The organism is Pannus brasiliensis CCIBt3594 (genome assembly GCF_036688125.1).
GTDB lineage: Bacteria > Cyanobacteriota > Cyanobacteriia > Cyanobacteriales > Microcystaceae > Pannus > Pannus brasiliensis.
Genome location: NZ_JBAFSM010000022.1, coordinates 1 through 82745 on the forward strand (window position 1 = coordinate 1; position 82745 = coordinate 82745).

The window sequence follows — 82745 nt, forward strand, 5'->3', positions numbered from 1 at the left end:
TGCCCTTTCCCCCTCTCATGACCGGTACGACCCTAAGCCGAGAACGGCAAGACCGACAAGAAATGTATCTATGTTTGCAGTTAACCGCCGATACCGCCGCGGTTATTCCTATGCGAGCGGATAGAAGCGAACGGGGAAGTGATAGCGATTACCACGTACAAGAAGTTTTAACCCTATCGATCGATCGTCTCACCCCGCTCCCCGGCCAACCCCATTGGGTAATGGGACTATTCAACCAACGCGGGCGAATTTTCGGGGCGATCGATCTGGCCGACTTCTTGGAGTTAGCCCCCCTCACCGAAGAAGAACAGAATCCGAGTTGCGCGCTCGTCCGGGTCGGGCGCCGGGCGATCGGCCTGAGCGCCCGACAGGTCAAAGGCATCCTGCGGCTGAATCCCGATGTCCAGCGATCGGGGATGGGAATACTCTCGCCATCCCTGAAACCGTATTCCCCCGGTTATCTCTCCCGCTCCACCGACGCGGGGACGACCTTCGCCGGGGACAGTTTTCTCGTTCTCGACCCGATCGCGATCGCGAGAGCGGCGATCGAGAGATGACCCCGGATACAACACCCCCCGGAACCTATTCACTAGATAACGGATACCAGACCATGCAAACTCGCTTTGAAAGCAACGATCCCCCGGAAACGCAACCCGCCCTTTCCACTAGGAGTGCCGATATCCTTCTCGAACCCCCGCTCGGGTCGGAGAAAGTAGCCGTTCCGCCCGCGTCGTCCCCCGGCGGCAAACCACCGCTCGATCGGGATCGATCCATTGACGAGGAAGGTTCTCCCCCCCTACAACGTTGGTTCAATAACCTCCCGATCCGTCAGAAACAGATCAACGCCTCGCTGTTATCTCAAATCCTCTCGATCGCCGCGGTCACGGGGGTCGGGGCGGCCCTGCTCTACACGAGCGGGCGGAAACAACTGGTAAACCAATCCCAGTCCGAGCTTGCCGTAACCGGGATCGGCTACATGATCAAGGTCAACCAGATGGGTTTCGGCTTCCGGGGACAATCGGACAACCCCGCGATCATTAACGCCGCCCGCTTCGCCGATACGAACCAGCCCCTACCCCCCGAACTGCGCGCCCAGGTCAAAAAGATCCTCAAAAACGAGGTCAAGGCGAGAAAAATGGAATACGCCACCCTCGTCGATCGCCGGGGACGGATCGTGGTCGGGGCTAACGCCGAGCGAACTGGACAGATATTCACCCCGAGGAATTTTATCCAACAGGTCATCGACGATCCCCGTCAGCTCAAAGTAACCGCCGTGGTTCCCCTGTCGGAACTGCAAACCGAAAAACCTCCCTTACCCGAGGGACTCAAACCGGTGGACGCGCTGATCCGCTACACCTTCACCCCCGTCCGCGATAACCAACGGGTGATCGGGGTGCTAATCTCCGGGGATATCGTCAACGGCAAGACCCCGATCGTCGAACAGGCGATCAACTCCTTCGGTACGGGGTATAGCGGCATCTACTACCGCGATCTTCAGGGAAATTTAACCCTCGCCTCCTCTCTCTACTCTCGGGTTCAAGGCAACCCGAGCCAAGCGGGAATCGCCATACCGGATCGGGAACTCTTGAAAGCCGCCCTGGAGAATCCCGGAAAACCCGTCACCCAGCAGATGAACATCGAGGGGCAAAATTACACGGTATCGGCGCGAACTTTCCCGAACGTTTTCCAGGAACAGTCACAAGGCCCGGTGCGGATCTCCGGGGATACCCCGATCGCCGTCCTCGTCCGGGGAACCCCGCAGATCGCGCTGAACTCCATTCTCCGGGACAGTTTGGGAGTACAATTACTGGTCGCGTTAGGGGCGTTAGCGCTCTCCACTGCCCTGGCGAACCTGCTGGGGAACGCGATCGCCCGCCCGATCGAGCGTCTCCAGAAAACGGCGCTCCGTTTCGGGCGAGGGGATCAAAACGCGAGGGCGGAGATTACCTCTACCGACGAGATCGGCCAACTCGGCCGCTCCTTTAACCAATTAGCCGATAACATCGTCGAGAACGAAAACCGGCGGGAGTTAGAAGCGAGACGGAAACAACTCCTCGCCGATGTCGCGTCCGCCCGGGAAGCCGCTCTCCTGACCGATCCCCTCAATCAGTTATTAACCGAAGTCCGGGGGGAGTTACGGGCCGATCGGGTGGTTATCTATCGTTTCACCGCCGACGGCAACGGTTATCTCGTCGCGGAATCGGTAGCGGACGGACTTCCCTCCGCGCTGAGTGCCGAACTGGTCGATAACTGTATCGGGGAATCCCTGAAAAAACAATACAGTCAGGGTCGGGTACTGGTGATGGATAACGTTCTCGAACACGAACTCCATCCCGAACACCGGCAACTGCTCAACTCGATCGGCGTGAAATCCTCGATCATCGTTCCCATCGTTCAAACCGAAGAACTGTTCGGCTGGGCGATCGCCCACCACTGTCACACCCTACACGCCTGGAGCGAGGCGGAAAAAGCCACCCTACAGGAGTTCGCCCGAACGCTCGCCGGCGCCCTTCCCGGGATCGCCCTCCTCGAACAGCGGGAGTTGGAAGCGTTACGCTCGCGCGAGCAGAACCAGATCCTGCAAGGGGAACTGTTCAAACTCCTATCCGACGTGGAAGGGGCGGCCGGCGGGGATCTCACCGTGCGCGCCGAGATTACCGCCGGGGAGATCGGCATCGTCGCCGACTTCTTTAACGCCATTATCGAGAGCTTGCGGGAACTGGTCACGCGGGTAAAAGAGACCGCCACGCGGGTGAACGGTTCCGTGCGCGATAGTTCCGGCGCTATCCGTCTTCTGGCTAACGAGGCGATCGATCAGGCCAATCAGATCGGTGAAACGCTGAATTCGGTAGAACAGATGAACCGATCGATCCAGGCGGTCGCCCAAAACGCCCAGATCGCCGCCCGGATCTCCCGACAAGCCTCGGAAAACGCCACGACCGGCGGCGAGGCGATGGAGAAAACCGTGGATAGTATCGTCCAGTTGCGATCGACGATCGCCGAAACCGCCAAGAAAGTGAAACGACTCGGGGAATCCTCCCAACAGATCTCTCGGGTAATCGCCCTGATCAACCAGATCGCCATGAAAACCAACCTCCTCGCGGTGAACGCCAGTATCGAGGCCGCCCGGGCGGGAGAGGAAGGCCGGGGCTTCGCGGTGGTTGCCGAAGAGGTCGGGGAACTCGCCGCCCAGTCCGCGACCGCCACCAAGGAGATCGAGGGTATCGTCGAGGCTATCCAACGGGAAACCAACGAGGTGGTCCAAGCGATGGAAGTGGGAACCTCGCAGGTGGTCGAGGGGACGCGTCTGGTAGAACAGACCAAGACCAGTCTCCAGCAGATCGTCGAGGTATCGAAATCGATCGACGAACTTCTCCAATCGATTTCCACCGCTACCGTATCCCAGACGGAAAGCTCGCGACGGGTAGCGATTCTCATGGAGACGATCGCCCGGATCTCGGAAAAGACCTCCCACACCTCCGAACAGGTCTCCCGCGACCTCGAAGACACCGTATCGATCGCCCAAGATCTCCAAACCTCCGTGGAAACCTTCAAGGTGGAAGGTTAAAGATAGGGTGTGGCGTGTGGGGAGATGGAGAGATGGGGAAGGGGAAAAGGGGAAGGGGAAAAGGGAAAAAAGCTTTCTTAATCCTTTCGCCTTTATCCTTTCACCCCCCTCACCTCCCTCACCCTCCGATGACCGTTAGAAAGCCCTAGACTTCTGGCATCATTCATTTTTGAGAATCTAAAAGTGCGAAAATTACAATTTAAAAAGATAAGTTGTTCAAGGTAAAATTTTGGATAAAATTATTCTTTATTCCTCGTACTAGCTCCTGAATACTAACTCCTGTCTCCTGAATACTGCCTCCTAATTCCTTAATTCCTAACTCTTGAATACTGCCTCCTGCCTCCTGCCTCCTTAACCACCCGAAAATTTTTGAATCGCGCGCGTAGGTCTCATGAACACCGAACAGGAAATGCGGCTTCAATTTCTCGATGAAGCCGAAGAATATATCGACACGATCGAGACGGGAATCCTCACCCTCGACCCGGAGGGAGATTGGCAGAAGTGGGATACGGTCTTGAGAGCCGCCCACTCGATCAAGGGAGGGGCCGCGATGATGGGTTATCAACCGCTCAGCGACATGGCCCACCATCTGGAAGATTTTTTCAAAATCATTAAAGCGACCCGCGGACAATCGGTAGATTCGCGGGTCGAGGCCGATCTCCTACAGGGTTTAGACTGTTCCCGTCGGGGCATCTCCCTCTACCGCAACGGGACGACGATCGATCCCGTCTGGGTCGCGGCAAACTTCGATCCGCTTCTCGATCGCCTACGAGGGGCTTTAGGAGAGTTGAACGAGGAAATCGAGAACGATCTACTCGCCGCGGACGCGGGAGAAGATATGGCCGTGTTTCTCTTTCAAACCGAGGTCGAAAGTTGTTTGGAACGCTTAGAAGGCACGCTATCCGATCCCGATAATCCCATCGTCCGAGAGGAATTCCGCGTGGCGATGCAAGAATTGGGCGGATTGGGCGAAATGCTGGAACTGCCGAATTTCGCCTCCCTGTGCGCCTCGATCGAGGAACGGTTAACCCTCGTGACCGAGTTGGAACTGATCGAGATCGCCCGGCTGGCCCTACAGGAACTGCAACGCGCGCGCGCGCTCGTTCTGATCGGTCAACGGGAGGCGATCCCGACGGGTTTAGAGGTGGTCGAAAGTTTCGGAGAATCGATCGATCCCGCCGATCTCGATCTCGATTTCACCCTCGACACGCTGAATTTTATCGATACGATCGATGGAATCGACGAACCTTTCTCGCTTCCCGCCTTAGAAGAGTCCGATCTCGCCTTTTTCGACGAATTACCCGACGAACTGCCCCTAGAAACGCTCGAACCGGCGGGATTTCCCGAACCCGAGATCCCGGTCGCCGTCAATACCGAGGCGGAAGCGATCTCCCTCGCCGATTTCCCGGCCGAAGGGGACACCGCGGACAACATCACCCGCGTTCCCACCCGACAACTGGAACAATTAGGGGATCTCGTCAACGAGTTAACCCTCGATCGCAATAGTTTAAACCTGCAACTCTCGACGGTGAGAAGTCTTTTCGCCCTGCTCGGTCAACGGGTCAGCATTCTCGGCCGGGCTAACCAAAGCCTCCGCGACATATACGACCGGGGCCAGGAGGAACTGCGGAACTGGGGGAATCGATCGAGCGGCCCGCTATCCGACGGCCTCTCCCTCTCCCGACAACCGGCCGCCGACTCGTTCGATCGACTGGAGATGGATCGCTACAGCGACCTACACTCGATCTTGCAGGAATTGATGGAGACGATCGTGCAGATCCAGGAGGTAACGGGCGACATCGACACCAATATCGAAAACACCCGGCGTACCGCCCAAGATATCACCCGTAGCTCGCGGATTCTCCAGGATAAAGTCACCCGCGTCCGCCTGCGCCCCTTCTCGGATCTGGTGGGTAGATTCCCGCGCGTCGCCCGGGAAATGAGCGTGAAATACGGGAAACCCGTTCATTTAAAGATTATCGGCGGCGATACCCCGCTCGATCGATCGATTCTCGACGCGCTCGGCGACCCGCTCGTCCACCTGCTCCGTAACGCCTTCGATCACGGCATCGAAGATCCGGACACCCGGGAACGTCGGGGCAAACCCCGCGAGGGACAGATCGAGATCTCCGCCACCTACCGCGGCTCTCAGGTGGTGATCGCCATCCGCGACGACGGTGGCGGCATCGATCCCGAAAAGATCGCCGCCAAAGCCATGCAGATGGGATTTACCGCCGAAGATATCACCAAACTCGATCGACAGGATCTCCTCAACCTGATTTTCGAGCCGGGATTCAGTACCGCCTCCTCCGTTACCGAACTGTCGGGACGGGGCATCGGTATGGACATCGTGCGGACGAAAGTAGCCGCTTTACGGGGTCGTCTCGGCATCGATACCCGACCCGACGAGGGAACCACCATCACCATCGCCGTACCTTTCTCGCTCTCGGTGTTACGGGTATTATTGGTCGAGAGCGGCGGTATGCCCCTCGCTTTCCCCACCGTCACGATCGAGGAAATGCTCGTCGCCACTCCCGAGATGCGGCTTGTTCGCGACGGGCGACAATTCCTCGATATCGACGGCGATCTCTTACCCTTATTCAATTTACGGGAACACTTCCAGTTTTCCCGGCCTTTTCTCAAACCGGAATCCAGTATCAGCGCGATTATCCCCCGATCGGTCGTTCTGATCGCGGCGGCGGGCGAGCGCTTGGTGGGGATCGAGGTGGATGCCTATTTCGGGGAACAGGAAGTGACCTCGCGCGCGGTCGAGGGGGGATTTCCCCTACCGCCGGGGTTCGATCGCTGTACCATTCTCGGCGACGGTCGGGTCGTACCACTCGTGTCCGTTTACGATCTGCTCGAGGCGATCGAGCGCCGATCCTTCACCATCCCCTTCGCCGAAAGACCGGTTCCCGTCACTCCCCCCTCCTCGAAAGACCTGATCCTGGTCGTCGATGACTCGATTAACGTCCGGCGTTTCCTCGCCGCCACCCTGGAAAAAGCCGGCTACCGTGTCCAGCAGGCCAGAGACGGACAGGATGCCGTGGAAAAACTTCAGGACGGTCTCCCGGTACGGGCGGTGATCTGCGATATCGAGATGCCCCGGCTCGACGGTTTCGGTTTCCTCGCCCAAGTCCGCGCCCGTCGGGAATACCGCGACCTGCCGATCTTCCTGCTCACCTCTCGAAGCGGCGAGAAACACCGTCAACTCGCCTTCACCCTCGGCGCGTCCGGCTACTTCTCCAAACCCTTCCAAGAACAGGAACTGTTACAAGCCATCCGCGAAGCCCTCTCGATCGCCGTCAATCGCGTGTGATAGCGCGGGAGGCGGGAGGTCGGGGAGGGAAAAGGTGAAACAATTAAGAAAGCTCTTTTCCCTTTTCAGGTCTCTTTTCCCCGAAAAATTTCCCCATCTCCCCATCCTCCCCCTTTCCCGACACCCCATACCCCATTTCCCGCCATGTCCATTCCCTCCTCCGCGCGCGCCCGTCGTTTCGCGGCGCGACAAACCGAAACCTTCCATCCCCTGATCCTGTTCCGTGTCCGTCAAGAATGGTTCGCGTTCGAGATGGAGACGGTAGAGAAAGCGATCGCCCTAGAATCCGTAACCCCTCACCCGATCGATCCGGATCTGTCTCTAACCGACTATCGAGAGCGGGAAATCGTCGCGATCGAGGCGGAAAATTATCTTTTCGGGGAAAAAGCCCGATCGGGGGACGAACCCCGTTATCTTGTCATCGTCCGAACGGAAGACGGGGAGATCGGCCTATCGATCGACGCGGCCCCCGGAATCCGTCGGTTTCCCGGTTCCGCGTTCGGCCCCGAAGGGACGGACAACCCGCTCGTTGCCCGTCTCGTCCGACCGAACGATCACCCGCCCATCTCGGTTCTCGCTATCCGACCGCTCCGGGAAAGGGTGAACGGCGAAAATCCTTGCTAATCGGCGTTTTCTCGAATTACCCTTTTCTTCTGTTAGTTTTTCCCGCCGGGGGGGAATTCTAAGACTGAGGTATTTGTAGAACTCACGTCAACGAGCAATGATGACTGCTAAATATCCCCCGCAAGAACCCATTTCCATCCGGGAATTCACCGCTTCTAAACAGGCGGGTCTATTCGAGAACCTGAAGCGACCCCGGTTTAGCGGTCAATTGCGACTGACGGGACCCAAGGGGGAGAAATGGTCGTTCTTTCTTTATCTGGGCCGGATCATGTACGCGACCGGGGGAACCCATCCGGTGAGGCGCTGGCACCGTAGCCTCGCGCTGTATTTCCCGGAGGTGGTCGCCGAATTATCCTCCTCGCGATTGGATCTAGCCCGATCGGAAATTTCGGAGGAGCAGGTTTGTTGGGAGTATCAATTGCTCTGTTTGTGGGTGGAACACCAGAAAATCACCCGAGAACAGGCGGCGCGGATGATCCGGGGAACGATCGTCGAGGTACTCTTCGATATTACCCAGACGATGGAGATCACCTGTGAACTCTGTCCCGATGACCTGCTCTCGACCCGATTGGCCCTGATCGATGCCGAACAGGTGATCGTGGAAGCGCAGAAGCTCTGGCAAGCCTGGCAGGGCGCGAAAATCGCCGATCGCTCCCCGAATTGGGCGCCGATTATCCGCCAGACCGATCTCCTTCAACAGCGCACCTCGCCCCAGGTCTACACCACCCTCAAACAGCTTTTAGACGGTCATCAAACCCTCCGCGACCTCGCCGTGCGGATGAAACGCGACGTGGTTACGGTGACGAGCTCTCTGATCCCTTACATTCAGATGGGACTGGTGGAACTGATCCCGATCCCCGATCTCCAGCCTCCCATCATCGCCGCGACCCCCCCCGATATCGAGTACGATACGCTTTCGCCGGGCCCGCTGATCGCCTGCGTGGACGATAGCCCCCTGATGTGTCAGACGATGGAGAAAATTCTCACCGGCGCGCACTATCAGTTTTTGGGGATTAACGATCCCCTGCGGGCGATCGCCATTCTCCTCGCGCGCAAGCCGGCACTGATCTTCCTCGATCTGGTGATGCCGAACGCCAACGGTTACGAGATCTGCTCGCAACTGCGAAAATTGAGCTTTTTCCGTCACACCCCGATCGTCATCCTGACGGGCAACGACGGTATTATCGATCGGGTGCGGGCGAAAATGGTCGGTTCCTCGGATTTCATCAGCAAACCCGTGAATCCCGAGGTCGTTTTAGACACGATCCGGAAACATCTCCGACAACCGGCCGCCCTAGAATAGTCCGGATCGATCTCTCGATATCCCCGGTTATTCTCGTTGAATTCTGAATTATTTACTTCGCATCTGTATCATGGGGTTATTGTTATGGGAACCGCGCTCATTGTAGAAGACTCGCTCACCGAGAGAGAGATTATTAGCCATTATTTAAAACAAGCGGGAGTCATCGTCTCGATCGCTACCAGTGGCGAGGAGGCTTTGGAGAAAATCAGCACCTCCCTCCCCGATCTGATCGTTCTCGATGTGGTTTTACCGGGACGGAGCGGTTTTGAACTCTGTCGGGAACTCAAGGCCGAGGCGAAAACGAAGAAGATCCCGATTATCATGTGTTCTACGAAAGGAACGGAAATGGATAAGTTTTGGGGAATGCGTCAGGGCGCGGACGCGTATATTCCCAAACCGATCGATGGCGAGGTTTTCGTCCGCACGGTGAAGCAATTACTTAACGCGTGATCTCGATAACATCATGACTTTTTCCGGCTCGAAACTTCCCGCGACCGATAATCGGGATTCGCGGGAACAGTATCTCCGCTTCTATCTCCACCCGGACACGACCGCCATGTTACCGGTGGCGCGATTGACAGAGGTTTTGACGATTCCCGTCGGTCAGATCGTGCCGATCCCCCACCTGCCGAGTTGGGTGATGGGGGTATACAACTGGCGCGGCGAGATCCTCTGGATGGTGGATCTCGGTGAATTGTTGGGTTTGGCTCCCTGGTATCAAAAGGCGATGAACGCGACCAATCACCGGGCGATCGTTCTCCATTCCGAGACTTCCGGCAAGCGCGACCGGGGGCAGGCGATCGGTTTGTTGGTCGATCGGGTGGAGGACATCGAATACTGCGATACGGAACGCATTCAGTCTCCCCCCGCGTCGATGGTGACGATGAATCTCGCGCCTTACTTGCGCGGTTATTGGATGAAAGGCAACGGCGATATGATCCTCACCCTCGACGGCACCGCGATTCTAGCCGCCATGCCGCGGGGGTAGATCCTTTTTGATTTCCCCCGCGGGGGAACAGGGGGGGATTTCGTGGCGGTATTTCTGAAAGTTGATCCAGAGATTGCCGGTGTTGACGGCGAGGGTGGCGATCGATATCGCTTGTAGGGCGATCGGCGGGAGAGAAAGTTTGAATAATTTACGGATGAGCTTTATCATGAGGGTATTCCTCACTAGGGATCTATCAGGATCTGGGTTTGGGTCGTTAGCTCGTACCTGCGTCCGAACCCGATACGATCCTGATAAGAGTAGGATACGGTGAATACCCTAGATTCGATATCTACTGATCGCGTCTGATCGCGGGAACGAAAGGTTAGGATAAGGATGCGCGAGACCACGATACGACTGACAGACAAAGATAAAGAATTCCTAAACAACCGATGGAAAGCGCGAGGCTGTACGACGAGAGATCCACGAGATCTATTAATTAAGGCTAGTCGGTATTTATTAACCCCTTACCTTGAGAAACAAATCAGTCATGGTGGCTATATTCCCGCTAACGTTCTTACACTCTGGAAAGAAAACAAAATCATTAAATTTAAAAACAATAGCGTTTATGTTTCCTTACAACAGAAACAAACGATTTCAAAACAAACAATAATCGATCTAGTTGAAAAAGAAGAAATTATTTTTCGATCGATTTCCTTACAAACTTTAAATCGATGTGTTGGAGCGCTCCGAGCGGAGAGAGTTGAGCGAGAAGCGGTGGAGGCTTTCGCCCATGCTTTAGGGGTAGTCGATATTTTTTCATTAGAAGCTTTTAGAAACGATCGGGACAGGGCGAGAGGAGAAATATTTCAGGATATCTTGGTTCAAAAATTCAATTATCGTAAGACTATTCGAGAAATTGGAAAGTTATCCGCCTATCAGAATAGAGTGCAGATATATCGACTTTCTTCCCCTTGCAAGATTCACGGAATGTGGTTGATTAAAAGAGTAGAAAATGAAATTAAAAATAGAAGTAGGCTAGATAAACTGATTAAAATTCTCACGATTCTCCCGCAAAGTTTCGATATTAGTAGTTCTTATTTGTATAACAAACTTAACGAGGAGCTTAAGAGGCGAAATTTAGCTTCGGCATTACGAGATAGTAATATTATTATGATGATCTCGGTACGAGAGACCGATCGATACAATCCAGAAGACTTACAAAAAATTATTATCCAAGAGTTTTGGGAACAACAAAAATCTTCTCTCGATCGAACTAGGCAACTACCGGGATTTTTTCTCGTGTTTTTACTCGATGAATGTAACTACTTTACCCGCTTGGGTGATCATGAACTGTCTCGATCGATCCCCGACCTTTCCCCAGATCCAGAATTTTGTCAATACGATATCGAGGAGATTTTTATAGAACTAGGTAGTGCTTTTCAAGATCCGAACACATGGGATACGGGAAAAGTATCGAGCCTGTTTCAAAACCGGGAAACGATCAATCCAGAAACCACCTTACAAACTTTGTGTGATCGCATTAATCTTGACTATAGAGAAACACGACAATGGCTACTAAACTAAAATACACGGGAAAAATTCAACCAGATTTGGAAGATGAATACCCTCCTATTCGTCGAAAAATTTATCCCTATTCTGCCGATGAGGACTTAATAGAAGCGGTGAATCTCGCGATCGATCTCCGGATGCCGCTTTTACTGGAAGGGGAACCGGGATGCGGGAAAAGTCGTCTCGCTCACGCGTTGGTGTATGAACTGAATCACGTTAACGGAACACTGGAAAAACCTTATCCGATCGAGTACGGTTTCTATTCGGTACAATCGGTTAGTAAAGCTACGGATAGTCTGTATCTCTACGATTATATCGGTCGTCTACAAGCGGCACAAATCGGCCAAGCGATGCAAGCTTCGGGACAGAATATAGAAACGAAAATGAAAGATCCCGCGAATCCAGAAAATTGGGTCGATTATCGTCCTCTCGGTAATGCTTTTAAAAACAGTCAACAAGACGGAATTCAATCGGTGGTGTTGATTGACGAAATCGATAAGGCCGATCGAGACTTTCCTAACGATTTACTGCAAATCATCGAGGATCGCGCTTTTACTATCCAAGAAACGGGAGTGGAGATTAAAGCTCGCGAGGACGCGTCCCCGATTATTATTATCACCAGTAACCGGGAAAAAAGCCTTCCTCCCGCTTTTCTCCGGCGCTGTCTCTATCACTACATCCCCTTCCCGGACGAGGAGAAATTGAAAGAGATCCTTTCCCTACGGTTTAAAGATCGATCGAAGGAGATAATCGATACAGCGATCGATCGTTTCCTGGAAGTGCGAAGCGCGCAGGAAGACGAGAAAGCGGAAGGGGAGAAAAAAGTCAGTGCCAGCGAACTGATCGCGTGGTTTCAATCTCTACTGAGATATCCAGAGGATGAACTGCTGGAGAAATTGGGAGCGGACAAACTTCCCCATGCTAGTGTGTTATTAAAAAGTCGCGACGATCTCGATCACTACAGTGAGAGGTAAACGATGGAATTACCGCTACTGGATTTTTTCTATCAACTGCGGGAGGAAGGTTTACCCCTCTCGATCGAACAATATTACCGCGTCACCGAGTATCTAATCCGACTTTTCGACACCAACCCGGAATCGATCGCCGATATTGCCAAAATTAAGCGGATCTGTCAAACCGTTTGGGTAAAATCTCCCCACCAGCAACAACTTTTCGATACCGCGTGGGAGGAAATGATCGCGCGGGTTTCGCGGGAGATCGATCGAATCGAATCGATTCTAGAGACGATCGTAACGGAAGACTCGATCGATTCAGAAGTTCCTCAAGAGATAGAGCAACCCCGACTAGATATAGAACGACCCCAACTAGATATAGAGCGAACCCAACTAGAAATAGAACGACCCCAACTAGAGATAGAACGACCCCAACTAGAGATAGAACGATCCCGACCGGAGATAGAACGACCCCAACTAGATATAGAACGACCCCGACCGGAGATAGAACCCCTCCAAATCGCCACGGCTATTCAACCAAAAACACCATCCCGTCTTAAACAGAAGGATAGATACGAATATTACCCCGTTGGTCGGAATGAACTCGATGAGAGTTGGCAGGGCTTGCGGCCGCTACCTATAGCGAGTCCTTACCGAGAATTGGATGTTGTCGCGACAGTCATCGCGACGGCAAAACGGGGATTTTTCGATCGCCCGATCTACCGACCCCGACAACAGCACCGTCGGACGGTGGTACTTTTGATCGATCGATCCGAATCGATGATTCCCCTCGCGGGTTTCGGGAGACTGTGGGGGGAGGCTTGGAAAGCTGTTCCGCGGTACTATTTCGATAACGTCATCGGGGAACAGGTCTATCTAAACGATAGCGGTTGGCAGAGTATACCCCTCGCGGAAATGCTGGACATCTATCCCGCGGGAGAAACGGTTTGTATTCTTTACAGTGATGCGGGTGTTGCTAGGGGAGGATATAGCCGAGAAAGGCTGGAAGAAACCGAGAGAGAACTGAAACGCTTGACGGGGCGATTTTATCGGGTAGCGTGGCTGAATCCCCTGCCTAGTCCGCGATGGTTCGGGAATACGGCGATCGATATCGCCGATCTCGATGCGGATCTACCGAACTTTACCATGTTCGCGCTCGATACGGAATTTAGCCGGATGGTGACGTGGCTGAAAGGGGAAGCCATCCCCCCGCGAACCCTAAAGCCGGAATCGGTTCCCGACACGGAAGACGAGGCTTATTATTCCCTGTCCGTGGCAAGTCGGGTAAAAGTCCTCGGACTCGACTACGGGCAAGAAACCCTCGATCTCGCTACTCGTGGCGCGTTTCCCCTCGGATTAACTCCGGAATTGCTTCATTATCTACGAATTCAACTAAAATTAACCGCCCCGTGGTACGCGATCGCCGATGTTCTCCTCTCCAGTTTGGTGCATCGGGTAGAGGGGGATCTGTACGAAATGGAACGAGAGACGCGGGAATATTTATTAAAACGGTTAGATCGGCAGGAAATCGAAACAATCGCCCGACTTTTGCAAGACTATATTCAGGACGAACTGGATAAAAACGACAGTCAACAAAACTACCGACAAACCCAAGCGTGGACAGCCCTCGCCTATCTAGAACCGAGTGAAGCGGTGGAAGAGTTGAAAAAAGCCCTACGAGAAGCGATAACGGCGAATAATCGGATACGACTGGTTAGACTAGCCTCTCTCACCGATACCCTGTCCCCCGCGTTAACCGATTACGAACCCCTTATCACTTTTACCGAGGTCGCTTCCGCGTATGCTAGAGGAGACCGCGAGGGATTGTTAGATCTCGGTAAGGTTAGTCAGGGAGAGTTACAGAAAGCTTTATTGGATAAGTTAGAGAAAATCCGAACCCTCAAACGTTTTACCTCGGAAACGGTCTACGTGAACGAAAAAGGCGAGATCGTCAAACGCGAACCCGTCACCGCGGACTACTACGAGGAACCGCTAGGAAAGGGAATCGAACCCCTAACCATGATCCGAATTCCCGCGGGACAGTTCTGGATGGGATCGCCAGAAGAAGAAGATTATAGCAATGAGAAACCCCGACATCTGGTAAAAGTAAATGCCTTTTACATGGGACAGACCGCGATAACGCAAGTCCAATGGCGCGCGATCGCTTCTCGTGAAGATTTACGGGTATCACAATATTTAAACCCGTATCCAAGCCAATCTACAGGCGATAATCAACCCGTGAAACAAGTGACGTGGTACGACGCGATCGAGTATTGCGCGAGATTGTGTAAACTAACGGGAAAAAATTACCGTCTGCCGAGTGAAGCGGAATGGGAGTACGCTTGTCGGGCGATTCAGGAAACTAGGGTCAAAAATCCTCCGAAATATCCCCCCTTTCACTACGGGGAAACCCTAACGGGAGAACTGGCTAACTATCGCGCTTCCATTCGCTATCGGAAAGAACTGAAAGGAGAGTATAGGGCAAAAACAACCCCCGTGAGAAGTTTTCCCCCGAACGCGTTCGGACTGTACGATATGCACGGCAATGTTTGGGAATGGTGCGAGGATGACTGGCACGACACTTATCGAGGCGCGCCGGATGATGGGAGCGCGTGGAGCAAGAATGATAATCGTTCTCAAAAAATCAAATGTCTGCGGGGCGGTTCTTGGCACTCCGATCCTGTCTATTGCCGCTCTGCCTACCGCGGCAGGAACCATCCCGGTATCGTCGTCAGCTATTTCGGTTTTCGGGTGGTCTGTTCGCGCTCAGGATTCTTCCCCTCTTCTCTTTAATTCTTTTTCCCTCTTCTCTTTCCTCTTTTCTCTCCGATTATCGCCGTCAGACGATCGCATTTTTCGGGGGATTGTGGCAGAGTACGGATATGTCCTGTTCGATCGCTCTCCGCGCCCCTACATTATCCTCTCGATGGTGATCCGAAAACCTATCTACCCGTGCGAAGAATCACCGGTCATTCTCTCCAAATCAAGTACAGTGTGGGAGTGGATAAAATGTACGGGATTTTTCGGAAAAGCTATGAAAACCATAGAGATGACCATTTGGGAAGCTCGATTAAATCGATCGAAAGAACCCGCGAGAACCTTCGCATTAACCCTCGAACGGCTGGAATATCTCATCGAGCGGGGACTAATCACGAGAGATTCGATCGAGACCGATTCCCTCGTTCCCGATCTAGTTTCCCTCGTCGATCGGTTATCGCGCGAGAAAGACAAATTCGAGAGTTTAGAACTGATCGGTTTCACGAGAGGCGGCCTCTTCGTAATCGAGGGCGTGAAACTTCAAGCCAGAAAGCCTTTTCAAGATCGTCTGTACGAATTTTTCCGCGAGATCCTATCGGGAAAACAACCGAGCGAATTCAGCTTGCAAAATAACGCCCTCAGCGTTCGATGGGCTTAATAGCCGAGGATGTATACTCGTTCCCGCGAACAATTAGCCCGGAATGAAAGCGGTATCCTCGCTCGATCGAAGGATTCCCGCGAGAACGTCGGCGCTTCAAAAGACGTAACACGATTCGGTTATCCCTCCCGCGAAAATGGAGAGTTTAGAGTGGGAAGCGCGCCACGGTCTTCTCGAACTCTAGCCGTAAACTATCCACGATCGGGGATCTCCATGAAAGCTCCGTTAACTCTTCACTGCTACAAACTACCCCTCTGGAAACGAATCGGGTCGAATATCAGCCTAATATGCCACCGAATTAGCCTATTTCTCTTCGTTACTTCCTTTCGCTATCCTGGCTCGTCTTTAGCGATCGCCGGGTTACTTTTGGCGATGGGAACGTGCGGGGAACCGCTCTCGTTGAACCATCCCGAGCCGTTCGTCGCGCTCTGTTTGCTTCTCCGCGTGGCGAGCGTCGCGCTGGGATTAGCCTGGATCGGTCTCCTGGTGTGCCGTCTATCGCTTCAACGCGCTCAAACCGATTCCTGGAAACAACGGATGCGGGAAAACGAGGAATATTTACGTCATCGGGTGAGCGTGTTGGAGGATTGGCTCGTTTTTCCCGGTTGGAAATCTTGCGAGGGAACGATCGAGGTACAATACCGCTCGGAAACCCCCCGCTCTCCGAGATGGTGATTCTTTTCCGAAAATTATCGGGAGCGCGCGCTAGAGATCTAGATCCGCGCGCTCCGGTAAAGCGATCGGCGATTTTCCCGCTTCTTCAAAAAACGTAATATCGCCCGTCCACAATTTTGTTAACAATAAAAACTATCCCGTCTCGTCGAGTGAAAAGCCATGATCGATCGCTCCCGTCCCCCCCGATCGCGCGATCCCGTCAAAACTTTCACGATCGATAAATTATCCGTGCGGATCTATGAATCCGTCACCGAATTAGCCCGAGACGTTGCTTTTTTGTCTAGAGACTATTTACGGGACGTGCTGAGCGATCGGGAAACCGCTTCCGTAATCCTCGCCACGGGCAATTCTCAAATAGAATTTCTCGATGTTTTCGTCAACTCCGAGGATTTAGATTGGTCGCGGATCGAATTTTTTCACCTCGATGAATATCTGGGAATCGATGCCGCTCATCCCTCTAGTTTCCGTCGTTATCTGCGCGAGCGAGTGGAAAAATTGATCAAACCGAAGCGATTTCATTATATCGAGGGAGACGCGTTAGAACCGATCGAGGAATGCGATCGCTACACGAAACTTTTACAGGCACGATCGCTCGATCTCTGTTGTCTCGGAATCGGCGAAAACGGACACCTCGCGTTTAACGAACCCTCGGTAGCCGATTTCCACGATCCGCGTCTGGTGAAAATCGTGAAATTAGATATCAAAAATCGCGAGCAACAGGTAAACAACGGTCATTTTCTCACCGTGGAAACCGTACCGCAATACGCGTTCACGCTAACGATCCCCGCGATTCTCCAAGCTCGAAAAATTTTCTGTCTCGCGACGGGAAAACGAAAAATACAGGCGATCGAACAGATGCTCGGAGGAAAAATCGACACGAATTGTCCGGCTTCCATCCTTCGAGAAATCCCCGGGGCGACGCTCTTTTTAGATAGCGCTTCCGCGGCTTCTTTCTACTGAATTTGTCGGTTTAAATCTTCTAAAATTCCCCGGCCGAGAAGAAAGCCGATCGCTAGATGATAGGGAACGAGCCAGAAAATTACCGGATAGATCCAGAAGAAAAATAATGTAATTAATAAAGGATAAAAACTGGCGATCGATAGCCCGATCGCCGCCGCGAGATTGTAGAAATAAAACCGAAAGGTAAAAGAAATCACCCGAAACTCGCTCGCTATATCGGTTCGTTGTAAGAGCGATCGAAGATAATTCCCTTGAAAATAAAAGGAAATGGCATTGATTAAAATACTGGCAAAAATCAGGATCGGAATGGAATAAGTATAGGGAAAACCATTATTCCCGTAGCGCGGCCGATGCCAATGCCAGGCTATCGCGAGGATAATCGGCGCGGAAAATAGAAGGACTAACCGAAGATAGGAAATCCGGAATCGATCGAGAATCGCGCGACGGGTACGGGGAGAAATCGAGGGTAGATCCTGCATAAACCGTTTTCTGTAAATTCTTTCTGTAGTCGATCACCCGCCGAATATTTTATCCCTCTAATTCGGGATAAGCTTTTCAACCCTCTTTCTATTGTTACATACGGATCGACTTATCCCGCCCTAAAAATCGCGCTTCTGGCTAAAATATCAAAGTATATCGGGTTCGGGGGTAAATCGCTCGCGTTTGGAGGGATGAGCGCCGCGCTCGATCGACAGCGAGACCCGCGAGAATTAAGATAGGGAATAACGAGAAAATCGATTCCGTTCATGACCCGACAGCCGCACGATCGCTTCGCCAAACAGTACCTAGAAGAACTCCTCTCCTCTCTAGGAACCGTAGAAATCAGTAAAGAGATCACCGACGAAACCCGGCAGATCGATATCTTTTTCTCGCCGAACCCCGATCGGGCGATCGACCCCGATCGATTGGGAATCCTCGGTAAAATCGCTCGAAATACCGCTCTCATCGAACCCTATCGCAACTCTCCCACTCGATCGGAAGTCCGCGACTGCCTGTTAAAACTGTTTACCGTTTTCGCCGAAAGTAAACGTCAGGCAAAGCGGGAGAATACCGCCTATAACGAGGAAAATTTACCCTCTCTCTGGATTCTCGCCCCTTCCGCAAGTCCCGCCCTCCTAGAAGGGTTCAATGCTAAATTAAAGGAAGATTGGTTAGAGGGAATCTATTTTTTCCCCCCGTTTCTCCGGACGGCGATCGTCGCCATTAACCGGCTACCCGACATCCCCGAAACCCTGTGGCTACGACTTCTCGGACGGGGAAGCACCCAAGATCGGGCCGTTCGAGAATTGCTAACCCTGCAACGAGACGACTCTCTCCGTCAAAACGTGCTGGAATTGCTGGTTAGTTGGCGCGTGAGCGTCGAAATTCAAAATAAGCTAGACGAAGAAGATCGAGAGGTATTTATGACCTTATCTCAAGTGTACTTGGAGTGGAAAGAAGCCACCAAACAGGAAGGGCAACAGGAAGGACAACGATCGATGATCGAAAACCTCCTACGAGTCCGCTTCGGGGAGTTAGACGAAACGCTCGATCGAGTGGTCAATGCCCTGTTAGAATTATCCCCCGCGGAGTCCAGTCGCTTACTCCTAGAATCCAGTCGCGAGGAGTTGATCGATCGCTTCGATCGAGCGGGATAACCTACCCCACCACCGATAAACTATCGACCACGATCGAGGGAGTGTAACACGAACCGTTCCACTGATTATCCGCGCCGAGGGCGATCGTCTGTTGTAGCGCGGTGTAGACATTACCCGCGACCATTGTATCTTTTACCCGGCCGGTGATTTTCCCCTTCTGTACCCGATAACCGAGATCGATATTCACCGAAAAATCCCCGGAAATATCCGCCCCGTGACCTAAAATCTGATCGATCACCACCGCGTCATCGAGTCCCGCGATTAACTCCGCGAGAGTTCCCTCTCCAGGTTCGATGATTAGATTCACCAGATCGGGCATGGGATAAACGCCTAAACTGGGGCGAAAACCGTTTCCGGTGGTCTGTTTGCCGAGAATTCGAGCGGTGGTTCGATCGAGATAAAATTCCCTCACCCGTCCCTTTTCCAACAGGGAGAGAAAGCGCGTCGGGGTTCCCTCGTCATCGAACGGACAGCCGTAGGGATCTCGATCGGGCTGTTGACTCATGGTAATCTGCTCGGAAACCACCGATTCGCCGATTTTCTCGCTCCACGGCGAGGATTTTTCTAAAACCTGTTTTCCGTTCAAAGCCGCCGCTACCGTTCCCCACAACATCGTCGCCGCGTTGGGAGTGAACAGGATCGGCACGCGTCCGGTGGGGGGACTAACATTCGCTTCCGCCCATTGTAAACGCTGGAGTAACTGCTCGACGATCGGGTCGGGATTCGGGATTCCCCGCGTGTACTCTCCATCGTACACCGCGAGAAAGTCCTCGCCCCGCACCCACTCGATCCCCGCGTAATAACTGACCGCGGTATCGATATACTCGCAGTACAGCCCCTCGGAGTTGACCAATCGCGTCGTGTCCCGCTCGCATTCCAACTCGCCGCTACAGAGTACCTCCGGGTATTTGTCCCGAATTCGGGCGATAATCTCCGTTCCCATGTCGATTAACGCTTCCACCTCGATCGAGCGTCCCACCTCCGGATAAATCGCCTCCCGCGGTGGAGAGAATTCGATTTCCTCCGGCACGTTCAGACGGGATAATTCTAAAGCCGTCTCGACCAGAACCGACGGCTCCACGTCCCCGTAACCCACCGCTAACCCCGGACACCCCTCGCGCCATAGTCTCAGCGCCGTTCCCTCCGACTCGGAACTCTCTAACTGTTTGAGACGATTCGCCTCGAAAAATACGGGACGGGAGATAGACGAGGATTGATAAACTTCAGCGCGCGACGCGCCGGATTTTAGGGCTAAATCGATAATTTCCCGCGGATCGATGGTCATAAAATACACTATACCTTACAACAAATAACGGAGCGATCGACGATCCGATCCTAGATCCTCTAGAGAATGTAGTCAAAGATACGAAGCGATCGGGCAGATTGTAATATACCTGGCCATAGTAACGATCCAGGCGTTCGTAACGTCTACCCGCGCGACCAACGGTTCAGTCAGGGCGTTATTTTCAGGGATTAGTAATTTCGGAGGGAATCGTGACGACTTTTCTTTCCTCGATCGCCTCATTATCGACCGATTCCCCGTCGGCCGACCCCTCGCGAGTCGATCGGGCGTTTCCCGTCGTTTATTCTACTTTATCTCCTTCCGCGCTGGCCGATCTCGTTCTCTCCCGTTACCCGATCGATCTGCCGAAAAACTGTCAGTTCTGGCATCGGGGATTGAGCGATGTCTATCTTCTGGAAACCCTGACGACCTCCTATATCCTACGCGTGTCCCACTGTCACTGGCGGGGGAAATCGGAGATCGATTTCGAGCTTGAACTGTTGGACTTTCTCGATCGATGGCGGGTTCCCGTGGCCGCCCCGATCCGTACTCGTGACGGGGAATTATCCGTCGAGATTACCGCGCCGGAGGGTGAACGGTACGCGGTTCTTTTCCCCCTCGCGCCCGGACAGGTGGCGATCGGCGATTTCACCCCCGATCAAGCCCGTAAATTAGGCTCGATCGTCGCTAGAATCCATCAGGTTTCGCGTAATTTTCAAACTCTCGCCCACCGTCACCCCCTCGACTCGAAATATCTCCTCCGCGATTCCCTACAGACGATCGCGCCCTTCCTACACCAGCGTCCGGCGGATTTACAGTTTCTCGTCGAGACGATCGCCGAGATCGAGACGGTGATGGCGCGTTTACCCGCGAGCGCCCCCTACTGGAACGTGTGTTGGGGCGATCCCCACAGTGGCAACGTGCATATCACCGCGGATAATCAGATGACCCTGTTCGATTTCGATCAGTGCGGTTACGGTTGGCGCGTCTTCGATCTGGCGAAATTCCTGCAAGTTTCCCTACAATCCGGGGTACACCGTCAGGTTCGTCAGGCGTTTATCGAGGGATACGACGAGATCGCGAAATTATCCCCGATCGAGCGATCGAGCCTACAATCTCTCACCCAAGCGGCCTATATCTGGTCTTGGGCGATCCATCTGAATAATACGAAATTGACCGATTACAGCCGTTTGGACGGCGGTTACTTTACCGCCCGCCTCTCCACGCTGAAACGCTTGAGAACGCGGGAATGGGAGTTATTTTAAGGGGTCGTGCCACATTAATTTTCCCGTCGGGATAGGCAACAGGCAATAGGGTGAGCGAGACGCGCGATTCATTTGACCTCGGTATTTAGATATTGGCGACAACGCGGGCGCGGCCTTGATTTTTCGCGGCGAGGAGGGCGAGATCGGCGCGTTCGATCACGGTTTCGAGGTGGGTATCCTCCTTTTGATAACCCGCGACACCGATGCTGAGAGTGACCGAGATCTCTCGATCGCCGATCGAGATTTTCAAACCGCCGATCGCTTGACAAATGCGTTTTGCCGTGCAAAGGGCGTTCTCGATCGTGGTTTCGGGGAGAATCGCCACGAATTCCTCGCCGCCCCAGCGTCCGAAACCATCGACGTTCCGGAGACAATCGCGGATCGCGCGCGCCACGGAGATCAGGGTTTCGTCTCCCGCGGCGTGACCGAAAGTATCGTTCACTTTTTTAAAATAATCGATATCGATAACTAACACGGAAAACGATCGACTATAACGGGCGACGCGTTGGAATTCTTTCTGACCGAACGTAAAAATCGCCCGACGGTTCGGAACCCCGGTTAAATAGTCGGTGACGATCGATTCTTCGAGTTGAGACTTGGCTTTTTTGAGTTCGTCGCGGGTTTTTTTCAGTTCTAGATGGGTTTTGACCCGAGCGAGAAGTTCGTTACTATAAAAAGGTTTCGTCACGTAATCCACCGCGCCGCTATCGAACGCGCGAACGATATTTTCCTTGTCATTATTGGCGGTGAGGAAGATAATCGGGATCTCGCGATAACGGGGATCTCGCTTCAAAATCTGACAGACCTCGATCCCCCCCATCTCCGGCATCATCAGATCGAGCAGGATCAGGTCGGGATCGGCTTTCTTGACCCGTTCGATCGCCTGTTTCCCGCTACTGGCGAAGGTGGTCGCGTAACCCTCGTTATCGAGGATCTCGATGACGAGTTGCAGATTTTTACTCGCGTCATCGACGACTAGAATCAAACAGTCTTCGGGGTTGAACTTAAAAGCGATCATAGGTGATTCGCGAGAGATGGGGTGTCGGGAGGTGAGGGAGATGGGGAGATGGGGGGATGGGGAGATGGGAGATATTTTCGGAAAAAGACTACTTTTAATCGATTCATTTTTCCCCTTTCCCCTTTTCCCTTTCCCCTTCCCTCCTGCCTCCCGAGATCAATTTTCCTCGATCGAGCGGATCAGATCGGGAAATTCGGCGACGGTTTCCGGCAATCGATCGTCGAAGCTCTCGACGCGCTCGGATAAGCGCCGGCTGTAATCTTGGAGCGCGTCGCGGGGAAACTCTCGGGCTAATTGTTGTATATTAGCGGCGAATTGGCGTAGTTCCTTCGTTTTCATGGTTTTAATCAGGTCTTTCCAACGAGTATCCCGCTCGTGGCGCAATTTTTCCAGTAAGCTGGCTTTTGCCACCCCGTTCGGATAGTTTTCCTCCGGGAAGAAGGCCCGGACGCGGAGAGCGTCGGTGTCTACCGGGGTCAACCCGTTGTATCCAAAGAGATCGCGCTCGCTCCCCCCGATCGATCCCTCGGTCGCGGGTTCCGACACCCTCACCCTCGGGAAAAGAAACGTGAACCGGCTTCCTTTGCCCAACTCGCTAGAGAGTTCGATCCGTCCCCCCAGCATTTCGGTGAGACGTTTGGTAATCGTCAATCCCAATCCCGTACCACCGTACTCGCGGGTACTCTGTCCCGATCGCTGGGTGAAAATCTCGAACACCCGATCGAACTGATCCGCGGGTATGCCGATCCCCGTATCCTCGATCGTCAGGATCATGTCCACGAAACGTTCGTTACCGTCCGCGGCCGCGCTTGTCCGTGCCCGGGCTGTTAGGGTAACACCGCCCAGTTCGGTAAATTTCAGGGCGTTGCCGACCACATTAAACAGGATCTGTCGTAAACGTACCTCGTCGAAATCGATCGCCGGGGGCAGACTATCCTCGATCCGCACCCGCAGGAATAGAAATTTCTGTCGCGCCTCGATCGAGAAAATATGCGCGATCTCGGCGAGTAACTGCCGGATGGCGATCGGTTCGTAGACCGGCTGGAGCTTCCCGGCCTCGATTTTAGATAGATCGAGAACATCGTTAATCAGAGTCAACAGGGCGCGCCCGCCGGTGGCGATCGACTCCAGGTAAGAACGCGCCCGCTCATCGACTTCCGTATCCAGCATCAGTTGACAGAATCCCAAAATCGAGTTGAGGGGGGTGCGGATCTCGTGACCCATATTGGCTAAAAACTCGCTTTTCGCCGTGTTCGCAACTTCCGCCGCCTCTTTCGCCCGTCGTAACTCTTCCTGCGCCTGTTTTTTCTCGGTGATATCGTCGAGCGTCCCCACCAGACGGTAGGGTTGTCCGGACTCCGCGCGGATACATTTCGCCTTGGCTTCCGCCCAGATATAATGGCCGCGCCGGTGTTTTATCCGGTGAATATGCTCGAAAAAATGAGTTTTACCGTTTAAATGCGCTTCTATCGCCTCGATCGCCCCCGCTCGATCTTCGGGATGAATATTCTCGATCCAGGAACTCACTTTAGCGGGCAGGGGAGCGTCCGCGTGACCGACGATCTTCATCCAGACCGGCGAGTAATAAACCTCGTGGGAACGGAGATCCCAATCCCAGATACCGTCGTTGGTCCCGGAAACCGCGAGCGCGTATCGTTCCTCGCTCTCGCGCAGGCTCGTCTCTACCTCTTGCCGGCGTTGGATCTCCCGCGTCAGATCCTCGTTCAGTTCCAGCAGTTCCCGCGTCCTCTCGACGACACGGGTTTCCAGGTTCGCCTTCGCCTCGTTCAACTCTCGAAACTGTTCTCCCAGCGCGCGGGTCATCGTCTGAAAGTTCCCCGATAGAATGTCCAGTTCGGCGATCCCGGACGAGGGGATCGTTTCCTCTCCCGCGATAATTCTATCCCCGACAATTTTCGCCGGGATATCGGTCGTTCGTTTCCCTAGCTCTAAAATCGGCCGGATCAGGCGATCGCTCACCGCTTTCGAGACCGCCAATCCGAGAAACGAAATCATTAACATCAACGATAGACTTTTTAAATACAGACGTTGTAGGGATTCGATATAGGGAGCGGTGGGGAGCTTGGTGACGATTTTCCAGGGCAGGATCTTTCCGACCGGTACCTCTCGCGCGTAAAACGATCGCTTCCAACGCACCATGATCGGGGTATAGGCGGTATAGGGAGGGAGCCATTGAAAGGAAAATCGATCGATATCGCGGATCTCGCCGTTTTCCCGCGGGTTGTACGCTGTACCGACGGCGAGTTGTTTTTGACTGTCCGCGATCACCCGATTCTCCCGATCGAGTAGGATATTGCGAATATTCGGATGGTTGGCCGTCAGGAGACCCGGCAGTTGTCCCGCGTCGATCGAACCGTATACCACCCCGCGAAAATTTCCCCCGACCCGAATCGGCACTTGAAGATCGACGCGCGGGGAGTTCGAGACCGCGTCGGTATGGATTCTCGGAATTCTCGGTTGTCCGACGCGCGAGATCTCCCGAAAATCGTCGGGGGATAGGACGTGTTGGCCGAGTTTCGATTCTTCCTCCCCGTCGTTCCCCGGATACGCGGCCACGACTTTACCCGTCGCGTCGGTGACGTACAGTTCGAGAAAGAAGGGAAAGGCGATTTTTAGCACGTCGATGCGTTCTTGTAATTCCGCCGGGGAGAAAGATTCTTGTCGGGAATACTCTCTCGCGAGAGCGGTGAGAACCAGCAGTCGATCGTTGTACCACTCGTCGAGATGATTGACGATTCCCGCGGTGGCGGTGTTTAATTCCGCGTGGATCGCCGTCTCGATGTTCTGAAAGCTCTGCTGTCCGTTAATCACCGTCAGGATCAGCGAGGGAAAGAACACGAAAGCCACGAAGAGATTGAATAAAGTTTCCTGAAGGGAAAGTTCCTGCCGTCGCGCGCGTCCTTCGACGAGACGGGCGATCGGTAGGTAGAAAATCATAAAATTGGCTATAATCGCGTTAAAAATTTCGTTAACCGTCTGTTTGGTCACGATTAACCAGAGTTGTTCCGGGGGAACCCTCATCACTCCCCCGTAAAAAATCAGCACCAGGAAAATGCCGAGGGCGATCCAGTACAAACCGGCCAGCAAAACGAGACTCTGGTTATGGTGACGGAGAAAGAAATCGGCGGCCCGGTAAAAAAACCTTAACCCGAATCCCCGCCGACGGGAAGGGTGCAGGAGAAGACCGACGAAAAGGATCTCGCAGGTCATGATGACCATCGCGTAGGGATGTCCCCAAAGACTATACGTGTAGCTACTACCGATCGCCGCCGTCAGAACTCCCGCGAGCGTCCCGTAGAAATAGACCGCGATCAGGGCGAAAATATTTCCGAACAGAAAATCCAGACCGAAAAATAGAGGTAGATGAAAATAATTGCCTAAATAGCTGAAAATAATTAGAAATACGAAGATAATAGGCGATTTCTTCCCTAATCCTAGTAGATGGGCGAATTTCATGGGAATCGAGCGACAATAGCGGGCGGGGAATTTTCTACCCCTATTGTAGAAGTCAATATCCCTTTTTCCTGTCATATCTTTCCCGGACAAGAAACGGCGCGAGCGACGTGTCGCTAGGGCTTGTCAACGGTCAACCGTAGACTTCCGGCAAAAATTAAAACTCTCTTGAGGCGCTATCTATCTAGCCGCTACCGTTATTGGGCTTGAAGAACGTGGCGATCCGTCCTCCCCTCTCCCGGTTGGTCGTGGCGACGATCGCCGGTATCCTAAACTATACTGGGGTTAGGAGCCGATTATTCAACAACCCTTGTAATGACTGACGATCCGTTCCTCGATGGCCGTTGGAACCCCGAAGATATCGATCGAGCGATCTTCGATGTCGGCACGATTCAGGAAGAACTCAACTATAAGCGGGCGCGCGCGTCCCTCGGCAAACTGGTCGATCGCCTCGATCTGACTTCCCCGGAAAAAGTCGGACTGGAAGCGGAGCTCGATCGACTGGTGGGAATGCTGGAAAAACTCGATCGGGATCTCGTGCAGATCGCCGCTTTCGGCATGGTGGGACGGGGTAAATCCTCCGTTTTAAACGCCCTCGTCGGTCAAGAAATCTTTCAAACCGGCCCCCTGCACGGAGTCACCCGGGCGATCGACGGGGTGGATTGGCACTTACGCGCCGATGATAACCTGCCGAACCTCCAACGTCTCACCCTAGACAGTCAGGGAACCGCCACGGTACAACTACTCGATACACCGGGAATCGACGAGGTAGACGGGGAAACGCGGGAACTTCTGGCTTGTGAGGTCGCCACACACGTAGATTTACTCCTTTTCATCGTATCGGGCGATATTACGAAAGTGGAATTTTCCGCCCTCTCGCGGTTACGGGAGGCGGGCAAACCGATGATATTGGTGTTTAATAAAATCGATCAGTACCCGGAGGCCGATCGGATGGCGATCTATAACAAGATCGTCTCGGAAAGGGTGAAAGAATTACTCTCTCCCGACGAGATCGTGATGGTGGCCGCGTCGCCGTTGGTCACGGAGGCCTCGATCGATGCCGACGGCAAACTGCAACGGCGTACTTTCCGGGGACGGCCGCGGGTGGAAGATTTAAAACTAAAAATCCTGGAAATTCTCGATCGGGAGGGAAAATCGCTAATCGCGCTCAATTCTCTCCTGTACGCCGACGAGGTAAACGAACGGATCGTCGCGCGTAAGATGGCGATTCGGGGCGAGGCCGCGGATCGGTTAATCCAGAGGGCGGTGATGATGAAAGCGGCGGCGATCGCCCTTAACCCGGTGACGGTGTTCGATCTCTTTACCGGGGCGATTATCGACGTGGCCATGATTCTCGCCCTATCGCGATTGTACGGTATCGATCTCACCCGCGCCGGGGCGATCGGTCTCCTGCAAAAAATCGCCCTCGGTATGGGGGGAATCAGCGCCAGCGAATTTCTCACGACTTTGGGCTTGAGTTCTCTAAAAGGTCTGCTAGGACTGGGCGCGCCCGTGACGGGGGGGATCTCGCTACTCCCCTACACCTCGATCGCTCTCGCGCAAGCCGGGGTCGCCGGGGTTTCTGGTTACGCCATCGGTCAGGTGACGAAAACCTATCTAGCCAACGGCGCGACCTGGGGGCCGGACGGGCCGAAAGCCGTCGTTACCCGTATCCTCGATTCCCTCGATGAAGCCTCGATCCTCAACCGAATCCGCTGGGAATTAGCGGCTAAGTTGGGGAATCAAATCGGCAGGAATTAGGGGTGGGAGGCAGGAGGCAGGAGGCAGGAGGCAGGAGGGAAGGGAGTAGGGAGTAGGGAATAGGGAGTAAATTTCTCGAAACTCTCGATTTTTTCCCGAAATGATCTCCTCTCTATCTTGATTTCTCACTCCGAACCCCTCACTCCGAACTCCTTATCCCCCCATCTCCCCGCCGGATTTATCCGTCGAAATCGAGTAATTTTTTCGTGTGAACGATCGCCGCCACGATCACCGAATCGCCTTGAATTTGATAGATGAGGCGATAGGTGTAGGCGCTTTTCTCGCGGATCGTTTCATCGCTAAACTCGGCGCAGTGTTTTCCCGATAGCGGGGAAGTCTCTAGAGAGCGGCTGGTATCGAGAATCCTGCGAACGACCGCCGCGGCGTAGGAGGGGGAATCCCGCCCGATGTAAGTGGCGATCGCGTCCACGTCCTCGATCGCTTTAGACGACCACACTACTCGATAAGCCATGAGAGAAACATTGTTAACGGATAGATAACCAAGACGAACGGGAAAGCGATCGAGCGAGATCGATGTCCTACTCGCCCGTTACTGACTCCCAACCGCTTAACCCTCACTTATCAGGATATTCGAGATGCTCCCCCGCGTATATAGTCACTTTCCATTTTAGAGATCCCCGAGAATTTTCAACCCCGCGCCGGGAGACAGGGCGTTCGATTATCGATCTCTACTATTCAACAATTCTCGGGTTTCCTAGACCTCGCCCGATCGAGAAATTACCGGATAGGGCGAGCTTTCGAGAGAATTATTCGATAAATTTCAGTAATTTAACCTTGGCGGAGGGTCGATCGCTATAGCGGGCGGCGGTAGTTTCCAAACTCTGCAATTGTGCCGAAGCCAGGCCGCAGGGGTAGCCGAATTTCGCTTTCACCCGATCGCTCCCCTCCCGTAACGCGGCGCGCGATCGCTCTAGAAAATCAGCTAGTTCGTACTCGACCTCGGATTCGAGATACCGTTTCACCACCAGGGAGGGAGAATAACAGATCTCCTCGGTTCCATCGGGCCACCGGATCTGAAAGCGTACTTCGGGCATAGGTTGAGAATTGTGACGGGAAATTCGGGTAGATTCGCTCTGAATTTTACCAAGAGAGCGCGTTAACGGGGAGATCCAAGCGGTCGATCTCGCTACTAAAGAGAACCGAGCCGGGGTGTCAAAACGCGGGATTGATTTTACAATTTGTTAGGTACACTCGCTCTCTCGCGCTCTGAAACAAGGGAAAAAAACGTGTTTGGACCGTCTTTTCAACTCGGGAAATTCCTCGGAATACCCTTACTTCTCTCTCTATCCGCCGGTCTAGGCCTATCCCTACCCCTTGCCGCTCTAGCCGCTCCCGTGGCGGTATTGCGAAGTCCGGAAAACGCCGGACAATGGCCCGAGATCTCCGATCGCCTGCGGACGGCCGGAGTGAATTATTGCGTTCTAGAGAGTAAAAACTGGCGCGGAGACGGGGATCTAGAGCGGGTGAGTGTCCTGTTACTGCCCAACGTCGAGAATATTAGCGGTCTACAAGCCTCTTCCCTGAGCCGATGGATGAATCGGGGGGGGAAAGTGATCGTCACCGGGCCGACGGGGAATCTTTCCGAGGCGGCGATTCGCAATCAACTGCGCGCGATCTTCGGGGCTTATTGGGGATACCCGAACTCGCGGTCCTACACCCTCCGTCCCGCTAATCTAGGAGGGTTTAAAAATCAAAGGCCTTTAGCCACGAGTCTGGTTGGTGGGGTGATCATTCCCACCGGCGTGAATAGTCAAACGGCCGCGGTGTGGGGCGCGAAAGAGAATCCCCCCGCGGTGGTGGTGACGACCAATTCTACTTTTCTGGGTTGGCGTTGGGGAACGAACGCGGTAGCCCCCATCGAAGTGGATAGCGCGTGGATAGCGGCGGCTTTACAACGCTACGGCATCGATCGGGGCCCGGACTCTACCGGGGGAAACGATTGTAATCAACGCTCGATCGCCCGCGTTACCCCCGCCCCTCTACCCACCGCGCCGGCCCCCCGTCGGCAGGCTCCCCCGTCGGCGAGTACCCGGTCTACCCCTCCCCCACCGCCGACCACGACCGCGGTTGTCCCCCGAACGATCCGCGATCGCGACGCGCTCAACCCGCGGGATATCCAGAGGATGAGCGAGGAACTACAGGGATTGATCGGTCGCTACGGGACGGCCCTACTCGCGGCGGAGGCCGGAAACGGCGGTCGATGGCCGATCGATAAGGAAAAAGAACCGGAAGCGCGGGAGGGGGCGAAAAACGAGTCTCCCGATAACGGCCGACGTTTTCGTCAGTCGATCGGGAGCGCTAGGGCGATGTTAAACGATTTCCAGCAGTTGGTGGCGCGCGGGGAGTTCGCCCGGGCCCGGGAATTCTGGTTAGAGGCCCGGCGCGGGTTATGGGATAGTTACCCGACCGATCGGGTGATCGCCCAGCCGGAGATCCGGGCGATGTGGCTCGATCGGGGTACGATCGTCAAGGCCCGATCGGAGGAAGATCTGGCGAAAGTGTTCGATCGCATGGCCGAGGCGGGCATTAATCTGGTCTTTTTCGAGACGGTCAACGCCAGTTACACTATCTATCCCAGTCGCGTCGCCCCGGAACAGAATCCCCTCACCCGCGGTTGGGACCCCCTCAAGGCGGCGGTCAAGTTAGCCCACGAGCGGAATATGGAGATTCACGCGTGGGTTTGGGCGTTCGCGGCGGCCAATCAAAAGCATAACGAGGTTCTCGGTCAACCGAAAAATTATCTCGGCCCCGTTTTATCCCGGAATCCCGATTGGGGCGCGACCAATAAATCCGGGGGCGCGTTCGACTACGGCCGCGAGTCGAGAAAGGCGTTTTTCGATCCCGCCAATCCCGCGGTACAGGATTATCTCGTCTCTCTGTACGAGGAGATCGTCCGGAATTACGACGTGGACGGGGTGCAGTTGGATTACATCCGCTATCCGTTCCAAGACCCTCGATCGAATCAAACCTACGGCTACGGCAAAGCCTCGCGGACGCTTTTCCAACAGATGACGGGAGTGGACCCGATTACCCTATCTCCGGGAAATCCGCTCTGGGAGAGTTGGACGGCGTTTAAAATCCAGCAGATCGATTCTTTTGTCTCGCTCGTTTCCACCCGACTCAAGGGGATACGCCCGGATCTAAAACTATCGGTGGCCGTGTTCCCGATGGCGAAACAGGAACGACTCTATCGCATCCAACAACACTGGGAGAATTGGGGGCGGAATCAATGGGTGGATATGATCTTTTTGATGACCTACGCGCTCGATACGGGAACGTTGGAGGATAAGACGGAATTGGTCCTCGATCGAGAGAGCGCGGGATCGAGTTTAATTATTCCCGGTATCCGTCTGTTAAAGGTTCCCGATCCCGTGACGATCGATCAACTACAATTTATCCGCAATCTCCCGACCGCTGGTTTCGCCCTTTTCGCCACGGAAAATTTAAATCCCAATCTACAGGTACTTTTAAACCGGACGCAGGGCGCGATCACGTCCCGGAAAGGGGAACCGTTACCCCACCGACAACCGTTTAAAACCGCGGCGGCGCGTTTTCAGGTACTCCGTCAGGAATGGAATTTCCTCCAGACGAATAATTTTCTGGCGATGGACGAGGGAGCTTTGAAGACGTGGGAACAGGAAGTGAGCGAGGTGGCGAAAAAGCTCGATCGACTGGCAACCGATCCGAACCCGGCTAATTTTTCCGCCGCGCAATACGCTTTATCGAGATTTAGCGATCGATTCGATCGATGGATGTTCTCGCAAAAAGAAGTTTTTCCCTATCAAGTACAAGTGTGGAGAAATCGCCTGGAAACGCTCGCGAGGTTGTTAAATTACGGCCAGAGAGTGGAATTGAAATAAATCCGCGTCGGGTTATTCCGAACCGCGATCGAAGGTGAAACCCCCTGAAAAGCGGTCAGGGATCTTGATTTTCGGAAGGTTTAACGGCGATCCGGACTTGCAGATCGATCGCTTCCAAAAATTCCACGAGGGCGTAAATTTCCGCGCCGCCACTTTCCGCTAACAGCGCTAACAGTCGATCGTACCGTTGACGCGCGGACTCGGAAAACTCGTTCCCAACCCGATAAGCCTCGACAACATTACTCAAAACTTCGGGTAACAACCGAGGTTCATCACCACCTTCTTCTAAAACCACTTCCAGATACCCCGCGCGTTCCTCGGGATCTTGTAGGGATTCAATCAGCCATTCATGATAATCAATAGTCCTCGGTGCTTTGACTGTTTCCATAATCCCTCCAATAAAGTTGGGCTTGATAAATATCCTGCTGTTGTGTACTCTTATCTCCCGCACAAAGAAGCACCACGAGCGTTAACCCGTCTTGTCCGAAATAAATGCGATAACCCGGCCCGTAATCGATTCTAAGCTCGAATACTCCCTGCCCGACAGATTTACTATCTCCCAAGTTACCGACTTTAACACGAGCGAGTCTAGATCTTATTCTTAGTTGAGCTTGCCTATCTCGCAAGGAATCGAACCATTCCCGAAAAGGAATCCTGCCAGTGGCGGTTATGTAAATTTTAATCTTTCTAGGCTGTACTGTCATAGCCTTATATACAGTTGTGGCGAGTTGGTTTCGATTTCAACCGCGGAACTTTCGCGCTCGCCCTCGCCGTACCTTATTATAGCCATTATAGCCGTCGCGCCAGTCTTAATTTCGCGGAACGAGAACGGGGATTTTCCTCCTGTTCCTCGCGCGTCGGAACGATCGGTTTCTTCGTGATAACCTGTAAAATTTCCCGATCGCGAAAGTGATATTTAATCATCCGATCTTCGAGACTGTGAAAACTGATAATCCCGATAATCCCGCCGGGGACTAACCAGTTCGGCGCTTTTTCGAGAAATTTTTCTAGCGATTCTAATTCTTGATTAACCGCGATCCGGAGGGCTTGAAAAACGCGGGTAGCCGGATGGATTCGCCCGTAACGGTAACTGCGGGGGACGGAACGAGCGATCGCTTCAGCGAGTTCCGTTGTCGTCTCGAAAGGACGTTTACCGACGATCGATCGCGCGATCCGACGCGATAATCTTTCCTCCCCGTACTCGTAAAATAGATCGGCTAATTCTTCCTCCTCCCAATGGTTGATAATATCCGCCGCGGTTAACGATTGTCGGCGATCCATCCGCATATCTAGAGGCGCGGTATTCCGGAAACTAAAGCCCCGATCGCCCCGATCGAACTGCGGCGAACTCACCCCCAAATCGGCGATAATCCCGTCAAATCTCGTTTCTTTCGGGTCAAAATCCGCAAAATTTCCCGACCATAATGTTAAGCGATCGCCGAGATAATCGGCTAACGTAATTTTCGCGGTTTCTAACGCCGTTTCATCGCGATCGATCGCCGTCACTCTCGTATCGGGAAACGCTTCCAGAATTAAGCGCGCGTGTCCTCCCCCCCCTAGCGTCGCGTCGAGATAATGCCCGTTCGATCGAACGTTCAACCCCGCGATTAACTCCCGACTCAACACGGGAATATGATGGAATTCTGAAGTCATTTAACTACTATAGATCGCCAACACGCAGAGGAGGGCGTTAACGAGATAAAAAACACCGACGATCCGCGTTTCCGTCCAGCCGCTTAATTCTAAATGATGGTGGAAAGGAGCCATTTTTAACAAGCGTTTACCCTGACCGCTCTCGTCTTTCGTCGCCTTGTAATAAGTTACCTGAGCGATCACCGATAAAGATTCCAGGAAAAACAAGCCGCTAATTAAGAATAATCCCCAAAGATTGCCGCTCACCAATCCTACCGCGGCCAGCGCACCGCCGAGCGCGAGAGAGCCGGTATCGCCCATGAATACTTTCGCGGGATTGCGGTTGTGTAAGATAAAGCCCAGACAGGCCCCGCTAAAACAGGCGCAGAAAAGGGCGAGATCCGGGTGTTCGGGAGCGACAATGATTCCTAGACCCAAAAAAGCGATCGAGGCGGTTCCCCCGGCCAATCCATCGACCCCATCGGTTAAATTCGTCGCGTTACTCTCGGCAACCATGACGAACCCGGCTAAAGCCCAAAAGAGAAGCCCCAAAGGGAGAATCCAGCCACCGGGAAGGATCACGTCGGTACTCACCCCGTGAACCAGCATCCAGATACAGAACAAAACCGCGCCGCTAATCTGTAGGATTAACTTCGTCCGCGGGGAAATGCCCTTATTCGATTTCCGACGGAGAATCTTCCAGTCATCCAGCCAACCGATCCCGGCGTAGGCCAACGTGAGCAGAGAAACGGCGATAACTTCAGCGTCGAACCGCGACCATAATATCGCGACGATTACCGCCACCGGAACGAAGAAAATCCCGCCCATCGTCGGCGTTCCCCCTTTTTTCAGGTGCGCTTGCGGCCCGTCCTCGCGCACGATCTGGCCCGCTTTCAAGCGTCGCAAAACCGGCACGACGGAAAAGCCGAGACCGCCACTGACGATCGAGCTAACGAGTAGATAGGGCAAAAGGGCTACTTGTCCCTTACAGAAAACAACCAACAGGCACAACAACGCTATCAGTAAGATCAGCAGTTGGGTTCCCGTCGGTTGTTTCCAGATGGATGGAGAAAAAATCTTAGCGTTCACGACTCTCCCGCGCGGTATTTTTAGGGTTCGATCGGGCTACGAGACGGAATTAGTCCTCATCTAAGACCAATTCATCATCATCGTCGTCATCGTAACCCATATCATCGACATCCATCAGTTCAGATAGTTCCACATCCTCTTCAAGAAGGAGATCGGGTTCTTCCACCTTGTCGCGGGCGATAATGCGATTATTTTTCTGAAGCCACTCTAAAATCGAGGCATCTTTTTTCAGGGGGATCACGGCGGCCGGTTCGTACCGCGATTCTTGACGAACGGAAGGATTCAGCATGGTCGGCGACTAAAAACACGAATCATTTCGAGTCTACCACGTCCGAGGCGGCGAGAGCGGGAACGTGGGGGAGATGCCGAGGGTAGGAGTCAGGAGTTAGGAGTTAGGAGTCAGGAGTCAGGAGTCAGGAGTCAGGAGTCAGGAGTCAGGAGGAAAGAAAAATAGGTTTTGTGTTAAAAAATTTTCCTTTATCTTAAGTTTTAGGAGATGCCGACCCTTGTTACTTTATCCCTCGGTCCGGCGACCCCGAATGCCTTACCACCTACAGCCTACCGAAGACGGTTCGTACACGTTCTTTTCCGACGAGTTCGGGGAGACCTATCACTCCACCTCGGGAGCGAGAGAAGAGGCCGAGAAAAAGTTTATCGCGGTCTGTCGCGTGGCCGATCGGGCGCGACAATTTGGAGAGATAAAGATCCTTGATATTTGTTACGGCTTAGGGTATAATACGGCGACCGCATTGGAGACCATTTTTCGGGTCAACGCCGATTGTCGGGTAGAGATCGTCGCGCTGGAGAACGATCGAGAGATTCCCCGACAGGCGATCGAGAAAGATTTACTACAGGGGTGGAACGCTCCGATTCCCGAATATTTAGCCATTCTCGCCCGCGATCACCGATTACAGGCGGGAAATGTCAACGCGACATTACTGATCGGGGACGCGCGACAGACGATTCAAACGGTTGTCGAGACGGGGTTTCAAGCGGACGCGATTTTTCTCGATCCTTTTTCCCCGACCAAATGCCCGCAGTTGTGGACGGGGGAATTTCTCGGACTCGTGGCGAGGTGTTTACATCCGGCCGGGGATCTGGCGACCTATTCCTGTGCCGCGTCGGTGAGAACCGCGTTAGGGATGGCGGGACTGTCGATCGGGGCGACCGAGAGCGTGGGAAGGAAATCACCCGGCACGATCGCCCGTTTTCTCCCGTTTTCCGAACCGCTCTCGTTACAGGAACGGGAACATTTACAGACGCGCGCGGCGGTTCCCTACCGCGATCCGACCCTCGCGGACACGGCCGAGATCATTCTCCAGCGTCGTCGCGAGGAACAGGAAAGTAGTCCCCTAGAACCGACGAATCGATGGAAAAAACGCTGGCAGAACGCGGGATGATGGGGAGATGGGGTGATGGGGAGAGCGTTATCCTGTTGATCTGGATCAAAAAAACCTAAAAACTTGGTTTCCCACAAAAAGGGTGATAAAACGCTACTCCCTACTCCCTACTCCCTACTCCCTTACCTTCTGCCTTCTGCCTCCTGCCTCCTGCCTCCTGCCTCCTGACTCCTGCCTCCTGTCTCCTGCCACCCGGTAGAATGAAGGGTCGATCGCCTACGCGCCGGAGTTATGCGGATACTGTTAATCGAGGATGAACCGGGAATCGCCCGATTTATCAGTCAGGGATTGAAAGAAACCGGTTATCTCGTCGAGGTGGCCGGGGATGGAATCGAGGGAGAGGAACGCGCGTTTTCCGGTTCCTACGATACGATCGTTCTCGATCTGATGCTTCCGGGTATCGACGGATTGGACTTGCTCGCGAGAATCCGGGAACGCAAGATTTTGACCCCTGTTTTACTGTTGACCGCGCGCGATAGTGTCGAGGATCGGGTGACGGGACTCGATCGAGGGGCGGATGATTATCTAGTAAAACCGTTCGCTTTCTCGGAATTACTCGCCCGATTACGCGCTTTACAACGCCGTCCCCCGCTACAGTTCGATTTACAACTGCGGGCGGGCGATCTGACGATGGATCTGGCGAAGCGGGAAGTTAGGCGGGCGGAACGTTTAATCGATCTCAGTCCTTTAGAGTTCAAATTATTAGAACATTTCTTGCGGAATCCCGATCGGGTGCTGTCGCGCACGAGTATCGGCGAGGGGGTGTGGAATCTGGATTTTTATAGCGATTCTAACGTGGTCGATGTGTATGTCGGTTATTTGCGACGGAAGATCGATCGGGGATTTTCCTATCCCCTGCTCCATACGGTGCGGGGAGTCGGTTATTGTTTGAAAGCCGAGGGATCGTGACGCGTCGCCGGCCCCGATCGAGGGCGATCGGTCTCAAAATCCGCCTAACCGCCTGGTATTTACTTTTATTCGGCGTTTGTGTCCTGTTCGGCAATATTTATCTGTATCTGGAGTTAAAATCGGTCTCGATCGAGCAGTTGGACACGACGCTAAAAGTGACGGCCTCGGAAATTCTCTATCACTCGATCGACGCGGGGGGAGACGGGAAAAATATTTTAAAAGATCGAGATTTTATTCAATATTTAAAACATCAAGGCTTTTTTGTCCGTTTACTCGCCAGCGATTTCCGAATTCTCCACCAGAGCGGCGATTTTGACGCGCTCGTCCCGCGGGAATCGATCGGGTTCGGCTATAGCGACCTCCCCTGTGGTTCGGGATTCTGTCGGGTGTACAGTCAACCCCTCGCGAGCGATCGGGGCTGGCTACAGATAGGAAAGTCCCTCGATACTATATCGAGAGCTTCCGAGGGATTGCTGGTTCCTTTGGTCGTAAGTTCGCTTTTAGTGATGTTACTGGCGGGATTCGGCGGAATATTCGTTATCGCCAGCGCGTTACGACCGCTCGATCGGGTGATCGGTACCGCCGAGGCCATCCATCCGGACGACATTAGCCGACGGGTTCGCTATCGGGGCGCGCGGGACGAGATCGGCCGGTTGGCGATCGCGATCGATCGGATGCTCGATCGTCTTCAGGCCGCGTTCGAGCGGGAAAAACGCTTTACCGCCGACGTTTCCCACGAGTTACGCACTCCCCTGACCGCGATCAAGGGAAGGATCGGGGTGACGTTAAATCGCGCCCGATCCGAGGACGAGTACGCCGGCGCGTTACGGGACATCGAGGGGGAAGTCGATCGCCTGATCCGGCTGGCCAACGGTTTGCTGTTTCTCGCGCGTCTGGAACAGGAAACGCTGGAAACGCGGGCTATCGACCTCGCCGACCTCTTGGATATTCTGGTCGAACAACTGCGTTTCTCGATCGAGGAGCGGGAGAGATCGATCGCCACGAGGATTCAATCTCCCCTGATGGTTGCCGGTCACGAGGACTATCTGATCAGTTTGTTTTTAAACCTACTGGATAACGCGATCAAATACACGCCCAAAGGCGGGAAAATCGAGCTTGTAGCCCTCGATCGGGGCGATCGGGTCGAAATCGCCGTTAGTAATCCCGGAGCGGGAATTTCCGCGGGAGATATCCCCCACCTGTTCGATCGCTTCTACCGCGTGGAGAACGCCCGTTCGCGACAGACCGGGGGCGCGGGGTTGGGACTGGCGATCGCGCGGGAGATCGTCCGTTTACACGGGGGGGCGATCGGGGTGAAAAGCCAGCCTGGAGAGCGAACCACCTTCACCGTAACCCTACCCGCGCGACGAGATTAAGAGAATTCTTAGCGTTTTCTCACCGTGTTCTTAGTAAATGTAAAGTATTCTAAACAACGAATCGTAACAATTGACATAAGTAGATACAAGCGTATTTATGGATGGAAGCCTAATTCTTTTCAATATTCTCAACCCTCCCGTTCTCTTTTTCTTCCTGGGAATGCTGGCGGTTTTCTTAAAATCCGATCTAGAAATTCCCCAACCGTTACCGAAGCTTTTCTCTCTCTATCTCCTCCTGGCGATCGGTTTTAAAGGCGGTTACGAACTGGCGAAAAGCGGTATCAATACGAGTATCGCGTTAACCCTGATCGCCGCCATTCTCATGGCCTGTATCGTCCCGGTCTATAGCTTCTTTATTCTCAAACTCAAACTCGATAACGCCAACGCGGCCGCGATCGCGGCGGCCTACGGTTCCATCAGCGCCGTTACTTTTATCACCGCGAGTTCTTTCCTCGAAAAACTCCATATCACCTACGGGGGTCACATGGTTGCCGCGCTGGCGCTGATGGAATCCCCCGCGATTATTGTCGGCTTAATTCTCGTGCGGGTATTCGGCGCGAAAGACAAGGAAAAAGACGACGGTTTCTCCTGGTCTAAGGTTATGCACGAGGCGTTTTTAAACGGTTCCGTATTCCTACTCGTCGGTAGCGTGGTCGTCGGAATATTAACCGGGGAAAAAGGTTGGGAGAAATTACAACCGTTCACCCAGGGGATTTTTTACGGCGCGTTAACTTTCTTCCTGCTGGATATGGGTTTAGTCGCGGCCAAAAGAATCCGAGAACTCCGGAAAACCGGTTCTTTCCTGATCGGTTTCTCGATTATCATGCCCGTCCTGAACGCGATGATCGGGATTCTCATCGCCAAAGTTCTCGGATTCGAGGAGGGCAACTCGTTATTGTTCGCGGTGTTGTGCGCGAGCGCGTCTTATATCGCGGTTCCCGCGGCGATGCGGATGACAGTTCCCGAAGCGAATCCTAGCCTATATGTCTCGATGGCTTTAGCCCTTACTTTCCCGTTCAATATTATCGTCGGTATCCCGCTGTATTTGGAAATTATCAAATTAATCGGATGCGGGGTATAGCGATCGCCGAAATTCGATCGCCCCTGAGAAATAACTAGCTTTCTGTCTTTTTGAATCCCGTCTTCGATCGCTATCCCCATTTCTATCGATCGGCGCTACTCTAGCGGTTCCACATTCGCGTTATTGCCAGTTTACTAATGATTTCTCGCTCTCGATCGAGACAAAGCCCAACATTGTACCGAACTGACTATCATGCTCGAAACTCGAAACTCTCTACTCAAAACGGTTAAAAAGGTAGACATCATCGTTAGCCACTCGTTTCTGCCGGAAACCTTACAAATTCTAGACACGATCGGGGTATCCGGTTACACGGTCTTAGAGAATACTCGCGGAAAAGGCGATCGGGGTTTATCCTGCGACGATCTCGATTGCGATTACAGCGGTAACTATATTATGACCGTTTGTAGTGACGAGGAACAACTCGATCGACTGGTGGATAAAATTCAACCGCTTCTGAAAAAAGCCGGGGGAATTCTAGTTGTCACCGACGCGCGCTGGCTCAATCACTAATTAATCGGGTGGGAAGTCCCCACCTATTCAAAAGTTATGGTCGCCAATCCTTCTGTCATGCCTATTAAACGGATCATTCACGGACATAACGAGTTTCAAAATAATTACTTTTCCTCCCACGAGGAAATGTTCCATCAACTCTCTAGAGGTCAGAGTCCGGAAATTCTTTTTATTACCTGTTCCGATTCCAGAATCGATCCCAATCTTCTCACCCAAACCCAGCCGGGAGAACTCTTTATTATCCGTAACTTGGGAAATATTATTCCGTCCTACGGTAGTCCCAACGGAAGCGAGGGAGCGGGAATAGAATACGCGGTTTCCGCGCTCGATATTAAGCATATTATCGTCTGCGGACACTCCCATTGTGGCAGTATGAAAGGTCTCTTACAACTGGGGGAGTTGACCGAGAAAATGCCCCTCGTCTACGGGTGGTTAAAACAGAATGCCGAATCTACCCGTCGTCTCCTCCTCGATAATTATTCCGAATACGACGGCGAGAAATTATTACGGGTCGCGATCGAGGAAAATATTCTCACCCAGATCGAGAATTTAGAGACCTATCCGGTGATCCGATCGAAACTCCATAGCGGGAAACTCTCCCTCCACGCTTGGTATTACGAGATCGAGACCGGTAAAATCTTCACCTACGACGCGAGGGAAAATCGCTACGTTCTTTTGCAAACCGAATCTTTCCCCGTTCCCAACCCTCTCGCCCATCTCCAACCGAATTGATTTTATTTTCACTTCGATACAGTCATGAAGACATCTTTAAATAATCGTTCTCTATCTCTAGAAAACGTGATTTATTCCGGGAAAAAGTGGTTTCAGGAAACGCCAGAGAGAGCGTTAGAGCGAGCCTATCGTTCCGCCGTAAAAATTCGCTCGATCGAGACGGAACATTTTAACGGAAAGAGAGTACCGTTAACGATCGATCGCTCTAGCTCGAACCTGATCGATTGTTTTCAGACCGACGTTCGTAAAGAGTTGGGAATTATCCGCATGAAACTCGCGGAATTCAAAACCAGCCGTTTATTATTTCCCGATCTAAAATACGATTTTCGAGAGAAAGTACAATTTATCGATGAAACGATCGCCGGCTATCGGGAAAACGAGAACGCGATCGTGGTCGCGACCGTTCCCGTTTCCGAAAAACCGACGATCACCATCGACTCGCGAGCGATCGAACCCGAAAAAGTAACCCCGACAACGCGAAAAACGGGAGTTTTACCCCGCTCGATCGGGCGCACCTTACAAAAGATTCAAGGTGATATGAACCCGAAACAAGAAGAGGAAATACTCCGACAGTTCCGCAACTCTCGCCGCAATACTAGACGGGCGATTCGATTTATGTTACTATTAATAATAATCCCGCTTCTCGCTCAAAAAGCCTCGAAAGATTTATGGATTTTACCCACCGTTGAAAAATATCGATCGAATCCCGAAACTCCCGTCTTTATCAACGTGGAGATGAAGGAAGAAGCGATGAAAGAGTTACAGGCTTTCGAGGAGGAAATGAACTTCGATCGCCTACTCCACAAAACCCCGGCGATCGAGGCAGAGGAAAAAGAAAAAAAAGTGGCGGAAAAAGTCGAGAAAATCGCCGAGAAATTCCGCCATCAAAGTAATTCCGCGATCAGTAATATCCTCGCCGATCTCGTCGGTCTAGTCGCCTTCACCACCGTCATTTTCCTCGATCGATCGGGAGTCGTCGCCACCAAAAATTTCCTCGGCGAAGTCATTTACGGCTTAAGCGATAGCGCCAAAGCTTTTATCCTGATCCTATTAACCGATATTTTCGTCGGTTTCCACTCTCCCCACGGTTGGGAAGTGGTTTTAGAAGGATTCGCCGGCCATTTCGGATTACCTGCCAATCGGAGCGCGATCTTTCTCTTCATCGCTACCTTTCCCGTCATTCTCGATACCGTTTTCAAATATTGGATTTTCCGCTATCTCAATCAAATTTCTCCCTCCGCGGTCGCGACCTTAAAAAATATGAACGAGTAAACCTCCTGCAAAAATCAAAAATGTCTGGTTGGGACGGGAGCCAGGAGTCAGGAGTCAGGAGGAAAAAGGAGAACTAAAGAGAGCGTAAAAGTATCAGGCGTGAATTTTTCGTGCTTTTATTCTTTAAATCGTAAGTTTCTAGTTGAATTAAACTTTCGATTCTTACTTTTGCAGGAAGCCTAGTGAACGATCGCTCTTGTTCGATCGAAAATCTCCAGCGGAGACCCGCGCGCGTTGTCCCCTGTCGCGTCACCCTTTATAATCCGGGGTGAATAGTCCTTTTCTCCGGTTCCCATGCTTGTCCCGATCGCCGTCAGTATCGTCCTGTTTCTCGTGTCCTATCTTCTCGGTTCGATTCCCACCGGGTATTTAATCGGCAAATACTTTAAAGGCATCGATATTCGCGAGTACGGTTCCGGATCGACCGGCGCGACGAACGTGTTGAGAACGCTGGGCAAAAAGGCGGGCGCGACGGTTTTACTCGTCGATATGTTGAAAGGAATGGCGGCGATCGCTCTCGCGCGGGGATTATTCCTCCTCGACGCGAATCCGGTTCCCGAAAATTGGCGGGATTGGTTAATCGTCCTCGCGGGAATCGGCGCGGTGATCGGGCATAGTAAATCGGTCTTTTTGAACTTTAGCGGCGGAAAATCGGTGGCTACCAGTTTAGGGGTTCTCTTGGTGATGAGTCCGATCGTCGCCCTGGGAACCCTGGGGAGTTTTCTGGTGATGTTGGCGATTTTCCGGATCGTGTCGTTGGGGTCGATTACCGGGGCGATCGTCGTCAATCTGCTCATGTTCCTACTCGATCGACCCCTGCCTTATCTATTATTCTCCCTGCTCGCCGGGACTTACGTGATCGTCCGTCACCGGGGCAATATTCAACGACTCCTCGCCGGAACCGAACCGAAAATCGGGCAAAAAATGCAACAAACCTAGAAAAAAAGCCAGAAAAATCGATCTATCAGCGTATAAAACGCGAGTTCCCCGCCCGTAAGGGGTCAATCCTTGTCATTGGTGTTAACTTAAGGCTTTGTCCCATGTGTCAACCGGTTAGTTACAAAATGCAATCAAAGGATGTAAAAGAGAAAAATTTCAATTTATTCAAGATAAATCGATTAACTGTCGATTTTTAGAGGGTATTATCCTGTATTCCTACTCCTAACTCCTGACTCCTTAACCGCCTCGCTACCCCTCCCGATCGTATAGCGACAGACGCGCGGATCTCCGGGGCGAGGCTTTTGGGCGGGGCGGGGGCGATCGCTCCCGGATCTCCCACACCCGCGAGAAAAGCCGGTTCCGCGGTCAAAAACCCCGCGATAAGGGCGATCGGCATCGATAGACCGCGAGCGATCGGAAAATCGGTTTTTAGTTATGGACGTAACTGGATTCGAACCAGTGACCCCATCGATGTCAACGATGTACTCTAACCAACTGAGCTATACGTCCGTGATGTCCTAGTCACGATTTATTATCGTAGCACGATCGGGACGATCCGATCGATCCCGCGAAAAAATTTTTTCCGACACAACCCCGAAACGGCCGGCGACCCCGGAGACCGAAGGTTTATTCCCGTCGCGCGGTCACATTTTTGCTACAATAGCGAACGGTTCATCAGCCCGAATTAGCGAAAAAGTCTTTGAGTCAATCTGTAGATACCACCAACACCCTAGATACCCTCGCCCAAGAACTTGCCGCCATCCAGCAAACCGGTTCCAAACGGATCGCCCTCCTCGGATCGCGCCACGTTCCGATCACCCACCAGCAACTGATCGAGATGATGAGTTACGCGCTCGTGCTGGGGGGTAATCGCGTTATGACCTCCGGGGCAACGGGAACGAATTCCGCCGTCATTAAAGGGGCGATGCGCGCCGATCCTAACCTGCTCACCGTGATCCTGCCCCAGAGTCTCGATCGACAGCCCCGCGAGTCCCAGGAGCAACTGCAACGGGTGATCCACCTCGTCGAGTGTCCGGAAAACGATCACCTCTCCCTCGGGGAAGCGAGTACTCTCTGCAACCGGGAGATCATCAACCGGTGTCAGCAGTTGATCTGTTTCGCCTTCCACGACAGCCAGACCCTCTTACAAACCTGCGCGGAAGCGGAAGACCAGCGAAAACTCGTCACCTTATTTTATTTCGATTAATTTCGCTTAAAAATATGAATTTATCCGTCGGCGCGATCCTGCTCTACTCGGTGGTCGGGGCGGCCATTTCCATTTACCTGCCCTTTCTCGTCGTCGGCTACGCGCGCGCGCGGGTCGGTTACGATACCGCCGCCCCGAGAGCGTTATTCGAGAAATTACCCGACTACGGCAAACGGGCGACCTGGGCGCACCAGAATTCCTTTGAAGCCTTTATGGTGTACGCCGCCGCCGCTTTGATGGCCTATGTCACGGGGGTTACGGACAATCTGGCGATCGCCTGCGCCATCGCCTTCGTCGTCGCCCGTGTCCTGTTCTCCCTGTTCTACATTACCAATATCCCGATCGCCCGATCGCTCATGTTCGGCATCGGTACCGCCTGCACCGGGACGCTTTTCGCTTTAAGCCTTATACATATTCAGTAAAATTTGTCAAGGCTTTTAAAAGGGAATATCGTCGAGATTTTCCTCGATCGAATCGCCGACCGGCTGTAGGGGAGGATTGGAAAGCTCGTAGGAGGAATCGTATTCGAAATCTCCGTTATCGTCTTTTTTAGCCGGCGCGGGGGCTTTCGTCGCGCGGGGGGTCAGGGGAACCACATTATCTCTCGCGGGTGCCGCTTTTTCGCCTCCCGTTACCGCTCCGTCGAGACGGTAGAGACGCGAGATCACCAACTCCCCGCGTTTTTCCTTGAACCCTTCCGGTCGATCGAATAACTGCATCGAGAGACGACCTTCGAGGACCACCCGATCTCCCTCGCTATAACTTTCCGCCACTTCCGAGGCCAGATTTCCCCAGGCGACCGCGCGTAACGTTGCCGGCGGATCTTCGGGGCGCGATCCTTCAAACTCGACTAACATCTGGGTGTAAGCGGTTTGATTATCCTGGGTATACCGTAATTCGGGACGACGGACGATCTTGGCCATTAAAATGCAACTGTTCATGACTTTTCTCGCGATGGATAGTTACTAGGGGGCAGGAGCCGGGAGGCAGGAGAGAAGGAGGGAAGGAGGGAAGGAGTCAGGAGTCAGGAGTCAGGAGTCAGGAGTTAGGAGTCAGAAAACAGAATAGAGTTTATTATCCCCCTCACCTCCCTCACCTCCCCCATCCCCCTGTCTCCAGAATCGATCAAAAGCCTAGCCTCTATTATAGAACGATTGTACTTTTAGGGTTCACCTCGCACTATTGTCAATTTAACGGAAATTTATCGCGTTTCGGGGATGGCGCGCGGTATCTTTCCCTTTTGCCGACCGCTGTACTCTCAAGACCGCTCACGGGGCAAAACGCGATATGGGACTACTCTGGTTGAAAAAAAACCTTTTTAACACTTGGTATAACGCCATTTTAACCGTCGTCAGCCTCTTGGCGATATCTTGGTTCGGCCGGAATTTTCTCGTCTGGGCGTTCACGCGAGCGCGGTGGGCGGTAATCGGCGATAATTTACGGTTATTTTTCGTCGGTCGCTATCCGGAAGCGTTATCGTGGCGGATCGGCGTGATTATCGCGATAATTCTCGTTCTCGGTGTTTTTTCCCTCGGAATTTCGCTCGATCGCTTTCCCCGTTTCTGGCAGAAATTCAAGCCCTGGTTAGGATTCCTCTGGATCGGGGCTTTTTTCCCGATCTGGTGGTTACTTCTGGGGGGATTCGCGCTGGAACCGGTCTCGATCGACGATCTGAGCGGGTTAGTATTAACGATCGTGGTGTCCGTGTCGAGTATCGCCCTGTGTTTTCCCTTCGGAATTCTCCTCGCGCTGGGAAGACAGAGCGAATTACCCGCGATCCGCTGGTTATCTACCGCTTATATCGAGATCGTCCGCGGTTTGCCCTTGATCGGGATTCTTTTTCTCGCGCAGGTCATGCTCCCGTTAATTTTACCGAGTACGGTACGGCCCGATCGGGTGGTACGGGCGATCGCGGGTTTCACGATCTTCGCGGCCGCGTACCTCGCGGAAAATGTCCGGGGTGGGTTACAGTCGATCCCCCGCGGCCAGATCGAGGCGGCCAGAGCGCTAGGATTGAACCCGATCCTCGTCTTATTCCTGATCGTCCTGCCGCAAGCGTTAAAAGCGGTTATTCCGGCGATCGTCGGTCAATTTATCAGTTTGTTTAAGGATACCTCGCTACTGGCGATCGTCGGTTTGGTCGACTTACTCGGGATGGCGGGATCGATTCTCGCCAACCCGAAATTCGTCGGCCGTTACGCCGAGGTTTACCTGTTTGTCGCCCTGATTTACTGGATTTTCTGCTATTCGATGTCGATCGCCGGCCGTCGGTTAGAAAAGCGATTGAATACGGGACGCTAATCGATCGGGGTAGGAGGAGGCAGGAGGCAGGAGTCAGGAGTCAGGAGTCAGGAGTCAGGAGGCAGGAGGCAGGAAGGAAGCTCGGACTCCTTTCAAAAACTTTTCCCCTCTCAATAGGCTTGTAACCCGTTGGTTTTCGGTCAACCGGTAGCGGCAGAAAAGCCGAAGCCGAACGCTGAAGACTGAAAGCTGAACGCTTCTAACAAAACGAGAAAAACGATCGAGAGCGTCAACCAGAGCAAAAAACAGCGACGGGTTAAATCGAGAGCTTGATAGATCTTTTCGGAAGTAATGGAATAAATATCGTCACCGAGGAACGGTTTTTCGGTGATAACTCCCCGATAGGAATTTTTTCCCCCCAAACGCACGCCTAAAATCGCGGCGTAGACACACTCGCTCCAGCCGGAATTGGGACTGGGATCGCGAGGGGCATCACGACGGCAGAGAGCGAGGATCGATCGGGGTCTGCCGGAAAGTAGCGCCAGGGTGAGGACGGTTAAACGGCAGGGAAGCCAGGTCAGATAATCCTCGGTTCTCGCGCTAAACCAGCCGATATCGCGATAGGGTTCCCGAAGGTAGCCGAGCATCGAATCGAGGGTACTGGAGGCTTTATAGGCGATCGCCAGGGGAACCGGCCCGATCCCGATAAACGCGCCGAGAAGAGCGTAAAAAAGCGGCGCGGTCACACCGTCCACCGCGTTCTCGCTAACCGTTTCTAAAACAGCCCGAAGAATTTCCCCTTCCGATAGATTTTCCGTATCGCGACCGACGTATAGACTTAATCGGGAACGGGCGAGATCGAGATCGTCGTCTCGTAAAGGAACGAGGACATCGATCGACGCGTCCCGCAAACTTTTCGCCGCGAAACAACTGGCTAGGAGGACGATCTGAAGGGGGATACTCACCGCGGGAGAAAGCGCGGTCAACCATCGAAACGTTAGCCAGGAAAGAGTCCCGCTCCCGATAATTAATCCCGCGCCCGCGAGCGCGCCCGCGATCCGTCGGGGCGGGGGTTTTTCCAGCGCCGATAGCGCGAACTTTCGGAAGAGATCGATCGCCCGACCCATCACGCTTACCGGATGAATCCACCCGCGGGGATCGCCGATCAGGTAATCGAAACCGGCGGCGAAAACCAGGACGATCGCCGATGGTAAACCGTTCACGATACTCCCTTTTCCCCATCGATACGCCGGATTTTCTCGATATTCTCCTCCCAGTTGGCCCCGTCGAAGAACTCGATCTCGAAATCGCCCGAAACATCCCCGTCCAGACAGCGAACGTTGACATCGATCCCGTCGGGATGGGAACGGGGACGGTAGAAAGAATGAATCCCGCACACGCGACAGAAGTAATGGCGGGCGATACCGGTATTAAAGGTATAGGTACTTAGACTCTCCTCTCCCGAAAGCAGGGTGAATTCTTCGGCGGGAACGATCAGATGGAGAAAGCCTTTTTTCCGGCAGATCGAGCAGTTACAGTCGATCGCTTTGGGAGTCGCGACGCGAACCCGAAAACGGATCGCCCCGCAATGACATCCTCCCTCGTAAAGATTCGAGTCGATCGAGATAGTCATGATTCGCTAACGATTAGACAATAAAGCTGGTTTCCTCTCCCATCGCGGCTGTCCAGCTACGGGCATCGTAGTAGAGATCCGCTAGGGTGATACTCGCCAGAACCTCTTTCATTTTCTCGTGTAAACGTTTCCAGAGGGTGAAAGTTACCCAATCTTCCGCTTGTTCGAGACTGGGATGATAGCCGGATAATGGCTCGATCGATTCGCCGACCGCCTCGAAAATTTGCCCCAACGAGATCCGGGACGGGGGACGGGCTAACTGATAGCCACCCCGAGAACCTCTGAGCGAACGAACCAGTCCCGCGCGCCGCATTTCTATCAGTAATTTCTCTAGATAGGGAGCGGGGATATCTTGACGGGTCGCGATCGATTTTACCGATACCGGCCCGTATCTCGGTTGTAAACTGAGATCTAACAAAGCTTTCACGCTATAATGACCCCGCGTTGTTAGTTTCATTCTCCCCCGTCCCGGCGGCGATCGGAGAGATGTTCGAGACTCCCTGTTGAGAAAAGATCGTCCCCGAGCGCCGCGACAGAATAAAAAACGAACATTTGTAAATTTCTCCCCGATTTGTCTCGATAGATCGTCCGCGACTGATTACAATTATTTTAGCTAACCAAGTGCGAACTATCGCTTTTCCCGTGTAAGATAAGGTTATAACCAATCGTAACCGAATGGTTTGTGGACGGGGGAAGTCCTGCCCCGCCGACAGCCTTATCAACCCTAACCATCACTTATTTTTTGAAAACGTAAATGACTAAAACCTCTCAACCCGAACCGTTAACCGGAGCCGAACTACTGGAAAAAGTTAGACAGCTAGGCAGTCTCAGCAAAGAAGAAAAAGCCCGGGAATGTGGCTACTATACCTTGACGAAGAACGGGATCGAGCGCGTCAACATGATGAAATTTCTCAACGCGTTAATCGACGCGGAGGGAATCGACCTCGATAGCAGTTCTAACGGTCAGGGTCGCGGCGGGCGCTCCGCCAGCTATCGCATTAGCGTCCAATCGAACAATAACCTCTTGATCGGTTCGGCGTACACCAAGAAAATGGGTTTAAAACCGGGCGATGAATTCGAGATCACCCTGGGGCGCAAACACATTCATCTCAAACAGGTGGGCGTGGCCGACGAGGAAGAGTAGCCCGCGATCCGAGGGAATCGGGACGGGTTTCCCCGCCCCGATTATTTCGTGATCAGGAACCATTCCGATCCGGCATTCCCGGAGATCTTATCCGTCTTCCCCAAGACCCTGGCTCTCTCGTATTCGGGTCGCTTGCGGGTCGGCCGATCGACCAGTAGATAGGGATGGGGAGTCTCCCGCCAGTGGTCGAGTAATGCCGGTTCCGAGAGCGGGAAAACCCGTCGATCGCTATAGAAATTTAACGAGGGACGCTCGTACTCGAAAGCCATGTAAACGGGGCGATCGGCGGGAACGTATTTTTGAATTAAACCCGCCACCGGTTTGACGGGAAAAGCCTCGTTCAACTCCCAGATCCAGTAGGGAGAACTGACAAAAATGAACAGCGAGACATACATTCCCCAGAGTAAAACCGGGATGAACTGTTCCGATCGACGGGCGACGAGCAGTGCCGCCGTCGCCGTGGTCAGGGAGAGCGCCGCCAGGGTTAAGGGGGCGAGGGGATCGATGGGAGGCAGTAAATCCAACGGCCAATCGAGATAGATAGCCAATCCCGCCCCTCCCGCGATCACGGCGATAGCTCCCAACAAAAACCCCCAGATCGGGCTATAGGGTCGATCGATGGGAAAATTGCGAACTCGATCGAGGGCGTGACCGGCGGCCAGGGCGAGAACGGGATAGATCGGCAGGATATACCAGGGAAGTTTGGTAGACATCAGCGAAACGGCCACCAGATACACCCCGCCCCACACGATCAGCAACTTCGCCCAACTGTAGCGGTAATCGAGCCGGGCTAATCGGAACCCCCAGATCGAGAACATTAACCAGGGCAAGCTATATTTAAGAATTTCTAACAGGTAATACCAGAAAGGTTGTCGGTGATTGTCGAGGGAGGCGCCGACGCGTTTTAGCTGTTGGGCGAGGAGAGAATCGAGGAATTCCCGATCGTAATGCAAGAATTGAGCCACGTACCAGGCGATCGCCGGGGTCGCGCCCAGAAACCAGCCCAACCAGAAATAGGCCGAGGTTAATAACCGCGGCGTGTCCCAGAGCAGGAAGAGAAAACCGATCGCCGCGAGCAGAAGCCCCATGATTCCCTTGGTCAGACAGAGGAGGCTGAAGCCCAACCCCGCGCCCAGCGACCAGCGCAGATCGCGCCTCGATCGCAGGATACCGAGGATCATCAGGATTTCAAAACATAACACCCCCCCGTCCAACATGGCCAATCGACCGTGACGGACGACCGGGAGAAGGGTTAGATACACTAACGCCGAGAGAAGGGCGCTCGATCGGCCGGGAAAGATCTCCCGTCCGAGCAGATATAGTAGGGGAACCGAAAGCGCGGATAAAAACGCGCTCGGCAGTCGGGTCGTCCACTCGTGAACCCCGAAAAAGTGATAGAGAACCGCGATCAGGCTATGGATCAGGGGCGGTTTATTGAGATAGGGATCGTCCCAGAGGGTGGGAAATAACCAGCGGAACGAGTCGAGACCGGAGCGCGAGATCTCGATCGCCACCCGGCCGATCGTGCCTTCATCCCAATCCCGTAAGGGCAGATTTCCCAATCCGACCGTATAAAGGAGCAACGCCCCGAACAATAACCCCACCAAAGAGAGAATCTCTTGAAAGTCCTCGCGTTGGCGGAGTTTATAACCGGGATGTCCCCAAGTGAACGTTTGACGATTCATAGCCCTTCGAGTTAACCTGATGGTAATTGTATCTCTCGTCCTCTCGATTCTCAACGCTTCGATCGCCGATATCGCCAAGATTTTAGTTTTTATAAGATTTCGATCGTTTTTCCGAAAACCCGTCTCTCTAGAGTCTAAGGATGAAGTTAGCCGTGACCTTTCCTATAATCTCACTATCGAGCGCTCGTCCGGTTATCGGGAAAAAGTTTCGGAGTCGATCGATCGGCGGAAATACCGCTCGACTTCAAGACCCGGCGAACGCTCGAACCTTCGCGCCGGTCGGCAATTTTTCCTAGTTTAACCGTAGTATTTTCTCGAAAGCGATCGTATCGACGGTCAAGCTCGATCGCCGCGACCCCTTCGGTGATATTCCGTTTCTCCCCACGCTATGGATGAATCTTTCGCGCTAACCCTGCAAATCGTGATCACCGTTTTAGCGGGGATTACCGCTCAAGTCATCGCGGAATTCTGGAAAGTTCCTAGCATCGTTTTCCTACTCGTTTTCGGCATCGCGCTCGGGAGCGACGGGTTAGATATCCTCCACCCCCAAAGTCTCGGTATCGGTCTAGAGGTTCTCGTCGCTCTATCGGTGGCGATTATCCTGTTCGATGGCGGTTTGAATTTAAGCGGCCGGGAATTGGGCCGGGTATCCGGCAGTTTACGCGATCTCGTCACCCTGGGAACCTCGATCACCCTCGTCGGGGGAGGCATGGCGGCCCACTGGCTGGCGGAATTCCCCTGGCCGATCGCCTTTCTCTACGCTTCCCTGGTGGTCGTCACCGGGCCGACGGTGGTGGGGCCGTTACTCAAGCAGGTTTCGGTCGATCGACGCGTCGCTACCCTATTAGAAGGCGAGGGCGTGTTAATCGATCCCGTCGGCGCGATTCTAGCCGTCGTCGTTCTCAACACCATCGTTAACCGTCAGGCCAGCGCGCTGGAGGTCGTCAACGGTCTCTTCCTACGTTTGGGAGTCGGGGCGGCGATCGGCATCGCGGGCGGCTTATTCTTAAGCTTTTTCCTGAAAAAAGCGGATTTTATCTCGGATGAACTGAAAAATCTCGTCGTTCTGGCGGGAGTATGGGGATTGTTCGGCCTATCGCAGTTTAGTAGGAGCGAATCCGGGTTAATGGCCGTGGTGATGGCCGGGATCGTCCTGCGGGCGGCCGCCCTTCCCGATGAACGTCTCCTGCGGCGTTTTAAAGGGCAATTAACCACGCTCTGTGTCTCGGTACTTTTCATCCTCCTCGCGGCGGATCTTTCGATCGCCAGCGTGTTCGCGCTCGGTTGGGGCAGTGTCCTCGCGGTGTTGGTGTTGATGTTCGTGGTGCGTCCGTTGAGTATCGCCATCTGTACCCTCAATAGCGATCTTTCCTGGCGCCATAAACTCTTTATCGCCTGGATAGCGCCTAGAGGAATCGTTTCCGCTTCCGTCGCTTCCCTTTTCGCCATTTTACTCACGAGAGAGGGGATTAACGGGGGAGATTCGATTAAAGCGCTTGTTTTCCTGACGATCGGGATGACGGTTTTCCTTCAGGGATTGACGGCGCGCCCGGTGGCGGAGATTTTGCGGATCACCTCCTCGTCGGCGACGGGAGCGGTGATCGTCGGTTGTAGTCCCCTCGGTCGTCTGCTCGGTCGTCTCTTTCAGGAACAGGGGGAATCGGTGGTCCTGATCGATACCGACCCGATCGCCTGTCAACGGGCGGAAAACGACGATCTCACGGTGGTACAGAGTAGCGGCCTCGATCCGGAAGTGTTACAGAAAGCCGGCATCGAATCGATCGGCACGTTTATGGCGCTGACGAACAACGGCGAGGTCAATCTCGTGGTCGCCCGACGCGCCGCCGAGGAATTCCACCCGCCGCGGGTTCTGGCGGTCTTTTCGGGAGCCTCCACCCCCTCGCCGACGAAGGTAAATCAGGCTTTCGGCGATCGATTCCAGGTGAAAGACTGGAACCGCTACATCGAGGACGGACAGATTAAATTGGGCAAAACCGTTTTTAAAAGTGATGAGTTAGTCGAACAACAAGCGCGATTACAGACATTAATCGATCGAGAAGAATTATTACCCCTCCTCCTCCGAAGGGACAACCTCTTACAAGTGGTCACGTCCAGCGAGGAATGGCGCGACGGCGACGAGTTGATCTATCTCCTGCACGATCCCCGTCCCCAACTGCTCAAACGTCTCTCCGGCGGCGTTTTCTCCCCGCGTCTAGCCCTCGAACCCCTGCCGGAAGTGGAAGTCGCGGCCGGGAAATAGTTAGGAGGTAGGAGTAAGGGGTAGGGAGAGGAGTAGGGAGTTTTCTCGAAACTCTCGATTTTTTCCCGAAACTAGATTCTCTCTCTATTGATTTTCCATTTTCCACTTCCCACTCCCCATCTCCTCATCCCCCCATCCCCCTCACCTCCCCCATCTCCCCCGTACCGGTTTCTGAAACTTCTTATAGTATTGGGATAGAGACCTTTATTCGAGAACTTGTTTCAATAGTATGGATATCAAACTGATCTTGGTGGTGCTGACGGGTTTATTCATCGTTTCCTGTCTCTTTTTCGGCACGCGCAACGGGTTTTACGATACCGATAACTACGATGGCAACGGAACCGCCCACTAAGGGTTAGCGTCGATCGGTACTTATCAGGGTCTGCATGAATCAACGTTCCTCGATTATCCCGGAATCGAAATCCCTTCTCTCCTGTTTGCCCTTCGGAGTGGGTCACGATCGAGAGGGAGTGTGTCTACTGGTCAAAATCGGCCCCTACCGGATTCTGCTCGATTGTGGGTTGGCGGATATTACCCCCCTGACGATCGAGAAAAAATCGCCGGCCGATCTGGTTTTCTGTAGCCACGCTCACGCGGATCACGCGCGGGGGTTACTCCCTCTCCATCGCCTCTATCCCCAACTGCCGATTTACGCCAGCGAGGTGACGGTTTCCCTTTTACCGCTGAACTGGCTCGGTTCGAGGGAAGAGATCCCGAATTTCTGTCAGGGTTGGCCCTGGCAAGTACCGATCGAACTGTTCGACGATCTCAGCGTAGAAATTTTCCCGGCGGGACATCTCCCCGGCGCGGCGGTGGTTTTATTCACCTACAAAACCCCGAAACGCTCCTACAGGGTGATGTACACGGGGGATTTCTCCCTGTCGAATTTTCAACTGGTGGAGGGACTGTCGATCGATCGTCTCCGCGGCCTCTCGCCGGACGCGCTGATTATCGAGGGCAGTTACGGAACCCAACGTCATCCCCATCGCCGCCAGCAGGAAAAGCAGTTAATGAACCGCATTCACGAGGCGGTCTCGTCCGGGCAAAATGTCCTCCTTCCCGCGCCCGTTTTAGGGGCCGGTCAGGAAATCCTCAAACTTCTCCGCTCTCATCACCAGTTCACCGGGCGCGACCTCGATATCTGGGTCGAGGGCAATATCGCGACCGCCTGCGATATCTATCTCGACCTCCTGCCGAGATTTCCCGTTTCGGTGCAGAATTTCGCCAAACATCAGCCGTTATTCTGGGACGATCGCATCTGTCCCCGTTTGCGACGGCTCACGGATAAGGATTTACCTCTCGGGGGGGATGTGCCGGCGATCGTCCTAACCGATCGATTGGATAATTTACAACGCTATCTAGCGGGATCTCGATCGTGGTTACTGCTGATCCCCGAACACTATCAGAATCGTTTACCCGCGGAAAGCGCGCGCTGGAAAACCTATCAACGTTCGCGATTCCTGACGATCGAGACGTACCTACTCGCCGAACATAGCGATAGTCGCAATACCACCCAACTAATCCATAATTTACGACCACAACACGTTATTTTCGTGCATGGTTCGCCGCTTTATCTTGCGGATCTCACCAGTCTAGAAGAATTACAGAATCGCTATCAATTACACTCTCCCGCGGTGGGAACGCTGGTCGAATTACCGGTCGGCGATCGCTTTATCCAACCCACCCCACCCGCGCTGACACACTACGAGGGAGAGATCAACGAGGGAAATTCTCACGTCACGATCACGTTACCCGACTCGATCGCCCGCGACCCGCGCTGGAGTCATTTCGCGGATACGGGATTGGTCGAGGCGCGCTGGCAGGGGGAAGATTTATTACTCCGCGGCGTTTCCCAACGGGAGTTATTGAGCGAGAGTCACGCGCGGACTTCTAAAGCGATCGAGGAAATCGATTCCTGTCGGATCTGTTCCCACTACAAGAGTCAACGGTGTTGGAATCCCGCGTCGCCTCTCTACGGTTTTAAAGTCGTGCCGGAAGGTTACTGTCCGGTGTTTGAATCGATCGAGAATTAATGTGGGGAGATGGGGGAATGTTTCGGGGTAAAGGGAAAAGAGCTTTTTTAATTCTTTCACCTTTACCCTTTCATCTCCCTCATCTCCTGCCTTCCGCCTTCTTAACCGGCTACCAGCACTTCTTGGATCGTTTTATTGTAGATAATCCGACCCGGCGTGGTATTGACATACTGGCAGATCACCTCGCCATCTTTTTCGCGAACCTTACGTTCCCGGTAGTATTTCCACACACTGCCGTCGGGTAAGGTTTCCGTCTCCAGTACCTCGTTATCCGGTTTATGGGTTTTCACCTCGCCGTCGTAGCGTAGCCAGACTCGCGAGTGTAGATCCACCAATCCCTGATCGAAGGCGCGTAGGGCATCTTCCATACTGCCGAAGTAACGTCCCGCGCCTTTTTGCGCGTGGGGATTGTCCGCGGTGAGGTAGTAACACCCGAGAACCATATCCTGGGACGGCGCGACGATCGGGCGACCGGTCGCGGGCGATAGGATATTATGACAGGCCAACATTAACAGGCGCGCCTCGGCCTGAGCTTCTAGGGACAGGGGAATGTGAACCGCCATCTGGTCTCCGTCGAAGTCGGCGTTAAACGCGGGACAGACGAGGGGGTGCAGTTGGATCGCCCGGCCATCCACGAGAATCGGCTCGAAAGCCTGAATCCCCAGACGGTGCAGGGTGGGGGCGCGGTTGAGGAGTACCGGGTGTCCGGTGATCACCTCGTCGAGAACGTTCCAGATGTTCGGGTCGCCGCGTTGGATCATTTTCTTGGCGGCCTTGATGTTGTTGACGATGCCTAGTTTGATCAGACGGTGGATGACGAAGGGCTGGAACAGTTCGATCGCCATTTCCCGCGGCAATCCGCACTGGTAGATCTTCAACTTCGGCCCGACGACGATTACCGAACGTCCCGAGTAGTCTACCCGTTTCCCGAGGAGGTTCTGACGGAAACGACCCTGTTTACCCTCGATAATGTCCGATAGCGACTTCAGGGCGCGGTTATTAGCCCCTACCACCGTCCGACCGCGACGACCGTTATCGATCAGCGCGTCCACGGCTTCCTGGAGCATCCGTTTCTCGTTACGGACGATAATTTCCGGGGCGAGGATTTCTTGCAGACGGGAAAGGCGGTTATTCCGGTTGATGACCCGACGGTAGAGATCGTTCAAATCCGAGGTGGCGAAACGTCCCCCGTCTAACTGCACCATCGGGCGCAGATCCGGCGGGATGACGGGAATCACGTCGAGAACCATCCAATCCGGCTTCGATCCGGTGGCGACAAAGTTATCGATCACCCGGAGGCGTTTAATCAGTTTCGCCCGTTTCTGACCTTTACTATCGACGATTTCCTCGCGTAATCTCTCGGCTTCTTCTTCTAGGGGGATTTCCTGGAGGAGTCGCTGGATCGCTTCCGCTCCGATGCCCACCTCGATGCCGTAGAGTTCGGAATCCTCCGCGTAGATCTGTTCCTCGATCTCCAGCCACTGATCTTCGCTGAGGAGTTGTTTGTAACTGAGGTTGCCCGCGTTACCGGGGTTGAGAACCACGTAAGCGTTAAAGTAAACGATCTGCTCCACGTCGCGCAGGGGCATATCGAGAAGAATGCTGAGATAGCTGGGAATCCCCTTGAGATACCAGACGTGGGTCACGGGAGCGGCGAGTTTAATATAGCCCATGCGATGACGACGGACGCGCGATTCCGTCACTTCTACCCCGCACCGCTCGCAGACGATCCCGCGATGGCGGACGCGCTTGTATTTACCGCACCAACATTCCCAATCTTTGGACGGGCCGAAAATCCGCTCGCAGAATAGCCCGTCCATCTCGGGTTTTAAGGTTCGATAGTTAATGGTTTCCGGTTTCGTTACCTCGCCGACTACCTGACCGTTGGGCAGGGATCTTTCCCCCCACTGCCGGATTCTTTCGGGGGAGGCGAGACCGATTTTGACGTAATCGAAGCGTTGATCTGCTGGATTCTTCATTCTAGATTCAGGCGATGGTTGGTTATAGTCGGTACTCGATCGCCGGGGCGCGGGTTCGCTCGCTTCGCCCCGTGTGGTTAGAAGGCTATTTTCTCTACTATCTTGATAAACACGAGGATAGACTCAGGCGCTTTCACTCTCGATCGAGCGATCGCTGAACTGAGTCCGGGGATATCCATTATATCGCGTCGGGGTCTCGATCGCCCGCTAGATCCCCTCTTGCGTTCCCTCGTTTTTTCGCGGCAGGAGCGCTTTCTTGCTGTGTTTGAGACCGCGCCAGAGGTCGTGAATTCTCTCGTAGGCTTCGGGGGTCGATAGTTTCCCGCCCGTGTGTAAACTGGAGATCAGGGCAACCTTTTGGGAGAATTCCTGTAAATTAGCGTTAAAAACAAGATTTTCTGGCGTAAACATCCCGTAATAACCCGCTCTAGGGTAGAGAAAGTTTTCTCTGGCCGAACGATCGATTTTTTCCATCGTGACAAGCTCCCCCAACATTATGATCTCTACTATTTATTATATCCTTAACCTCTTGTTAACCTAAATCCCCCCGAAAAATCGTCCGGAAAACTACCTTTCGGGCGGGATTTCCGACGGTCGATCGGAATTTTCACGGGAGTAGAGGGATAGAATCGGGATATTTCGAGAATTTTGGAGGGAAATCGCTATAAATTTCGAAATTGTCCGATTTTGATCCCCGCGGGTTATCGATAACCGGAAAATCTTCCTTCGGGAAAATTTTGACGGCTTTTCCTTTATTATTAACTTGTTTTTAACCTAATCATGCTAGACAACGTGAGGATGATCGAGATCGGGAGTTTGGTGCGGGTGCTGTATCCCGACTACGCGGAGGGGCGAGTGGGAATCGTGGAAGCGAGGGAATCGACCGGGCGCTGGTTGATCCGTCTCGATCCTTGGGAACACGATCGAGATCCGCTGATTCTCTCCCTAGAAGAGAGGGATTTCGAGGTGATCCGCTCTCCTTTACCCTAACGACGGGCTAAGAAATTTTTGATCTCGGACCAGAGAGAGGGACGATCGCCGCCCGCGGCCGGATGGGTTAAGATCCCCTGGCCGGGACTGAAGAGAAACGCGAGCAGGAACAGGCCGAAGGCGACGAGAACGATCGCCGGTCCCGAGGGAAGATTGAAATAGTAACTGAAATACATCCCGCTAATACTGGCGAGAATTCCCAATCCCACCCCGACGAACATCACCTGATGCAGACGGGGAACGAGTAGGTAAGCGGTCGCCGGGGGAGTGATCAAGAGAGCGAGAACGAGAATCACGCCGACAGCCTTGAGACTGGCGACGATCGTTAGCGCGATCAGGGTCATTAAGCCGAAATCGAGTAAATTTACCGGTAAACCCGCCGCTCTAGCCCCGTCTTTATCGAAGGTGTGGAAGAGAAGTTCTTTGTAGAGAGCGAAGACGGTGAAGAGGACGATAACGGCGATAATCAGGGTATCGCGGATATCCGCGGGAGTAACCCCGAGGATATTACCGAAAAGAAAGTGATTGAGGTCGATTTTATTGTCTTTTTGAATGACGGTGATCAGGGTGATGCCGAGGGCGAAAAAGGCGGAGAAAACGATGCCCATCGCCGCGTCTTCTTTAATCGGGGAACGGGTGCGGATCAGGTCGATCAGTAGGGTGCTGAAGAGGGCGGCGATCAGGGCGCCGATGAGTAGATTAAAATTGCCGAGGAAGGCGATCGCCAATCCCGGTAGGACGGAATGACCGATCGCGTCTCCTAACAGGGCGAGACGCTGTACTAATAGATAGGTCCCGACGACCGCGCAGATGATGCCGATGATAATCGCCTCGATCGACGATCTCTGCATGAAACTATACTGTAACGGTTCGAGCAATAGCTCTAACATTCCCTACTTAACCTCTCGCGGAATTCAAAAATTGTCGTGTGGTTAGGGAGTCAGGAGTCAGGAGTCAGGAGTCAGGAGTCAGGAGGAAGAGTAAAGATTTTTAGGGCTAAAAATGTCAGAAAATACGGATTTATCTTGTACAATCCTAGTTTTTGAAATTTTTAGACATTCAAAAATGAATCGCGCTTCGAGATCTACTCTCCCTTCGCCGGCGTTTTTCCATCCGTCCCGCTCGCGAGACCTTTATCTCCACGAGGATTCCGTCCACCATCCCGAAGGTACGGGAACGCCCCCGTGAAGGGCGATTCGGTCGCGATTCATCCGATATCCCCAAAAATCGCCTAAAGACTCCCCAGAAAGGGTATAAACGGGAATTTTTAGGCGTTGGTACTCGTTTTCATCGGGAGATCGATCCGATCGATAATCTTCCAACTCGTCCAGACGGGTCAGAACGGACTCATCGTGAAAGGTCAAGAGAACGCCTTTTACCAGATTATCGCCCTCGGTCATGGCGGGATAGCCCAATTTGACCAGATGGAATAACTCGCCGCGGGTACACGCGAGAAGGGATTCTCTCACTTTGTCCCCGCAGTAGGTCGAATGATAGCGCCCGTCGGGTTTGAGCGTTCCGTAGACGAAGACTTTAAGCATCGATCCGTTCTTGGAAACCTCCGAATAGTAGATCCCGGACGAATTGACTTTCTAAAAAGTCGTGGGGGAAACCGAGATCGATCGAGCTAACCGCGTCCAGTCGATCGATCTGTTCGTCCGTGAGGGTGAATTCTACACAGGCTAGATTATCCTGTAGTTGGGACAGGCTACGCGCGCCGATAATCGGGATGGTGGGGATAGAACGCTGTCTGAGCCAGTTTAACGCCACTTGCGCCGGCGATCGATCGATCTCGCCCGCGATCTTTAGCACTACCCCGGCGATTTCCAGATCGCGATTCTGGATCTGGAAGGGTAGATCCGGCTGACTCAGCCTTCCGTCCACGGGAGTCGATCGATTGTATTTCCCGGTTAAAACGCCTCCCCCCAGGGGACTCCAGGCTGTCACCCCGATATCGAACGCTTTCGCCATCGGTAATAATTCCCGTTCGGGGGCGCGTTGTTTGAGGGAATACTCGATCTGTAGGCCGATAAAGGGAGTCCACCCGCGGAGTTCGGCGATCGTGTTCGCGCGCGCGATTACCCACGCGGGAGTGTCGGAAATGCCGATGTAGAAGACTTTTCCCATCCGCACCAGATCGTCGAGCGAGCGGATCACCTCGTCGATCGGCGTGAGGGAGTCCCAGGCGTGAAGCCAGAGTAAATCGATGTAATCGGTTCCCAGACGTTTTAAACTGGCTTCCACGGATTGAAAGAGGTTTTTTCGGTGGTTGCCGGACGCGTTCACGTCTCCTAAACGGGTGTTAAGGGAGTATTTGGTGGCGATCACCCAGCGTTCTCGATCGCCTCGAATGAATTCCCCGAGAAATTTCTCGCTCGTGCCGTTGGTGTAGAGATTGGCGGTATCGAGAAAATTCCCGCCGGCTACCGCGAACGCGTCGAGGATCGATCGACTTTCCTCGATCGAAGATCCCCATCCCCAATCCGTCCCGAACGTCATCGTTCCTAGACAAAGCTCGGAAACCCGTAAACCACTATTACCGAGAAGTTTGTAACGCATAAGTGTTCCGTGTGAGTGTGGAGAATTTTTCGCGCGCCTAGATTTCTAACTATCCCTTCTGAGATATTTCTCGGAAATGACCACGACTTTATTTTCTTTCAACTGTAAAATTAATACCGTTTCTCCGGGCGCGAAAGTATCTTCGGATTCGGTGATCGCCGTAAAATCGAGGAGATTTCCCCGAACCTTCACCCGAACTTTTCCCTGGCTATTTCGATCGAAAGGAATTTGAACGGTTCCCGTTAAGCCGATAAGTTCCGACTGTCCGACAAAACGATTTACCCTTTGATTCCAACGTTTTAACCGAGCGAGGATGACGATCAGGATAGCTACTCCAATAACGATCCCTAGAGAAATTACCGCGATTTCGAGGAGTCGATCGGACATTTTTTAACTCGCTTTCGGGAAACTTTTGTCAAAAAGCGTTTTTCGGAGCGAAATCTCGGTAGGCTGTTCGGTATTTAAAACGGGAGATGAGGGGGATGAGAAAGGCGAAAGGGTATAAGGTGAAAAAATTAAGAAAGCTTTTTCTCTTTTCACCGAACAATTCCCCCATCCCCCCATCTCCCTCTCGAAAGATCTAACTTTTCACTTCGGACATCTCGATCACCCGTTCTTCCGAGTCTTTGACGAGAAAATTCAGAGGTTTCTCCTGACGGATTTTATATTTCAAACGTCGGGATTCGACGCGGAGAAGGATCTGTTCGAGACAATCGCGATCGAAACAGACGTGACGGTGACGGTTTTTATAGCCGAGGGTCGCGCCACTGACGACGTGTAATTGCGTGTTTTTTTTCAACTGATACCACAGGCCGTCGGAGGGTTCCGGGACGGACGAGCGAACGGTGGTGGCGGCGGGATTGCCGGAGAGATAGAACGGGTCTACGGTCGTCGTTCCTAGAGCTTGCTCGTAATTGTAATAATAATGTAGGGGAACATCGGCCACGGGTAAATTTAAAAGTCCTTCATAAAACCGGCGCGCCACCTCTAGATCCGTCACCATGATCGTGTGTACCTTCGGGGCGCTGGTGAGGAACATCCACATGGCCAGCGCGTAGGCGGCCAGTAGCATAACCATGATGCCCTGAGTGGAGAGCAGGCTATCGAGGGGCAGGAAAGCGCCGAGGAAAATCGAATTCAGGAACGCTGATGGAAGCATATCGCGGCGAAATTATCTCGATTGATTTCACAATTATAGTCATCGAGGGAAAAAAACAGATGATCGGCCGGGGCTGGCGAGAGGGGGGAACGAGGGGCGAAGGGGCCGGGATCGGAGTTTTCCCGCGAAAAAATAGATCGATCGATAGAATTATAAGGTATATTTCCGGTCGATGTGGGAATACTAGAAATATAATGAAGCGTTCGCTCTTGCCCCGCTAACGTTCCGCTCGCCCTATTCCCCCTGCTGTTTTTCGCCGGAACCGAGAATCGCCTATGTTGGTCTGCCCGCACTGTCAATTCGATAACCCTAACTCTAACCTCTTCTGCCAAAATTGTGGCGAATCCCTGACTTTCCATCACTGTCACGAGTGCGGGGAGAAAGTACCCTTCAGCGAGGCGATCTGTCACAAGTGCGGGGCGCTCACCGGGTTTACCTGGTGGGCGATCGTCGTCGGGGACGATCCCGAGGCCGGGGAATTATCCCCCGGCGCGCCGGACTATCTGGACATCGGGCAGAGGTATCGCCTGGAAAAACCGCCGGCCTCGCCGGGGGAAGAAATTCCCGATCGACAGGCCCGCGTGTTCGATTGCCAGCCCTTGCAAAAATCGGTTCTGAAGGTTTTCTTAGAAGATCGCTCGGGCCTTCCCGATCTCGGCCTCGTCGGGGCCGAAGGGGAAGAGGTTCCGGACTGGCTCCCGAAAGCGGCCGTTCCCTATTTACGATTGAAGGACTTCTACCCGGCCGTTCCCGAGGTACACGATACCTGGCAGGAAGGAAATCGGGAGGTGATCCTGCTCGACGATCGCTCGGCCTGGCCGTCTCTATCCGAGACGATCGAGCGGGAAAACCCGCCGATCTTACAGTTAATCTATTGGTTCGACGAGATCGCCAAATTGTGGAAAGCCCTAGCCGACGTGGGTTGTTGTCGCAGTGTCCTGGTGAACAGTAATCTCCGGGTCGATGAGGATCGCGCGATCGGCGTGCAACAGTTGATCGCCGATCTGCCCGATTCCCTGCCGGATCTCCGAGATCTCGCCGTTCTCTGGAAAGACTTCCTCCCGAGCGATCGGGACCCGCTGGTTTTCGCCCTGCGACAGTTTCTCGAACGTCTGCGCGCCGGCGAGATCGAAAGCGTGACCGAACTGCGGCTACAACTGCAAGAACTCGGCGACGAGGAGGCGAATTTCCCGGAGGAGGAGGCGCTGGCCCTACAGGAAGCGATCGAGGAATCGATCGAGTTTATGAGCGACGAGAGTTCGGCGGCGATCGAGGAAACCGAGGAAACGACCAGCCCCAGCACTGCCGATCTCACCTCGATCATCGCCGACGAGGAGGACGAGCACGCCACGGATATCGCGCCCACGCGCTTACTCACCCTCGCGGACGCGGGCGCGACCGATACCGGGCGAACCCGACGACACAACGAGGATTGTTTCGGCATCAATAGCGAGATCACCCGTCAGCAGACCAATCGGAGTCGGAACACCCGAGGACGGGGTTTATATATTGTCTGCGATGGCATGGGCGGTCACGCGTCGGGAGAGGTCGCCTCGTCGCTCGCCGTGAAAACCCTACAGGAATTTTTCATCCCCCGCGCCGACGAGAAAATGCCGGGGCAGGACGTGATCGAGGAGGGGATCCGTCAGGCTAACCAGACACTCTATCAGGTGAATCAGGCTCAGGAGTCTTACGGGAGCGGTCGCATGGGAACGACGCTCGTTTTAACCCTCGTGCGCGATACCACCGTGGCGATCGCCCACGTCGGCGATAGTCGGATCTACCAGATCAATCGCCGGGGATTGGAGCAGTTAACCGTCGATCACGAGGTCGGACAACGGGCGATTCAGGAGGGAGTTCCCGCCGCGATCGCCTACTCTCGCCCGGACGCTTACCAACTCACCCAGGCTCTCGGTCCCCACGACAATCACTACATCAAGCCGGATATCCGGATTTTCGAGGTGCGGGAGGATACGCTATTGCTCCTCTGTTCCGACGGGTTATCCGATAACGAACTGATAGAGAAGAATTGGCAAACCCATCTCTCTCCCCTACTGAGTTCGTCGGCTAATTTAGAAGAGGGAGTACGGGAATTGATCGAACTGGCGAACCAACAGAACGGGCATGACAACATTACCGCGGTCTTGATCCGGATCAAGGTACAGGCGGATCTGGAAACCCGTCCGGGATAAGCGGCGATCGGGGTCGGAGGAGACAGGAGGCAGGAGGAAGCCCGGCGAAAACTTCTCCCCTAACGTCGGGCTTGCATAGCCCGACGAGGATAAGGTTAGGGCGATTTCGAGAGCGGGAAACCGACTCGCGGCTTACTTTTGCCGATTGCCTTCCGCCTATTGCCTATTGCCTAGCCCTGTAACCCGTCGGTTTCCGATCGGCGATCGGGGGAATCTTCCGGTAGACTACAGTAGTGAATAGTTATAAAGTTTTAGATTATCGGTCTTTATCACTATGTTGGATACTTTTTCTCCCGAAACCTCTACGCTAGTTCTCTCCGCGGTCGCGGATTATTTCAAGGTTCTTTCCGAGGTGAGCCGCCTGCAAATTCTGAGTTGTTTGCGAAACGGGGCGATGAACGGTAAGGAAATCGCCGAAGCGACGGGATTGGGGCAGGCGAACCTCTCCAAACACCTGAAAGCGCTGGCGCAGGCGGGCATTATCTCCCGTCAACCGCGGGGGGTTAGCGTGTACTACGAGATCGCCGACCCGCTCATTTTCGATCTCTGCGAGGGGGTTTGCGATCGCTTGAGCCAGCGTTTACAACAACGGGCGATCGAGTTCGAGCGTTTAAAAGCCTTCACCCTCTCGAAATAGATGGAGAGCGAGGAATTACAGCGACGTTACCGCGCCGGGGAGAGAGATTTTTCGGGGCTAAACCTCCGGGAAATCGAGTTAACCAATCTCACCCTGGAAGCGATCGATCTCTCCCGCGCCGATCTCCGTCAGGCGAGATTGGGAAAAATCCATCTGGCCCGATCGATCCTCCGGTCAACGGATTTCAGTGAATCGATTCTCTGGGGTGCGGACTTGAGCGAGGCGGATCTAACGGGAGCTTTGTTAAGAGACGCGGATCTTAGCGGTGCGAATCTGACTAAAGCGAATTTAGAAACGGCTTATCTCGTCAAAGCGGTTTTAAACGGCGTGAATCTCAACGGGGCGAGTCTCCGGGGGGCGAAATTACTCGACGCGGATTTCCGGCCGACCTCGGATCAACGTACCGATCTCGGCAAGACGGATTTCCGGGACGCGGATCTGAATTACGCGATTTTTAGCGGTGCCTCGTTGTATCGGGCGAATCTAGAGGGATCTCGACTCTGTAGGGCTAATTTTAGCGCCCGTCCCGCGAGAGACGCGTTTCTCACCGATCTCACCGGGGCGAATTTCCGGGGCGCGGATCTCTCCTACGCGGATTTCAGCGGCGCGATCCTGCGGGACGCGGATCTAACCGGCGCGGATCTCACGGGAACGATGCTCGCGGAGGCGATTTTTTAGAGACCTCTCGCGGGAGGAGACAGGAGGCGCTCGTCGGTTCCCCCGCGAGAAAACACGCCCTAAAACACGCTATTTCGAGATTCGTGACAATTTCGTGCCGGGTTATCGGGCGATCGCTATCTTGGAGAGAAGAGCGAGTCGGTTCGGGTCGCGAGAACTTTCCCGATCGCCGGGAGCCCTCGATCCCGCCGTTCGCCCCTCGGACGAAAACGATTTTCCTTTCGCTAGGGCGGATTTTCCCCGAGAAGTAACCGAGTACGGACAGTTATGCGTATTCTCATCGTTAACCCACCCCACCCGGCGATCGGTAGTCGTATTCCCCGCGAGCAGTTACCTCCCCTGGGGCTGTTAGCGATAGGCGGCCCTCTCTTGGATGCCGAACATGACGTTACTTTGCTCGACGCGGAAATCGGCCCGCTCGAAGAAGTGGAGATCGTCCGGCGAGTCGTCGCGCATCGTCCGGAGGTACTGCTGATCGGTCATTCCGGCTCGACCTCGGCGCACCCGATCGCCATCGGACTGACTCGCCGTTTTCGCGAAGAGTTACGGAACCTGACCATCGTCTACGGCGGGGTCTTCCCGACCTATCATTTTCGGGAGATCCTCGCGCAAGAGAACTCGATCGATGCGATCGTTCGCGGGGAAGGGGAGGCTACCGTTCCGAAACTGCTCGCCGCCCTGGAAAACGGTGACGACCCCGCGAGTGTAGAGGGTATCGCCTTCCGTCGCGACGGTCGGCTCGTGGAGACCCCGCCCGCCCCGACGATCGAGGATCTAGATGCCTACCGCATCGGCTGGGAACTGGTTGACCTGACCCGATATAGCTACTATGGCGGTAAACGGGCCGTCGTGATCCAGTTCTCCCGCGGGTGTCCGCATTCGTGTAATTACTGCGGACAACGGGGCTTCTGGGCCCGATGGCGACATCGCGACCCCCGGAAACTCGCCCGCGAGATCGCCTGGCTCCATCGAACTTACGGCGTGGAACTCTTCAATCTAGCCGATGAGAACCCGACGGTGAACCGGACGCTCTGGCGGGAATTCTGCGAGGCGATCATCGCCGAGAAGATCGAGGTGACGCTCATCGGTTCGACCCGGGCCGACGATATCGTTCGCGATGCCGATCTCCTCCACCTGTACCGCGCGGCGGGAGTCGAGCGCTTTTTGCTCGGTATGGAGAACACGGAGGAAGAAACGCTCCGGAAAATTCGCAAGGGAAGCGCCCCGGATACCGACCGGGAGGCGATCCGCCTACTCCGACAGCACGGGATTCTCTCTCTGGCGACCTGGGTGGCCGATTTCGAGGAGGTGAGCGATCGGGATTTCCTCCGTACCCTGCGACAATTACTCCGCTACGACCCGGATCAGATCATGTCACTGTACGTCACGCCCCATAGCTGGACAGGATATTATCGGCTCGCGACTGACCGACGGGTTATTCAACTCGATCGAACTAAGTGGGACTATAAACATCAAGTTTTAGAAACCCGGAATTTACCGCCCTGGCGCGTTTTTCTCTGGGTGAAATTCATCGAGATCGTCCTGCAAGCGCGACCGAAAGCGTTATGGCGCTCGTTTTTACAGCCCGATCGCGCGGCGCGGCACGGGATGAACTGGTTCACCCGCATGGGCCGTCGGGTGTTCGCCCGCGAGTGGTGGGATTTCTTTTTTCGGGATCGTCGGGTGAGCGACGGCCCGACCCTAGAAGAATTTTGGGGTTCACCGCGGGACGATCGGGAGATCCCCCTTCGTATTCTCCCGCGGGAACGGCACTCGAAGACCGCGGGATCACCCGCCCCGGCGGATAGCGTCCCTCTCGATCGGGAGCGGGCGGGGAGTCTGTAACCGAACTCACCCGATAGGGCGGACGTAAGGTTTGGGAAGTTCGATCGGGGAATTGACGGGCGATCGAGCCTCGGAACCCGCGGGACGCGTTTCCCGATGCCATAACTTCTCGGATAGAGCCATTTACCCGTTTACGAGGATACTGAAACCTTCGGTCTGCCGTAGGCGAGAAACCCTAAAAAATCCAAAACCCGCGAGGTATTGAGTCAGGAGGCAGGATTCAGAAAAAAATACGGAAAAATCTTCAGGAAACTCAAAATATTTTCTATAATTCCTAATTTTTTAGGTTTTTAGAGGGTGCAAAACTGAATTCCGTGAGAAGTTTATTTTTTCCGAAGAGATAACTTTCCGGAAATGGGGTGATCGCGATAACGGTATCCGAGGACTATAATCGGGCCGTGGCGGGAAAGAAATCGATCGTTCGCCATCGGATTTTGTTATGAGTCTGGAAACTTCAACCACCGCTCTCGACGATGACCTCGATCGGATCGCCCGCGAGGTATTCATCCTAGTCCACGCGGAAACCGTTATTATCGCCCGTTTTGAGGACGGGGGATCGATCGTTCACTACGTCACGGGAGTGGGTAAACACGCGGGGGCGATCGTCGGTAAAAAAGGCGAAACGGCGACCTCCGGATTGTGCGGGGTCGTCCGCGAGGGAAACTGTCCCGTTCTCGTCGGCAAAACCGAGGGAGATACGAGAATCCGTCAGGATATCGCCGTCGCTTTGGGGATTACGACCGCCCTAGCCGTCCCGATCGAGGTGAATCACGAGCTATTCGGGGCGATCGTGGTTTTAAATCGCTTCGATGGCGGGGAATTCAGCGAGTCGGATTCGATCGCCCTCTCCGAATACGTCCGCTTATTGACCGATCGCGGCGAAAATCGGCTCGGTTAGCCAGTTTACCCCCACCGTTACCTGATGTTTCACCGTCGGGAGTCGGTAGAGATAGACGAGACGACGGGTAAGATAGGCCGCTCCCCCGTCGAGTTGAATCCCCGAACCGCTAATCGTCGCTTCATTAACACCGAGCGCGAGCATCTCCCCGAGCGGTTGATAGCGGAAGGGTAATAAGGGTTTCCCGGTGAGACTCGCGTGAAGATTCCACGCGCAGTAATCGGCCTGTTGTAAGGCGACTTGCGCGGTCGCGGGGTAGGGTTTATCTTCCTTATCGCGACTGTCGGCCGCGTCCCCTAAAACGTAAATATCGGGTCGATCGATCGCCTGTAAATACTCGTTGACGCGGATTCGTTGTCCGGTTCCTTTGGCGAGGGGTAAATCGGCGATCGTGTCGGACACGATCGGGCCGACCGCCCACAGCACTAGATCGACGGGGATCTCGTCCACCTGTCCCTTATAGTTCATCGACAGGCGATCGGCGCGGATCTCCTCGACGCTGGTTTCTAAATCGACCCACACGCGACGTTTTTCGAGGGCTTTTCTCGCGGTTTCCCGATTAAATTTCGGGGAGGCGAGGAGAATTTCGTCCGTTTTCTCGATGATGCGGATTTTTCCCCGTTCTCCCAATCGATCGGCCAGTTTACAGGCGATCTCTACGCCGCTATATCCCCCCCCGATAATGGCGATCCGGATTCGGTCGCGACTCGATCGCTCTAGTTCCCGTAGTCGATCCTTGAGACGGTAGGCATCCTCTAGAGTACGGAAGGGGAGCGCGTGTTCTCTCGCCCCCGGAACGAAATCTAGGGAGGCTTTCCCGCCCACGGCGATCGCCAATCGCTCGAAGCACAGTTCGGGAGAATTGTCAAGCTTTATTTTTCTCGCTTCGAGGTCGATTCCCGTCACGGTTCCCCGGTGAAAGTGAATCGGCGTATCGTCGAGTAATTCGCTAAAAGACGGCGCGATCTCCCACGATCGCAGTTCATCGGTGACTAACTCGTACAGTAACGGCGAAAAAAGAAATCGATCGTGGCGATCGATCAAAGTGATTTTCGGTCGGGGTCGGTCTTCCCAGGAAAACTGATTCAGACGCAACGCGGTGTAAAGTCCGCCGAATCCACCCCCGACAATACAGATCTGTTCCCTTGCTTCGCTCATGCCTAACTCTCTCGCGCTTTGTATACTATTGTATCGGGGGCGGCCGGCGATCGTCGTCTCGCGGGTTTCCAAATTTCTTTCCGGGATAAGATTCAGGAGCCGGAAGAGAAAAACAGGGGAAATTTTTTCTATAAACTCGGTAAGGTAATAATTTTTTGTTGAAATCCCCGATTTATCGGTTTTCAGACCTTCGTGAAGAGACTTCCGGCGGAATTCATTTTAGAGATTCTCAAAACTCCCGAGATCGCGATCTATAAAAACTTTTTGGACTATTTTAGGCAATTTTTAGGTATTTTCTTCTTGATTCTCCTCCTGCCTCCTATCTCGATTCTACAGTAACCATTTCGGGGGGATGAGTAAAAATAACTCGCAGTGAGCGATCGGGTTTTCGCGGTCGGGAACCTCGATGCCGATCACTCCCGCTTTTTTAACGATTAAATTTCCTCTAGATTCGCCCCATACAAGCGATTCCGCCCAATAACCGAGATCGGGTTCGTGACCGACGAGAGCGATCGAATTCTCCGGGCCGCGATAGGCCGAACCTCGCCACCAGTTCAACCAGTCTCTAACCTTGCCATCGGGAGCGAGCGGGGGAAATTCCTCGATCGAGTCGCCCAATTTCTCCGCGACGAGGATTTCCGCGGTCTGACGCGCGCGAACGAGGGGAGAGGAAAGAATTTTCTCGAATTTCATCCCCGATTCCGCCAACCGTCGCGCCACTCTCGTGGTCTTTTTCTTACCCTCGTCGGTTAACGGTCGCTCGTTATCGTCGGCATAATCGCCGTGTTGTCCGGCCAACCCGTGCCGCACGAGATACAGTTTCATCCGCGCTTCCTCCAACGACTTCTCTACCACTGTCGCGGAAAACAAAATTTCCCGTCAAGATACTTCTCGCGGAGAAAGGAGTCAGGAGGCAGGAGGCAGGAGTCAGGAGGCAGGAGGCAGGAGGCAGGAGGCAGAATCCAGAATAAGAGGGCTAAAAATTTTAGAAGAAACTATAATTCAATGATTATCGCATTTTATTTACGAATAATTACGAGTTTAGCTGGATTCCGAATGTTCGAGACATGAATCGAACCGATGAAAAAACGAGTGGGCCGGATTTACCGACCCATCGTAAGCATTACGGCTTTAGGTTTAGATAGAGAAAAAGAATGTAATCTTCGATTAGCCGAAAGCCGAAAGCTTCGCGCTATCTCGATTATTCTTCTTTCGCGTCGGAGCGATCGAACTTCGCCACCAATTCCGGATTTTCCGACCAGGCATCGACAATATTAATCTTGCCGTCGAGGAAATTCTGCCGGATGGCGCGACGTTGGATCTTACCGCTGGCGGTTTTTAAAACCGTTCCCGATTTGGCGAGAACGATCGAGTGGGTCATGATCTCGTGTTCTTCGGCGATTTCTTGGCGGATGTCGGCGATTAATTTTTCCGTGTCCAGTTTTCCGCTACCTCGCTCGATTTCCTGCACGATCACTAACTGTTCCTCTCCCCCGTCCTCGATCGAGAAAGCGGCCCCGTAATCGGGACGGAACACCGGATCGAGATGTTGCACCGACCACTCGATATCCTGCGGGTAGTGATTCGTACCGCGGACGATAATCAGATCCTTGATCCGTCCGGTGATAAATAATTCGCCATCGAGCATAAAACCGAGATCCCCCGTCCGTAAAAAGGGGCCTTCCCCGGTATCGGCGATATACGCTTGAAAGGTTTCTTTCGTCGCGTCCTCTCTTTGCCAGTAGCCTCCGGCGACGCTGGGATCGCTCGCCCAGATTTCACCTACCTCATCGGGAGCGCAACGCTTCAGAGTATCGGGATCGACGATGGCGATTTTCGTCTCGCAAACCCGGCGGCCGCAACTGGGAAGATAGCGGACTCCCGTGGTTCGATCGGGACTCACCTCGACAATTTTACGCCGCTCGTAGGCCGACGCGTCGATCGCCACGAGTACGGGGGTGGTTCCTTTCGGTTTCGTGGAGATTAATAAGGTATATTCCGCGAGTCCGTAAGCGGGGGCGAACGTTTCCCAGGAAAAGCCGTAGGGAGAGAAAGTATCGACGAATTTCTCCATTACCTTCGGGTTAATCGGTTCCGCCGCGTTTCCCGCCGCCTGCCAACATCTCAGGTCTAATTCGGCGAGATCGCTGGCTTTTACCCGTCGGGTACAGAGATCGTAGGCGAAGTTCGGCGCCTGGCTATGGGTGACTTTAAATCTCGTGATATTTTTCAGCCATTGGATCGGGCGCTTGATGAACGAGAAGGGGGACATTAAATAACAGGGTGTCCCGTTGAAGAGGGGGACGGTGATCCCTTCTACCAGTCCGTAATCGTGAAAATAGGGCATCCAGGTCAGGGTAACGCTATCCGGCTCGTACCCGCAAGCTTTCTGAAGATAGCCGCAGTGGTGCATGAGGTTAAAGTGGCTCAACATTACCCCTTTGGGAACGTTGGTGGAACCGGAAGTGTATTGTAGATAGGCGAGGGCATCTTTATCGACTTTCGGATCTTCCCAGCGATCGGCGAGGGAAATATCGATACTCTCGGTGGTAATCCACTTCATCTGGTCGAATTCGGGAAATTCTTCTTTTACGCCTTCGATTAACGAGAGAATGCTTTCGGTGACGAGGGCGAATGTGGCGTTCGCGTCTTTGACGATCGCCCGTAATCGGGGGAGGGTGCGTTTCAGTCGTCCGGATTCCGGGGGAGGGACGGGAATGGCGATGACTCCCGCGTACAGACAGCCACAAAACGCGGCGACGACTTCTAATCCTTGGGGATAGAGGAGGAGGGCGCGTTCTCCCTTGGCTTGATATTGTTGGAGATAGGCGGCGATCGCTCGGGCCTGTCGATCGAGTTCGCTATAGGTTAACGGTGGGGTTTCTTTTTTGCCATCGACGAGGAAGGTGTACGCGTGACCGTCGGGTTGTTCGGTGGCTCGATACCGGAGCAGTTCAACGAGGGTGGATGGTTGGATTAGCGTTTGGGTCATCGTTCTTATCGCCTATCGATCGAGGGCTAATGTATAGAAGTTTTAACATAATCGTATGGCGATAGAATAATGGATCGCGCTCGATCGGTCAAGGTAGAGCGCGGAGTTTCGCTTGAGGGAGATGAGGGAGATGAGGGAGGTGGGGGAGATGGGGAAGATGAGGGAGGTGAGGGAGGTGAGGGAGGTGGGGGAGGTGAGGGAGTGGGAAATAAATATAGAGAGGATATAGTTTCGGGAAAAAATCGAGAGTTTCGAGAAAGTTACTCCCTACTCCCCACTCCCTACTCTCCCGACGACAAAACGCGAGAGAGCGATTAGGCTTTGATTTTTCGGTTTTCCCAGAGTTCGACCAGCCGTTGTTTGATGCGTTCTTCGGCTCTCGCGGCGAAGGTTCCCGCGCCGGCGAAACGGCTATCCCATTCGGATTGTGTGGTTTCGACGATCGTGGGTTCGCCACCGTCGAGTTTTAGTTTTTCCTCGTCGTAGCGAGTTTTAGCGATTTCTAGGTATTGTTTCAATTGTTGATAGCGATCGCCGTATTTTTCCGACCAGGAAGCGTCGAGAATCTCCCATTCTTTCGATAGTTTCGCCCCTAGTTTCTCGATCGCCGGGGTGAGGGTTTCCGTCCGGAACGCGTTGAGGAATTCGGTAAAGGTCGATCGAATCCGATTTTCGCGGGTTTCTTCGGGAATTACTTCGACGGGGGGATCGATCGTGACTTCCGGCGTGGTGTCCTGTAGATTATTCTCGATCGAGTCAGTCATGGTATACCTCGAATTCATTATCTCGATCGTTACAGAGATCTCGCGCGATCGACCGGGGGAAAACCTTACCGAAAGATACGGATTCCGCGCGCTGTCGATTTATCTTGGCTACCGGCGAATTATCGAGCGTTTATCTTTCCGAAGAGACTGAATACGTTTGATTATTGGCGATCGATCTCGTCGGGCAACCAGTCATCGATCGCCTGTTCAACAGTATAGGGACAGGACTCGGGAAAGAGATCGATCGATAACCGAGTTTGTCTAGCGACTTCCCGACGCGCTATCGTGTATTCTTTTTCTAAAATTTGTCGCGGATAATGCTGTAAACTGGGGCTATCTTCTAACTTACGACGGATTTGGGAACGTCCATCATTAATCGAGTCTAGCCAACTATCCGATCTACGTCGTGGTTGATATTGCCATTTCAGTAAATGGGCTAGAATTCTCTCCAGTTGAGAGCCGATAGCGCTCCGTTCGCTCTTTCCCAAATCTTCCACTTCCTCGATGAGATGTTCCCAATCTACAGCATCCCATCGACGCTCTCGTAATAGTCGCGCCGTTTCGATCGCCCACAGGGTTAAATCATTATCGTAGCTAGTTTTCATCGTCTAGAATTCTCGAAAATTAGTCTCGATCTTTACGAAGAGCGAACGAATAAGGGTAACAAATCACGCTCTTCCGCAGGAGACAGACTAAGCGATATAAAATAATTTTTTGGGTATAAATAATCTTCTCCAGATTCATCGATAACCCGTAAATATTTTTCTGGTAACGCGCGATCATCGGGGAGAACTCGATAAACTTTCCGCGGTTCCAAGTCCTCGCAATTCGCGTTATTGATACAGATCGCGTACTGATGTAACGGTTCGTTCATAGCTTTTTTTAAGATAGGCGATCGACCGATTCCGTTTCGCTTTCGATCGCCGGTAGCGAGGACATTTCCGGTTGACTCGGTAGGGTTTCGGGGAGATCGATCGTCGTGGCGATCTGTTGTTCCGTCTGTCCCGATAGAAACTCCACTTTCCCGGACGCGTTCGAGGCGATCGCTAATAGCGCCCCCGCGAGAACATAGATCGGTAGGGGAAGAATATAGCCTTTTAGCGATTGATAGATCTGTACGAGAATAAACAATAAAACACTGGTGACGATCCAAACTTTCATGACTCTCCGTTTTCTCTGTGCCTCTGTGGTGAATCTCATTGAAAAAGGTGGGCGCGAACCCACCTTTTATTAAACGTTGAGAACGCGATTTTATTCGACGGCCGGGGCGATTAATTCCCGTTGTTCGCCGGCGATCACTTTCACTTTGCCTTCCTCGTCGATGTCAACCGTCGCGGTATCTCCCTCGGACACGCGGCCGGAGAGAATTTCTTCCGCGAGAACATCTTCGAGAAGACGCATGATCGCGCGACGTAACGGACGGGCGCCGTAGGCGGGATTATACCCTTCCTCGATCAGTCGTTCTTTGAACTTATCCGTTACCGACAGGGTGATCTGCTGTTCGGTGAGACGTTTGAACACGTCGCGGAGGAGGATTTCGGCGATTTCCTTGACCTCTTCCTTGTTGAGTTGACGGAAGACGATGATCTCGTCGAGACGGTTGAGGAATTCGGGACGGAAGTATTGTTTCAACTCCTCGTTCACCAGCGCGCGAATCCGGTTGTATTGGGCTTCCGCTTGGTTGTCGGCGAACTCGAAACCGAGACTACCGCCACCTTTCTCGATGACTTTGGAACCGATGTTCGAGGTCATGATTAGCAAGGTGTTTTTGAAGTCCACCGTGCGACCTTTCGCGTCGGTTAAGCGTCCGTCTTCGAGGATTTGCAGGAGCATATTGAAGACATCCGGGTGGGCTTTCTCGATCTCGTCGAAAAGTACCACCGTGTAGGGACGACGGCGCACCGCTTCGGTGAGTTGACCGCCCTCGTTGTATCCCACGTAACCCGGAGGCGAACCGATGAGTTTGGAAACCGTGTGCCGTTCCATGTACTCCGACATATCGAGACGGATCATGGCATCTTCGGAACCGAAGAAGTAAGCGGCGAGGGCTTTGGTTAACTCGGTTTTGCCGACTCCGGTGGGACCGGAGAAGATAAAGGAAGCGATCGGACGGTTGGGGTTTTTCAAGCCGACACGGGCGCGACGGATAGCGCGCGATACCGCTTTCACCGCGTCTTCCTGACCGATCAGGCGCTGGTGGAGGGTATCTTCCATGTGCAGGAGTTTTTCGGACTCGGTTTCCGTGAGTTTGTTAACCGGTACTCCCGTCCAGGAAGCGACGATGTGGGCGATTTCCTCCGCGTCTACCACCGGTTCATCGTTGCCGTCCTCGCCGGTTTTTTTGGTGGTCGCGAGGGCGCGGATCTGGTTTTTGATTTCCATTTCCCGATCGCGCAGTTCCCCGGCTTTCTCGAAGTCCTGACCGCGAACCGCGTCGTCTTTCTGCTTGAGAATTTGACGGAGTTCTTTATCCAGTTCCTTCGCGGCGGGGGGAAGTTGGGAGTTGATCAAACGAACCCGCGATCCCGCTTCGTCGATCAGGTCGATCGCTTTGTCGGGGAGGAAGCGATCGCTAATGTAGCGATCGGACAGTTTGGCGGCGGCCTCTAGGGCTTCGTCGAGGATCTTTAATTTATGGTGTTGTTCGTACCGTTCGCGGAGACCGTAGAGGATCTCGATCGTTTCCTCGACGGAGGGTTCACCCACCATCACCGGTTGGAAACGTCGTTCCAGCGCGGCGTCGCGTTCGATGTGTTTGCGGTACTCGTCGAGGGTGGTCGCGCCGATACATTGTAATTCTCCCCGCGCGAGGGCGGGTTTGAGAATGTTGGCGGCATCGATCGCCCCTTCGGCCGCGCCGGCGCCGATCAGGGTGTGAACTTCATCGATGACGAGGATGACATTTCCGGCCTGCCGGATCTCGTCCATGATTTTTTTGAGGCGTTCCTCGAATTCCCCGCGATATTTGGTTCCCGCTACCAGTAAACCGATATCGAGGGTAACGACGCGTTTTTCCTCTAAAATGTCGGGAATATCTTTATTCGCGATGCGTTGGGCTAAACCCTCGGCGATGGCGGTTTTACCGACCCCCGGTTCCCCGATGAGAACGGGGTTATTTTTGGTGCGACGACCGAGAATCTGGATGACGCGCTCGATCTCTTTCTGGCGACCGACGACGGGATCGAGTTTGCCCTCGCTTGCCAGTTGGGTGAGATTGGAGCCGAATTCGTCGAGGGTGGGCGTTTTGGTACGTCCCTGGGAGGTCGAACCCGCCGCAACTTCCGCGGTCTCGCCGAGCATCCGGATCACCTGCGTGCGGACTTTCGAGAGATCCACGCCGAGATTTTCCAGGACTCTAGCGGCGACTCCCTCGCCCTCGCGGATCAGTCCGAGGAGGAGGTGTTCCGTACCGATGTAGTTGTGTCCGAGTTGGCGCGCTTCTTCGAGAGAGAGTTCCAAAACGCGTTTCGCTCTGGGGGTGAAGGGAATTTCTACCGCCACGAAACCCGAACCGCGACCGATGATCTTCTCGACTTCCACGCGAGCGTCTTTGAGGTTAACCCCCATCGATTTCAGGACTTTGGCGGCGACTCCCGTTCCCTCGCCAATGAGTCCGAGTAAAATCTGCTCTGTTCCGACGAAGTTATGGCCTAAGCGGCGGGCTTCCTCTTGGGCGAGCATGATCACTTTAATGGCTTTTTCTGTGAACCGTTCAAACATAGCCTATCCATCACCTACTGAGCGACCCTAGTATGCTGATTTTAGCACAGGCTTTCGGTGTCGCTATTTTTTCAAGCGCGGGTTAGAAATTCGTCGATCGAGTCCGTGTTTTCCGACGGATTTTTCTTCTCGATCGAGTAACTCGATCGCTCCGGCCGCGGGAGGAGGCGGTAAATTAACTTTTGTGAAAATCGCCGATCGTTCGCTTTTTGTAAAATATGATACAGACAGGAACAGATTTTGTTATCTCTTTTCGAGCCTTGTCCGAAACGGGAGAGGGGTTCGATCGAACGTCACGGCGAGACAGGATTTCTATTTAGCGAACCGAAAACCGCGCCCTAGTGATACTTTTTCGTAGGGATCGCTTTGTTTTGCCCATTTACAGGAGGGAATGTATGAAAACCAGAGGCGATAAGTTAATCGAGCAGATCCAACAAGCCCGCAAAATCGGACAGGGCATTTTACGGGCGAGCGAATTGGACGGCGACGGGGTGATTTACGCTTTCGCCACCGCGGACGCACTGGTGATTAACTGCGCGGATCACGAGACGCTGTGGCGGTTGGAAGAGGGAGAGAATCGTCTCCGACAGACGATCGCCCGTTTAAAATACTCGATCGAGACAATTTTTATCGAAAAATGCGGGAAAACCTGTTATCAATTTTAAAGGAATCGGGAGGCGGGAGGCAGGAGGCAGGAGGCAGGAGGCAGGAGTCAGGAGGCAGGAGGCAGGAGGCAGGAGGCAGGAGGCAGGAGGTAGGAAGTAGGGGAGAAAAGCCGAACGCTGATAACTGATAGCTATACCGAAAAAACGATAAACGAGAAAGGCGGGACAATCCCCGCCTTTTTCAGTAAACATGACACGAAATTTCCCGTTCCCCGTTCCCCGTTCCCTGTTCCCTGTTGCCTTTAAGCTAATTTAAACGAGTCCCGGAAACACCAGCGTAATAACGTTACACCGAGCGCTAATTTCAACACTTCTAGTAGCCAGTAACCGATCTGGAGAGGCATCATCCCGGCGGGCATTCCCGACGCGGAAGTTAGGGGGTCGAGTAGGCCGAAACCGCTGAGATTCGGGGTCAGGAAATAGGTATAAATCACGGTGATCCCGAAGAGGAGTCCGGCGAAAAGAAGCGATCGATGTTCGGGGAGATGGAGGAGGGTATGATAGCGGTGAAAGACGAGGAAACTACAGAGAACGAGCGCGGCGCAGAGTAATTCTAGACGGTTGAAGATGCCGAAGACCAGATAGCCGGCACTGGCGAATCCGTTTTGCGTCATCATGCCGGAGACGGAAAGGCCGGGCAGAATGACGAGATCGATAACGAGACTAGAACTAAGCCAGAAACCGAGAACGATCATCGCGAGGGTCGTCCAATTCTTGGCGGGAAAATATCGATCGATGATGGTTTTCATAACGTCATAACCTTTTTGTCTTCTTAATTTTATTCTAGAGGACAAAGTTCTCGATGTCTTCCGCGACGCGGTTTCTATGAACTTTTATAAAAGTTCTTCAAGGATTTTTTTCAAAAACCTCGCCCCGGTCGAGCGGGGTTCGTTAAATCACCGGGAATTCTTGAAGCATTTTTCGAGTTTATTTTTCCCGTCCCTTAATATTTCTTAATCGGGGATCGATCGTCGAACGTTCGGGCTACCTGGAGACGAACGGGCGAATTGCCGACCCGTTCAAGTCCGGGAAAAAAATGCCCCGATCGAGAGCGCGACGGTAGAAAATGTGGTCACTCGTTGACCGACCCTCGATCGAGGGAACGGGCAACGGGCAACGGGCAACCGTAAGAACTTTCGATCGAATCCAAAATTGGTAATTTGTTGCCCGTTCGTTTCCAAGGGCCGACCGACGGGTCGGAAGCCCCCTCTCCTTGGGGCGATCGCATCTTCTCGGGGATTGAAACGCCGAGAAGATGCCTTCCCTGTTCCCTGTTCCCTGTTGCCTTTAAAGACCGAGAGATCGCCGCCGATCTATAACAAACGGGGCAATTATAACCGGGGATTCGCGGACATTCTCCGAGGAAGACCGGGGACGAATCGGGACGAGGGATTCCGTAGAACGAACTCTAGTTTAAAAAGCGGGGATTTATTGATAAAGGTGAAAAAGTGTACTAGGTTAAACACAGATGCACTAAAGTACAAATAACCTTACTCACAGGAGAGGGAAAGTAATCGCTATGACTAACGCGGAAAGCCTCACGCAGGCCCAACAAGAATTGTACGATTGGTTGATCGAGTATATTCGGACAACCCAACACGCGCCGTCTATCCGGCAGATGATGCGGGCGATGAATTTGCGTTCTCCCGCGCCGATTCAAAGTCGATTGGAACGGTTACGATCGAAAGGCTATATCGATTGGACGGAAGGCAAAGCGCGGACGATCCGGATTCTCCGCCAACCGGCCCAGGGTCTGCCGATCCTCGGCTCGATCGCCGCCGGGGGACTGGTGGAACCTTTCACCGATATAGAGGATAAACTGGATCTATCCCAGCTTTTCCAACGCACCAAGGATTGTTACGCGCTCCGGGTGACGGGAGATAGCATGATCGAGGATCATATCGCCGACGGGGACGTGGTGATCATGCGTACCTGCGGGGGTAATGAATCGATATCGAACGGGGAAATCGTCGCCGCGAGGGTCGAGGGCCACGGCACGACCCTGAAACGCTTCTATCAGGAGGGTAAAAAAGTCACCCTGCAACCGTCGAACCGGGATTATCAACCGATCGAGGTGACGGTCGATCGGGTGCAGGTTCAGGGCGTTCTCATCGGCGTGTGGCGAGGCTATTGATCTCTCACGCGGTCGCGGGGGATTTCCCTTTCGGTAGATGAGCCTTCGTCCGGGAGTTAGCCAAAATGTTAGGGTAATTCTCGCTCGGAGGCTCGTGTTTTTATGGCTATCAGCGGACAACAGGCGATTAGCGATCTAGAGTTCGATTTGTTGAGCGTGCTAAAAAATAAAGCGGAAGCCGTTCAGGTGTATAACGAGTATATCGAGGACGCTCGATCGGCGCGCTCTCAACCCTGCGTTCAACTTCTGGAAAGACTGCAACAGGAGGAGATGAAACAGGTCGAGGAGGTTCGCCAACATCTACAGCAGGTCATGCAAAGCGGCAAGATGTAATCTCTCGGATCGATCGAGATTTTTTCCCGTAGAGACGTTCCCCGGAGCGTCTCTATTGTTTTTTCCTAACTTTTTCGGGAAGGGTTAAATTATTCGGATAAATTCTCTTTAAAATCACTTAAAATCGAAATAAAACTCGATAATGTAGGATATAACTTCTATAGACTTGCCGTAGCTCTCGATCGTCGGTGTCTCGAATTCGGGCGATCGGGACGGATGGAAACGATCGCCCCTACACTAGAGAAAAAGATTCGTTCCCCACACCCTCGTACCCTTGACCTTTACCGAAAGTTTACCGATTCCAGATGTCTCACGTTTTTTTGTTTCTCGAAATTTTTTCCCGCGAGGGGGGGATTCAATCCTATGTTCAAGATGTCTTGCAAGCCTATCAAGCCTTGCCGGAGTCGAAGGACGCGGAGGTGTTTCTCCTACGCGACGGCAACGATTGTCGGAACCCGTTGGAAGGGAAGGGAATTACCTTTCACTACCTGAAAAGTCGATCGACCCGGTTCGGACGCGTGAAATTAGCTCTTTCCCTGCTGAATTGTCTCCTGAAACGCCGTCCGACACGGATTTTCTGCGGTCATATCAATCTCGCGCCGCTAACCCGTCTTCTCTGCGCTCCCTTCGGTGTTCCCTATACCGTCCTCACCTACGGTAAGGAAGTCTGGAACCCGTTACCGGCGACGAAAAAACAGGCGCTGAAGGCGGCGGACGGCATCTGGACGATCAGCCGCTACAGCCGCGATCTCCTCTGCGCCGCTAACGGGATCGATCGAGAGCGGGTGGCGATCCTTCCCTGCGTCGTCGATGGCGATCGATTCACTCCCGCCCCGAGGAACTTGACATTAGTTCAGAAATATGGTATAGACAACGCGAGGGTTTTACTGACCGTGGCCCGATTGTGGTCGGGGGATATTTATAAAGGGGTGGACGTGACGATCCGGGCCTTGCCGCAAATCCTGGAAACGCATCCGGACGTGAAATATCTCGTGATCGGCCGGGGGGACGACCGACCGCGGTTAGAGGCGTTGACGCGGGAGATGGGAGTGAGCGATCGGGTGATTTTCGCGGGATTCGTGCCGACGGAGGAGTTAGTCGAGCATTACCGTCTCGCGGACGCTTACGTGATGCCGTCGCGGGAGGGTTTCGGGATCGTTTATCTGGAGGCGATGGCCTGCGGGGTTCCCGTGGTTTCGGGGGACGAGGACGGATCGGCCGATCCCCTGCAAGATGGCCTCGTCGGTTGGCGGGTTCCCTATCGCGATCCGGGGGCGGTGGCGATCGCCGTCAGCGAGATCTTGCGCGGGAACGATCGCCGTTGTCGGGGGGAATGGTTACGGGAGAGAACCCTGGAAAAATTCGGGAAAAAAGCTCTAGAGGAACGATTACAAGAATCGATCTCGCGATCATGAACGAGCGCGCCCGGCGGGAAACTCTGGACGAGATCACGGATTTCCTGTTGAACTCGGAAGATCTCGACTCGATCCTCGCCTTCTGTCGCGAGGGTATCCGTCGGGTACTGTCCCTCGATCGGGTAACGGTCTCGCGGGAAAAGGACGAGGAAGCCCTATTATCCCTACCGATCCGCCATCGGGGAGAGAATTGGGGAAATCTAGCTCTCTACGGCGATCGATCGCCGATCGGGCCGGGCGATCGGGAATTTCTCGATCGGGCGATCAAGCTGATCCGACTGGGTTTACAAAAAACCGCCGTTCACGGACAGGGACGGCGATCGGAGAATCTCCCCCGCGAGAAACCGATCGATGGCGGGACGAACGATTATCCCGATCCGGCCGCCGGATCGTTCCCCGAGGAGAAAAGGGTAGCCGATCGGGGAATCGAGACATTTTCCGGTACAGGACCGATCGACCCGCGCGGGGAAGCGATCGGATCGAGCGCGGTCTTTAGCTCTCAGCCCCCGCTGAAAATCGACATCCCTAGCGATATCCTCCAGATTTTCGCCGTCCGCGCCGCCGCCGAACAGGAACGCCAGACTCTGCTAGACTCGCTCCGAGAGAGCAATGAAAACCTCGAAGAACGCGTCCGGCAACGTACCGGGGATCTGACGCGGGCGATCGAGCGATTGAACTCGGAAATCGAGGAGCGGGCGCGGGTAGAGGCCGCCCTGCGGAAAAGCGAGGAACGCTATCGGAATCTCGTCACCATGCTTCCCTACGGGGTGCAGGAATGCGATCGGACGGGGACGATCACCTACTCGAACCCCGCGAGCGAGCGTATCTTCGGACTCGAACCGGGTGAATCGATCGGTTCTCGCATCTGGGATCGTCTCGCGAACGAGGAAGAAAAGCGGGAATTACAGGAATACCTGCGATTTCTCGATCGGGAGCGACCCGCGCCGACTCCCTATCGCTCGGTCTCCCGAAAGGGGACGGGAGAGACGTTCGACGTGCAGATCGACTGGACCTATCTCCGCGACGATTCCGGACAACTGACCGGCTATCTGTCGATTATTTCCGATATCACCGAACGCCGGCGGGCCGAGCGGGAAATCCAGAGAGCGTTAGAGAAAGAACGGGAGTTAAACCAACTGAAAACCGAGTTTATCGATATCGCCTCCCACGAGTTCCGCACCCCCCTGACGGTGATTCTCGGTTCGATTCAATTCCTACTCAAACGCTACCGTCAGTTACCGGAGGAACGGTGTCTAGAGCATTTCCAACGGGTTTACGAGGCCGGTATCCAGATCCGGGAGTTGATCGAGGAGATGTTAACGGTTAGCCGGGTCGATTCCGGGCGAATTACTATCGATCGCCGCCCGATCGCTCTCGATCGCCTCGCCAGGGATTTAATCGAGGAAATTCGGGTCGGTTCCGATAACGAGCGTTCGTTCGTTCTCCAGATCGCGAATCTCCCGGAAACGGTGTGCCTCGATCGCAAATTGCTCTATCACATCTTGACAAATTTACTATTTAATGCTGTTAAGTATTCGGACAAAAATTCCCGCATCGATCTGGCGATCGAGGGACGGGGCGATCGGGCGATCTTTACCGTGATCGATCGGGGGATCGGCATTCCCCCGGAAGACGGCGATCGCGTCTTTGAATCCTTCCACCGCGGCCGGAACGTGGGCGCTATCCCCGGAACCGGTCTAGGCTTAAAAATCGCCAAAATGTACGTCGAGGCGATGAACGGGACGATTTCCTTCACCAGTCAACCCGGTAGGGGTTCTACCTTCGTGGTGAGTTTGCCTTTGTAGGGGAGGCAGGAGTCAGGAGGCAGGAGGCAGGAGGCAGGAGTCAGGAG

The 82745-nt window shown here is 53.6% G+C and carries 82 protein-coding genes and 1 tRNA gene; 48 read left to right on the forward strand and 35 right to left on the reverse strand.

The window, feature by feature from the left end:
* Both V0288_RS12555 and V0288_RS12560 read left to right on the forward strand, forming a co-directional pair.
* A partial coding sequence (locus tag V0288_RS12555) for a chemotaxis protein CheW (protein ID WP_332865447.1) occupies positions 1-557 on the forward strand: 557 nt, incomplete at its 5' end.
* Entirely contained in the window at positions 554-3568 is a 3015-nt protein-coding gene (locus tag V0288_RS12560; RefSeq protein ID WP_332865448.1) for a methyl-accepting chemotaxis protein, read from the forward strand. The genes V0288_RS12555 and V0288_RS12560, both read left to right, overlap by 4 nt.
* A gap of 199 nt (positions 3569-3767) precedes the next feature.
* Here V0288_RS12560 and V0288_RS12565 read toward each other — a convergent pair whose 3' ends face one another.
* On the reverse strand, positions 3768-3989 hold the full coding sequence (locus tag V0288_RS12565; protein ID WP_332865449.1) for a hypothetical protein: 222 nt from the start codon (positions 3987-3989) through the stop codon (positions 3768-3770).
* Here V0288_RS12565 and V0288_RS12570 point away from each other — a divergent pair.
* The 5 genes from V0288_RS12570 (at position 3960) to V0288_RS12590 (ending at position 9802) form a co-directional block, all read left to right on the forward strand.
* Positions 3960-6887: a hybrid sensor histidine kinase/response regulator gene (locus V0288_RS12570; RefSeq protein WP_332865450.1), complete on the forward strand. Its 2928-nt coding sequence runs from the start codon at positions 3960-3962 to the stop codon at positions 6885-6887. The genes V0288_RS12565 and V0288_RS12570 overlap by 30 nt on opposite strands.
* Positions 6888-7031: 144 nt before the next feature.
* Positions 7032-7511: a chemotaxis protein CheW gene (locus V0288_RS12575; protein WP_332865451.1), complete on the forward strand. Its 480-nt coding sequence runs from the start codon at positions 7032-7034 to the stop codon at positions 7509-7511.
* A 97-nt stretch (positions 7512-7608) separates the two neighbouring features.
* Positions 7609-8814: a response regulator gene (locus V0288_RS12580; protein WP_332865452.1), complete on the forward strand. Its 1206-nt coding sequence runs from the start codon at positions 7609-7611 to the stop codon at positions 8812-8814.
* An 84-nt stretch (positions 8815-8898) separates the two neighbouring features.
* Positions 8899-9264, forward strand: a complete 366-nt coding sequence (locus V0288_RS12585) for a response regulator transcription factor (protein WP_332865453.1) — start codon at positions 8899-8901, stop codon at positions 9262-9264.
* A gap of 13 nt (positions 9265-9277) precedes the next feature.
* Entirely contained in the window at positions 9278-9802 is a 525-nt protein-coding gene (locus V0288_RS12590; RefSeq protein WP_332865454.1) for a chemotaxis protein CheW, read from the forward strand.
* Here V0288_RS12590 and V0288_RS12595 read toward each other — a convergent pair.
* On the reverse strand, positions 9779-9970 hold the full coding sequence (locus V0288_RS12595; protein WP_332865455.1) for a hypothetical protein: 192 nt from the start codon (positions 9968-9970) through the stop codon (positions 9779-9781). The two genes, V0288_RS12590 and V0288_RS12595, sit on opposite strands and share 24 nt — an antisense overlap.
* A 165-nt stretch (positions 9971-10135) precedes the next feature.
* Between V0288_RS12595 and V0288_RS12600 the strand changes: the two genes are divergently transcribed.
* The 6 genes from V0288_RS12600 (at position 10136) to V0288_RS12625 (ending at position 17314) form a co-directional block, all read left to right on the forward strand.
* A complete protein-coding gene (locus V0288_RS12600) occupies positions 10136-11326 on the forward strand; it encodes a hypothetical protein (protein WP_332865456.1) in 1191 nt (396 codons plus the stop codon).
* Positions 11311-12285 (forward strand): AAA family ATPase, encoded by a 975-nt coding sequence (locus V0288_RS12605; RefSeq protein WP_332865457.1) that lies wholly within the window; start codon positions 11311-11313, stop codon positions 12283-12285. The genes V0288_RS12600 and V0288_RS12605 overlap by 16 nt, the downstream gene beginning before the upstream one ends.
* 3 nt (positions 12286-12288) lie before the next feature.
* Positions 12289-15057 (forward strand): SUMF1/EgtB/PvdO family nonheme iron enzyme, encoded by a 2769-nt coding sequence (locus V0288_RS12610; RefSeq protein WP_332865458.1) that lies wholly within the window; start codon positions 12289-12291, stop codon positions 15055-15057.
* Positions 15058-15298: 241 nt separating this feature from the next.
* Complete coding sequence (locus V0288_RS12615) at positions 15299-15679, forward strand: hypothetical protein (RefSeq protein ID WP_332865459.1); 381 nt, start codon at positions 15299-15301, stop codon at positions 15677-15679.
* Between the two features lie 213 nt (positions 15680-15892).
* Positions 15893-16354, forward strand: coding sequence for a hypothetical protein (locus tag V0288_RS12620; protein WP_332865460.1), 462 nt, complete (start codon positions 15893-15895; stop codon positions 16352-16354).
* A gap of 159 nt (positions 16355-16513) precedes the next feature.
* The gene (locus V0288_RS12625) at positions 16514-17314 is read left to right on the forward strand and encodes a glucosamine-6-phosphate deaminase (RefSeq protein WP_332865461.1); all 801 of its coding nucleotides are present in this window, start codon (positions 16514-16516) and stop codon (positions 17312-17314) included.
* Here the strand turns inward: V0288_RS12625 and V0288_RS12630 are convergent.
* Positions 17308-17793 (reverse strand): hypothetical protein, encoded by a 486-nt coding sequence (locus V0288_RS12630; RefSeq protein ID WP_332865462.1) that lies wholly within the window; start codon positions 17791-17793, stop codon positions 17308-17310. The genes V0288_RS12625 and V0288_RS12630 overlap by 7 nt on opposite strands.
* A 267-nt stretch (positions 17794-18060) precedes the next feature.
* On the opposite strand from V0288_RS12630, the gene V0288_RS12635 reads away from it, so the two are divergent.
* Positions 18061-18951: an RpnC/YadD family protein gene (locus V0288_RS12635; protein ID WP_332865463.1), complete on the forward strand. Its 891-nt coding sequence runs from the start codon at positions 18061-18063 to the stop codon at positions 18949-18951.
* A gap of 1 nt (position 18952) precedes the next feature.
* Here the strand turns inward: V0288_RS12635 and V0288_RS12640 are convergent, their stop codons facing one another.
* A complete protein-coding gene (locus V0288_RS12640; RefSeq protein ID WP_332865464.1) occupies positions 18953-20236 on the reverse strand; it encodes a TldD/PmbA family protein in 1284 nt (427 codons plus the stop codon).
* A 209-nt stretch (positions 20237-20445) separates the two neighbouring features.
* On the opposite strand from V0288_RS12640, the gene V0288_RS12645 reads away from it, so the two are divergent.
* On the forward strand, positions 20446-21498 hold the full coding sequence (locus V0288_RS12645) for a phosphotransferase (protein WP_332865465.1): 1053 nt from the start codon (positions 20446-20448) through the stop codon (positions 21496-21498).
* Positions 21499-21583: 85 nt separating this feature from the next.
* On the opposite strand, the gene V0288_RS12650 is transcribed toward V0288_RS12645, so the two are convergent.
* Together V0288_RS12650 and V0288_RS12655 are read right to left on the reverse strand one after the other, a co-directional pair.
* Positions 21584-22516 carry a diguanylate cyclase gene (locus tag V0288_RS12650; protein ID WP_332865466.1) on the reverse strand — a complete coding sequence of 311 codons (933 nt, stop codon included), beginning with the start codon at positions 22514-22516 and terminating at the stop codon, positions 21584-21586.
* Positions 22517-22672: 156 nt separating this feature from the next.
* Positions 22673-25993: an ATP-binding protein gene (locus V0288_RS12655; protein ID WP_332865467.1), complete on the reverse strand. Its 3321-nt coding sequence runs from the start codon at positions 25991-25993 to the stop codon at positions 22673-22675.
* Positions 25994-26305: 312 nt separating this feature from the next.
* Between V0288_RS12655 and V0288_RS12660 the strand changes: the two genes are divergently transcribed.
* Positions 26306-27751: a GTP-binding protein gene (locus V0288_RS12660; protein ID WP_332865468.1), complete on the forward strand. Its 1446-nt coding sequence runs from the start codon at positions 26306-26308 to the stop codon at positions 27749-27751.
* A 178-nt stretch (positions 27752-27929) separates the two neighbouring features.
* Here the strand turns inward: V0288_RS12660 and V0288_RS12665 are convergent, their stop codons facing one another.
* Both V0288_RS12665 and V0288_RS12670 read right to left on the reverse strand, forming a co-directional pair.
* Positions 27930-28223, reverse strand: coding sequence for a type II toxin-antitoxin system RelE/ParE family toxin (locus V0288_RS12665; protein WP_332865469.1), 294 nt, complete (start codon positions 28221-28223; stop codon positions 27930-27932).
* 295 nt (positions 28224-28518) lie between these two features.
* Positions 28519-28806: an MSMEG_0570 family nitrogen starvation response protein gene (locus V0288_RS12670; protein WP_332865470.1), complete on the reverse strand. Its 288-nt coding sequence runs from the start codon at positions 28804-28806 to the stop codon at positions 28519-28521.
* Between the two features lie 192 nt (positions 28807-28998).
* Here V0288_RS12670 and V0288_RS12675 point away from each other — a divergent pair, with 192 nt between their 5' ends.
* Entirely contained in the window at positions 28999-31632 is a 2634-nt protein-coding gene (locus tag V0288_RS12675) for a glycoside hydrolase family 10-like protein (RefSeq protein ID WP_332865471.1), read from the forward strand.
* A 55-nt stretch (positions 31633-31687) separates the two neighbouring features.
* On the opposite strand, the gene V0288_RS12680 is transcribed toward V0288_RS12675, so the two are convergent.
* The 5 genes from V0288_RS12680 to V0288_RS12700 all read right to left on the reverse strand — a co-directional run bounded on the left by V0288_RS12680 (position 31688) and on the right by V0288_RS12700 (position 34642).
* Positions 31688-32020 (reverse strand): hypothetical protein, encoded by a 333-nt coding sequence (locus tag V0288_RS12680; RefSeq protein ID WP_332865472.1) that lies wholly within the window; start codon positions 32018-32020, stop codon positions 31688-31690.
* Entirely contained in the window at positions 31989-32336 is a 348-nt protein-coding gene (locus V0288_RS12685; RefSeq protein ID WP_332865474.1) for a type II toxin-antitoxin system RelE/ParE family toxin, read from the reverse strand. Before V0288_RS12685 ends, V0288_RS12680 begins: the two co-directional genes overlap by 32 nt.
* 85 nt (positions 32337-32421) lie before the next feature.
* On the reverse strand, positions 32422-33285 hold the full coding sequence (gene rsmH / locus V0288_RS12690) for a 16S rRNA (cytosine(1402)-N(4))-methyltransferase RsmH (protein WP_332865475.1): 864 nt from the start codon (positions 33283-33285) through the stop codon (positions 32422-32424).
* Positions 33286-34353, reverse strand: coding sequence for a phospho-N-acetylmuramoyl-pentapeptide-transferase (gene mraY / locus V0288_RS12695; RefSeq protein ID WP_332865476.1), 1068 nt, complete (start codon positions 34351-34353; stop codon positions 33286-33288).
* A gap of 49 nt (positions 34354-34402) precedes the next feature.
* On the reverse strand, positions 34403-34642 hold the full coding sequence (locus V0288_RS12700) for a DUF3134 domain-containing protein (RefSeq protein WP_332865477.1): 240 nt from the start codon (positions 34640-34642) through the stop codon (positions 34403-34405).
* Here V0288_RS12700 and V0288_RS12705 point away from each other — a divergent pair.
* The 9 genes from V0288_RS12705 to plsY all read left to right on the forward strand — a co-directional run bounded on the left by V0288_RS12705 (position 34619) and on the right by plsY (position 42572).
* Positions 34619-34807 carry a hypothetical protein gene (locus tag V0288_RS12705; protein WP_332865478.1) on the forward strand — a complete coding sequence of 63 codons (189 nt, stop codon included), beginning with the start codon at positions 34619-34621 and terminating at the stop codon, positions 34805-34807. The two genes, V0288_RS12700 and V0288_RS12705, sit on opposite strands and share 24 nt — an antisense overlap.
* Before the next feature lie 85 nt (positions 34808-34892).
* Positions 34893-35753, forward strand: a complete 861-nt coding sequence (locus V0288_RS12710) for a tRNA (5-methylaminomethyl-2-thiouridine)(34)-methyltransferase MnmD (protein ID WP_332865479.1) — start codon at positions 34893-34895, stop codon at positions 35751-35753.
* A 231-nt stretch (positions 35754-35984) separates the two neighbouring features.
* Positions 35985-36662: a response regulator transcription factor gene (locus V0288_RS12715; RefSeq protein ID WP_332865480.1), complete on the forward strand. Its 678-nt coding sequence runs from the start codon at positions 35985-35987 to the stop codon at positions 36660-36662.
* Positions 36659-38038 (forward strand): sensor histidine kinase, encoded by a 1380-nt coding sequence (locus tag V0288_RS12720; RefSeq protein ID WP_332865481.1) that lies wholly within the window; start codon positions 36659-36661, stop codon positions 38036-38038. Before V0288_RS12715 ends, V0288_RS12720 begins: the two co-directional genes overlap by 4 nt.
* 97 nt (positions 38039-38135) lie before the next feature.
* Positions 38136-39119, forward strand: a complete 984-nt coding sequence (locus V0288_RS12725; RefSeq protein ID WP_332865482.1) for a sodium-dependent bicarbonate transport family permease — start codon at positions 38136-38138, stop codon at positions 39117-39119.
* Positions 39120-39311: 192 nt separating this feature from the next.
* Positions 39312-39629, forward strand: a complete 318-nt coding sequence (locus V0288_RS12730) for a P-II family nitrogen regulator (protein ID WP_332865483.1) — start codon at positions 39312-39314, stop codon at positions 39627-39629.
* Between the two features lie 57 nt (positions 39630-39686).
* The gene (locus V0288_RS12735; RefSeq protein WP_332865484.1) at positions 39687-40361 is read left to right on the forward strand and encodes a carbonic anhydrase; all 675 of its coding nucleotides are present in this window, start codon (positions 39687-39689) and stop codon (positions 40359-40361) included.
* 24 nt (positions 40362-40385) lie between these two features.
* Positions 40386-41633 (forward strand): proton extrusion protein PcxA, encoded by a 1248-nt coding sequence (locus tag V0288_RS12740; protein ID WP_332865485.1) that lies wholly within the window; start codon positions 40386-40388, stop codon positions 41631-41633.
* A 294-nt stretch (positions 41634-41927) separates the two neighbouring features.
* Positions 41928-42572, forward strand: a complete 645-nt coding sequence (gene plsY, locus V0288_RS12745) for a glycerol-3-phosphate 1-O-acyltransferase PlsY (protein WP_332865486.1) — start codon at positions 41928-41930, stop codon at positions 42570-42572.
* A 193-nt stretch (positions 42573-42765) separates the two neighbouring features.
* On the opposite strand, the gene V0288_RS12750 is transcribed toward plsY, so the two are convergent.
* Both V0288_RS12750 and V0288_RS12755 read right to left on the reverse strand, forming a co-directional pair.
* Entirely contained in the window at positions 42766-42969 is a 204-nt protein-coding gene (locus V0288_RS12750; RefSeq protein WP_332865487.1) for a hypothetical protein, read from the reverse strand.
* A gap of 39 nt (positions 42970-43008) precedes the next feature.
* Positions 43009-43082: transfer RNA gene (locus tag V0288_RS12755), tRNA-Val, on the reverse strand.
* A gap of 190 nt (positions 43083-43272) precedes the next feature.
* Between V0288_RS12755 and V0288_RS12760 the strand changes: the two genes are divergently transcribed.
* Positions 43273-43779, forward strand: coding sequence for a DNA recombination-mediator protein A (locus V0288_RS12760; protein ID WP_332865488.1), 507 nt, complete (start codon positions 43273-43275; stop codon positions 43777-43779).
* A gap of 14 nt (positions 43780-43793) precedes the next feature.
* On the forward strand, positions 43794-44201 hold the full coding sequence (locus tag V0288_RS12765) for an MAPEG family protein (protein ID WP_332865489.1): 408 nt from the start codon (positions 43794-43796) through the stop codon (positions 44199-44201).
* Between the two features lie 15 nt (positions 44202-44216).
* On the opposite strand, the gene V0288_RS12770 is transcribed toward V0288_RS12765, so the two are convergent.
* A complete protein-coding gene (locus V0288_RS12770; protein WP_332865490.1) occupies positions 44217-44720 on the reverse strand; it encodes a single-stranded DNA-binding protein in 504 nt (167 codons plus the stop codon).
* Between the two features lie 346 nt (positions 44721-45066).
* On the opposite strand from V0288_RS12770, the gene V0288_RS12775 reads away from it, so the two are divergent.
* The gene (locus tag V0288_RS12775; RefSeq protein ID WP_332865491.1) at positions 45067-46080 is read left to right on the forward strand and encodes an amino acid ABC transporter permease; all 1014 of its coding nucleotides are present in this window, start codon (positions 45067-45069) and stop codon (positions 46078-46080) included.
* A 140-nt stretch (positions 46081-46220) separates the two neighbouring features.
* On the opposite strand, the gene cbiB is transcribed toward V0288_RS12775, so the two are convergent.
* From cbiB to V0288_RS12790, 3 genes are read right to left on the reverse strand one after another with little or no spacing between them, the layout of a single operon-like run.
* Positions 46221-47243, reverse strand: coding sequence for an adenosylcobinamide-phosphate synthase CbiB (gene cbiB / locus V0288_RS12780; protein WP_332865492.1), 1023 nt, complete (start codon positions 47241-47243; stop codon positions 46221-46223).
* A complete protein-coding gene (locus V0288_RS12785; protein ID WP_332865493.1) occupies positions 47240-47653 on the reverse strand; it encodes a GFA family protein in 414 nt (137 codons plus the stop codon). Before V0288_RS12785 ends, cbiB begins: the two co-directional genes overlap by 4 nt.
* Positions 47654-47666: 13 nt before the next feature.
* On the reverse strand, positions 47667-48110 hold the full coding sequence (locus tag V0288_RS12790) for an Rrf2 family transcriptional regulator (protein WP_332865494.1): 444 nt from the start codon (positions 48108-48110) through the stop codon (positions 47667-47669).
* Between the two features lie 297 nt (positions 48111-48407).
* Between V0288_RS12790 and V0288_RS12795 the strand changes: the two genes are divergently transcribed.
* Entirely contained in the window at positions 48408-48797 is a 390-nt protein-coding gene (locus tag V0288_RS12795) for an AbrB family transcriptional regulator (protein ID WP_332865495.1), read from the forward strand.
* A 41-nt stretch (positions 48798-48838) separates the two neighbouring features.
* On the opposite strand, the gene V0288_RS12800 is transcribed toward V0288_RS12795, so the two are convergent.
* Positions 48839-50482 (reverse strand): ArnT family glycosyltransferase, encoded by a 1644-nt coding sequence (locus V0288_RS12800; protein WP_332865496.1) that lies wholly within the window; start codon positions 50480-50482, stop codon positions 48839-48841.
* Between the two features lie 19 nt (positions 50483-50501).
* Between V0288_RS12800 and V0288_RS12805 the strand changes: the two genes are divergently transcribed.
* The 4 genes from V0288_RS12805 to V0288_RS12820 all read left to right on the forward strand — a co-directional run bounded on the left by V0288_RS12805 (position 50502) and on the right by V0288_RS12820 (position 54775).
* On the forward strand, positions 50502-50783 hold the full coding sequence (locus V0288_RS12805; protein WP_332865497.1) for a hypothetical protein: 282 nt from the start codon (positions 50502-50504) through the stop codon (positions 50781-50783).
* Positions 50784-50870: 87 nt separating this feature from the next.
* Positions 50871-52742 (forward strand): cation:proton antiporter, encoded by a 1872-nt coding sequence (locus V0288_RS12810; RefSeq protein WP_332865498.1) that lies wholly within the window; start codon positions 50871-50873, stop codon positions 52740-52742.
* Between the two features lie 229 nt (positions 52743-52971).
* Positions 52972-53094: a hypothetical protein gene (locus V0288_RS12815; protein WP_332865499.1), complete on the forward strand. Its 123-nt coding sequence runs from the start codon at positions 52972-52974 to the stop codon at positions 53092-53094.
* Positions 53095-53128: 34 nt separating this feature from the next.
* On the forward strand, positions 53129-54775 hold the full coding sequence (locus V0288_RS12820; protein ID WP_332865500.1) for an MBL fold metallo-hydrolase: 1647 nt from the start codon (positions 53129-53131) through the stop codon (positions 54773-54775).
* 101 nt (positions 54776-54876) lie between these two features.
* Here V0288_RS12820 and V0288_RS12825 read toward each other — a convergent pair whose 3' ends face one another.
* Positions 54877-56754 (reverse strand): DNA-directed RNA polymerase subunit gamma, encoded by a 1878-nt coding sequence (locus tag V0288_RS12825; protein WP_332865501.1) that lies wholly within the window; start codon positions 56752-56754, stop codon positions 54877-54879.
* Positions 56755-56768: 14 nt separating this feature from the next.
* Here V0288_RS12825 and V0288_RS12830 point away from each other — a divergent pair, with 14 nt between their 5' ends.
* Positions 56769-56912 carry a hypothetical protein gene (locus V0288_RS12830; RefSeq protein ID WP_332865502.1) on the forward strand — a complete coding sequence of 48 codons (144 nt, stop codon included), beginning with the start codon at positions 56769-56771 and terminating at the stop codon, positions 56910-56912.
* Positions 56913-56961: 49 nt separating this feature from the next.
* Here V0288_RS12830 and V0288_RS12835 read toward each other — a convergent pair whose 3' ends face one another.
* Positions 56962-57228 carry a DUF7219 family protein gene (locus V0288_RS12835; protein ID WP_332865503.1) on the reverse strand — a complete coding sequence of 89 codons (267 nt, stop codon included), beginning with the start codon at positions 57226-57228 and terminating at the stop codon, positions 56962-56964.
* A 306-nt stretch (positions 57229-57534) separates the two neighbouring features.
* Here V0288_RS12835 and V0288_RS12840 point away from each other — a divergent pair, with 306 nt between their 5' ends.
* On the forward strand, positions 57535-57744 hold the full coding sequence (locus V0288_RS12840; RefSeq protein ID WP_332865504.1) for a hypothetical protein: 210 nt from the start codon (positions 57535-57537) through the stop codon (positions 57742-57744).
* On the opposite strand, the gene V0288_RS12845 is transcribed toward V0288_RS12840, so the two are convergent.
* The 5 genes from V0288_RS12845 to V0288_RS12865 all read right to left on the reverse strand — a co-directional run bounded on the left by V0288_RS12845 (position 57741) and on the right by V0288_RS12865 (position 61462).
* On the reverse strand, positions 57741-58634 hold the full coding sequence (locus V0288_RS12845) for a metal ABC transporter permease (RefSeq protein WP_332865505.1): 894 nt from the start codon (positions 58632-58634) through the stop codon (positions 57741-57743). The genes V0288_RS12840 and V0288_RS12845 overlap by 4 nt on opposite strands.
* A 243-nt stretch (positions 58635-58877) precedes the next feature.
* Entirely contained in the window at positions 58878-59285 is a 408-nt protein-coding gene (locus tag V0288_RS12850) for a gamma-glutamylcyclotransferase family protein (protein ID WP_332865506.1), read from the reverse strand.
* Positions 59278-60303: an aldo/keto reductase gene (locus V0288_RS12855; protein ID WP_332865507.1), complete on the reverse strand. Its 1026-nt coding sequence runs from the start codon at positions 60301-60303 to the stop codon at positions 59278-59280. The genes V0288_RS12850 and V0288_RS12855 overlap by 8 nt, the downstream gene beginning before the upstream one ends.
* 45 nt (positions 60304-60348) lie before the next feature.
* The gene (locus V0288_RS12860) at positions 60349-60690 is read right to left on the reverse strand and encodes an NfeD family protein (RefSeq protein ID WP_332865508.1); all 342 of its coding nucleotides are present in this window, start codon (positions 60688-60690) and stop codon (positions 60349-60351) included.
* 193 nt (positions 60691-60883) lie between these two features.
* A complete protein-coding gene (locus V0288_RS12865; protein ID WP_332865509.1) occupies positions 60884-61462 on the reverse strand; it encodes a glyoxalase-like domain protein in 579 nt (192 codons plus the stop codon).
* A 275-nt stretch (positions 61463-61737) separates the two neighbouring features.
* On the opposite strand from V0288_RS12865, the gene V0288_RS12870 reads away from it, so the two are divergent.
* The 5 genes from V0288_RS12870 to V0288_RS12890 all read left to right on the forward strand — a co-directional run bounded on the left by V0288_RS12870 (position 61738) and on the right by V0288_RS12890 (position 67712).
* A complete protein-coding gene (locus V0288_RS12870) occupies positions 61738-63654 on the forward strand; it encodes a serine/threonine phosphatase (protein ID WP_332865510.1) in 1917 nt (638 codons plus the stop codon).
* A gap of 274 nt (positions 63655-63928) precedes the next feature.
* A complete protein-coding gene (locus tag V0288_RS12875) occupies positions 63929-64291 on the forward strand; it encodes an ArsR/SmtB family transcription factor (protein ID WP_332865511.1) in 363 nt (120 codons plus the stop codon).
* The gene (gene hetL, locus V0288_RS12880; protein ID WP_332865512.1) at positions 64292-64969 is read left to right on the forward strand and encodes a heterocyst differentiation pentapeptide repeat protein HetL; all 678 of its coding nucleotides are present in this window, start codon (positions 64292-64294) and stop codon (positions 64967-64969) included.
* Positions 64970-65236: 267 nt separating this feature from the next.
* A complete protein-coding gene (gene bchE / locus V0288_RS12885; protein ID WP_422661966.1) occupies positions 65237-66814 on the forward strand; it encodes a magnesium-protoporphyrin IX monomethyl ester anaerobic oxidative cyclase in 1578 nt (525 codons plus the stop codon).
* A 439-nt stretch (positions 66815-67253) separates the two neighbouring features.
* Positions 67254-67712 (forward strand): GAF domain-containing protein, encoded by a 459-nt coding sequence (locus V0288_RS12890; RefSeq protein ID WP_332865513.1) that lies wholly within the window; start codon positions 67254-67256, stop codon positions 67710-67712.
* On the opposite strand, the gene V0288_RS12895 is transcribed toward V0288_RS12890, so the two are convergent.
* Both V0288_RS12895 and sixA read right to left on the reverse strand, forming a co-directional pair.
* The gene (locus V0288_RS12895) at positions 67677-68870 is read right to left on the reverse strand and encodes an NAD(P)/FAD-dependent oxidoreductase (RefSeq protein WP_332865514.1); all 1194 of its coding nucleotides are present in this window, start codon (positions 68868-68870) and stop codon (positions 67677-67679) included. The two genes, V0288_RS12890 and V0288_RS12895, sit on opposite strands and share 36 nt — an antisense overlap.
* A 330-nt stretch (positions 68871-69200) precedes the next feature.
* Positions 69201-69695 carry a phosphohistidine phosphatase SixA gene (sixA, locus tag V0288_RS12900; RefSeq protein WP_332865515.1) on the reverse strand — a complete coding sequence of 165 codons (495 nt, stop codon included), beginning with the start codon at positions 69693-69695 and terminating at the stop codon, positions 69201-69203.
* Between sixA and V0288_RS12905 the strand changes: the two genes are divergently transcribed.
* Positions 69672-69941, forward strand: a complete 270-nt coding sequence (locus V0288_RS12905) for a hypothetical protein (protein ID WP_332865516.1) — start codon at positions 69672-69674, stop codon at positions 69939-69941. The two genes, sixA and V0288_RS12905, sit on opposite strands and share 24 nt — an antisense overlap.
* Positions 69942-70071: 130 nt before the next feature.
* Here V0288_RS12905 and V0288_RS12910 read toward each other — a convergent pair whose 3' ends face one another.
* The 5 genes from V0288_RS12910 to V0288_RS12930 all read right to left on the reverse strand — a co-directional run bounded on the left by V0288_RS12910 (position 70072) and on the right by V0288_RS12930 (position 76346).
* Positions 70072-71862, reverse strand: a complete 1791-nt coding sequence (locus V0288_RS12910; protein ID WP_332865517.1) for a fatty acyl-AMP ligase — start codon at positions 71860-71862, stop codon at positions 70072-70074.
* Between the two features lie 314 nt (positions 71863-72176).
* Positions 72177-72626 carry a hypothetical protein gene (locus tag V0288_RS12915; RefSeq protein WP_332865518.1) on the reverse strand — a complete coding sequence of 150 codons (450 nt, stop codon included), beginning with the start codon at positions 72624-72626 and terminating at the stop codon, positions 72177-72179.
* A gap of 161 nt (positions 72627-72787) precedes the next feature.
* Positions 72788-73231 carry a DUF29 domain-containing protein gene (locus V0288_RS12920; protein WP_332865519.1) on the reverse strand — a complete coding sequence of 148 codons (444 nt, stop codon included), beginning with the start codon at positions 73229-73231 and terminating at the stop codon, positions 72788-72790.
* A gap of 277 nt (positions 73232-73508) precedes the next feature.
* Entirely contained in the window at positions 73509-73787 is a 279-nt protein-coding gene (locus V0288_RS12925; RefSeq protein ID WP_332865520.1) for a hypothetical protein, read from the reverse strand.
* 90 nt (positions 73788-73877) lie between these two features.
* Positions 73878-76346, reverse strand: a complete 2469-nt coding sequence (locus V0288_RS12930; RefSeq protein ID WP_332865521.1) for an ATP-dependent Clp protease ATP-binding subunit — start codon at positions 76344-76346, stop codon at positions 73878-73880.
* A 395-nt stretch (positions 76347-76741) separates the two neighbouring features.
* On the opposite strand from V0288_RS12930, the gene V0288_RS12935 reads away from it, so the two are divergent.
* Together V0288_RS12935 and V0288_RS12940 are read left to right on the forward strand one after the other, a co-directional pair.
* Entirely contained in the window at positions 76742-77011 is a 270-nt protein-coding gene (locus V0288_RS12935) for a hypothetical protein (protein ID WP_332865522.1), read from the forward strand.
* Positions 76984-77139: a hypothetical protein gene (locus V0288_RS12940; protein WP_332865523.1), complete on the forward strand. Its 156-nt coding sequence runs from the start codon at positions 76984-76986 to the stop codon at positions 77137-77139. Before V0288_RS12935 ends, V0288_RS12940 begins: the two co-directional genes overlap by 28 nt.
* A gap of 114 nt (positions 77140-77253) precedes the next feature.
* Here V0288_RS12940 and V0288_RS12945 read toward each other — a convergent pair whose 3' ends face one another.
* Entirely contained in the window at positions 77254-77760 is a 507-nt protein-coding gene (locus V0288_RS12945) for a hypothetical protein (RefSeq protein ID WP_332865524.1), read from the reverse strand.
* 770 nt (positions 77761-78530) lie between these two features.
* Between V0288_RS12945 and lexA the strand changes: the two genes are divergently transcribed.
* The 4 genes from lexA (at position 78531) to V0288_RS12965 (ending at position 82698) form a co-directional block, all read left to right on the forward strand.
* Entirely contained in the window at positions 78531-79145 is a 615-nt protein-coding gene (gene lexA, locus V0288_RS12950) for a transcriptional repressor LexA (RefSeq protein WP_332865525.1), read from the forward strand.
* Between the two features lie 102 nt (positions 79146-79247).
* A complete protein-coding gene (locus V0288_RS12955) occupies positions 79248-79478 on the forward strand; it encodes a hypothetical protein (protein WP_332865526.1) in 231 nt (76 codons plus the stop codon).
* Positions 79479-79783: 305 nt separating this feature from the next.
* Entirely contained in the window at positions 79784-80893 is a 1110-nt protein-coding gene (locus V0288_RS12960; protein ID WP_332865527.1) for a glycosyltransferase family 4 protein, read from the forward strand.
* On the forward strand, positions 80890-82698 hold the full coding sequence (locus V0288_RS12965; protein ID WP_332865528.1) for a sensor histidine kinase: 1809 nt from the start codon (positions 80890-80892) through the stop codon (positions 82696-82698). The genes V0288_RS12960 and V0288_RS12965 overlap by 4 nt, the downstream gene beginning before the upstream one ends.
* The last annotated feature ends 47 nt before the right edge of the window (positions 82699-82745 follow it).

Bases quoted from the DNA above. Each gene is read 5' to 3' on its own strand.
- V0288_RS12600 (WP_332865456.1), top strand. From the start codon at position 10,136: ATGCGCGAGACCACGATACGACTGACAGACAAAGATAAAGAATTCCTA.
- bchE (WP_422661966.1), top strand. From the start codon at position 65,237: ATGCGTATTCTCATCGTTAACCCACCCCACCCGGCGATCGGTAGTCGT.
- V0288_RS12670 (WP_332865470.1), bottom strand. From the start codon at position 28,806: ATGCCCGAAGTACGCTTTCAGATCCGGTGGCCCGATGGAACCGAGGAG.
- lexA (WP_332865525.1), top strand. From the start codon at position 78,531: ATGACTAACGCGGAAAGCCTCACGCAGGCCCAACAAGAATTGTACGAT.
- V0288_RS12820 (WP_332865500.1), top strand. From the start codon at position 53,129: ATGAATCAACGTTCCTCGATTATCCCGGAATCGAAATCCCTTCTCTCC.
- V0288_RS12790 (WP_332865494.1), bottom strand. From the start codon at position 48,110: ATGAAACTAACAACGCGGGGTCATTATAGCGTGAAAGCTTTGTTAGAT.
- V0288_RS12920 (WP_332865519.1), bottom strand. From the start codon at position 73,231: ATGAAAACTAGCTACGATAATGATTTAACCCTGTGGGCGATCGAAACG.
- V0288_RS12575 (WP_332865451.1), top strand. From the start codon at position 7,032: ATGTCCATTCCCTCCTCCGCGCGCGCCCGTCGTTTCGCGGCGCGACAA.
- V0288_RS12650 (WP_332865466.1), bottom strand. From the start codon at position 22,516: ATGATCGCTTTTAAGTTCAACCCCGAAGACTGTTTGATTCTAGTCGTC.
- V0288_RS12625 (WP_332865461.1), top strand. From the start codon at position 16,514: ATGATCGATCGCTCCCGTCCCCCCCGATCGCGCGATCCCGTCAAAACT.
- V0288_RS12680 (WP_332865472.1), bottom strand. From the start codon at position 32,020: ATGGAAACAGTCAAAGCACCGAGGACTATTGATTATCATGAATGGCTG.
- V0288_RS12735 (WP_332865484.1), top strand. From the start codon at position 39,687: ATGCCTATTAAACGGATCATTCACGGACATAACGAGTTTCAAAATAAT.
- V0288_RS12940 (WP_332865523.1), top strand. From the start codon at position 76,984: ATGCGGGAAAACCTGTTATCAATTTTAAAGGAATCGGGAGGCGGGAGG.
- V0288_RS12895 (WP_332865514.1), bottom strand. From the start codon at position 68,870: ATGAGCGAAGCAAGGGAACAGATCTGTATTGTCGGGGGTGGATTCGGC.
- V0288_RS12775 (WP_332865491.1), top strand. From the start codon at position 45,067: ATGGGACTACTCTGGTTGAAAAAAAACCTTTTTAACACTTGGTATAAC.
- V0288_RS12875 (WP_332865511.1), top strand. From the start codon at position 63,929: ATGTTGGATACTTTTTCTCCCGAAACCTCTACGCTAGTTCTCTCCGCG.
- V0288_RS12785 (WP_332865493.1), bottom strand. From the start codon at position 47,653: ATGACTATCTCGATCGACTCGAATCTTTACGAGGGAGGATGTCATTGC.
- hetL (WP_332865512.1), top strand. From the start codon at position 64,292: ATGGAGAGCGAGGAATTACAGCGACGTTACCGCGCCGGGGAGAGAGAT.
- V0288_RS12725 (WP_332865482.1), top strand. From the start codon at position 38,136: ATGGATGGAAGCCTAATTCTTTTCAATATTCTCAACCCTCCCGTTCTC.
- V0288_RS12845 (WP_332865505.1), bottom strand. From the start codon at position 58,634: ATGTTAGAGCTATTGCTCGAACCGTTACAGTATAGTTTCATGCAGAGA.
- V0288_RS12960 (WP_332865527.1), top strand. From the start codon at position 79,784: ATGTCTCACGTTTTTTTGTTTCTCGAAATTTTTTCCCGCGAGGGGGGG.
- V0288_RS12835 (WP_332865503.1), bottom strand. From the start codon at position 57,228: ATGGAAAAAATCGATCGTTCGGCCAGAGAAAACTTTCTCTACCCTAGA.
- V0288_RS12915 (WP_332865518.1), bottom strand. From the start codon at position 72,626: ATGACTGACTCGATCGAGAATAATCTACAGGACACCACGCCGGAAGTC.
- V0288_RS12570 (WP_332865450.1), top strand. From the start codon at position 3,960: ATGAACACCGAACAGGAAATGCGGCTTCAATTTCTCGATGAAGCCGAA.
- V0288_RS12925 (WP_332865520.1), bottom strand. From the start codon at position 73,787: ATGAAAGTTTGGATCGTCACCAGTGTTTTATTGTTTATTCTCGTACAG.
- V0288_RS12595 (WP_332865455.1), bottom strand. From the start codon at position 9,970: ATGATAAAGCTCATCCGTAAATTATTCAAACTTTCTCTCCCGCCGATC.
- V0288_RS12730 (WP_332865483.1), top strand. From the start codon at position 39,312: ATGCTCGAAACTCGAAACTCTCTACTCAAAACGGTTAAAAAGGTAGAC.
- V0288_RS12815 (WP_332865499.1), top strand. From the start codon at position 52,972: ATGGATATCAAACTGATCTTGGTGGTGCTGACGGGTTTATTCATCGTT.
- V0288_RS12660 (WP_332865468.1), top strand. From the start codon at position 26,306: ATGACTGACGATCCGTTCCTCGATGGCCGTTGGAACCCCGAAGATATC.
- V0288_RS12865 (WP_332865509.1), bottom strand. From the start codon at position 61,462: ATGCTTCCATCAGCGTTCCTGAATTCGATTTTCCTCGGCGCTTTCCTG.
- V0288_RS12620 (WP_332865460.1), top strand. From the start codon at position 15,893: ATGAAAGCTCCGTTAACTCTTCACTGCTACAAACTACCCCTCTGGAAA.
- V0288_RS12870 (WP_332865510.1), top strand. From the start codon at position 61,738: ATGTTGGTCTGCCCGCACTGTCAATTCGATAACCCTAACTCTAACCTC.
- V0288_RS12910 (WP_332865517.1), bottom strand. From the start codon at position 71,862: ATGACCCAAACGCTAATCCAACCATCCACCCTCGTTGAACTGCTCCGG.
- V0288_RS12840 (WP_332865504.1), top strand. From the start codon at position 57,535: ATGCTAGACAACGTGAGGATGATCGAGATCGGGAGTTTGGTGCGGGTG.
- V0288_RS12580 (WP_332865452.1), top strand. From the start codon at position 7,609: ATGATGACTGCTAAATATCCCCCGCAAGAACCCATTTCCATCCGGGAA.
- V0288_RS12630 (WP_332865462.1), bottom strand. From the start codon at position 17,793: ATGCAGGATCTACCCTCGATTTCTCCCCGTACCCGTCGCGCGATTCTC.
- V0288_RS12710 (WP_332865479.1), top strand. From the start codon at position 34,893: ATGCCTTACCACCTACAGCCTACCGAAGACGGTTCGTACACGTTCTTT.
- V0288_RS12770 (WP_332865490.1), bottom strand. From the start codon at position 44,720: ATGAACAGTTGCATTTTAATGGCCAAGATCGTCCGTCGTCCCGAATTA.
- rsmH (WP_332865475.1), bottom strand. From the start codon at position 33,285: ATGACTTCAGAATTCCATCATATTCCCGTGTTGAGTCGGGAGTTAATC.
- V0288_RS12805 (WP_332865497.1), top strand. From the start codon at position 50,502: ATGGTAATTGTATCTCTCGTCCTCTCGATTCTCAACGCTTCGATCGCC.
- V0288_RS12750 (WP_332865487.1), bottom strand. From the start codon at position 42,969: ATGCCGATCGCCCTTATCGCGGGGTTTTTGACCGCGGAACCGGCTTTT.
- V0288_RS12740 (WP_332865485.1), top strand. From the start codon at position 40,386: ATGAAGACATCTTTAAATAATCGTTCTCTATCTCTAGAAAACGTGATT.
- V0288_RS12590 (WP_332865454.1), top strand. From the start codon at position 9,278: ATGACTTTTTCCGGCTCGAAACTTCCCGCGACCGATAATCGGGATTCG.
- V0288_RS12800 (WP_332865496.1), bottom strand. From the start codon at position 50,482: ATGAATCGTCAAACGTTCACTTGGGGACATCCCGGTTATAAACTCCGC.
- V0288_RS12965 (WP_332865528.1), top strand. From the start codon at position 80,890: ATGAACGAGCGCGCCCGGCGGGAAACTCTGGACGAGATCACGGATTTC.
- V0288_RS12765 (WP_332865489.1), top strand. From the start codon at position 43,794: ATGAATTTATCCGTCGGCGCGATCCTGCTCTACTCGGTGGTCGGGGCG.
- V0288_RS12610 (WP_332865458.1), top strand. From the start codon at position 12,289: ATGGAATTACCGCTACTGGATTTTTTCTATCAACTGCGGGAGGAAGGT.
- V0288_RS12855 (WP_332865507.1), bottom strand. From the start codon at position 60,303: ATGCGTTACAAACTTCTCGGTAATAGTGGTTTACGGGTTTCCGAGCTT.
- V0288_RS12945 (WP_332865524.1), bottom strand. From the start codon at position 77,760: ATGAAAACCATCATCGATCGATATTTTCCCGCCAAGAATTGGACGACC.
- V0288_RS12825 (WP_332865501.1), bottom strand. From the start codon at position 56,754: ATGAAGAATCCAGCAGATCAACGCTTCGATTACGTCAAAATCGGTCTC.
- plsY (WP_332865486.1), top strand. From the start codon at position 41,928: ATGCTTGTCCCGATCGCCGTCAGTATCGTCCTGTTTCTCGTGTCCTAT.
- V0288_RS12685 (WP_332865474.1), bottom strand. From the start codon at position 32,336: ATGACAGTACAGCCTAGAAAGATTAAAATTTACATAACCGCCACTGGC.
- V0288_RS12830 (WP_332865502.1), top strand. From the start codon at position 56,769: ATGGTTGGTTATAGTCGGTACTCGATCGCCGGGGCGCGGGTTCGCTCG.
- V0288_RS12640 (WP_332865464.1), bottom strand. From the start codon at position 20,236: ATGACCATCGATCCGCGGGAAATTATCGATTTAGCCCTAAAATCCGGC.
- V0288_RS12890 (WP_332865513.1), top strand. From the start codon at position 67,254: ATGAGTCTGGAAACTTCAACCACCGCTCTCGACGATGACCTCGATCGG.
- V0288_RS12935 (WP_332865522.1), top strand. From the start codon at position 76,742: ATGAAAACCAGAGGCGATAAGTTAATCGAGCAGATCCAACAAGCCCGC.
- V0288_RS12930 (WP_332865521.1), bottom strand. From the start codon at position 76,346: ATGTTTGAACGGTTCACAGAAAAAGCCATTAAAGTGATCATGCTCGCC.
- V0288_RS12700 (WP_332865477.1), bottom strand. From the start codon at position 34,642: ATGCTGAATCCTTCCGTTCGTCAAGAATCGCGGTACGAACCGGCCGCC.
- V0288_RS12655 (WP_332865467.1), bottom strand. From the start codon at position 25,993: ATGAAATTCGCCCATCTACTAGGATTAGGGAAGAAATCGCCTATTATC.
- V0288_RS12795 (WP_332865495.1), top strand. From the start codon at position 48,408: ATGACTAAAACCTCTCAACCCGAACCGTTAACCGGAGCCGAACTACTG.
- V0288_RS12585 (WP_332865453.1), top strand. From the start codon at position 8,899: ATGGGAACCGCGCTCATTGTAGAAGACTCGCTCACCGAGAGAGAGATT.
- V0288_RS12615 (WP_332865459.1), top strand. From the start codon at position 15,299: ATGAAAACCATAGAGATGACCATTTGGGAAGCTCGATTAAATCGATCG.
- sixA (WP_332865515.1), bottom strand. From the start codon at position 69,695: ATGAAACTGTATCTCGTGCGGCACGGGTTGGCCGGACAACACGGCGAT.
- V0288_RS12715 (WP_332865480.1), top strand. From the start codon at position 35,985: ATGCGGATACTGTTAATCGAGGATGAACCGGGAATCGCCCGATTTATC.
- V0288_RS12850 (WP_332865506.1), bottom strand. From the start codon at position 59,285: ATGCTTAAAGTCTTCGTCTACGGAACGCTCAAACCCGACGGGCGCTAT.
- V0288_RS12665 (WP_332865469.1), bottom strand. From the start codon at position 28,223: ATGGCTTATCGAGTAGTGTGGTCGTCTAAAGCGATCGAGGACGTGGAC.
- V0288_RS12955 (WP_332865526.1), top strand. From the start codon at position 79,248: ATGGCTATCAGCGGACAACAGGCGATTAGCGATCTAGAGTTCGATTTG.
- V0288_RS12635 (WP_332865463.1), top strand. From the start codon at position 18,061: ATGACCCGACAGCCGCACGATCGCTTCGCCAAACAGTACCTAGAAGAA.
- V0288_RS12810 (WP_332865498.1), top strand. From the start codon at position 50,871: ATGGATGAATCTTTCGCGCTAACCCTGCAAATCGTGATCACCGTTTTA.
- V0288_RS12605 (WP_332865457.1), top strand. From the start codon at position 11,311: ATGGCTACTAAACTAAAATACACGGGAAAAATTCAACCAGATTTGGAA.
- V0288_RS12860 (WP_332865508.1), bottom strand. From the start codon at position 60,690: ATGTCCGATCGACTCCTCGAAATCGCGGTAATTTCTCTAGGGATCGTT.
- V0288_RS12560 (WP_332865448.1), top strand. From the start codon at position 554: ATGACCCCGGATACAACACCCCCCGGAACCTATTCACTAGATAACGGA.